Origin of the sequence: Bradyrhizobium sp. RDI18, from assembly GCF_043203335.1 — a bacterium.
Taxonomy (GTDB): Bacteria; Pseudomonadota; Alphaproteobacteria; order Rhizobiales; family Xanthobacteraceae; genus Bradyrhizobium; species Bradyrhizobium retamae.
Genome location: NZ_JBICRN010000006.1, coordinates 740,735 through 850,552, shown reverse-complemented (window position 1 = coordinate 850,552; position 109,818 = coordinate 740,735). Strand labels below are relative to the sequence as shown.

General features: G+C 62.3%; 104 protein-coding genes and 18 pseudogenes (2 of these 122 only partly in view). 69 read left to right on the top strand and 53 right to left on the bottom strand.

Features of this window, described 5'->3' with window-relative positions:
* Window positions 1-870 carry the 3' portion of an MFS transporter gene (locus tag ACFXS9_RS05120; protein ID WP_392685680.1) on the top strand. 330 nt of this gene lie to the left of the window's left edge, so 870 of the gene's 1,200 nt are visible here — the last part of the coding sequence; its start codon lies beyond the left edge, outside the window; the stop codon is at window positions 868-870.
* On the opposite strand, the pseudogene dgcA reads toward ACFXS9_RS05120, so the two are convergent.
* A pseudogene (dgcA, locus tag ACFXS9_RS05115) lies at window positions 840-1,838 on the bottom strand (N-acetyl-D-Glu racemase DgcA). The gene ACFXS9_RS05120 and the pseudogene dgcA sit on opposite strands and share 31 nt — an antisense overlap.
* 139 nt (window positions 1,839-1,977) lie before the next feature.
* Here dgcA and ACFXS9_RS05110 point away from each other — a divergent pair.
* The 3 genes from ACFXS9_RS05110 (at window position 1,978) to ACFXS9_RS05100 (ending at window position 4,891) form a co-directional block, all read left to right on the top strand.
* Entirely contained in the window at window positions 1,978-3,111 is a 1,134-nt protein-coding gene (locus ACFXS9_RS05110; RefSeq protein WP_392685677.1) for an MlaE family ABC transporter permease, read from the top strand.
* 2 nt (window positions 3,112-3,113) lie between these two features.
* Window positions 3,114-3,884: an ABC transporter ATP-binding protein gene (locus ACFXS9_RS05105; RefSeq protein WP_065749298.1), complete on the top strand. Its 771-nt coding sequence runs from the start codon at window positions 3,114-3,116 to the stop codon at window positions 3,882-3,884.
* 110 nt (window positions 3,885-3,994) lie between these two features.
* Complete coding sequence (locus tag ACFXS9_RS05100) at window positions 3,995-4,891, top strand: MlaD family protein (protein ID WP_392685674.1); 897 nt, start codon at window positions 3,995-3,997, stop codon at window positions 4,889-4,891.
* Between the two features lie 335 nt (window positions 4,892-5,226).
* On the opposite strand, the pseudogene ACFXS9_RS05095 reads toward ACFXS9_RS05100, so the two are convergent.
* Window positions 5,227-10,623, bottom strand: a pseudogene (locus ACFXS9_RS05095) (hypothetical protein).
* Between the two features lie 397 nt (window positions 10,624-11,020).
* Here ACFXS9_RS05095 and ACFXS9_RS05090 point away from each other — a divergent pair.
* Together ACFXS9_RS05090 and ACFXS9_RS05085 are read left to right on the top strand one after the other, a co-directional pair.
* Window positions 11,021-11,398 (top strand): Hpt domain-containing protein, encoded by a 378-nt coding sequence (locus ACFXS9_RS05090; RefSeq protein WP_392685671.1) that lies wholly within the window; start codon window positions 11,021-11,023, stop codon window positions 11,396-11,398.
* Window positions 11,399-11,530: 132 nt separating this feature from the next.
* Window positions 11,531-11,851 carry a 2Fe-2S iron-sulfur cluster-binding protein gene (locus ACFXS9_RS05085; protein WP_028348595.1) on the top strand — a complete coding sequence of 107 codons (321 nt, stop codon included), beginning with the start codon at window positions 11,531-11,533 and terminating at the stop codon, window positions 11,849-11,851.
* 27 nt (window positions 11,852-11,878) lie between these two features.
* On the opposite strand, the gene ACFXS9_RS05080 is transcribed toward ACFXS9_RS05085, so the two are convergent.
* Window positions 11,879-12,334: an acyl-CoA thioesterase gene (locus tag ACFXS9_RS05080; RefSeq protein ID WP_392685667.1), complete on the bottom strand. Its 456-nt coding sequence runs from the start codon at window positions 12,332-12,334 to the stop codon at window positions 11,879-11,881.
* Window positions 12,335-12,491: 157 nt separating this feature from the next.
* Here ACFXS9_RS05080 and ACFXS9_RS05075 point away from each other — a divergent pair, with 157 nt between their 5' ends.
* Both ACFXS9_RS05075 and ACFXS9_RS05070 read left to right on the top strand, forming a co-directional pair.
* Complete coding sequence (locus tag ACFXS9_RS05075; protein ID WP_392685665.1) at window positions 12,492-13,520, top strand: NAD(P)/FAD-dependent oxidoreductase; 1,029 nt, start codon at window positions 12,492-12,494, stop codon at window positions 13,518-13,520.
* Window positions 13,521-13,642: 122 nt separating this feature from the next.
* A complete protein-coding gene (locus ACFXS9_RS05070) occupies window positions 13,643-14,245 on the top strand; it encodes a DUF2147 domain-containing protein (protein ID WP_392685662.1) in 603 nt (200 codons plus the stop codon).
* On the opposite strand, the gene ACFXS9_RS05065 is transcribed toward ACFXS9_RS05070, so the two are convergent.
* Together ACFXS9_RS05065 and ACFXS9_RS05060 are read right to left on the bottom strand one after the other, a co-directional pair.
* Entirely contained in the window at window positions 14,242-16,230 is a 1,989-nt protein-coding gene (locus tag ACFXS9_RS05065; RefSeq protein WP_392685659.1) for a hypothetical protein, read from the bottom strand. The two genes, ACFXS9_RS05070 and ACFXS9_RS05065, sit on opposite strands and share 4 nt — an antisense overlap.
* Before the next feature lie 97 nt (window positions 16,231-16,327).
* A complete protein-coding gene (locus ACFXS9_RS05060; RefSeq protein ID WP_392685656.1) occupies window positions 16,328-17,383 on the bottom strand; it encodes a YbhN family protein in 1,056 nt (351 codons plus the stop codon).
* Window positions 17,384-17,768: 385 nt separating this feature from the next.
* On the opposite strand from ACFXS9_RS05060, the gene ACFXS9_RS05055 reads away from it, so the two are divergent.
* A complete protein-coding gene (locus tag ACFXS9_RS05055; RefSeq protein WP_392685654.1) occupies window positions 17,769-18,275 on the top strand; it encodes a ferritin-like domain-containing protein in 507 nt (168 codons plus the stop codon).
* Between the two features lie 172 nt (window positions 18,276-18,447).
* Window positions 18,448-20,850, top strand: a complete 2,403-nt coding sequence (locus ACFXS9_RS05050) for an EAL domain-containing protein (protein WP_392685651.1) — start codon at window positions 18,448-18,450, stop codon at window positions 20,848-20,850.
* 34 nt (window positions 20,851-20,884) lie between these two features.
* Here the strand turns inward: ACFXS9_RS05050 and ACFXS9_RS05045 are convergent, their stop codons facing one another.
* On the bottom strand, window positions 20,885-21,319 hold the full coding sequence (locus ACFXS9_RS05045; protein WP_392685649.1) for a hypothetical protein: 435 nt from the start codon (window positions 21,317-21,319) through the stop codon (window positions 20,885-20,887).
* 71 nt (window positions 21,320-21,390) lie between these two features.
* Between ACFXS9_RS05045 and ACFXS9_RS05040 the strand changes: the two genes are divergently transcribed.
* The 7 genes from ACFXS9_RS05040 to ACFXS9_RS05010 all read left to right on the top strand — a co-directional run bounded on the left by ACFXS9_RS05040 (window position 21,391) and on the right by ACFXS9_RS05010 (window position 26,547).
* On the top strand, window positions 21,391-22,023 hold the full coding sequence (locus ACFXS9_RS05040; RefSeq protein WP_392685646.1) for a hypothetical protein: 633 nt from the start codon (window positions 21,391-21,393) through the stop codon (window positions 22,021-22,023).
* Window positions 22,024-22,103: 80 nt separating this feature from the next.
* Complete coding sequence (locus ACFXS9_RS05035; RefSeq protein ID WP_392685644.1) at window positions 22,104-22,712, top strand: YdcF family protein; 609 nt, start codon at window positions 22,104-22,106, stop codon at window positions 22,710-22,712.
* Window positions 22,713-23,361: 649 nt separating this feature from the next.
* Window positions 23,362-23,631 carry a hypothetical protein gene (locus ACFXS9_RS05030; RefSeq protein ID WP_392685641.1) on the top strand — a complete coding sequence of 90 codons (270 nt, stop codon included), beginning with the start codon at window positions 23,362-23,364 and terminating at the stop codon, window positions 23,629-23,631.
* Between the two features lie 144 nt (window positions 23,632-23,775).
* Complete coding sequence (locus ACFXS9_RS05025) at window positions 23,776-23,913, top strand: hypothetical protein (RefSeq protein WP_392685638.1); 138 nt, start codon at window positions 23,776-23,778, stop codon at window positions 23,911-23,913.
* 582 nt (window positions 23,914-24,495) lie between these two features.
* Window positions 24,496-25,332, top strand: coding sequence for a S8 family serine peptidase (locus ACFXS9_RS05020; RefSeq protein WP_392685637.1), 837 nt, complete (start codon window positions 24,496-24,498; stop codon window positions 25,330-25,332).
* Between the two features lie 3 nt (window positions 25,333-25,335).
* A complete protein-coding gene (locus ACFXS9_RS05015) occupies window positions 25,336-25,536 on the top strand; it encodes a hypothetical protein (protein WP_392685635.1) in 201 nt (66 codons plus the stop codon).
* A 237-nt stretch (window positions 25,537-25,773) separates the two neighbouring features.
* Entirely contained in the window at window positions 25,774-26,547 is a 774-nt protein-coding gene (locus tag ACFXS9_RS05010) for a hypothetical protein (RefSeq protein WP_392685633.1), read from the top strand.
* Between the two features lie 1,099 nt (window positions 26,548-27,646).
* Here ACFXS9_RS05010 and ACFXS9_RS05005 read toward each other — a convergent pair.
* Both ACFXS9_RS05005 and ACFXS9_RS05000 read right to left on the bottom strand, forming a co-directional pair.
* Window positions 27,647-28,042, bottom strand: coding sequence for a 3'-5' exonuclease (locus ACFXS9_RS05005; RefSeq protein WP_392685630.1), 396 nt, complete (start codon window positions 28,040-28,042; stop codon window positions 27,647-27,649).
* A 319-nt stretch (window positions 28,043-28,361) separates the two neighbouring features.
* Window positions 28,362-29,702, bottom strand: coding sequence for a PLP-dependent aminotransferase family protein (locus tag ACFXS9_RS05000; RefSeq protein WP_057843982.1), 1,341 nt, complete (start codon window positions 29,700-29,702; stop codon window positions 28,362-28,364).
* Window positions 29,703-29,881: 179 nt separating this feature from the next.
* Between ACFXS9_RS05000 and ACFXS9_RS04995 the strand changes: the two genes are divergently transcribed.
* Window positions 29,882-30,118 carry a DUF1127 domain-containing protein gene (locus ACFXS9_RS04995; protein ID WP_392685627.1) on the top strand — a complete coding sequence of 79 codons (237 nt, stop codon included), beginning with the start codon at window positions 29,882-29,884 and terminating at the stop codon, window positions 30,116-30,118.
* Between the two features lie 204 nt (window positions 30,119-30,322).
* Here the strand turns inward: ACFXS9_RS04995 and ACFXS9_RS04990 are convergent, their stop codons facing one another.
* Together ACFXS9_RS04990 and ACFXS9_RS04985 are read right to left on the bottom strand one after the other, a co-directional pair.
* Complete coding sequence (locus tag ACFXS9_RS04990; RefSeq protein ID WP_028348607.1) at window positions 30,323-30,748, bottom strand: universal stress protein; 426 nt, start codon at window positions 30,746-30,748, stop codon at window positions 30,323-30,325.
* A 158-nt stretch (window positions 30,749-30,906) separates the two neighbouring features.
* Window positions 30,907-31,462: pseudogene (locus ACFXS9_RS04985) on the bottom strand (SixA phosphatase family protein).
* A 94-nt stretch (window positions 31,463-31,556) separates the two neighbouring features.
* Between ACFXS9_RS04985 and ACFXS9_RS04980 the strand changes: the two are divergent.
* The 5 genes and pseudogenes from ACFXS9_RS04980 to ACFXS9_RS04960 all read left to right on the top strand — a co-directional run bounded on the left by ACFXS9_RS04980 (window position 31,557) and on the right by ACFXS9_RS04960 (window position 39,368).
* A pseudogene (locus tag ACFXS9_RS04980) lies at window positions 31,557-32,992 on the top strand (NAD(P)/FAD-dependent oxidoreductase).
* A 63-nt stretch (window positions 32,993-33,055) separates the two neighbouring features.
* Window positions 33,056-33,556: a peptide-methionine (R)-S-oxide reductase MsrB gene (gene msrB / locus ACFXS9_RS04975; protein ID WP_392685624.1), complete on the top strand. Its 501-nt coding sequence runs from the start codon at window positions 33,056-33,058 to the stop codon at window positions 33,554-33,556.
* A 187-nt stretch (window positions 33,557-33,743) separates the two neighbouring features.
* A complete protein-coding gene (locus tag ACFXS9_RS04970) occupies window positions 33,744-35,555 on the top strand; it encodes a flagellar hook-basal body complex protein (RefSeq protein ID WP_392685622.1) in 1,812 nt (603 codons plus the stop codon).
* A 47-nt stretch (window positions 35,556-35,602) separates the two neighbouring features.
* On the top strand, window positions 35,603-37,483 hold the full coding sequence (gene flgK / locus ACFXS9_RS04965; RefSeq protein WP_392685619.1) for a flagellar hook-associated protein FlgK: 1,881 nt from the start codon (window positions 35,603-35,605) through the stop codon (window positions 37,481-37,483).
* 7 nt (window positions 37,484-37,490) lie between these two features.
* A complete protein-coding gene (locus tag ACFXS9_RS04960; RefSeq protein ID WP_392685618.1) occupies window positions 37,491-39,368 on the top strand; it encodes a flagellar protein in 1,878 nt (625 codons plus the stop codon).
* A gap of 72 nt (window positions 39,369-39,440) precedes the next feature.
* Here the strand turns inward: ACFXS9_RS04960 and flbT are convergent, their stop codons facing one another.
* Complete coding sequence (gene flbT, locus ACFXS9_RS04955; RefSeq protein WP_392685615.1) at window positions 39,441-39,869, bottom strand: flagellar biosynthesis repressor FlbT; 429 nt, start codon at window positions 39,867-39,869, stop codon at window positions 39,441-39,443.
* Window positions 39,860-40,282 (bottom strand): hypothetical protein, encoded by a 423-nt coding sequence (locus ACFXS9_RS04950; RefSeq protein ID WP_392685612.1) that lies wholly within the window; start codon window positions 40,280-40,282, stop codon window positions 39,860-39,862. The genes flbT and ACFXS9_RS04950 overlap by 10 nt, the downstream gene beginning before the upstream one ends.
* A gap of 160 nt (window positions 40,283-40,442) precedes the next feature.
* Here ACFXS9_RS04950 and flaF point away from each other — a divergent pair, with 160 nt between their 5' ends.
* A complete protein-coding gene (gene flaF, locus ACFXS9_RS04945; RefSeq protein ID WP_275185541.1) occupies window positions 40,443-40,808 on the top strand; it encodes a flagellar biosynthesis regulator FlaF in 366 nt (121 codons plus the stop codon).
* 23 nt (window positions 40,809-40,831) lie between these two features.
* Window positions 40,832-41,197, top strand: coding sequence for a hypothetical protein (locus tag ACFXS9_RS04940; protein WP_392685609.1), 366 nt, complete (start codon window positions 40,832-40,834; stop codon window positions 41,195-41,197).
* An 18-nt stretch (window positions 41,198-41,215) separates the two neighbouring features.
* Here the strand turns inward: ACFXS9_RS04940 and ACFXS9_RS04935 are convergent, their stop codons facing one another.
* The 4 genes from ACFXS9_RS04935 to ACFXS9_RS04920 all read right to left on the bottom strand — a co-directional run bounded on the left by ACFXS9_RS04935 (window position 41,216) and on the right by ACFXS9_RS04920 (window position 43,743).
* A complete protein-coding gene (locus tag ACFXS9_RS04935; protein ID WP_392685607.1) occupies window positions 41,216-41,605 on the bottom strand; it encodes a hypothetical protein in 390 nt (129 codons plus the stop codon).
* Window positions 41,606-41,763: 158 nt separating this feature from the next.
* The gene (locus ACFXS9_RS04930) at window positions 41,764-42,261 is read right to left on the bottom strand and encodes a hypothetical protein (RefSeq protein WP_334363738.1); all 498 of its coding nucleotides are present in this window, start codon (window positions 42,259-42,261) and stop codon (window positions 41,764-41,766) included.
* A gap of 19 nt (window positions 42,262-42,280) precedes the next feature.
* Entirely contained in the window at window positions 42,281-42,619 is a 339-nt protein-coding gene (gene flgJ / locus ACFXS9_RS04925; protein ID WP_392685604.1) for a flagellar assembly peptidoglycan hydrolase FlgJ, read from the bottom strand.
* The gene (locus tag ACFXS9_RS04920; protein ID WP_392685601.1) at window positions 42,619-43,743 is read right to left on the bottom strand and encodes a flagellar basal body P-ring protein FlgI; all 1,125 of its coding nucleotides are present in this window, start codon (window positions 43,741-43,743) and stop codon (window positions 42,619-42,621) included. The genes flgJ and ACFXS9_RS04920 overlap by 1 nt, the downstream gene beginning before the upstream one ends.
* Before the next feature lie 266 nt (window positions 43,744-44,009).
* Here ACFXS9_RS04920 and ACFXS9_RS04915 point away from each other — a divergent pair, with 266 nt between their 5' ends.
* Window positions 44,010-44,423 (top strand): flagellar assembly protein FliX, encoded by a 414-nt coding sequence (locus ACFXS9_RS04915; RefSeq protein WP_392685598.1) that lies wholly within the window; start codon window positions 44,010-44,012, stop codon window positions 44,421-44,423.
* Window positions 44,424-44,463: 40 nt separating this feature from the next.
* Here ACFXS9_RS04915 and ACFXS9_RS04910 read toward each other — a convergent pair whose 3' ends face one another.
* Window positions 44,464-44,850 (bottom strand): winged helix-turn-helix transcriptional regulator, encoded by a 387-nt coding sequence (locus tag ACFXS9_RS04910; protein ID WP_392685595.1) that lies wholly within the window; start codon window positions 44,848-44,850, stop codon window positions 44,464-44,466.
* 114 nt (window positions 44,851-44,964) lie between these two features.
* Here ACFXS9_RS04910 and ACFXS9_RS04905 point away from each other — a divergent pair, with 114 nt between their 5' ends.
* The 4 genes and pseudogenes from ACFXS9_RS04905 to ACFXS9_RS04890 all read left to right on the top strand — a co-directional run bounded on the left by ACFXS9_RS04905 (window position 44,965) and on the right by ACFXS9_RS04890 (window position 47,882).
* Window positions 44,965-45,576, top strand: coding sequence for an NAD(P)-dependent oxidoreductase (locus ACFXS9_RS04905; RefSeq protein ID WP_392685594.1), 612 nt, complete (start codon window positions 44,965-44,967; stop codon window positions 45,574-45,576).
* Between the two features lie 199 nt (window positions 45,577-45,775).
* Window positions 45,776-46,140, top strand: a pseudogene (gene dksA, locus ACFXS9_RS04900) (RNA polymerase-binding protein DksA).
* Between the two features lie 69 nt (window positions 46,141-46,209).
* Window positions 46,210-46,995 (top strand): 2-keto-4-pentenoate hydratase, encoded by a 786-nt coding sequence (locus tag ACFXS9_RS04895; protein WP_392685591.1) that lies wholly within the window; start codon window positions 46,210-46,212, stop codon window positions 46,993-46,995.
* A 74-nt stretch (window positions 46,996-47,069) separates the two neighbouring features.
* The gene (locus tag ACFXS9_RS04890; RefSeq protein ID WP_392685588.1) at window positions 47,070-47,882 is read left to right on the top strand and encodes a hypothetical protein; all 813 of its coding nucleotides are present in this window, start codon (window positions 47,070-47,072) and stop codon (window positions 47,880-47,882) included.
* 21 nt (window positions 47,883-47,903) lie between these two features.
* On the opposite strand, the gene ACFXS9_RS04885 is transcribed toward ACFXS9_RS04890, so the two are convergent.
* Together ACFXS9_RS04885 and ACFXS9_RS04880 are read right to left on the bottom strand one after the other, a co-directional pair.
* The gene (locus tag ACFXS9_RS04885; protein WP_392685585.1) at window positions 47,904-48,311 is read right to left on the bottom strand and encodes a ClpXP protease specificity-enhancing factor SspB; all 408 of its coding nucleotides are present in this window, start codon (window positions 48,309-48,311) and stop codon (window positions 47,904-47,906) included.
* A gap of 968 nt (window positions 48,312-49,279) precedes the next feature.
* Window positions 49,280-49,639, bottom strand: coding sequence for a PRC-barrel domain-containing protein (locus ACFXS9_RS04880; RefSeq protein WP_392685582.1), 360 nt, complete (start codon window positions 49,637-49,639; stop codon window positions 49,280-49,282).
* A 271-nt stretch (window positions 49,640-49,910) separates the two neighbouring features.
* On the opposite strand from ACFXS9_RS04880, the pseudogene ACFXS9_RS04875 reads away from it, so the two are divergent.
* Window positions 49,911-51,507 (top strand): annotated as a pseudogene (locus ACFXS9_RS04875) (ATP-binding protein).
* A gap of 112 nt (window positions 51,508-51,619) precedes the next feature.
* On the opposite strand, the gene ACFXS9_RS04870 reads toward ACFXS9_RS04875, so the two are convergent.
* The 6 genes and pseudogenes from ACFXS9_RS04870 to flgF all read right to left on the bottom strand — a co-directional run bounded on the left by ACFXS9_RS04870 (window position 51,620) and on the right by flgF (window position 56,030).
* The gene (locus ACFXS9_RS04870; RefSeq protein ID WP_392685579.1) at window positions 51,620-51,883 is read right to left on the bottom strand and encodes a GlsB/YeaQ/YmgE family stress response membrane protein; all 264 of its coding nucleotides are present in this window, start codon (window positions 51,881-51,883) and stop codon (window positions 51,620-51,622) included.
* 43 nt (window positions 51,884-51,926) lie between these two features.
* Window positions 51,927-52,380 (bottom strand): annotated as a pseudogene (locus ACFXS9_RS04865) (YidB family protein).
* Between the two features lie 227 nt (window positions 52,381-52,607).
* Window positions 52,608-53,360, bottom strand: a complete 753-nt coding sequence (gene flgH / locus ACFXS9_RS04860; RefSeq protein ID WP_334374244.1) for a flagellar basal body L-ring protein FlgH — start codon at window positions 53,358-53,360, stop codon at window positions 52,608-52,610.
* Between the two features lie 5 nt (window positions 53,361-53,365).
* On the bottom strand, window positions 53,366-54,448 hold the full coding sequence (gene flgA / locus ACFXS9_RS04855) for a flagellar basal body P-ring formation chaperone FlgA (RefSeq protein WP_392685575.1): 1,083 nt from the start codon (window positions 54,446-54,448) through the stop codon (window positions 53,366-53,368).
* A gap of 10 nt (window positions 54,449-54,458) precedes the next feature.
* Window positions 54,459-55,247 (bottom strand): flagellar basal-body rod protein FlgG, encoded by a 789-nt coding sequence (gene flgG / locus ACFXS9_RS04850; RefSeq protein WP_065749261.1) that lies wholly within the window; start codon window positions 55,245-55,247, stop codon window positions 54,459-54,461.
* 18 nt (window positions 55,248-55,265) lie between these two features.
* Entirely contained in the window at window positions 55,266-56,030 is a 765-nt protein-coding gene (gene flgF, locus ACFXS9_RS04845; protein WP_334374246.1) for a flagellar basal-body rod protein FlgF, read from the bottom strand.
* Window positions 56,031-56,417: 387 nt separating this feature from the next.
* Between flgF and fliL the strand changes: the two genes are divergently transcribed.
* From fliL to ACFXS9_RS04825, 4 genes and pseudogenes are all read left to right on the top strand, one after another.
* Window positions 56,418-56,909 carry a flagellar basal body-associated protein FliL gene (gene fliL / locus ACFXS9_RS04840; protein WP_392685571.1) on the top strand — a complete coding sequence of 164 codons (492 nt, stop codon included), beginning with the start codon at window positions 56,418-56,420 and terminating at the stop codon, window positions 56,907-56,909.
* A gap of 18 nt (window positions 56,910-56,927) precedes the next feature.
* Entirely contained in the window at window positions 56,928-58,130 is a 1,203-nt protein-coding gene (fliM, locus tag ACFXS9_RS04835; RefSeq protein ID WP_392685568.1) for a flagellar motor switch protein FliM, read from the top strand.
* Window positions 58,127-58,564 carry a DUF6468 domain-containing protein gene (locus ACFXS9_RS04830; protein ID WP_392685565.1) on the top strand — a complete coding sequence of 146 codons (438 nt, stop codon included), beginning with the start codon at window positions 58,127-58,129 and terminating at the stop codon, window positions 58,562-58,564. The genes fliM and ACFXS9_RS04830 overlap by 4 nt, the downstream gene beginning before the upstream one ends.
* Window positions 58,561-59,345: pseudogene (locus tag ACFXS9_RS04825) on the top strand (MotE family protein). Before ACFXS9_RS04830 ends, ACFXS9_RS04825 begins: the two are co-directional and overlap by 4 nt.
* 40 nt (window positions 59,346-59,385) lie before the next feature.
* On the opposite strand, the gene ACFXS9_RS04820 reads toward ACFXS9_RS04825, so the two are convergent.
* Entirely contained in the window at window positions 59,386-59,829 is a 444-nt protein-coding gene (locus tag ACFXS9_RS04820; RefSeq protein WP_375293125.1) for a hypothetical protein, read from the bottom strand.
* Between the two features lie 5 nt (window positions 59,830-59,834).
* Window positions 59,835-60,056, bottom strand: a complete 222-nt coding sequence (locus tag ACFXS9_RS04815; RefSeq protein WP_028348639.1) for a hypothetical protein — start codon at window positions 60,054-60,056, stop codon at window positions 59,835-59,837.
* A 399-nt stretch (window positions 60,057-60,455) separates the two neighbouring features.
* Here ACFXS9_RS04815 and ACFXS9_RS04810 point away from each other — a divergent pair.
* The 7 genes and pseudogenes from ACFXS9_RS04810 (at window position 60,456) to ACFXS9_RS04780 (ending at window position 68,735) form a co-directional block, all read left to right on the top strand.
* Window positions 60,456-64,212, top strand: a pseudogene (locus ACFXS9_RS04810) (tetratricopeptide repeat protein).
* A 396-nt stretch (window positions 64,213-64,608) separates the two neighbouring features.
* Entirely contained in the window at window positions 64,609-65,037 is a 429-nt protein-coding gene (locus ACFXS9_RS04805) for a hypothetical protein (RefSeq protein WP_392685560.1), read from the top strand.
* A 20-nt stretch (window positions 65,038-65,057) separates the two neighbouring features.
* On the top strand, window positions 65,058-65,411 hold the full coding sequence (locus tag ACFXS9_RS04800) for an adenylate/guanylate cyclase domain-containing protein (protein ID WP_392685557.1): 354 nt from the start codon (window positions 65,058-65,060) through the stop codon (window positions 65,409-65,411).
* Window positions 65,347-66,831, top strand: a complete 1,485-nt coding sequence (locus ACFXS9_RS04795) for an adenylate/guanylate cyclase domain-containing protein (RefSeq protein WP_392685555.1) — start codon at window positions 65,347-65,349, stop codon at window positions 66,829-66,831. Before ACFXS9_RS04800 ends, ACFXS9_RS04795 begins: the two co-directional genes overlap by 65 nt.
* A 103-nt stretch (window positions 66,832-66,934) precedes the next feature.
* Entirely contained in the window at window positions 66,935-67,831 is an 897-nt protein-coding gene (locus ACFXS9_RS04790) for a hypothetical protein (RefSeq protein WP_392685552.1), read from the top strand.
* A gap of 11 nt (window positions 67,832-67,842) precedes the next feature.
* Complete coding sequence (locus ACFXS9_RS04785; RefSeq protein ID WP_392685549.1) at window positions 67,843-68,259, top strand: hypothetical protein; 417 nt, start codon at window positions 67,843-67,845, stop codon at window positions 68,257-68,259.
* 125 nt (window positions 68,260-68,384) lie between these two features.
* Window positions 68,385-68,735 carry a DUF1488 family protein gene (locus ACFXS9_RS04780; RefSeq protein ID WP_084029972.1) on the top strand — a complete coding sequence of 117 codons (351 nt, stop codon included), beginning with the start codon at window positions 68,385-68,387 and terminating at the stop codon, window positions 68,733-68,735.
* A gap of 33 nt (window positions 68,736-68,768) precedes the next feature.
* Here the strand turns inward: ACFXS9_RS04780 and ACFXS9_RS04775 are convergent, their stop codons facing one another.
* The 6 genes and pseudogenes from ACFXS9_RS04775 to ACFXS9_RS04750 form a co-directional block, all read right to left on the bottom strand.
* On the bottom strand, window positions 68,769-70,181 hold the full coding sequence (locus ACFXS9_RS04775; protein ID WP_392685547.1) for an FAD-binding oxidoreductase: 1,413 nt from the start codon (window positions 70,179-70,181) through the stop codon (window positions 68,769-68,771).
* Window positions 70,182-70,414: 233 nt separating this feature from the next.
* The gene (locus ACFXS9_RS04770; RefSeq protein WP_392685544.1) at window positions 70,415-70,675 is read right to left on the bottom strand and encodes a hypothetical protein; all 261 of its coding nucleotides are present in this window, start codon (window positions 70,673-70,675) and stop codon (window positions 70,415-70,417) included.
* Window positions 70,676-71,383: 708 nt separating this feature from the next.
* Window positions 71,384-71,707, bottom strand: coding sequence for a copper-binding protein (locus ACFXS9_RS04765; protein WP_392685541.1), 324 nt, complete (start codon window positions 71,705-71,707; stop codon window positions 71,384-71,386).
* A gap of 160 nt (window positions 71,708-71,867) precedes the next feature.
* Window positions 71,868-72,854: a GGDEF domain-containing protein gene (locus ACFXS9_RS04760; protein ID WP_392687279.1), complete on the bottom strand. Its 987-nt coding sequence runs from the start codon at window positions 72,852-72,854 to the stop codon at window positions 71,868-71,870.
* A 221-nt stretch (window positions 72,855-73,075) separates the two neighbouring features.
* Window positions 73,076-73,832, bottom strand: a pseudogene (gene fliP / locus ACFXS9_RS04755) (flagellar type III secretion system pore protein FliP).
* Window positions 73,829-74,844: pseudogene (locus ACFXS9_RS04750) on the bottom strand (flagellar biosynthetic protein FliO). Before ACFXS9_RS04750 ends, fliP begins: the two co-directional pseudogenes overlap by 4 nt.
* A gap of 435 nt (window positions 74,845-75,279) precedes the next feature.
* Between ACFXS9_RS04750 and flgB the strand changes: the two are divergent.
* The 10 genes and pseudogenes from flgB to ACFXS9_RS04700 all read left to right on the top strand — a co-directional run bounded on the left by flgB (window position 75,280) and on the right by ACFXS9_RS04700 (window position 84,159).
* Window positions 75,280-75,689: pseudogene (flgB, locus tag ACFXS9_RS04745) on the top strand (flagellar basal body rod protein FlgB).
* A 26-nt stretch (window positions 75,690-75,715) separates the two neighbouring features.
* A complete protein-coding gene (gene flgC / locus ACFXS9_RS04740) occupies window positions 75,716-76,141 on the top strand; it encodes a flagellar basal body rod protein FlgC (protein WP_057846814.1) in 426 nt (141 codons plus the stop codon).
* Window positions 76,142-76,157: 16 nt separating this feature from the next.
* Window positions 76,158-76,469, top strand: a complete 312-nt coding sequence (gene fliE, locus ACFXS9_RS04735; RefSeq protein ID WP_028348650.1) for a flagellar hook-basal body complex protein FliE — start codon at window positions 76,158-76,160, stop codon at window positions 76,467-76,469.
* Window positions 76,470-76,614: 145 nt separating this feature from the next.
* Entirely contained in the window at window positions 76,615-76,878 is a 264-nt protein-coding gene (gene fliQ / locus ACFXS9_RS04730; protein WP_057855657.1) for a flagellar biosynthesis protein FliQ, read from the top strand.
* Window positions 76,879-76,892: 14 nt separating this feature from the next.
* A complete protein-coding gene (fliR, locus tag ACFXS9_RS04725; RefSeq protein WP_065749244.1) occupies window positions 76,893-77,663 on the top strand; it encodes a flagellar biosynthetic protein FliR in 771 nt (256 codons plus the stop codon).
* Between the two features lie 71 nt (window positions 77,664-77,734).
* Window positions 77,735-78,808, top strand: a complete 1,074-nt coding sequence (gene flhB / locus ACFXS9_RS04720; protein ID WP_392685535.1) for a flagellar biosynthesis protein FlhB — start codon at window positions 77,735-77,737, stop codon at window positions 78,806-78,808.
* Between the two features lie 148 nt (window positions 78,809-78,956).
* Window positions 78,957-81,521, top strand: coding sequence for a cell cycle histidine kinase CckA (cckA, locus tag ACFXS9_RS04715; RefSeq protein WP_392685532.1), 2,565 nt, complete (start codon window positions 78,957-78,959; stop codon window positions 81,519-81,521).
* A 168-nt stretch (window positions 81,522-81,689) separates the two neighbouring features.
* Window positions 81,690-82,676, top strand: a complete 987-nt coding sequence (locus tag ACFXS9_RS04710) for a Tim44-like domain-containing protein (RefSeq protein WP_392685530.1) — start codon at window positions 81,690-81,692, stop codon at window positions 82,674-82,676.
* Window positions 82,677-83,011: 335 nt separating this feature from the next.
* Complete coding sequence (locus ACFXS9_RS04705; RefSeq protein WP_392687277.1) at window positions 83,012-83,656, top strand: lectin; 645 nt, start codon at window positions 83,012-83,014, stop codon at window positions 83,654-83,656.
* Window positions 83,657-83,880: 224 nt separating this feature from the next.
* Window positions 83,881-84,159 (top strand): hypothetical protein, encoded by a 279-nt coding sequence (locus ACFXS9_RS04700; protein WP_392685528.1) that lies wholly within the window; start codon window positions 83,881-83,883, stop codon window positions 84,157-84,159.
* Between the two features lie 92 nt (window positions 84,160-84,251).
* On the opposite strand, the gene ACFXS9_RS04695 is transcribed toward ACFXS9_RS04700, so the two are convergent.
* On the bottom strand, window positions 84,252-84,635 hold the full coding sequence (locus ACFXS9_RS04695) for a DUF3606 domain-containing protein (protein ID WP_392685525.1): 384 nt from the start codon (window positions 84,633-84,635) through the stop codon (window positions 84,252-84,254).
* A gap of 204 nt (window positions 84,636-84,839) precedes the next feature.
* Here ACFXS9_RS04695 and ACFXS9_RS04690 point away from each other — a divergent pair, with 204 nt between their 5' ends.
* On the top strand, window positions 84,840-85,547 hold the full coding sequence (locus ACFXS9_RS04690) for a glutathione S-transferase (RefSeq protein ID WP_392685521.1): 708 nt from the start codon (window positions 84,840-84,842) through the stop codon (window positions 85,545-85,547).
* 139 nt (window positions 85,548-85,686) lie between these two features.
* Here ACFXS9_RS04690 and ACFXS9_RS04685 read toward each other — a convergent pair whose 3' ends face one another.
* The 5 genes from ACFXS9_RS04685 to ACFXS9_RS04665 form a co-directional block, all read right to left on the bottom strand.
* The gene (locus tag ACFXS9_RS04685) at window positions 85,687-86,046 is read right to left on the bottom strand and encodes a GFA family protein (RefSeq protein ID WP_028348664.1); all 360 of its coding nucleotides are present in this window, start codon (window positions 86,044-86,046) and stop codon (window positions 85,687-85,689) included.
* A gap of 16 nt (window positions 86,047-86,062) precedes the next feature.
* Window positions 86,063-86,737, bottom strand: coding sequence for an isoprenylcysteine carboxylmethyltransferase family protein (locus tag ACFXS9_RS04680; protein ID WP_057846825.1), 675 nt, complete (start codon window positions 86,735-86,737; stop codon window positions 86,063-86,065).
* A 91-nt stretch (window positions 86,738-86,828) separates the two neighbouring features.
* Window positions 86,829-87,014: a hypothetical protein gene (locus tag ACFXS9_RS04675; RefSeq protein WP_392685517.1), complete on the bottom strand. Its 186-nt coding sequence runs from the start codon at window positions 87,012-87,014 to the stop codon at window positions 86,829-86,831.
* Between the two features lie 159 nt (window positions 87,015-87,173).
* On the bottom strand, window positions 87,174-87,644 hold the full coding sequence (locus ACFXS9_RS04670; protein ID WP_392685514.1) for a hypothetical protein: 471 nt from the start codon (window positions 87,642-87,644) through the stop codon (window positions 87,174-87,176).
* Between the two features lie 80 nt (window positions 87,645-87,724).
* Window positions 87,725-88,255 (bottom strand): hypothetical protein, encoded by a 531-nt coding sequence (locus ACFXS9_RS04665; RefSeq protein ID WP_392685511.1) that lies wholly within the window; start codon window positions 88,253-88,255, stop codon window positions 87,725-87,727.
* A gap of 215 nt (window positions 88,256-88,470) precedes the next feature.
* Between ACFXS9_RS04665 and ACFXS9_RS04660 the strand changes: the two genes are divergently transcribed.
* The 3 genes and pseudogenes from ACFXS9_RS04660 to ACFXS9_RS04650 all read left to right on the top strand — a co-directional run bounded on the left by ACFXS9_RS04660 (window position 88,471) and on the right by ACFXS9_RS04650 (window position 91,287).
* Window positions 88,471-90,123: a fumarate hydratase gene (locus tag ACFXS9_RS04660; RefSeq protein WP_392685509.1), complete on the top strand. Its 1,653-nt coding sequence runs from the start codon at window positions 88,471-88,473 to the stop codon at window positions 90,121-90,123.
* 38 nt (window positions 90,124-90,161) lie between these two features.
* Complete coding sequence (locus ACFXS9_RS04655; protein ID WP_057855673.1) at window positions 90,162-90,605, top strand: MaoC family dehydratase; 444 nt, start codon at window positions 90,162-90,164, stop codon at window positions 90,603-90,605.
* Window positions 90,527-91,287, top strand: a pseudogene (locus tag ACFXS9_RS04650) (DUF429 domain-containing protein). The gene ACFXS9_RS04655 and the pseudogene ACFXS9_RS04650 overlap by 79 nt, the downstream one beginning before the upstream one ends.
* Before the next feature lie 7 nt (window positions 91,288-91,294).
* Here the strand turns inward: ACFXS9_RS04650 and ACFXS9_RS04645 are convergent.
* The 4 genes and pseudogenes from ACFXS9_RS04645 to ACFXS9_RS04630 all read right to left on the bottom strand — a co-directional run bounded on the left by ACFXS9_RS04645 (window position 91,295) and on the right by ACFXS9_RS04630 (window position 94,476).
* The gene (locus ACFXS9_RS04645; RefSeq protein WP_392685506.1) at window positions 91,295-91,591 is read right to left on the bottom strand and encodes a hypothetical protein; all 297 of its coding nucleotides are present in this window, start codon (window positions 91,589-91,591) and stop codon (window positions 91,295-91,297) included.
* A gap of 127 nt (window positions 91,592-91,718) precedes the next feature.
* Window positions 91,719-92,276, bottom strand: coding sequence for an inner membrane-spanning protein YciB (locus tag ACFXS9_RS04640; RefSeq protein WP_392685503.1), 558 nt, complete (start codon window positions 92,274-92,276; stop codon window positions 91,719-91,721).
* 42 nt (window positions 92,277-92,318) lie between these two features.
* A complete protein-coding gene (locus ACFXS9_RS04635; protein WP_392685500.1) occupies window positions 92,319-92,897 on the bottom strand; it encodes a hypothetical protein in 579 nt (192 codons plus the stop codon).
* 177 nt (window positions 92,898-93,074) lie between these two features.
* Window positions 93,075-94,476: pseudogene (locus ACFXS9_RS04630) on the bottom strand (carotenoid oxygenase family protein).
* 110 nt (window positions 94,477-94,586) lie between these two features.
* On the opposite strand from ACFXS9_RS04630, the gene ACFXS9_RS04625 reads away from it, so the two are divergent.
* Window positions 94,587-95,321, top strand: coding sequence for a TetR/AcrR family transcriptional regulator (locus ACFXS9_RS04625; RefSeq protein WP_392685497.1), 735 nt, complete (start codon window positions 94,587-94,589; stop codon window positions 95,319-95,321).
* Between the two features lie 72 nt (window positions 95,322-95,393).
* Here the strand turns inward: ACFXS9_RS04625 and ACFXS9_RS04620 are convergent, their stop codons facing one another.
* Complete coding sequence (locus ACFXS9_RS04620; protein WP_392685494.1) at window positions 95,394-95,702, bottom strand: hypothetical protein; 309 nt, start codon at window positions 95,700-95,702, stop codon at window positions 95,394-95,396.
* Window positions 95,703-95,826: 124 nt separating this feature from the next.
* A complete protein-coding gene (locus ACFXS9_RS04615; RefSeq protein WP_392685492.1) occupies window positions 95,827-96,429 on the bottom strand; it encodes a hypothetical protein in 603 nt (200 codons plus the stop codon).
* A 158-nt stretch (window positions 96,430-96,587) separates the two neighbouring features.
* On the opposite strand from ACFXS9_RS04615, the gene ACFXS9_RS04610 reads away from it, so the two are divergent.
* Window positions 96,588-97,295, top strand: a complete 708-nt coding sequence (locus ACFXS9_RS04610) for an SET domain-containing protein (protein ID WP_392685489.1) — start codon at window positions 96,588-96,590, stop codon at window positions 97,293-97,295.
* A 15-nt stretch (window positions 97,296-97,310) separates the two neighbouring features.
* Here ACFXS9_RS04610 and ACFXS9_RS04605 read toward each other — a convergent pair whose 3' ends face one another.
* Window positions 97,311-97,601, bottom strand: coding sequence for a DUF6522 family protein (locus ACFXS9_RS04605; protein ID WP_392685486.1), 291 nt, complete (start codon window positions 97,599-97,601; stop codon window positions 97,311-97,313).
* Between the two features lie 29 nt (window positions 97,602-97,630).
* Window positions 97,631-98,059 (bottom strand): RrF2 family transcriptional regulator, encoded by a 429-nt coding sequence (locus ACFXS9_RS04600; protein WP_392685484.1) that lies wholly within the window; start codon window positions 98,057-98,059, stop codon window positions 97,631-97,633.
* 88 nt (window positions 98,060-98,147) lie between these two features.
* On the opposite strand from ACFXS9_RS04600, the gene ACFXS9_RS04595 reads away from it, so the two are divergent.
* Both ACFXS9_RS04595 and ACFXS9_RS04590 read left to right on the top strand, forming a co-directional pair.
* Window positions 98,148-98,618, top strand: coding sequence for a group III truncated hemoglobin (locus ACFXS9_RS04595; RefSeq protein WP_392685481.1), 471 nt, complete (start codon window positions 98,148-98,150; stop codon window positions 98,616-98,618).
* Window positions 98,618-98,752 (top strand): hypothetical protein, encoded by a 135-nt coding sequence (locus ACFXS9_RS04590; protein WP_392685478.1) that lies wholly within the window; start codon window positions 98,618-98,620, stop codon window positions 98,750-98,752. The genes ACFXS9_RS04595 and ACFXS9_RS04590 overlap by 1 nt, the downstream gene beginning before the upstream one ends.
* Before the next feature lie 103 nt (window positions 98,753-98,855).
* Here the strand turns inward: ACFXS9_RS04590 and ACFXS9_RS04585 are convergent, their stop codons facing one another.
* Together ACFXS9_RS04585 and ACFXS9_RS04580 are read right to left on the bottom strand one after the other, a co-directional pair.
* Complete coding sequence (locus ACFXS9_RS04585; protein WP_392685476.1) at window positions 98,856-99,254, bottom strand: hypothetical protein; 399 nt, start codon at window positions 99,252-99,254, stop codon at window positions 98,856-98,858.
* A gap of 31 nt (window positions 99,255-99,285) precedes the next feature.
* Window positions 99,286-99,417 (bottom strand): hypothetical protein, encoded by a 132-nt coding sequence (locus ACFXS9_RS04580; RefSeq protein WP_392685473.1) that lies wholly within the window; start codon window positions 99,415-99,417, stop codon window positions 99,286-99,288.
* A gap of 368 nt (window positions 99,418-99,785) precedes the next feature.
* Here ACFXS9_RS04580 and ACFXS9_RS04575 point away from each other — a divergent pair, with 368 nt between their 5' ends.
* Window positions 99,786-101,171 (top strand): tyrosine-type recombinase/integrase, encoded by a 1,386-nt coding sequence (locus tag ACFXS9_RS04575; protein ID WP_392685470.1) that lies wholly within the window; start codon window positions 99,786-99,788, stop codon window positions 101,169-101,171.
* Here ACFXS9_RS04575 and ACFXS9_RS04570 read toward each other — a convergent pair.
* A complete protein-coding gene (locus ACFXS9_RS04570) occupies window positions 101,168-101,398 on the bottom strand; it encodes a hypothetical protein (protein ID WP_057846842.1) in 231 nt (76 codons plus the stop codon). The genes ACFXS9_RS04575 and ACFXS9_RS04570 overlap by 4 nt on opposite strands.
* Here ACFXS9_RS04570 and ACFXS9_RS04565 point away from each other — a divergent pair.
* A pseudogene (locus ACFXS9_RS04565) lies at window positions 101,342-101,536 on the top strand (hypothetical protein); the annotation flags it as partial. The gene ACFXS9_RS04570 and the pseudogene ACFXS9_RS04565 overlap by 57 nt on opposite strands.
* Before the next feature lie 102 nt (window positions 101,537-101,638).
* Window positions 101,639-103,027 (top strand): annotated as a pseudogene (locus ACFXS9_RS04560) (ISNCY family transposase).
* 129 nt (window positions 103,028-103,156) lie between these two features.
* Here the strand turns inward: ACFXS9_RS04560 and ACFXS9_RS04555 are convergent.
* Window positions 103,157-103,360, bottom strand: a complete 204-nt coding sequence (locus tag ACFXS9_RS04555) for a hypothetical protein (protein WP_057841629.1) — start codon at window positions 103,358-103,360, stop codon at window positions 103,157-103,159.
* Between the two features lie 1,071 nt (window positions 103,361-104,431).
* Between ACFXS9_RS04555 and ACFXS9_RS04550 the strand changes: the two genes are divergently transcribed.
* Window positions 104,432-104,611, top strand: a complete 180-nt coding sequence (locus ACFXS9_RS04550; protein WP_082637292.1) for a hypothetical protein — start codon at window positions 104,432-104,434, stop codon at window positions 104,609-104,611.
* A 379-nt stretch (window positions 104,612-104,990) separates the two neighbouring features.
* Window positions 104,991-105,359 carry a hypothetical protein gene (locus tag ACFXS9_RS04545; protein ID WP_392685466.1) on the top strand — a complete coding sequence of 123 codons (369 nt, stop codon included), beginning with the start codon at window positions 104,991-104,993 and terminating at the stop codon, window positions 105,357-105,359.
* 202 nt (window positions 105,360-105,561) lie between these two features.
* Here the strand turns inward: ACFXS9_RS04545 and ACFXS9_RS04540 are convergent, their stop codons facing one another.
* Window positions 105,562-105,831 (bottom strand): hypothetical protein, encoded by a 270-nt coding sequence (locus ACFXS9_RS04540; protein ID WP_392685463.1) that lies wholly within the window; start codon window positions 105,829-105,831, stop codon window positions 105,562-105,564.
* A gap of 149 nt (window positions 105,832-105,980) precedes the next feature.
* The gene (locus ACFXS9_RS04535) at window positions 105,981-106,670 is read right to left on the bottom strand and encodes an IclR family transcriptional regulator (RefSeq protein ID WP_057841628.1); all 690 of its coding nucleotides are present in this window, start codon (window positions 106,668-106,670) and stop codon (window positions 105,981-105,983) included.
* A gap of 193 nt (window positions 106,671-106,863) precedes the next feature.
* Between ACFXS9_RS04535 and ACFXS9_RS04530 the strand changes: the two are divergent.
* The 4 genes and pseudogenes from ACFXS9_RS04530 to ACFXS9_RS04515 form a co-directional block, all read left to right on the top strand.
* Window positions 106,864-107,477: pseudogene (locus tag ACFXS9_RS04530) on the top strand (ABC transporter ATP-binding protein).
* Window positions 107,461-108,235: pseudogene (locus ACFXS9_RS04525) on the top strand (ABC transporter permease). Before ACFXS9_RS04530 ends, ACFXS9_RS04525 begins: the two co-directional pseudogenes overlap by 17 nt.
* 146 nt (window positions 108,236-108,381) lie before the next feature.
* A complete protein-coding gene (locus ACFXS9_RS04520) occupies window positions 108,382-109,245 on the top strand; it encodes an ABC transporter substrate-binding protein (protein ID WP_392685460.1) in 864 nt (287 codons plus the stop codon).
* Between the two features lie 67 nt (window positions 109,246-109,312).
* A protein-coding gene (locus ACFXS9_RS04515; RefSeq protein ID WP_057841627.1) for a CaiB/BaiF CoA-transferase family protein crosses the window boundary here: on the top strand, window positions 109,313-109,818 show its beginning. The gene runs 754 nt beyond the window's last position; only the first 506 of its 1,260 coding nucleotides appear in the window; its start codon is at window positions 109,313-109,315; its stop codon lies off the right edge, out of view.

Genomic DNA, 109,818 nt, shown 5'->3' with positions numbered 1-109,818 from the left:
CTGATCTACGCGCTGACCTGCTGCCTGTGGACGCCTATGGTGCCGCTTACCGATGCCTATGCGTTACGGGGAGTGAAGCGCTACGGCCTCAACTACGGACCGCTGCGACTGTGGGGCTCGGCGGCCTTTGTCCTCGGTGCGCTGGTTTGCGGAATGCTGCTCGACCTCATCGCCGCCCGAAACCTGATCTGGATCATCGCCGGCTCGGCGGCGCTCGGGGCGCTGGCCAGCCTTGCGCTGGAGCCGCTGGATGACGTCAGGGCCGTTCGCCCGGCCGCCGGCGACGCGACCGCGCTGCTGCGCGACGGCGGCTTTATCGCGATCATCGTGGCGTCGGCGCTGATCCAGGGCAGCCATGCCGCCTATTACATTTTTGCGTCGATTGCCTGGCAACAAGCAGGGTTCGACGGACTGACGATTGCAGTTCTGTGGGTGCTCGGCGTGATCGCCGAGATCGTGCTGTTCGCCCTGTCGCCGCGGTTCACCCTGCAGCCGTCGATGCTGGTGGTGATCGCAGCGCTGAGCGCGGCCGCGCGCTGGGTGTTAACGGCGCAGGACCTGCCGCTCGCTATCCTTGCGATTGTCCAACTCGCGCATGCGCTGAGTTTCGGGCTGACGCAGGTCGGCATCATGGGATTGATGCTGCATCACGTGCCCGGCCACGTGATGGCGCGCGCACAGGGCTATCTGACCGCCTGCGGCGGCATCGTCGCCGGCCTCGCCTCGGTCGCGTCAGGCACGATCTACGAGACCTGGGGACAAGGCATCTACTACGTGATGGCGGCGATGGCCGCTCTCGGCGGGCTGGTGGTCTGGCTGGCGCGGGACCGGCTCGCGCGTCAGCCCCACAAGGCGGCTTCTGGCGGATAGACCAGGCTGCCGTCGTAGCGCAGGCCGCCGTCGCGGTCGCGCGCCAGCAACAGGGGGCCGTCGAGATCGACGAGATCTCGCCTGCTGCGCGAGCAGCATGGCTGGCGCCATCGCCAGCGAGGTCGCAACCATGCAGCCGATCATGATCTCGAAGCCGAGCGCCTGGGCGGCATCCGCCATTGCGAGCGCCTCCGTCAGCCCGCCGGTCTTGTCGAGCTTGATGTTGACGGCATCGTAGCGCGTGCGCAGGCCTTCCAGCGAGGCGCGGTCATGCACACTTTCGTCGGCGCAGACCATGACCGGGCGCTTGATGCGGGCCAACGCCTCGTCGCGCCCGGCCGGCAGCGGCTGCTCGACCAGCGTGACGCCGGCGTTGGCGCAGGCGGCGAGGTGGTATTCGAGATTGTCCGCCGTCCAGGCTTCGTTGGCATCGACGATCAATTCGGATTCTGGGGGCTGCCTTGCGTACCGCCGCAATCCGCGCGTCATCGCCATCGCCGCCGAGCTTGATCTTTAAGAGCGGCCGATGCGCGGCCTTGGCCGTTGCCGACGCCATCGCCTCCGGCGTGCCCAGCGAAATCGTGAAGGCGGTGGTGCAGGGGGCGCGGCGCCGGCCGTCCGAGCAGTGTCCATATCCGTTGGCCGGAGCTCTTGGCCTCAAAATCCAATAGCGCGCAATCCAGCGCGTTACGGGCGGCGCCGGCCGGCATCGCCGCCTGCAGCGCCGCTCGGTCCAGTCCCTTGGCAAGAGGTTCCTGCATCGCATTAAGGGCTTCAAGCGTCGCTTCCGCCGTCTCGCCGTAACGCGGGTAGGGCACGCATTCGCCGCGCCCAGTACAGTCCCCCTGGCTCACGGCGGCGACGACGGTGACCGCTTCGGTTTTGGCGCCGCGGCTGATGGTGAACGCGCCTGCGATGGGCCAGCGTTCGATGCTGACGGCAAACCTTCGAGATAGGCCGGAAGTCATTTTAAAATCTGGCAATTTTCTGAACCGCAAGCTTGCCCGCCGCTACCAAGTATGGCTGGTTAGGGACAGATTCGACAAGGCAATACGGCATGCGGAACCCAAGGGATTCGCATCGGTATCGGCCGAAGGGTGGGCATTGGTGAGCGGCGACCCGACATTGGAGCGGATAGCCAGGGGCAACGGGCTGGCGCTGTGTGCAGCCGGCTCCTGGACGGCGCGCTTTGCGCCGGTGCTGGAACGAATGGTCGCCGACGCCGAGAAGCTCAGCGGCACCCGGCCCAACATCTCCATCGATGTCTCGCAGGTGTCGAAGCTCGACACGTTCGGCGCCTGGCTGATCGAGCGGCTGCGCCGCAGCCTGACCCATGGCGGCATCGAGGCCGAGATCGCCGGGCTCTCGGCCAATTATTCCAGCCTGGTCGACGAGGTGCGGCGGGTGAAGGCCGAGCCAATCGTCGAAACCGACCGACTGACGATCACCGGCATGCTGGAGCAGATCGGCCGCGCCGTGGCCGGCATCGGCGGCACCTTGATCGGGCTGATCGATATGCTGGGCGCGGTGCTCACCGCGGCCGCCCATGTCCTGATCCGTCCCCGCCACTTCCGCCTGACCTCGACCATCCATCACCTCGAGCAAGTGTGCTGGCGCGCGGTGCCGATCGTGGTGCTGATCACGTTCCTGATCGGCTGTATCATTTCGCAACAGGGTATTTTCCATTTCCGCAAATTCGGCGCCGACATCTTCGTGGTGGACATGCTGGGCGTGCTGGTGCTGCGCGAGATCGGCGTGCTCCTGGTGGCGATCATGGTAGCGGGACGCTCGGGTTCGGCCTACACCGCCGAGCTCGGCTCGATGAAGATGCGGGAAGAGATCGACGCGCTGCGCACCATGGGGTTCGATCCGATCGAGGTTTTGATCCTGCCGCGGATGCTGGCGCTGGTACTGGCATTGCCGATATTGGCGTTCCTCGGAGCGATGGCGGCGCTTTACGGCGGCGGGCTGGTGGCGTGGCTCTATGGCGGGGTCGAGCCCGAGGCTTTCCTGCTGCGGCTACGAGATGCCATCTCGATCGACCATTTCATCGTCGGCCTCATCAAGGCGCCGGTGATGGCGGCCGTCATCGGCATCGTCGCCTGCGTCGAGGGACTGGCTGTGCAGGGCAGCGCTGAATCGCTCGGGCAGCACACGACATCTTCGGTGGTGAAGGGAATCTTCTTTGTGATCGTGATGGATGGCGTGTTCGCCATCTTCTTCGCGTCGATCGGAATGTGACCATGGTGGGTGAGATTTCCGACGCGATCATCCGGGTCCGCGACATCACCGTGCAGTTCGGCAAGACGCGGGTGCTCGACGGACTCAACCTCGACGTCAAGCGCGGCGAGATCTTGGGATTTGTCGGCCCTTCGGGCGCCGGAAAATCGGTGCTGACGCGCACCATTATCGGTCTGGTGCCCAAGCTGAGTGGACGCATCGAGGTGTTCGGCGTCGATCTCGATGCGGCGAGCGCCTCCGAGCGCCGCGGCGTCGAGCGCCGCTGGGGCATCCTGTTTCAGCAAGGCGCGCTGTTTTCTTCTCTTACCGTGCGGCAGAACATCCAGTTTCCGGTGCGCGAATATCTCAACGTCTCGCAGCGGCTGCTTGACGAGATCATGGTGGCCAAGCTCGGCATGGTGGGCCTGCGGCCCGAAGTCGCCGATCGCTATCCGTCCGAACTGTCGGGCGGCATGATCAAGCGCGTGGCGCTGGCGCGCGCGCTCGCGCTCGACCCCGAGCTGGTGTTCCTGGACGAGCCGACCTCGGGGCTCGATCCGATCGGCGCCGGGGATTTCGACGAGCTGGTGCGCACCCTGCAGCGTACTTTGGGCCTGACGGTTTTCATGGTAACCCATGATCTCGACAGCCTTTATACGGCCTGCGACCGCATCGCGGTTTTAGGGAACGGTAAGATCATTGCCGCAGGATCGATTGCCGATATGCAGGCCTCGCAGCATCCCTGGCTGAGGCAATATTTCCACGGCAAGCGCGCCCGCGCTGTGATGGGTTAGGGCCCCCAAAAGTGTGATCGGTTTTTCGGATCAGATCGTGCTCAAACATGAGATAAATGACGGGTCTATCGGCAACGCTGGATAGATCTGATTTCGGAGTACCTTGAATTATGGAAACGCGGGCGAATTACGTCCTGATCGGGGCCTTCACGCTGGCGGTGATCGCCGCCGCATTCGGCTTCGTGCTGTGGTTTCAGAGCCTGCACACCACCAAGCAGCGCAGCCCGATCCGAATTGTATTCGAAGGCCCGGCGTCTGGGTTGCGCAACGGCGGCAGCGTCAACTTTAACGGTATTAGGATAGGGGAGGTTGTCTCGGTCAAACTCGACAATCCGCGGCGCGTGGTCGCACTGGCGATGGTCGAGAACAATGCCCCGATCCGGAAAGACACGCTCGTCGGTCTCGAATTCCAGGGGCTGACCGGCGTCGCGGCGATCTCGCTGAAGGGCGGCGAGGAGAGCGCTCCTGCCGTGCCGCTCGATGAGGATGGCGTGCCCATGCTGACCGCCGATCCGGGCGCGTTGCAGGATGTCACGGAGTCGATCCGCGCCACGCTGCAGAACGTCAACCGGCTTGTCGCCGATAATCAGGAATCGGTGAAGAACTCGCTGCGAAACCTCGAGACCTTCACGGCTGCGCTCGCGCGCAACTCCGAGAAGATCGACAACGTCATGCTCAGGGTCGATGGCGTCATAGGCAAAGCCGACAGCCTCATGCTCGGGCTCAACACCATCGCCGGCGGCGCCGCCGGCGGCGAGTTGAATCTCATGGTCAAGTCGATCCGCGAACTGGCCGAGGATTTCGACAAGCGGTCGGGCGCGCTGATGGCCGATGGCCGCCGCACCCTCTCCGACATCAGCCGCGCCGTGAACAATTTCGACCGCAACCCGACCCGCGTGATCTTCGGCGGCGGCAGCAGCAGCAACAGCCAGGCGGCAGCACCGCCGCCACCGCCGCCAGCGGCCGCGGCGGCCCCAAGGGCGCCAAGCGGGCAGAAGCGGCAGTAGCAGGGGGCGAATGGTTCGCCGTACCCTGTCATCGCCCGCGAAACCGCGCTTTCGCCGCGTCATTGCGAGCCAACGGGTCGCGCGAATGCGCGCCCCGCAACGAGCGCAATAGCGCTCGCGTAGTGATGACAGGCTAAGCGAAGCAATCCATGCCTCCGCGCAGGAAAGAATGGATTGCTTCGTCGCGGAGTTTATCATCGGGCCGGCCAAGGCCGAATCCGGTGGCTCCTCGCAATGACGGCGAGCGCCGCATCTTCGATTGTGGTTGAAAAACTAAACGGAGGCCGCGAGGCCTCCGTTTTCATTCGCTATTTGCCACGCGCTATTCGCAGCGCTTACCCCAGCCGTCCCGCTGCGTGCGCGAGCAGGGTGTAGACCAGCCCGGTCTCCGAGGTGAGGTGGCCGCGCAGCGCCTGCGGCCCGCGATCCTCGCGTGCAACTTCGTCCAACAGCCGTTCGAACTCCGCGATATAGCGATCGACCGTCTGCTTGAAGCTGCGGTCGGCGCGATATTTGCGGGCGACCTCATCGAACGCCTTCTGGCCGGCCGGCGTGTAGAGGCGTTTGCTGAACGCCTTGCTCTCGCCACGCTGGTAGCGATCCCACATTTCGGCGGCGAGATCCTGATCCATCAGCCGGCCGATGTCGAGCGACAGCGACTCCAGCGGATTGACCGGGGTCTGCGGCGAGCGGCCACGGGGAGCCTCGCGTCCCGTACCTGCGTCGGTGCGGTGGAGCAGGTCAGACAGCCATCCGTCGCCGCGTCCAGCATCCTGGCTCACCGGACTGACCGGGGGGCTTCGGCGCGGCGCGGGGCGGGCATGCCGAGATCCGGTGGCGGTAGCGTCGATGCGCTGCCGGCGTCGCGCATCCGCACTTCGTTGCGGCCGCCGGCGGCCGCTGCCATCACGGGCTCTTCCTGGCGTTGCACGCTGGCGCGGCCGGCAGTCACGACGTCGAGACCGCGGCCATGATGGGCGACAATCCGGTTGAGCTCGGCAAGCGCCTCGATCTGGTCGACGATCACCTTGCGCATCTGCGCGGTGTTGTCGGCCGCCTCCTGCGGCATCTCGAGCACGCCGCGGCGCAGCTCGTTGCGCGTCGCCTCGAGTTCCTGATGCATTTCGGCGGCCATCTGCTTCATGGACTGTACCATCGCAGCGAACTTCTCGGTCGACTGCTTGAACATCGCATCGGTTTCATGCGTGCTCTGTTGGTAAAGATCGTTCATGGCGTCGAGGGTCTGCTGCCGCTCGTTCTCGGCCGCAGCGCGTACGGCTTCGAACTGGCGGCTAATCGCGGCCGATCCTGCGCCGGCGGTCTCCGCCACGACGCGCGCGATATCGCGGGCGCGTTCTTCCGCCGCGGCAAGCGATTCGTCGAGCAGGCCGGTGAAGCGCGACAGCCGCTGGTCGAGGTCGGTTGTGCGCAGGTCGATGGTGGTCACCAGCGATTCAAGCTGCGACTTGCGGTCGGCGACCGACGTCGAGGTGGAGCGGTTGGCCTGTTCGACCACGTCGGCTGCTTCGACCAGCTCCTTGCCGTGTTTTTCGAACTCGCTCGACAGCGCGCCGAGATCCTCCAGCGCCTTCGTCGTCTTGGAGTTGAACACGGTCAACTGGTCTTCCAGCGTCTGGGTCGCGACGCCGTTGCGGGCGGTGACGTCGTTCATCGCGGATACGAAGTCGGCCACGCGGGTCACCAGCGCGCGTTCCAGCGAGTTGAGATTGTCGTGTGCGCCGGTCAGCACTTCCTGCAGCAGGATGTTGCCTTCACGCAGCCGCTCGAACAGCGCCACCGTGTCGGTGCGCAGGATCTTGCTGGTCTCCTGCATTTCGGTGACGGCGGCGATCGATACCTGGCGCGACTGGTCGATGGCCGAGCGCGACGCCTGCTCGAGGTCCTTCAGCGACTTGGCTACCGCGCCGGTGGCGAGGTCGCCTGCGGTGGTAATCGTGCGCGCGACTTCCGAACCGTGGGTCGACATCGATTGCGAGAACGCCTGGCCGCGGGTTTCGATCGATTTCAGGGCGTCGCCGGTGACACGGTCGATGTCTGTCGTCAGTTGCGTGGTCCTGGCGCTGAGCGCCTCGACCAACGAACCGCGGCGGCTGTCGACGATCTGCGCCAGACGGTCGGTCTGCTGCTGGACGTAGGTGACGATTTCGTCGGTCTTGCCGGTCATCGTCGAGCCGAAATTGCTGCTCGCGGCGAGTACCGAACGTTCGATATCGGCCGAGGTCGATTTGACCTTGGAGCTGACCTCGTTCGTTGCGGCGACCAGCACGCTCTGCGCGTTCTGCGCGGTGGTCTGGATGGTATCGGTTGTGCTGGCGGTGACGACGCCGAGCGAACGCTCCATGTCGGCGGCGATCGCCTTGATCTGGTTGGCGGCCTCGGCGGAGGTCGCAGAGAACGAGTTCTGGGCTTCGCGCGCGGTGCCGAGGATGGAGGCCGCAGTGTCGGTGCCGACGGAAGTCAGCGTGCGTTCGACGTCGATCGCGAGCGACTTGACATGGTTGGCGGCTTCCGTCGACGCCGTGATCAGCGCGTTCTGGGCTTCGCGTGCGCCCGACGTGATCGATTCGGCGGTGGCATTGCCGGCCATCGAGAGCGAACGCTCCATGTCGGCGGCGAGCGCCTTGACCTGGGTCGATGCGTTGGCGGACGCGTTGATCAGGGTATTCTGGGCCTCGCGGGCGCCTGCCGTGATCGCTTCGGCGGTCGCCGTTCCGGCGATCGACAGCGAACGTTGTACGTCGGCCGCAAGCGACTTGACCTGATTGGCGGCCTCGGTGGAGGCGGCAACCAGCGTGCTTTGTGCTTCACGGGCACCTGCGGTGACGGCCTCGGCGGTTGCCGTGCCGGCGACCGAGAGCGAACGCTCGACGTCGGCTGCAAGCGACTTGACCTGATTGGCGGCCTCGGTAGAGGCGGCGACCAACGTGCTCTGTGCTTCACGTGCACCTGCGGTAACGGCTTCGGCGGTTGCCGTCCCGGCGACCGACAGCGAGCGCTCGACGTCGATGGCGAGCGACTTGACATGGCTTGCGGCCTCAGTGGACGCGGTCACCAGCGTGGTCTGCGCCTCGCGCGCGCCGGCGAGAACCGATGCGGCCGTGGCGTCGCCTGCGGCCGAGAGGGTGCGCTCGACGTCGGCGGCGAGAGATTTGATTTGGGCGGCAGCCTCGGAGGACGCGGACACCAGCGTGGTCTGGGCATCTTTGGCGCTGGTCAGGATCGAAGTGGCCGCGCCGGTGCCCACCGCGGTGAGGGCGGCCTCGACCTCGGCCGAGGTCAGCTTGAGTTGTGCGCCGACATCGGAGGAAACCGTCAGCAGCGCCTGCTGCGCGCTGCGTGCGCCGGTCTGGATGGTCTCGGAGGTATTGACCACGAGGTTGGTCAGAGAACGCTCGGCGTCCTCGACATGCGACTTGATGCCGGAGGAAAGCATTTCGGCGCGCGATATCAGATCTTCGCTGGCCTGGCGGCCGCTGCTTTCGATCCGGCCGGCCACAGCCTCGATGCGCGAACCGAGCAGGTCCTCAAACTGCGCCACGCGGGTGTCGATGTCGCTGGCGATGGCGCCGACCCTGGTCTCGACGCCGTTGGCAATGTCGCCGACGCGGGTTTCGATGCCCTGATGAATTTCCTGGAACCGCGCCTGGATGATGTCGGTCAAATGGGCGCTGCGACCGTCGATGGTCTCGGTGACGTTGGCAATGCGATGGTCGACCGCGGCAATCGCCTGTGCGGTGCCCTCGGTCAGCGAGGAGGTGAGCAAGGTGAGCCGCTGGTCGATCGACTGGATCGCCTGCGCCGCGCCGTCGGTCAACGAGGTTGCCAGCGTGCCGAGGCGGCCGTCGATGGTTTCGGTGACGGATTTGGCGCGGGTGTCGAAAGTGGTTTCCAGCGATTTCAGGCGACCGTCGATGGTCTCGTCGAACGACTTGATCTTGTTGTCGAGCGAAGCGTCGAGACTGTTGACCCGGGTGCCGAGCTGGGTTTCGAACTGCAGCAGCCGCTGATCGAGCGAAGCGGTGATCTCGCCGCTGTTCGAGACCAGGCGGGTGTCGAAAGTGTCGACGTAGTTCTTCAGGTTGTCCGATATCTCCTGGGTCCGCTGGCCCATGCGCTCAACGATCTCGCCGCCAAAGGTTTTGACGGTGCGGTCGAATTCGGAGATGTGCCGCGTGATCAGCGCGCCCAGCGTGCCGCTGTCGCGGGCGAACTTTTCCGAAAGCTCCGAGCCCTGGTTCTTCACCAGCTCGTCGAAAGCGTTCATCTGCAGGGCGAGGCTGTCGTGCGCGTTCTCGGTCTGGCTGATCACCTTGGCGACCAGCGTGTTCACGGTCACGTCCAGTGCGTCACTGGCCTTGTCACCGGAGGTGAGAATGCGGCTCGCGAGGCGGTTGCCGGCGTCGTCGATCTTGCTGACGAGATCACCTGAGCGCAACTCGAGTTCGAGCAAGAGCGAGTCGGACGAATTCTTCAGGGTCGTGGACCTGCTCGGTGCGGTCCGAGATGCCGTCGACGATGGTCGAGGAGCGCTGCTCGAATTCGCTGGTGATGCGATCGAGGCGCTCGTTCAGCATCTCGTGGACGCGATCGGCCAGATCGACGAACTCGTCATGGACGTGCCCGGTCTTGAAGTTGAGGCTGGTGGTCAGCCGCTCGGAAGCGTCGAGCACGGCACGCGTTGTCTCGGCGCTGGCTTCTTCCAGACGATCGAGCAGATCGCCGCCGCGCTCGCCGAGCGCGAGGATCATGTTGTCGCCGGCATGGCTCAAGGCGCTCGTGATGTGCTGGCCGCGCTCTTCCAGTGCGCCGGTGATGCTTTTTGCGACCTCGTCGACGCGCGAGGCGATCGCGTCCGAGATCAGCGCGATGTCGTGGCGCAAGTCGATCTGGACGCCGGAGATGGCGCTGCGAACCTGCTCGGCCTGGCCGACCAGATTGTCGCGCTGATGGGCGATGTCCTGCAGCAGCGCGCGAATGCGAACTTCGTTGTCGCTATAGGCGCGCTCCAGCGCTGCGACTTCATTGGCGACCAGCGTTTCCAACTCGCCGGCGCGGGCGATCGCGCGCTCGACACCGTCGCCCATCGCGGCGACTTCACGGCGGATTGCCTGACCGACAGTCACCATCGAATCGGCGGCGGCCCCTCCGGCTCGGAGAAGCGGATCGCGACCTGCGCCATCGACTGCGCGATCATCCGCATTTCCTGGCCGCGCCAGGCAAGGCTGGCGAGGAAGTAGAACAAGAGCACCGGCGCAAAGAACAACGCCGCAAGCCCGGCGAGCACCAGCACGCCGCCGCTCTGTCCGATCGCCGCCTGCAGCGAGGGCAGGAAGCTGACGGTCAGAAGGGCGCAACCGAGTACCCAGACGCCGCCAAACGCGGTGGCAAGCGTGTAGACGCTGCGGGCAGGATGGTTCTTCTGGATCGCCTGCAGAATCTGTCCGATGGTTTCGCGATCGTCGTTGGCGGCGCGGCGGGGAGCCGCGCGGCTCTTCGATCGGATCAAACGCCGGCCGCTCGGCGCCTGCGCGCGTGTCGAACTGCGTTTCTGAATAGGGCGGCGCGGCGGAGGGCATGATCGGCTGCGTGAGTTCGCCGCCGATCGAATTTCGGCTGACGTCGCCGGTCGTATCGCTGATGTTGAGCGCTTCCTGAATGGCGGAGAGCGCGACTTCAGTGGGATCTTTGACCTTCTTGGGATTGTTCGCCATGTTCAGTCCGAGCCCTCTTAAACTTACGCATCCGGCCGCTCTGGCAAAAATGCCCCCGCAAGCTCGAAGCCGGATTCATAATCCCCCGCGGACCGCAAGCGTGCCCGCCGGCAGCTTGTCCGCTACATCCGCGAACATCCTATTGGTTGAGCGATACGAATGAAATGGCCGTGATTAAGACATTCTTAATCATCCTTAATCATCGTTAACAGCTTTGTTCCTTAAGGCCCTAAGGATACACAATTTTTTGGAACCGAATCTGGGATCGCGGCGGGTTGTTGGCAAAAACAAGGCAAAATTGCGGAGCATTCCGAGAACGTTCCGTTAACTGCTGTCGTGATTGGCTGACCAAAATGCCCCTCCGGGAATCACGCGGCAGGGCGATCCGGACCTTGCCATGCCGCTGCATCTCGAACGGGTAGAATGGATGCCATCGCCACCGCTGGTTCCCGGCGACGGGCCGATTGATTTCGAACATCTCGACCGCATGACGTTCAGCGATGCTGGCCTCGAGCGGGAGGTACTGACGATGTTCTCGGCCCAATCGGCAAGACTGGTGCACAGGCTCGCCGCCATGCCTGCGGATGCCGGCGCGCTGGCGCACACGCTCAAGGGGTCGGCCCGTGCGATCGGCGCTTTTGCGGTCGCCGACGCCGCAGCCCGGCTGGAGGCGGCAATCGCTGGTGGCTCCAACGCATCAGCGCCGCTCGCCGAACTGGACGTGGCGGTTGCGCAGGCGCGGGCAGCGATCGAGGCGGTTCTGCATCGTTCCTGATCGGAGCAGTCCGGATCGGCCAAAATCCCGGTAGAATGCTGCCTCAGGTTTTCGTCTCGACCGCTGGCGCTGCGCGGATCGACCCGTTATAGGACTGCCGGGACCCTTACTATTCCGGCAGCACGAGCGATCATGGCCAAAATCCACTTTATCGACCACACGGGCGAAAAACGAACCATTGAAGTCGAGAACGGCGCGACCGTGATGGAAGCCGCGATCCGCAACGCCATTCCAGGCATCGAAGCCGAATGTGGCGGAGCCTGCGCCTGCGCAACCTGTCACGTCTATGTCGACGAGGCCTGGCGCGAGAAGGTCGGCGCGCCGACCCCGATGGAAGAAGACATGCTGGATTTCGGCTTCGACGTGCGGCCGAACTCGCGCCTGTCGTGTCAGATCAAGGTGAGCGACGACCTCGACGGCCTCGTGGTGTCGACGCCGGAACGACAGGCCTGAACTCCGGAAGACGTCACCGCGCGCGCATCATGTCGGTCTTGCTCCGCGGCGAATCCAGCGCTGAAAATTGGCCAGGATCTCCGGCGTCAATGGCGTTGGCTTGCGCGTAGCTTCGTCAAGCAGCACCGAAACCGATTGCGCCGATGCAACGCATTTGCCTTCGGAGAAAACCACCTGATCGAAGGTGACCGAAGTTCGGCCGAACTTGACGACGCCCAGTCCCATTTCGATCGTACCAGGCCAGCGCAATTCAGCGCGGAAATGCATGTCGAGCCGGACCATGATCCAGGCAAAGCCGTCCGGCATCAAACCATAGCTGGGGTCCTTCATCAGCGTGACGCGGCCGGTTTCGAAATAGGTCGCGTAGACCGCGTTGTTGACGTGCTGGTTGGGGTCGAGGTCGGCAAATCTCACATTGTCCGACAAGCGGTACGGAAAATCCTCCAGACGCGGGGTCGCGTCGGGACGCAAGTGGGCATTCACGGGGCCATCTCCGAAAGTCTCGTTTCCTTACAGCCCACTTGTCGAATGACGGCAAGGGGTTGCCGCGGCCAGCAGTGCGATATTTGGCTTTCCTGTTGCCGCTGCCTTGGCTAGACAGATGCGGCATTTCGCCAGGTTCAACCGAAAAGAAGCTGATATGAGCGAAGCGATCAAAACCGATGTGCTGATTATTGGCGCGGGTCCGTGCGGCCTGTTCGCGGTCTTCGAATTGGGCCTGTTGGACATGAAGGTGCATCTGGTCGACATCCTCGACAAGATCGGCGGCCAGTGTGCCGAACTCTACCCGGAGAAACCGATCTACGACATTCCCGGCATTCCCTTCGTCACCGGGCAGGGCCTCACCGAGGCGCTGCTGGAGCAGATCAAACCGTTCGGTGCGACCTTCCATCTCAACGAGATGGTGGAGACGATTGAGAAGGTCGGCGATCCGCTGTTCCGCGTGACCACCGATGCCGGCAAGGTGTTCGAGTGCAAGGTGGTGGTGATTTCCGCGGGCGGCGGTTCGTTCCAGCCCAAGCGTCCTCCGGTGCCGGGCATCGAGGCGTATGAAGGCACTTCGGTATTCTATGCCGTGCGCAAGATGGAGCAGTTCCGCGACAAGAGCATCCTGATCGTCGGCGGCGGCGATTCCGCGCTCGACTGGACGCTCAATTTGCATCCGATCGCCAAGCGCGTGACGCTGCTTCACCGGCGCGACGATTTCCGCGCCGCGCCGCACAGCGTCGAGCAGATGCGTGCACTGGTCGCGAGCGGCAAGATGGATCTGAAGATCGGTCAGGTGACGTCGCTCGACGGCGAGGGCGGCAAGCTGTCGGCGGCGATGATGAAGGGCAACGACAATGCGGTCTCGAAGATCGAGTGCGATACGATGCTGCCGTTCTTCGGGCTGACGATGAAGCTCGGTCCGGTTGCGAACTGGGGCGTCGCGCTCGAGAACAATCTGGTTCCGGTCGACACCGCGGCGTTCGAAACCAATGTTCCCGGCATCTTCGCGATCGGCGACATCAACACCTATCCCGGCAAGCTCAAGTTGATTTTGTCCGGATTCCATGAGGGCGCGCTGATGGCGCAGAAGGCGCACCGCTACGTCTATCCGGACAAGCGGCTGGTGTTCCAGTACACCACCTCGTCGTCGAGTCTGCAGAAGAAGCTCGGGGTCAGTTGATTTCCCAAAAAGGACGTTCGCGGAACTTTCTCGGGGGCGCGCCTGCCGATCGTCACTGGAACCGTCCGCGAAATGGCCTTAGTCTGCGGCCATTCATCTAGGGAATTGATCAGGTGATGACGATGCGCAAGCTGACCGTGTTTCAACTGATACTCCCGCTTCTGATCGGGCTCGCGTTCGCCGGTGAACTTGCCGCGCAGCCGGCTGAACCTTCTGCCGCCGGGCTGTGGGAGAAGGTCGAGAAGGGCAAGCCGGTCGGATGGTTTCTCGTCGTCGATCGCAATGGCGCCTTCGAGGGCGTGTTCGCCAAGCTCTTTTCCGAACCCGGCGATGCTCCCAATCCGACCTGCTCGAAATGCACTGACGATCGAAAGGATGCGCCGTGGCTCGGGCTCTCCTTCATCCGCGACATGAAGCGCGAGGGATTGAAGTACGAAAACGGCAACGTGCTCGATCCGCGCGATGGCAAGATCTACAAAGCGAAGATGACGCTCAGTCCCGATGGGCAGACGCTGACGATGCGCGGCTATCTCGGCATCTCGCTGCTAGGCAGAGATGAGGTCTGGACGCGGCTGCCGGATACGGCGCTGGCGCAGGTCGATCCCGCGATCATCGCAAAATATCTGCCGGCGCAGGCCGCAGCGATGAAGCAACCCGCCGGTGCGGCAAAGGCCCCCGCAGCGCCCAAGAAGACCACTGCACCAGCACCGGCACCTGCACGCTAATTCAATCCGGTTCTGCCTGGTGGACGCGGCACTTCCGGCAAAACCGGTATTGGCTGCATTGGTTGCGAGGTGACTTCAGGCACCGCCGCATCGAGCTGCAGCACGGCGGCGGCGGCCGGCACGGCGGCATCCGCCATCGCGGCGTGGCCCTCGGCGCTCGGATGCACCGCGCCGCCATAGACCGCGGACAACACGCCCCAGGTCGCATCATGGATATCGGATGGCTGCTGCGATGCCGGCAGGCCTTGCGGGTAGGTCATGGCGGCGAAGTAGCTGTCGTTGGCGTCGCGGATCCAGCGCGCGCGCGGCAGATAGGCGCGGTACTCGCCGGCGCTGCGGCCGCACAGCATCGGCTGGTTGGCGGCCGTGACGAGATCGGGATCGAAGCTGTCGCCGGTCGCCGAGAAACATTGCCGGTCGAATTCGGGATCGCTTTCGGCGCGTGCGCAGAAGCCGTGGCTGGCAAAATTGGCTTGGTGGCTGTCGACGAAGGTCATGCGGTCGGCGCGCGGATTGCGGCACAGGATGCCGCCCTCGCAGAGTGCCAGCGCCCGCAACTGCGGCAGGAATTCGCTCTCGACGAAGTTCGACACGGCCGCCAGCCGCTGCGGCTGGGCGTTGAAGGAGGGGTGAATGTCGAAGCCGGCGCGTCCGCCGGGGCAGGGCGCGCCGCCATTCGACAGCGTCGGATTGGCGTAGGCGGTGTAGACCACCCGCGACAGGTCGCCGCCGAGAAGCGGCTTCAGCGCCTCGCGCAGCTTGGCAAAGCCCTGCGGCAGGTCCCGCGTCATCGCACTGCGTGCGTCGTCCACCGAGGCCATCACGCCGCTGCGCCGAAACAGCGCGCGTTCGGTCGCCGTGTCCACGATGACGTCGGCGACAAGGCCGGAAAAGTAGATGTCGTTGGCGCCGATCGACAGCAGCACCAGGTCGAGCTGGCGGTCCGACTGGCGACGTTTCGCGGCGGCGACGGCTTCACGCAATTCGGCCAGTTGCCCGTTGACGGTGCCCTGGCACGCACCGCCCGATTTCGACGGCAAGCAGTCGCGGGCGCGCTGCGAGCCGAACAGCCCATCGGCAATCGTGGCGCCCGTGCAGGCCAGCGGCAGATAGGTCACCGCGATGTGCGGATATCGTACGGCAAGGGCCAGTGCGGTCCGGGTCTGATAGCTGTAGAGCGAACGGTGGCAGGCAGGGTTGAACCAGAGCGCGCTCTGCCGCTGCCAGACCGTCAGCAAATCGGGCGCCTCACACGCGCGCCCGCCCTTGTAGCCCGCGCGGCTCGGCCGGTAATATTGCGAGGCCGCCGTTCCGAGGTAGGAGCGGAAGCAAAAACCTTCATCGGCGAGCGCAATGGGACGGTCCGGATTTCCCTCGCCGGAAGCGATGCTGTCGCCGAGGCCTGCGATGAAGATGTCGCGCACCGCGATCTCGGTGAAGACGCGCTGAGTGCCCTCCGAGGAAGATACGTCGGCGGTCACGACTGTGGTGCGGCCATAGCGGACGCGGAGATTGACCGGTTCGGCGCAGTCGAAAGTGGAAGTTTGCGGGCCATCGCCGTCGTCGACCGTCCAGGCGCAGGTCGCGCCGACCGGCACCGGGCCCGTCAGGCGGATCACGACCGGATGATCGATCGGCGTCAGATAGCTTTCTTTGGTGTTGTCGCGCGTGCAGGGCTCGCTGACGCGGCCCGCAAGATCGATACAGAGCCGGTTCACGGTGTTGCGCGCCCAGCCGCGGCCATCGCTCTGGATCGCCAGCACCTGCTCCGAAGCCAGCACACTGCGGCCGCGTCCGCTTTCGGCATGCAGCAGGAAATCTCGCTCCTCGCGGAACAGGCGGAAGCGGTTACGCACCTCCCAGGAAATCTGCAGCGGCCCGTAGCCGCGGGCGGTCTGGGCTTCCGCAGCGGACGTGATCATTCCAGTCAGCACGCCTGCAAGCAGCGCGGCCGACATCATCGAACGTAGGAGAATTCCAGCCATGGCGTCGTTTGACGTTAGTGGTAAGGCAGAAATAAGAGAATGAGGCAGCTTCGGCCCAAAACACCAGACGGCGCAGATAACGACGCCGTTACCAGCTTCAGGGTTGCCGGCCCTTGATCGGTTGCCGCACCCTGGCCTTGGCCGTACAGGCTTCGCTGAGCCGGCGCCGTTCCTGCCAGGGCTGCACCACGCTGAGCCAGACTTCGCGCGTCCCCATGATCGAAATCGAGATGCCGAAGGGGATCAGGAAGTAGAGGATCCGGAACACCACCAGCGTCGCCAGCAATTCTTCCCTGCCGAACTGCGGCAGCGCCACCAGCATCGCCGCGTCGAACACGCCGATGCTGCCGGGCGCATGGCTGGCAAAACCAAGCAGCGTCGCCAGGATGAATACCACCGCCAGCGAAACGAAATCGATGTGCGGCGCCATCGGCATCAACAGATACATCGCCAGCGCGCAGAAGCCGAGATCGACGACGCCGATGAGGACCTGCAGCAATGTCAGCCGGGCGGAGGGCAACACGACCTTCCAGCCGTTCTGGCCGAGTTCGCGGCGGCCCTCGCCCATCAATAGCCAGACGAAATAGGCGGCGATGCCGGCAAGGCAGCCGATCGCGATCAAGCGGTTCATGGCCGGCGGCAACAGGTCCATCGCCGACGCCGCCTCGGGATGCCAGGCCATGCCCAGGCCGAGCACGAACAGATTGCCGAGCCAGAAGGTGAGGCCCGAAAGGAAGCAGATTTTTGCGACATCGATTGCCGTCAGGCCGTAGTCGGAATAGATCCGGAACCTGATCGCGCCGCCGGTAAACACGGTGGCGCCGATATTGTGGCCGATGGTGTAGCTCGTGAAGCTCGACAGCGCGGCGATGCGATAGGGCACGTGCGTCTTGCCAATGGTTCGCAGGGCAAAGAAATCATAGAAAGTCAGCGTGCAAAACGCACCCACCACGCACAGCGCAGCCAGCGCGATGCGATGCGGAGCGATTTCGGTCAGCGCAGTCAGAATGACCCCGGTGTCGACGCCCTTGAGGGTGCGCACCAGATGGGTGATCGCAAGAGCTATGATGAGAAGACTCGCGACAATTCCCAGCCGTTTCCAGCCGATCTTCTCCTTGAAGCCACGCCTGAGCGCGGTCAGCAGCCGATGCATTCATCCTCCCGGCGGGGCGGCAATACGTAAAGATGGGGCCTGTCACGACGGGTGACAGTCGACGGTCAGAGGCACCGTGCGCGAAACCCATAAGCCAAAACCAGGCCGTTGTGCAGCCCTTGACAAGCATGCCTTTTGGCGTCGTTCGCCGCCTTTGTCATACGCCATACATATGTCGCGGCATTAACGAATTTGAGTCGCAACGAGGTCCGTTCCGCGGGCGCTTTTTGCCGCGCCGTTCCGTCCGTTCCATCGCGGCGTTTTCGCGGCTTTCAGGAACGTCCTTTTTCGCAAGCAAGTTAGCCTCCAAACACCGAACATGACGCGCGCGCTCGGCCAGCACGAGGCCTGCGCCCTGCGTGTTCCCAAATGAAGGAGAACCGCAATGGGACTGTTCACGAAAGACATCAAGACGATGAACGACCTGTTCATCCATCAATTGCAGGATATTTACTATGCCGAGAAGCAGCTCGTGAAAGCGCTGCCAAAAATGGCCGAAAAGGCTACCGAGAAGCACCTCAAGCAGGGTTTCCTGAGCCATCTCGACGAAACCAAGACGCATGTGCAGCGCCTCGAAGAGATATTTCGCATGCACGGCGCCGAGGTGAAGGCAGTCGATTGCCTGGCGATCGACGGCATCATCGAGGAAGCCGACGATGTCGCGGGCGAAATCGCTGATAAGGCCGTGCTGGACGCGGCCCTGATCAACGCCGCCCAGGCTGCCGAGCACTATGAAATTACCCGTTACGGCAGCCTGGTCGCGTGGGCGCGGCAGCTCGGCCGCAACGATTGCGCCAGCATCCTGCAGAAGACGCTCGACGAGGAAAAGAAGGTCGACAAGAAGCTGACCTCGCTGGCGGAAGGCAAGGTCAATCTGCGAGCCGCAAGCTGATTCATCGCGCCATTGAGGCAAAACGCCGCGCCGGTACGTAGCCCGCGCGGCGTCTCCGTGCCGGCATGCCTGGCATGCCAAAAAGCGTTTGTTCACCATCCGCGCAACTGCGTCGCGGTGGTTACGCCAAATATACCAATAGCGGTGCTGTTACAGGCCTTCGGGGGTCTGTATGTACCGCGTCCTAACTTGTCTCACTACCGAGCATGACTGGCGTCTGGTCGTGCTTGCCGGTGCCATTTGCTGGCTCGCCAGCGCAGTCGCCATCAGTCTGTTTCATCGTGCCAGGGCCTCGCGCGGCCGTACGCGCGCGATCTGGATCGGCCTCGACTCAGCGGTCGGCGGCTGCGGGATCTGGGCCACCCATTTCGTCGCGATGCTGGCCTACGATCCCGGCGCAGGAGCCGGATACAGCATTCCCGTTACGCTGTTGTCGCTGGTCTTCGCGATAGGCATCGTCGCCGTCGGTCTGTGCATTGCGCTGTCGAGCGCACGTTGGCCGGTGGTTGCGATTGGTGGCGCGGTGATCGGCGCGGGCGTCGCAGCGATGCATTATACCGGCATGGCCGCACTCGAGCTTCCGGCGTTCATTGTGTGGTCGCCCGGCATCGTTGTGGCCTCGATCGTGTTTGGCAGCGTGTTTGCCGCCATGGCGCTTCTTGTTGCCGTGCGTCGCGACAATCCCGCCCATACCGTGGGCGCCACGGGGCTGCTGACGATTGCCATCGTCTCGCATCATTTCACGGCGATGGGCGCCGTCACGCTGATTCCCGACCCGACGCTCGGGACCGACGGGCTGTCGATTTCACCGACCGCGCTTTCCTTCCTGACAGCGGTGGCGGCGTTCGCCATCCTCGGGCTGTCGCTGCTGGCGGCCATGATCGATCGCCGCGCCAAGGGCGAGCTGCATCAACAGAAAGTCCTGCTCGATACCGCGCTCGACAACATGTCGCAGGGACTTTGCATGTTCGATGCGGACGGCCGCATCCTGCTATTCAACCAGCGCTACGTCGAGTTGATGGACCGGTCCGGCATGCCGCTGCAAGGCCGGTTGCTGATCGACGTTCTGCGCGAACTGAAATCGGTCGGCGAATGGGACGGCGATCCCGATGAATTCTTCGCTGCGGTGGTAGCGGATGCCAAGGCCGGCAACACCGTGACCAAGTCGATCGGCCGCAACGGACGTTCGCTCCGCGTCGTCGACCAGCCGATGAAGGGCGGCGGATGGGTCGCGACCTTCGAGGACATTACCGAATGGCAGGCTGCCCAGGAACAGATTTCCCACATGGCGCGCCATGACGCGCTGACCAATCTGCCGAATCGGACGTTGTTCCGCGAGCAACTCGAAAAGGCGTTGCGGCTCGCCAAACGCAGCGATCAGCTTGCGGTGCTCTGTCTCGATCTCGACCACTTCAAGGACATCAACGATCTGCTCGGCCATCCGGTCGGCGATGCGCTCTTGAAAGAAGTCGCCGGCCGTCTCGGCGAATGCATCACCGAGAATGACACGGTGGCGAGGCTGGGTGGGGACGAATTCGCGATCGTGCAGTTCTGCAACGATTGCGACCCGTCCGCCGTTTCCTTGCTCGCCAGCCACGTCGTCGAGAAGGTTTCCGCGCCTTACGAGATTGCCGGCCACCAGCTCGTCATCGGGGTCAGCATCGGCATTTCGCTGGCGCCGGAGGACGGCAAGAACCCCGACGAGCTCCTCAAGAAGGCCGACCTCGCGCTCTACCGCGCCAAGGAGGACGGCCGCGGCACCTACCGCTTCTTCGAGACAGGGATGGACGCCCGCGCGCAGGCAAGGCGGCTCTTGGAGCTCGACTTGCGCGCCGCGCTGCAGCGCGGAGAATTCGAAGTCTATTACCAGCCGATCCGCGACGTCGCCAAAGATGTCGTCGTCGGTTTCGAAGCGCTGGTGCGATGGAATCATTCGCTACGCGGCATGATCTCTCCGGCCAACTTCATTCCGCTGGCGGAGGAAACCGGCCTGATCGTGCCGATCGGCGATTGGGTGTTGCGCCGAGCCTGCCTCGACGCGGCCCAGTGGTCGCAGGCGGTCGGCGTCGCCGTCAATTTGTCGCCGGTGCAGTTCAAGAGTCCCAATCTGTTATCGACGGTGATGGAGGCACTGAAAGCCTCGGGTCTTCCCGCGCACCGGCTCGAGCTCGAAATCACGGAATCGGTCCTGCTGCAGAGCAGCGAGGCGACGCTTTCGGTTCTGCACGAGCTTCGCGCCTTTGGCGTCCGGATCTCGCTCGACGACTTCGGAACCGGATATTCGTCCCTCAGTTACCTGCGCAGCTTCCCGTTCGACAAGATCAAGATCGATCGCTCGTTCATCACCGAACTGGCGACGCGCGATGATCTGATGGCGATCGTCCGCGCCGTGACCGGCCTCGGCAAGAGCCTGGGTATCATCACCACGGCTGAAGGCGTCGAGACCGACGCGCAGTTCGACCTCTTACGCCAGGAGGGCTGCACGCAGGCGCAAGGCTATCTGTTCAGCCCGCCGCGTCCCGCTGCCGAGGTGGAAACCATGCTATCGAAGCCACGGGCGCGGGTCGTCGCTTAGTTTCTCGAGTCTTGCTTCTTTAAGCCTTAGTTCATTAACCTTTGCGCAACGCGAAATGCGCGCCGCAGAATGCCATCACGGCGCCGAGGCATAAGGCCGCAAGGCCGGCGAGCACGCCCGACACTGTCGGGACCGGGCTCGGCGCCGAGGCGGCTTGTCCGGCGCCGGCAAGGATCAATACGCCGACTGCGATCAGGAACTGTCGCATCCGCTGCGGAATTTGGCCCGAGGCCGCGCTGTGCATCAGGTCGGCGGTAAAATAGCCGCCGGAAAAGCCCACTGTCGCGATCAGCCACCACGCGATTGCCGCGCCCGCGGGCATGAATTCGCTTGTGTCGGTTCGCCACAGGCCGCCGAGGTCGAGCCGGTAACGCGCGCCCAACATGTGCACGGCCAGCGCCAGCAGCACTCCGGAAACAATCGCGCCGGCCAGGATCAGGCGACGCGGAAAATAAGTCGTATCGGCCATGGCCCGCTTGTAAGGTAAAGCCGGCTCGCGGCGCAAGCAGGCCGCACTCAACCGACCACGGGATTTTTGAATTGCCCCCTTCACTAACGGAACAGGCCACGACAGCAGGCGAGGGCACGCCCGGAACCCGCTATGTTTACAAGGCATCGCTGGTCGGATCGGCGCATGAATTCGAACTCAGGGATGAAGGGCTGTCGTGGCAGGCGAGGGGAAAGGCGGGGATCTGGCCGTATGCCGATATCGTGGCTGTGCGTCTCTCCTACCGGCCAATGTCGATGCAGTCGCGCCGCTTTCGCGCAGATATCGAACACAAGAGCGGCCAGCGCATCACCGCTTTTTCGACAAGCTGGCACACCGTCGTGCTGATGACGCCGCAGGACCGCGATTACCGCGCCTTCATCGAGCAACTGCATGCGCGCCTGAAGGCCGCGCGCGGCACCGTCGCGTTGATCGGCGGCATCGGGCCGATGACCTATGCCGGCGGCTGTCTGCTATTGGCGTTGGTCGCGATCGCGATCGCAGGATTGCTCGCGCGCGCAGTCGCTACCGGTGAATTCGCAGGCGCCTTGTTTCTGGTCGGGTTCGCCGCCCTGTTCGGATGGCAGATGGGCGGCTTCATCTGGCGCAACAAGCCGCGCCTCTACACGTTCGATCAGCTGCCCGAGACATTGCTCCCGCCGCCGCCTCGCAATCCCGCGAAATGAGGCGAAATGAAATGTGACTTCGCCGGACGCCTGACGCACGGCATCATGATCGGACCGTTTTCGCTATCAGACGAACTGCCGTGACAGATCGAAACAGGCGATCGCCAACCGAGGCCGAGATTGCCGCGATCAACGCGCGGCATCTGATCGAGACGCCGTTACGGCCGGCCGATCTGCTGTTCGTATTCGGAACGCGCGAGGATGTCGAGGAGCGCGTTGATGAAGCCTGCAGGCTGTGGCGCGACGGATATTTTCGCTGGGCGATCGTGAGCGGCGGCGTGACGCCGGGATCGGATCTGTCGGAATGCGACCTCATTGCGGGTGCCATGATCGCGCGGGGCGTTCCGGCCGACATCATCCTGAGAGAGGACCGCGCGATGAACACCGGCGAAAACGTGATCCTTTCGCTGCCGATCATCGACGCTGCGCTCGGCCTCGCCAACATCCGCAGCGTTATCTGCCTTGGCAATACCTGGACCGCGCGCCGCTATCCGATGACGCTGCACCGGCACTGGCCGGAAGTGGAGAAGATGCTGGTCATGGTCGACAGTTTCAAGACGCCGCGGGCGCTCTGGCACACCGACGCCGAATTCAGCCGCCGCATGCTCCACGAATGGGACAAGATCGAGCCGTACAAGGCGAGGGGCTTTATCGCGGAGTGGCCGGCGGGCAAGCCGCGTAACCGCTAGTGCCTCTGCAGAGGTTTTGACGGGTTGTCCGATCGAACTGCCTTGCATCTGTCAGCCGAAATGAGGCGCGGGAGCGCACAACCGGGTTTGGCCCGAGTCCGCCGACTTGCGCGGTGCAGCAAGTCGGCAGCTATCTGGGGTACAGCGGCCGTGGCGCTAACGCATTCGGGAAGGCAGCCCGTGACCCACTGCGGTCATAAGCCGGGTCGAAATCCCGCAGCGCAGCAAGCTCCCGCCGTACCGAGGCGTGCTACCCTTTTTTCGAAGCACGGTCGGGACCGGCCAGTGAACCGTCGCAAGTTCATAACCTTTCTCGGCGGCGCAGTGGCGTTGCCGCGGGCTTTGCACGCACAGCGCCGGGTTGCTCCTCCCGGTCACTCTGGAATCGACCGCGGTCGTGCCTCGCGTCCGAGTGTAAAACCGCAACAGTATTACTACAGGGTGCTACACCGTCTCGCGATGCGAAGAGTTTCGGGATATATTGTGGAACGCGTTCTGACAAAGGAGGCCAGGAGCCAAAACGATTAGCTAGATTCAAGGTGGGGCATTCGATCCAGCGACATTCGATGCGGATCCCCGCCTTAAGCCCATACTTCGGATCTCGGCCTTCGCCAAAGTGCAGGACGTGGTAAGCAGCAAGGAGAGACACATGGGCATGAAGGAAGAATTCAAAAAGGGTTGCCAAGAGGGCGGAGGGTCGTTTGTTGAAAACCGTGACGGAACCTTCCAGTGCAATACAACCAGCGGCTTAGTGATCAAGTGTCAGTCAGACGGTAATAAATGCTGGATAGAGGCGAGCGTCGTCGCACCTGATGAAGGGGGCGTTCGCATCAGTGTCGACGTGGCGGCGGTGGGAATTCAGACCGTCTTCGCACTTCCCGCGCCACCTACTAAGCCCGGCAAGCCCGGCTCACGATAACCATGTGTGGCAGCTCCAATCACGGCCTCGCGCTTTGAAGTGGTAGGCCGAAATAGCTCACCGCCGTTCTGTGCATTCCTGTACCGAGGGGCTGAGTTGAGCGATCGCGACATCTAAACGGCCATCTACGCCGGGCGGATTTTCATGGCCGCAAATCCGCGCCGACTTCTCGATATACAGTCCACCAAGTTCGACCTGGTGATCAACCTCAAGCCCGCAAGGGCACTCGCCCTCGAAGTGCCGCCGACGCTGCTCGCCACCGCCGATGAGGTGATCGAATAGGACTGCTTTGCTGCGATTGCTCACGGACGGTTTTGGCCCTGAGCTGAACAGCGCGGCAGCAACCGCCATGTCGGCTGTCTGCGTGAGACCGGACTTCATACGGTTTTGCAGACCTTGGGCCAGTCAAAACCATTGCTCCAAAACGTAACTTGTGGCACGCTTAAATTGAGTGGAGCGCATAGAAAAACGCATCGGCGTTGAAAACTTCGCAGCCAATATCGGCGCTACCGATCTAAAGGTCGATTGCCTTTCAAGAGCGCGCGCTGACCTCCGACCACAGTGCGTGCAGATATTTTCTTGGACGGCGCGAAGGGGGCGATGGGCCGCCGGAAAGCGTTGCCGCTTGGTTTCGTGCCAAGGTTAGATGTTCAGGACGCGTCTGCTAAGCCTTGTGTTTGGGCCCAATGAGCGGCGCAGGCGCATTTCCGTTCCGTCGGAACCGAGTAAGGGCCCGAAAAGCTGTGCACACGATCGGAGGGAACGGTGCTCCGAGCGGCATTCATTGCACAAAATCAGGGCCCCGCTCCTCAAGGGGGTGGTAGCGGGCAGAGCGCCCTAGATGCGGTCAAGCTTGCAGCGCTCATGGAGTTGAGCGCTGGTAGGCCGGAAATTTCCATCGGCTTGATCGACGGCCCCCTCGTAACAGATCACCCGGATCTAACGCTTGGCCACGTCCGTGAGGTGCACGGAAAACTTGGCAGCACTTGTGTTCGAAAAGATAGCGCCGCGTGTCAACACGGCACGTTTGTGGCCGGTATCCTTTCCGCCAAGCGCGGCTCTCCTGCCCCGGCAATCTGCCCAGGCTGCACGCTTCTTGTCTGTCCCGTTTTTACCGAGACGGAGCCCGGCGATTTGGAGCAACCAAGCGCCGAGCCCGGGGAGCTTGCCGCTGCGATCCTGGCCTGCATGGAGGCGGGTGCGCGCGTGCTCAACTTAAGCCTTGCGCTCATGCAGCCCTCTACCCAAGCGAAACGCGCGCTCTTGGAGGCGCTCGATCATGCCGCCCGGCGGGGCGTCGTCATTGTCGCCGCGGCGGGCAATCAGGGCACGGTCGGCAGCACGGTCATCACCGGCCACCCGTGGGTGATTCCAGTCGCCGCTTGCGGTTTGAGCGGCAAACCGCTGAATGAGTCAAATCTCGGCCATTCGATCGGGCGTCACGGTCTTCGTGCGCCGGGCGAGCAAATTACGAGCTTGGGCGCCGAGGGAAAGCCCCTTACCTTGGGCGGAACAAGCGCCGCGGCGCCCTTTGTGACTGGCGCAATTGCGCTCGTCTGGTCGCAATTCCCTTCCTTGAGCGCTGCCCAAATTCGCTTGGCCTTTGTGCATGCCCATGCGCGGGCGCGAACCAATGTGACACCCCCGTTGTTGAACGCCTGGGCGGCTTACCAACTGCTCGCGACCCATTCGAGGAGGTGAACCATGCAAGAGGAAAAGGACAACACCCAAGAGACTGGCCAAGCAGGTCCTTACCGCGTTCGGCTTCCCGGTTTCATTAACGACGAGGAGATCGGCCTTGGCGATGCCGTCAAGCGCATGACTTACGCCATGGGCATTCGGCCCTGCGGCGGCTGCGAGCGCCGCTCCGCTGCTCTGAACCGCTGGGTGGCTTTCACGCGTTGATCTTCTACGCGAGATTGATTGAGGGAGGGAAAGACCCATGGAACACTCAGAGGCAAGTGAGAACGCCGCCGTCGGATCGAGCGAGGCCAGAGAGATCCCACCCGCGAGAGCCGGGGCTGCTGCGATCAATGCCCTCGAACCGAGGCAGGCTTCGCCGAAATCTTTGGCAGGCGCGCAGCCCGCGCAAATGGGTCCGCTCCCCTGCCCCACTTGCGGGGGGCGGGCACAGAAGGCGCGATGATGGCGCCCTCCGATGTCTATGCGCTTGGCCAGATCGAGGCGCGCTTTCCGCGTCCTTCGGTCGAGAAAGAAATGGCCCAAGCAACCGGCCGGGCCGAGACCGCGGGCCGCACGGACCAGCAGGCCTTCCATCAGGTCTTGTCACGACGCGAGAGCCGCTATCTCGCGCGGCAAATGTGCTGGGTCCTGATGATCCAAGGACTCGAAACCTACATCCTGGTGCCGCGAGACCCTGCGGATATCGATCTTCTCATTAGTGCGATTGAACCTCACGAGAGCGCCTGGATCAGCCTTGTGATCGGCACCCGCGGCCCCATTGCCCCGCCGGAGTTTTGCAACGGGCTGATGGTTCCAATCGTGATGTTCGACCAGACTTATACTTTTTCGCGCGAGTCGCTCATCGAGGCGATCCCGAAGCCTGAAGGAGTACAGGCTGAAGAGTTTGGGGCAGCCAGCCGCGAGCTCTTCGACCGGATCATGCAGATGACCGACAATGCCGGCGCGACCGACGAGCATCGCGCGTTGAACTATCTCGCCGTGCGCTATCCTGCAATCTACGCCAAGGCGGCCGAACAATTTGCAGGGAATTTCTCACTGGCCGGGGTTGAGGTGCGGCCTTCGCCCTTGAGCGGCACGCGAAGAGTCGTCGATGTCATCTTTTCCTACACGAACCGGAACACGGATTTTACTGAGAAGTTTTTTGTGCGCGTCGATGTCACGGAGGAGTTTCCGTTCCTGGTGACCAAAATGTCACCGTACTATGATCGTTGAACTTAAGCGTTTGGCCAAAGGAGACATGCGATGAATACGTTGCCAGGTTTTACCGCGGAAGCTTCGCTTCTCAGGTCCGGCAGGTGCTACTACGTCCTCGCACCCAAGGTGCTGGAGTCAGCCTCGACAGTGCAGATGAGTCGAGCAACCGGCCCATACGGACCTATCGGACTGCCGGGCCAGGGGTGTGAGGCCGCATGTTCACATATCTGTGGAATGGGTCCGGGTGGCGGCCTTTATGATCTATGCATGGATAACTGCCGAAGCACATGTCGAGAATTTGCAACCAGCGTCGCCCTTTAGCTGCCAACATGCGAGCTAAGAACTTGCCAGAATTTACCGGCGAGAAGGTTTCCGCTCCTGGTCGATAATTTGTCGTACCGCGGTTGGAAGTGTTCAGCGACGAAGGGAGATGCACCGTGTCCATGCTAGAATTCACCGCTCAAGCGGCCCTCGGCCAAATCAGTAAGATCTATCGAGTCGGCGGCGGTCACCATGGTACGACGGACGGGGTGCAACCGACGCGAACATTCATGTCTGCCAGTTGCTCACCATGGCCTCCGATTATCATTGGCATTGCACACCGTAAGGTGGGGTTATGCCAATTGCCGTGGGAGCAGGACCGTGTACACTGATGGGCAAGTAGAGACGGAATACTCCTGTTGCTAACGAGGACTGCGTAAGTCAGTCGCGTGATGGCAGCGCCGACGCACGGCAAGGAGGTCGCCGTAACGCCAGGGCTGCGATGGCTAACGGCTCGTGCATCAAATCCCGATGTTACGAAGAAAGGAACCGTCAATGAACATTCCCGGATTTACCGCAGATGCTTCTCTTAACAAGACGAAGGGGAACTATCGGACAGCGACTAGAGGTGGCCCTATTGGTAACGCCGAAGTCATTGCCCAAACCGGCTCATTCCAGGACGCTATAAAGGTTCGAGATCAGATGGCCGCCGGCGGGGTATCTGGTGTAGTGCGTTGCGAAACTTTTGTGACAGGAACTATGGGAAAACAACGCGAAGTGACGATATGTTATTGGTGGCCTTACTGACCGGCCGAGGACGAGGATGTTGATGTCTGTGTGACGCTCGCCAGGAGTATCAGATGAGCATCCGGCTTTGGCCGCTATCGAAGTTGGCTCTGGTCAAACAACGGCAGCATGCGCTTCGATATGAACGGCGTGCGGCCAGCCCGACGCTGCCGTTGCCGACCCTACGTAACCCCTTCGGCACGAGCATTTCGAGATGCCGCTTGGCGCGAGTCATGGCAACAAAGAGAAGGCGGCGCTCCTCTTCGCGGCAGGCAGCTAAGCGAAAGGGAATGCATCCCTCCACCGCGTTCATGATGTAAACGGCGGTCCATTCCCGTCCCTTGGCAGAGTGAATCGTTGACATGGTGAGTTGTCCGCCTTCGAGCGGACCAAGAGCGCTCGCGGCTCGCTGTAGGTTTGTGGCTGCCAGCAAATCGCCGCGGGTTTGATATTGGAGGGCGAGCATGCCGGCGCGAAGGTTCGGTGTTCATGCTGCGCCTACCGTGGAGCGCTGTAGCTAAGCAAGACCCAAATGCTGCGGAGACGCCGAGACTTGCTGCGCTGCGCATGTCGCTTACTTGGCCCAGGGCTGCCGACTTGCGGCGCCGCATCAAGTCGGCAGCTATCTGGGGTACACCGGCCATCAAATCAACGTAGCGTCACGGCAGCCCGTAGCCCATGCGGTCCATCCAAGGCAGACTGACCTTCACTGAACCCAGACGTTAGGGGGACCCAGCAATGCTGCCCTGCCGACCCGTCAAAACCTCTGTGCAGAGGTACTAGCGCTATTCGGTCGTATCGACGTCTTCTTTCGCCGTCAGCATTCCCGACAACGTTCGCAGCGCCAGATCGAGCTGTTCGGTGCTGGGGGCGCCGAGCGCCAGGCGGACCGCGTTGGGGGCGTGGCCTGGACTTACCGCGAAGGTGGTCGAAGGGGTCAACGCGATGTCGCGCCGGGCCGCGGCCGCGACGAATGTCTGCGAGCGCCAGTGCTGGGGCAAGGTCAGCCAGAGATGGTAGGATTTGACGTTGGCCTGAACATCGAATCCGGCGAGGTATTTGGCCGCCATCTGCTGGCGCCGTGCCGCATCGATGCGTTTCAGGCGTGACAGCTCGGCAACGGTGCCATCTGCCATCAGCCGCTGTCCGGCGGCAAACGCAAATCCCGAAGCGGTCCATCCGCCCGACCGAACCGCGGACATGACGCGTTCGCGCAGCCGCGGCGGCGACACGATGAAGCCGAGGGCAAGGCCGGGCGCCACCTTCTTCGACAGGCTGTCGAGCGTGATGCAACTATCCGGCGCGAGCGCGGCCATCGGGGTTTCTTCGTCAAGAAAGCCGTAGACCGTATCCTCGATGACGGTGAGGCCGAGCTTCTCGACCACGCGCAGCAAATCGGCGCGGCGCGCCGCTGGCATGGTCATGCCGAGCGGGTTTTGAATCGTCGGCTGAACGTACAGCGCCGACAAATGCGCTTCGCGGTGAGCCTTCTGCACGGCGTCCGGGCGAACGCCGTTCTCATCCATCGCAAGCGGCACCAGCGTCACGCCAAGCCTGACGGCGATGTCCTTGATGAACGGATAAGTCAGCGCCTCGACGCCGCAGCGGCCGCCGCTCGGCACCACGGCCGCTAGCGCAGCGGCGATGCATTGCCGTCCGTTCGCCGTGAAGACGAGTTGATCGGGGGCGGGAGACCAGTCCTCGCGGGAGAGAAACTCGGCGGAAATGGTCCGCGCCGCCAGCGTGCCTGCCGTGGTCGAGTGCCGTAACGCGAGATCGAGCACTTCGGGCCGCTCCAGTCCGGCCAGGCTTCTCGCGATCATCGCCGATTGCGTCGGCAGTATCGGATAGTTCACTTCCAGATCGATACGCGCGCCGCGCGGCTCTGCCGGCATGGCGATACCGCGCCGCGTCTCGCCAGACACGAACGTGCCGCGTCCGACTTCGCCGACCACTAGGCCGCGGCGCAACAGCTCAGTGTAGACGCGGCTCGCGGTCGAGACCGCGATCTTGCGCTGATAGGCGAAGCTGCGCTGCGGCGGCAGGCGATCGCCAGGCTTGAGCGCGCCGTTGGCGATCTCGGCGGCGACGGTATCGGCAAGCTTCAAATACTCGAACTTCGACATTATTGCACCGAGAGCAATGTTTTCCTTGCACCGAGAAATGTATCGGATCATTTTGAACCCATCAAGCCCGTGATTGCACTGAGAGGGGTGCAAGCAATCAGAACTCAATAGATGCTAACGCTCGGATGGCGTTTGCATCGACGGCAGCGCTTTGCCGCGCGAAAGCAAGGAGAAGAACGATGACGACGATATCCCAGACGGCAGGTCAATCTGCGTCCCGAACCTTCGCTGGTGGCTTTTTCCGCCTGCTCGGTCACTGGGTAAACGCCGTTGTAACCTACTTTGCGCGCCGCCAAGCCATCAAAACGCTCTGCGAGTTGGACGATCGCGCGCTTCGCGACATTGGTGTCGAGCGCAGCCAGATAGCGTCGGCCGTGCGCGGCGTCATCGATCCGATGTACGGGCGAATGATGTGAGACGCGTTCGACTTCATCGACCTGCAATACCAACGGCCCGGTCAATCGATCGGGCAGGCTTGCGTCGTGCGCCGCTGCGGACCCGGTCCGTCCTACTTTGCATGGGGTTGTTTTCGATATTTTGTGTCTGGGCCCTGCGGTGCAGCGCCGACGCGCATCCGCACGGCGTCCGGGATACGAGATCGTTAGTGCTTTGCATTCCAACTAGTGGCGGACCACCAGCACCGAGCACTTGGCATAGCGCACCACATGGCCGGCGTTGGAGCCGAGAAAATAGGTCCGCATCGCCGGGCGGTGCGAGGTCATCACGATAAGGTCGGCCTTGACGGCGGCTGCCTCTTCAAGGATCTCGTGATAGATGCCGCCCTTCCGCACTGCGGTGGAAATGCGCGGCGCGTCGATGCCGGATTCCTGCGCCACGATCGCGAGCGCTTCCTCCGAGGTCGCGCGCTGCTGGGCGTCGAAATCGGCCGGCACGTATTCCGCCAGCATCACCGGCGTCATCGGCAACACATTGAGCAATCGTACCGAGCCGCTCCAGGTTTGCGACAGCGTTGCGGCGGTCGCGATCGCGGGCTTGGCCAGATCGGTATCAGCCAGATCGATCGGCACGAGAATCGACTTGAACATCTGAGCCTCCCGCTGCAGCCCGTGCGGTTCTGATTTGTCAGAACCCGACTCCAGCCCTTTGTTTTGACGCGCTTTCTTTTACGCGAACTTGTTCTTAATTCGCTCGAAAACTGCATCGTGGCGAGCTTAGCACGGGAGAGCCTGGATGTCCGCGCGCCTCAATCGTCCAGCGCCTGCTTCAGCAATTTCGGGCTGGTGAAGCGCACGAGCTTGCCGCGGCGGAACGCCACCTCGCTCCAGTCCTCGGTGGCAAAGTCGAGGATCGCCAGTCCCGCGGTCGGCAGATTGTCCTCGAGCGCCTTCTTCGCCGCCGCGTCGCCGCTGCCGGCGAGCATCAGTGCCAGCTCATGCATGCCGGGATTGTGGCCGACCAGCATCAGGCGCGCGGGGTCGGTGACCTCGGCCATGCGGATGATCCGCAGGAGCCGCGTCGGCTCTGCGCCGTAGAGTTCATCGAGCAGTTCGACCTGCGGCTTCGGCGGCCGTTCCCGCACTGCATCCTTAATCGCGTCGCGTGCGATTTCCCAGGTCTGCCGCGCCCGCACCGCGGTCGAAACCAGAACTGCGTCGGGAAAAAGGCGGATGCCGGCCGATCCAGGTTCCGATAGCGACGGCATCCCGCCGTCCGCGCTCGTCGAGTCGGCGGTCGTGGTCATGGCCCGAAGGCGCATCGTGTTCGGTCTTAGCGTGACGCAGCAGCATCAAACGGCGCATTGGCGCGATCTCGATTCGGTCTTAGTCTGGACTAATCTACAAGCTCATGTCTGGGACGAGGTGACAAGCGCTGCAGCCGGCCGTAAGAAACGCCATGCCCGAGACTTTCTCAAGTGCGACCAACGGCCCCGACGACGGCCCTTTTCGCTCGCGTCTTTCGTTCGACCTGGATGTCGACATTTGCGTGGTGGGAGCCGGACTTGCCGGTCTTACGGTAGCGCTGGAGGCCGCGCGACGCGGCGCCAGCGTGGCTGTACTCGAAGGCCGGCATGTCGGCTGGAACGCGTCCGGCCATCAACTCGGTACCGTCATGCCGGGCTACAGTCTTCCGATCAGCGACCTGATCGAGCGCGTGGGCATCGAAGACGCGCGCGAATTGTGGGCGCTGTCGAAGGAGGGCGCCGATTACGTTCGCGCCGCCGCAACCGAAGAGGCGATGCCGGGAATTGCGCTCACTGAAGGCGCGCTGGAGGTCTCCAACGTCGATGCCGGCGAGACGCTGATCAGCCGGCTGCAGACGCTGAGCGGGGATTTCGAGACCGAAGTCGAGGGATGGCAGGTCGATCGCGTTCGCGATCAGCTCGGGACGGCGCGCTATTTCCACGGCATCTATTATCCGCGCGCGTTCCAGATCGACGGCCGCAAATACATCCGTGGCCTTGCCGCGCAGGCAAGGCGGGCGGGCGCGCGCATTTTCGAAGATACCCCGGTCGTCAGCATCGATCCGTCGGGCATTCGCAAGCGCATCGTGACGCCGTCGGCACGGCTGCGCGCCTCTCATATCGTGCTGGCCGGCAACGTTCATCTCGGCGCCCCGTTACGCCGCCTGTCGGAGACGCTGCTTCCAGTCTGGCGCTATGCCGCGGTGACGGAGCCGCTCGGCGAACGGCTGGGCGAGGTGATCGCCTTCAGGGGCTCGGTGGCCGACAGTGACGGCATCGATCATTTCCGAATCATCGACGGCGACCGGCTGATGTGGGCGAGCCCGGAAACCACCTGGGAAGCGCGGCCGCGCCGCTTTGCCCCCTCATTCAGCGCCGCATTGCCACCATCTTCCCAGCGCTCGGCAAAGTCCCGATATCAGACGTGTTCGGCGGCGCGGTCGGGGTGACCGTGCACGGCATGCCGCAGATCGGCCAGTTGCGCAAAGGGCTGTGGGTTGCCAGCGGCTTCGGGCGGCACGGGCTGAACACTTCGGCAATGGCGGGGCAGGTCATCGCGCGCAGCATCCTGTGGGGTGAAGACCGGTGGAAACTGTTCTCGCCGTTCGAACTGGTCTGGGCGGGCGGCGCCACTGGCCGCGTAGCCGGGCATTTGATCGGCCTGTGGGGGCGGGGCCATTCCGCCGCGGCGGGCGCGCTGGCCCGTTACCGCGAAGGCGCCCGCGCCCGGGAACGGGTGCGCGAGGCGCGGTTGGCGGAGGCCAACCGGCAAGCCGGAACCAGGCCGCGCCGTCCGCCGGTCGCCCCGCGCTCCGTGCCGGTCGCTCCCTCGCAGGAAAGTGAGAAGGTCCGGGACGGATCGGTGTAACTTCGGCGCTTCCGGGCCGTACTTGATGGCGAACCGTTAGGCCCGCCTCGCACGGAGAATTCCATGTTCGACCGCCGTATCCTGCTCGCATCCGTAGCCGGCCTGTTTGGCTTGGCCGCTTTCCGCTGGCTGCGCACCACGCCGGCGCAGGCCGCCGGGAAATTCGAGGTAGAAAAGACCGACGCCGAATGGCGCGCCCAGCTTACGCCGCAGCAGTATGAGATCCTGCGCAAGCACGGCACCGAGCGGCCGGGCTCGAGCCCGCTCCTGAAGGAAAAACGCAAGGGCATCTACGCCTGCGCCGGCTGCGATCTGCCGCTGTTCTCCTCGGATGCCAAATATGACAGCGGCACCGGCTGGCCGAGCTTCTGGCAGCCGCTCGACAATGCCCTGGGCAAGACCGAGGACCGCACTTTCGGCATGTTGCGCATCGAGGTGCATTGCCGCCGCTGCGGTGGCCACCTCGGACACGTCTTCGATGACGGGCCAAAACCGACCGGCTTGCGCTATTGCATCGATGGATTTGGGATGGTGTTTCACCCGGCAGGGCCCTCGGCCTCTTAAGGCTTGTGCCCGGCAATTGTTGCCCGCCCGGCAAATGTGCCCCGGTCTTTGGGCCGGGGCTTTTCTATTAAGCTATTGATTTTTATATATTTTGTAGTTTGGCACAACGCTTGCGACATCTTCTCCCGACGCGGCCTGGGTTTACGTGGACCGGCGAGCCGCCCGGATCGAATTTGGAGAAAATGTCATGGGTATCTTCGGCGCTCTCACCACCGCGGTCGGCGGCCTCCGCGCCAACTCCTACGCATTGGAAAACGTCTCGGGCAATATCGCCAACTCGCAGACAACGGCGTTCAAGCGCGTCGACACCTCCTTCCTCGATCTGATTCCGCAGACCTCAGCGACCGCGCAACTCGCCGGCGGCGTCACCACGCAATCGCGCTCCACCAACTCGGTGCAGGGCGACGTGCAGACGGCATCGGTTGCGACCTTCATGGCCATCAACGGCAACGGCTTTTTTGCTGTGCAAAAGCCCGGCAACTTCACCGACGGCACGCCGGTGTTTGACGGCGTCGACCGCTACACCCGCCGCGGCGACTTCCAGCTCGACAAGAGCGGCTATCTCGTCAATGGCGCCGGCTATTATCTGCAGGGCGTGCCGATCGACCCGACCACCGGCAACCCATCGGGCAGTTCGCCGCAGGTTCTTCGATTCCAGAACGACTTCCTGCCGGCGCAGCAAACCACCAGGATCGACTATCGCGCCAACCTCGCCAGCTATCCGCTGACAACCAAGCATGACGTTTCCGTTCCCGGATCGGAATTGATCGTGCCGGGATCATACAGCGCCGGACACAATCCGCTGGCACTCGGAACACCTATGGCGCCCTATACCGATGCCTCCAGAAGCGGCACGACGCAGAACAACAAAGCGACGCCGTCGGTTGCGAACACGGCCGCAACCCTGCTCAGCGGCGCGGCCGGCACCAACTCGATCTCCACCAATTTTGTCGCGGGCGACACCATCACGGTCAACGGCCAAACCCTCACCTTCATGGCGTCGGGCACCGCCGTCGGCCCCAACCAGATCAACGTCGACGACAGCATCGGAACCCTGCTGGGCAAGATCGACGCGCTCCAAGGAACGTCAGTCGCGTCCACGATCGCCTCCGGCTCGATCACGCTGCACTCCGGCACCGCCAACAACCTCACGATCTCAAGTTCGAACACTGCAGCCTGGGCGGCCCTCGGCTTTACCGGCACCGTGACGGCGACGCGCGGTGGCGGCGGCGGCGTAGGCACCGGCCAGGTCGTTGGCAACGACAATTCGACGTTCCTCGCCGAGTCGATCGCGGGTGGTGCGGTTACGACCTACGACATCTCGGGCGCACCGGTGAACCTGCAGTTCCGCTGGGCCAAGGTCGACAGCGCTACGCTCGGCGCCGGCCATACCGATACCTGGAACCTGTTCTATCAGGTCAATCCCAACGCAACCGGCACCCAGGTCGCGTGGCAAAACGTCAACACCAATTTCACGTTCTCTGCCTCAGGCCAGATGACGCCGGCGATTCCGTCCGTGGAGCTCACCAATGCCGTCGTCAACGGCGTCGCGCTGGGCAGTCCCGTCATCAACTTCGGCACCGGCGGTGTCACCCAGTTCGCGGACGCCAACGGCAACGTGCAGGTCAACCAGATCCAGCAGGACGGCTTCCCGGCCGGCCAGTTGCAATCCGTCGGCGTAGGCACCAACGGCCGAATCGTCGGCAACTATTCCAATGGCCGCAACCTCGACCTCGCTGAAATCTCGGTAGCGACCTTCAACGGCACCAACTTCCTCAAGCGCGTCAACGGCGGCGCATTCGAGGTCACCGACGCATCCGGACAGGCGCTGTTCGGCAAGGCCGGAACCATCGTCGGCTCGTCGCTGGAGGGATCCAACACCGACATCGCCGATGAGTTCACCAAGCTGATCGTCACCCAGCAGGCCTATTCGGCGAACACCAAGGTCATCACCACTTCCAACACGATGGTGCAGGATCTCCTGAACGTGCTGCGCTGATTGTGCGGCGAGCCGTTCGCGATACGTCTTGAGATGGGCAATTAGTCATGGGTTTGAGTCAAGCTCTCTCTACCGCGATGTCCGGCCTGCGCGCGACGCAAGCCGCGATCTCGCTGGTCGGATCGAACGTCGCCAACGCGGAAACGCCAGGTTACGTCAGGAAGTCGATCATCCAGTCCGCTGGCGTGACCGGCGATTACGGTTCGAGCGTTCTGCTCCACGGCGTCGACCGGCAGCTCGATCAATATCTGCAGGCGGCGTTGCGGACGGAAACCTCCGGCGCAGCCTATGCCGACATCCGTTCGACCTTTCTCGCCAATCTGCAGAACGTCTACGGAAATCCGGCTGAAACCGGCACCATCGAGGACTCGTTCAACAAGCTGTTGACCGCGTTTCAGGGCCTGTCGACCAGTCCGGACTCGCAGTCGGCGCGAATCAGTGCCGTCAGCGCCGCGCAGACCATGGCACAGACGCTCAATGCGACGACGCAGGGGATTCAGAACCTCCGCGCGAACGCCGAGATGGGCATCAACGATTCCATCGTTACGGCGAACAACGCGATGGCCCAGATCGCGTTCATCAACAACCAGCTCCAGAACAACGGCAAGACGGACGCTGCGACGGCATCGCTGCTGGACCAGCGCGATCAATACATCACTCAACTGTCGAGCTTGATGGACATCAGAACCGTCGTCAACGACCTCAACCAAGTGACCGTGTTTACGAACTCCGGCGTGCAATTGGTCGGGACTGAAGCTGCGCAGCTAAGCTTCAATCCGCAGGGGACGATGACGCCCAACACGCTGTACAACACCGATCCGACCAAGAACAACGTCGGTACCATCGCCATCAATTTCCCGCACGGCGGCAGCTACGATCTGGTATCGACCAACTCGATTCGCTCGGGCAAGATCGCTGCCTATCTCGAGCTGCGCGACAATACGCTGGTGAAGGCGCAGGCGCAGATCGACCAGTTCGCGGCGTCGATGGCGAGCGCGCTGTCGGACAAGACGACGGCCGGTACCGCTGCTCCGGCGTCCGTGCTGCCGCAGGCCGGCTACGATCTCGACCTCACGGGGTTGCAGTCGGGCAACGTCATTCACGTTAGCTACAAGGATAACACCACCGGCGTTACGCATAATCTCTCGATCGTGCGTGTCGACGATCCGAGCGTGCTGCCGCTGAGCAATACTACGACCCTCGATCCCAACGATGAGGTGCTCGGCATCAATTTCGCCGGCGGCATGGCGTCGGTAGTCTCTCAGCTCAACGCCGCACTCGGGTCGAGTGATCTGCAATTCTCAAACCCGTCGGGATCGACCCTGCGCGTGCTGGATGATGGCGCGCCAAACCGCTCCGACGTGCTGGCGGCGTCGGTCACAACGACCATGTCGTCGCTCACCAGCGGCAACCCACAGCTTCCACTGTTCACCGATAATGGCGGCCTGTTTTCCGGTGCGATCACCGCCAACGGGTCGCAGCAGACCGGCCTTGCCGGCCGCATCAGCGTCAATCTCGGGCTGCTCGGCGATCCCTCGCGCACTATCGTGTTTTCCACCAGCCCGCTGACGCCTTCGGGCGACACCACGCGCTCCGACTTCATTCTCAAGCAACTGCAGACGGGCAACTATCGCTACTCGCCACAGACCGGCATCGGAACCACCGGCGCACCGTTTACCGGCACGCTGGTCAACTTCGCCAAGCAGTTCATCAGCCAGCAGGGCGAAGCCGCAACCGCTGCCAAGCAACTCGCCGACGGTCAGTCTGTAGTGCTGAACACCTTGCAGAAGAAGGTGACGGATGCCTCAGGCGTCAATATCGACGACGAGATGGCGCATCTGCTCGCGCTGCAGAACGCCTATTCCGCCAATGCGCGCGTGATGTCGTCCATCAAGCAGATGTACGACACGTTGATCCAGGCGATGTGAGGGTTTCATGTCTATCGATGGCGTTAGCGGCAGAACATCCTACATCGGGACTTCGATCCTCAATATCCGCAAGCAACTCGATGATCTGACGCAGCAGCTTGCCAGCGGCCGGGTCTCGACGACTTATGCTGGGCAGGGCGCCAATCGCGGCTTTGCGCTCAGCCTGCGCGCGCAGGTCAGCAGCATCGACGCGTTCAAGGACACAGCAACCAACGTCAATACGCGGCTCAACGTCGTTAACCTTGCGCTGCAGGGATTGGCCGACATCGGCACGTCGGTAAAGAAGGCGGCCAGTACATCGACCATCGTGCTCAACGACAACGGTCAAACTTCCGGTCAGATCACGGCGCAGGCGGCGTTCTCGAATGCGGTGTCGCTGCTGAACAGCCAGACGGGCGACCGCTATCTGTTTTCCGGCCGCACCACCGACACATCAGCGACGGTGCCGGCCGACGTCATGCTCGACGGTGTGGGTACGCAGGCCGGTCTGAAGCAACTGATCAACGAGCGCCGTCAGGCCGATCAGGGCGTCGGTAACATGGCGCATCTGACGGTCTCGTCGCCGCCATTGACGACCACCGTGACCAGCCTGGCCGAGGACGGTTCATCGTTCGGCTTGAGGCTCGGTTCGATCAGTTCGTCACTGACGGGAGCGACCGTGACCCAGCCGACCGGCGCGCCGCCGGCCGCCACCGTCGATCTCGGCGCCGTCAATCCGAACAATGGCGACAAGATCACGTTCAACTTCAACCTGCCCGACGGCACCACGGAGTCGATCGCGCTGACCGCGACGACCACCAATCCGCCGCCTGCCGGCTCGTTTCTGATCGGCGCCGATACGGTTGCGACCACGGCCAACCTGCAGGCTGCGTTGACGTCCTCGATCCAGACGCTGAGCGACACCGCGCTGGTCGCCGCCTCGGCGATCGAGGCTTCCAACAATTTCTTCAATCCATCGGCGACGGTCGTTGGAGGTACGGCCAACAACAAGGACACGGTGCCGGCGCCGATTACTGGCGCCACGCTGCTTTCCGGCGCTGCGAATACGGATTCGCTGGCCGTAAACTTTGCAGCGGGCGATACCATTACCGTCAACGGCACGCCGATTACCTTCGTCGCTGCCGGCGCGACCGGCAACCAGCTCAACATCACCGACAGCGTTCAGACCTTGCTGGCCAAAATCGATTCGATCACCGGCACCGGTACGCCGTCGACCGTCACCGGCGGCGTGATCGCGCTGCACGGTGGTGACGGCGCGAGCCTGACGGTTTCCAGTTCGAACGCGGCCGCCTTCGCGGCGCTGGGATTCGGCGCCACGGCAAGCGCAAATCCGGCGCCGCTGCGTGTGAACGGTCCGCCGTTTGCCACCGCCACCAATCTGATCGGCGGCACAACCGCCAACACCGTCTCGTGGTACACCGGCGAAGTCGGCACCGATCCGCCGCGCGGCACGGCGATCGCGCGCATCGACCAATCCATCACGGTGCAATACGGTGCGCGCGCCAACGAGCAGGCGCTGCGCTACGAGCTGCAGAATATCGCGGTGTATGCCGCGGTCACGACCAACGCCGCCAATCCGAACTCAAAGGCGCAGGTGAATGCGCTGCAACAGCGGATTTCGGCAAACCTGGCGCCGCAGACCGGCCAGCAATCGATCCAGGACATGCAGGCGGAGTTCGCCGGCGCTCAGAACGCTATCAAGGCGTCGACCGACCGCCAGACCCAGCTCAAGGGAATGGCGCAGACCATGCTCGACCAGATCGAGGGCATCAACCAGGACGAGGTTGCGACCAAGATCCTGGCGCTGCAGACTAGTCTGCAGGCCTCGTATCAAACGACATCGATGCTGTACCAGACCACGCTGACCAAGTTCCTGCCGATCTGAAGAAAACTTGTTCGCTTCAAAAGCAAAAGGCCTCCCTCGCGGAGGCCTTTGTACTTTTGAGCGATGCGATGGCTACGCGGATTTGCGATCTGGCTCATTGAGCGATTGCATTTTCCGGGCACTTTGCAGGATCTGCTCTTCATGGCCGATCAATTTCTTCGCTTCCTTCAGCGCGTGGTAAAGATCGCCGTTCAGAGTGCAGTTGTTGATGCCCTCGATGAAGGGCCATGCGCTCGGCATCGTCGTGAGGATGTCGCGCACGAGGCTGAAATAGGTCGGATGGTGGGCCATCGGATCCGGTGACAGGTACATGAGCTGCACTGCGAGGTAGACCAGCTTGGCCGGCGTGTCGGCGGTCTCGGGTGTGTGAATATCTTTCTCGCGCAGGATCGGAATCCTGTCGCCGTCGATCAACAGCCTGGCGCGCTGATCGGTATTGGTGATCACGCATGCGCCGATGATGATTCGCTCGTGCGGTTTGAGCTCGACTTTCAAGGCCATGCCTGTTCTCCGTTGACGCTTTCGCGCGTTGTCGATTGCCCGCCGGCAGATTCGCATCCTTCCCGATGATGGTTAACCAATGGTGAACATGCGAATAGTGCCCATTTGGCGGGGCTTTCTTGCGCCTGGCCAGTAGGAATACGGATCTGATTCCAACCTGGAGAATTAGTTTCACCGGCGTCAACTTCAACGCGGCCGGTGTCGGTTTCGCCAATTTCATCGACAACACGGCGACTAACAATGTCGTTGCCAACCTGCCAGCGCTTCGACATTGCTGCGCACGCAGGCGTCTGCCTTTGGTTCGAACCTGTCGATCGTGCAGATCCGTCACGAAACTTTTCCGCTCGAGAAGAAAAAGCCGGCATGAAGAAAAGCATCGAAGGTGAGAATTTGGGCTTCGATGTTAATTCCATCAGAACCTGATGGCCGGCATGCTGACGAAAATGTGGATTTCTGCCGGACTACCGACACAATCGGTAACACTTGCTAACCATATTTAAAGGCGCAAGCTGTATGAAAGTTGGGCAGTTTTTCTGCAGTCCCGCTGTCAACCGCTCCCATCGAGGTTCGTGAATGTCTAATGCAGCCCAAGCCTACGCGCGTACATCGCAAACGACGACGTCCCCCCGTGAAATTGAAGCGCAGGCGCTGCTGAAGGCCGCACGGCAACTCCAGGAAGTCCAGTCCAACTGGAATGGCCCTGATAAAGCCATGCACAACGCGTTGCTGTTCAACCGCCGGCTCTGGTCGATCTTCATGAGCGCCGTGGAAGCGAACGAGAACCCTCAACCGATCGAAGTGCGGCAGAACATCGCGAACATCGGCGTCTTCGTAATGAAGCAGACTGTCGACATGCAAATGAACCCGGATCCGGCGAAGCTGAAGTCGCTGATCGACATCAATTGCAATCTCGCCGCCGGCCTTTCTGGTCGCGGCTAACCGGTTTGGGTGAGTGAGCCGCCATGGCTGATCTCTGGAGCATCATATCGGCCAACTACAAGGCGGTAGGATTGACCGTTCCGTCCAAGACCCCGTATGTGGCGGTCGATCCCACGCTGTACGAAGGCAGCTGGAGCGGGAAATATGCCGACAACAAGACGTTCAAGTTCACGATCTCGAACGTCACCGGCTTTCGCGCCAAGGTGCAGTACCAGAGCGGCGGCACCAACAAGTTCCAGGAGGTTCTGATCAAGGACCTTTCGTTCCGGATCGGCGACACCAAGTTCACGCTATCCGCCCTTGGGAAAGCGGAGATCAAGAACGTTGTCACCGATCCGTCGAGCGGCCAGACCTATCTCGACCAGGCCTACGCATCACGCTCGAGCTAACGTCAGTCGTTACGTGTCCTAAGCCTTGCGATCGGTAGCGCGAAGCCGCGTGGGGGCCTCTTTGGTCAAATCGAGCGTGTGGAAATAGGCCCGCCGGCGCAGCACGGCTTCCTCGGGAAACTGCTTCACCACCTGGCTCGTCCTGGTATCGATGACCTGGTAGACGACGGCGCGGGCGTCGCGGTCGATCACCACCTGGTTCGACTGGTTCGACACCGAAGCATTCGAAATGGAGACGCGGACGGCCGCGGAATCGGTGCTGGCGCGCGCGCCCCTGTCGGCTGCCGAGACGCTCTGGCTCGCCGGCAGTTCGGTTGCGACCGCATGCTGTACCGCCTCGCTCACGTGCTGAACGATCGGCGCGGCAACCGGTGCCCCCACCGGTTTGATGTTGAAATCTGTACTCATGGCAGCCTCCAGGCTTGCTGCGAGTCAAATCCAACCCCTCATCGATCGCAATATAGCCGGGCACCTCTCAACACGGTGTTAGGGAATACGCTGAATCCCGCTTTGAGGCGGGCGCGCAAATTTAGTGAAAATTGTGGCGGACCGAAGATCGCGATCGCTTACAGCGAACGGCTGACCGAGAGCGGGGTGATGTTGCGCGGCCCCGGCGCGGCGCGTTGTCCCGAAGCCGTATAGGTATTCGGAATGTTCTTGCGCTGGATCTCGGCGTTGACGCCGCGCACGATGCCCTCCGACACGGCGTGCGCGGTGGCAAGCACGGTGAGGTTGATCTGCAGCATCGCGCGGAAGGTGTCGTGATGGCGGCGCAACGTCGTCAGCAATTCCGGAGATACCTGCGCTAGATATTTTTGCGCGTTCTTCAGGTTCTCGACCGCGACCATGTAGCGGCGTGACAGCTCGCCCTTTTGCTCCTCCAGCCGTATCGCCTCGCGCACGTTGCCGGCGCGAACCAGTTCGGTTTCGCGCTCGATGATGCCGAGCAGCCCGCTCATCACGTCCATCAGTTCTTCTGCGAGCTTGCGCGCCTCGGTTGGCGTGGAGATTGCTCTTGCTGGCGCGGGGGCCGGTGCGGGCCTGGCCTGGGGATGCTGATTCATGTCGGGGGTTTCCTTTGGATCAGCCGACGCGGTTGGCTTGCTGGAGGATCAAGGTGCGGAAGACATCGTTGGAGATGCCGATGCCGCCGGACTTGGCGAAGGATTTCGAATACTCGTCCGTCAGCATCGAGCGCCAGACGCCGGTGCCGGGCGTGTCACCGAACGGTCCTTCGCCTTTGACGCCGGTGGTCATCTGCGACAACATCGAGTTGAGGAACATCGCCTCGAACTCTTCGGCCTTGGCTCGTGTCTTTTTTTGCGCTTCCGGCGAAATCTTGGTCAGGGCGTCGGCCAGCAGCGGGTCCTTGCGGCCGTTGATCAGCGAGGTCTTGTCGTAGGAATTGACGATGCCGTTCATCACATCACCTCGATGTCGGCCTGGATCGCGCCAGCGGCCTTGATCGCCTGCAGGATGCTGATGAGGTCGCGCGGGCCGATGCCCAGACCATTGAGGCCGTCGACGAGCTGCTGCAGCGACACGCCGTCTTTCACGACCGCAAATTTCTTGCCGTCTTCGGAAACGCTGACACCGGTGCGCGGCGTCACCACAGTTCGGCCGCGTGACAGCGGATTGGGCTGGCTGACTTGCGGGCTCTCCGAAATCGAGACGGTGAGATTGCCTTGCGCCACCGCAACCGTGGCCACGCGAACGTCACGGCCCATCACGATGATCCCTGAGCGCTCGTCGATGACGATCTTGGCAGCGAGATCCGGATCGACCTGTAATTGCTCGATCTCGGTCAGGAAGGCGACGACATTGCCCTTGAATTCGGCCGGGATCGCCAACTGCACCGTGGAGGGATCGATCGGCTCGGCGGTCTTGACGCCGAGGAAATCGTTGACCGCGGCTGCGATGCGCTTGGCGGTGGTGAAGTCGGCATTGCGCAGCGCCAGCCGCACATTGGGCAGGCGATTGAGCGCGAATTCGATCTCGCGCTCGATGATGGCGCCGTTGGGGATTCGGCCGTTGGTCGGCACGCCGCGCGTGACGCTGGCGGCGGCGCCTTCGGCCGCGAAACCGGCGATGGCGAGCGAGCCCTGGGCTACCGCATAGACGTTGCCGTCGGCGCCGAGCAGGGGGGGGACGAGCAGGGTGCCGCCCTGAAGATTCTTGGCATCGCCGAGCGCGGAAACCGTGACGTCCATCCGCGTGCCCTGAGTGCCGAAGGCCGGCAGGTTGCCGGTGACCATGACGGCTGCGACGTTGCCGGTGCGGATGGTGGCGCCGCGGATGTTGACGCCCATGCGTTCCAGCATCGCCTGCAGCGACTGCTTGGTGAAGGGAATGTTGTTCAGCGTGTCGCCGGTACCGTTGAGGCCGACGACGAGGCCGTAGCCGATCAACTGATTCTGCCGCACGCCTTCGATATTGGCGAGATCCTTGATCCGCGACGTCGCGCCCGCGGACGAGGGCGTTAGCGCGAGCGCCAACAGCGCGGCGCAGGCCACCCAAATCACTCTTGCCGAACGGATGCCGGGCATCCTGTGCTCCCCTCGAGGTCTTCCACCGGACCGCAGGCGCCACTCCCATGACGACGATCCGGCATTAACTATGCGAGCGCCGTGCCACACTGCGTTTCCGACGCAATGCATTGATATTGCTGGGTCTTCGTTGGAGGCGCGAGGTCGCGGCGGCTTCACCACGATGGGCGAAACTGCCGCATGTCGGCAGATTTTGCCGGGCCGTTTACGCGTCATTAACCATAAGAAGGCGAAGGTCGCTCTATTCTCAGGGCGAGATCACCACGATGCGAATCTACGGACCGAACGGCACCACGCTTGGATCGCCCGCAAGTCACACGCGGCGAACCAGTTCGACCGGCTTCTCGCTGCCGGAGACGCCGACCACGCCCGAGGAGCCGCGCGCGGCTGTAGCGCCCAAAGCCGCCGGCAACATCGACGCGCTGCTCGCCCTGCAGGGCGTCGAGGATCCGACGGAGCGCCGCAAGCGTTCGGTGGCACGGGGCAGGGGCGCGCTCGACGTGCTCGACGAACTCAAGATCGGCCTGCTCTCCGGCAATCTCGATGCTTCTACGGCGAACCGGCTGCGCGATGCCGCTGCCAATCTGAAGTCGTCCTCCGGCGATCCCGGCCTCGATGCGGTGCTGGCCGAGATCGAGCTGCGCGTCGAAGTCGAACTGGCAAAGGCCGGGCGGTTCTAAGATTTTCTCCGCCTGTCCCCGGATGATGGGGTGGCTTGATTCACGCCGCCATATCCTTGCGCGCCGTGTCGTAACGGCGCTGCGCGTTCAGCACCTCCTTCAGGTTCTTCTCCGCCCAGTCCCGCAGCGGATCGACCGCGTCGGCGAGCGTCGCGCCGAGCGGTGTGATCGAATACTCCACCGTGACCGGCACGGTCGCGATCACTCGGCGTTTGATCAATCCGTCGCGTTCGAGCGATTTGAGAACCTGGCTCAGCATCTTCTGCGAGATGCCTTCAATGGTGCGGCGTAACGCATTGAAGCGCATCGGCTCGTGCCTGATGAGAAGCAGGATGAGCACGGCCCATTTGTCGCCGACGCGATCGAGAATCTGCCGCGTCGGGCATCGAGCCGAATAGGCGTTCGGGGTTTTGGCGTTGGCTTTCACAGCGGTTACTCCGGCGTAATCAGGTGACCCAAAAGTGCTCTCTTAACACTTACATTCATTTCGCTATCTAGTCACCATTGGATACCACATCCGTCAATTCGCAGGGAGACCTCCATGAAAATCGCCGTCATCGGCGCGTCCGGCAATGCCGGTTCGCGCATCACCGCCGAACTCGCCCGCCGCGGCCACACCGTGACCGCCATCGCCCGCCATCCCGAAAAGGTCGCCGCCCAAGCCAACGTCACGCCCACCGCGGGCGATGCCATGGACCAGGCGGGACTGGCCCGGCTGCTCGCCGGTCATGATGCCGCGATCAGTTCGATCCACTTTCTCGCCAGCGACCCGGCCAAGCTGATCGGCGCTGCCAAGGATTCGAAGGTTGGCCGCTACCTCGTGGTCGGGGGCGCCGGCAGTCTTGAAGTGGCTCCGGGCGTTCGGCTGGTCACTACCCCGGGTTTTCCCGTGGCATACAAGGCGGAAGCCGAGAAGGGCGCCGCCTTCCTCGATCTGCTCCGGGGCGAAAAGGAACTCAATTGGACCTTCCTGTCGCCCTCGGCCCTGTTCACCGCCGGCGAGCGAACAGGCAAGTTCCGCCTCGGGACCGACCAGCTTTTGACCGCCGCCGAGGGCAAAAGTTCCATTTCCTTCGAGGATTTCGCAGTTGCACTCGCCGACGAGATCGAGCGTCCCGCCTATATCCGCCAGCGCTTCACAGTCGGCTACTAGCGCCAAGCGGTCCCGATAACTTTGCCTGTGCAAGGCCTTGGGGGAGGTACCCCCAAGGAGACGGCTCATATTGTCTGTCACAACCCGCCGCTATATAAGGCCCGCGCGGACGGACAATTTTCCGCCCCGCCTTGCACGCGAAGATGGGCTGGCCTTGGAAAAGTTGAAGAATTATCGACCCTCCGAAAAAGAGCCTTTCATGAACGACCGCCAGCGCGAGTATTTTCGCGCCAAGCTGCTGGCGTGGAAGGACGAGATCCTGAGGAATCGAAGATCACCCTGCAGACACTTCAGGAAGAGAACGTCAATCATCCGGATCTCGCTGATCGCGCCTCTTCCGAAACCGATCGCGCCATCGAACTGCGCGCCCGCGACCGCCAGCGCAAATTGATCTCCAAGATCGACGCGGCGCTGCAACGCATCGAGGACAACACCTACGGCTATTGCGAGGAGACCGGCGAGCCGATCTCGCTCAAGCGGCTGGAGGCCCGCCCCATTGCAACGCTGTCGGTGGAAGCGCAGGAACGTCACGAGAAGCGCGAGAAGGTTTATCGGGACGAATAGGGCAGGGCCTGACGGCTGACCGCGAAGGGCGGTCAGTGCAGTAGGCCGCAACCATGAAAGCCGCCGCTGATGGACAAGATTCTCGCGGCCGCACAGAACATCGCTACCGCCCGCCGCAATCGCGCGCCGCTGGCCGCGCTGCCGCCTGAGCTAGCGCCTGAAGATGAAGCCGAAGGCTATCAGATCCAACGCGCCGTCCACGATCTGCTGCTACCGCAGACCGGCGCGCTGGTCGGCTACAAGATCGGCTGCACCAGCCCGGTGATGCAGGAATATCTCGACATTCCCCATCCTTGCGGCGGTGGTGTGTTCGCCAAGGGCGTGCATGACTCCGGCGCCAAGCTGCGCTTCGGCGATTACGTCCGCGTCGGCGTCGAATGCGAGATCGCGGTGCGGCTGGCACGTAATCTCGCGCCGTCAGAAGCCCCGTTCACCGCGGAGTGGGTGATGGAGGCAATAGAGGCGTATCACCTCGCAATCGAGATCGTCGACGACCGGTACGTGAAATGGGAGACGATGGGCGCGCCGACGCTGGTCGCGGACGATTTCTTCGCCGCCGGCTGCGTGCTCGGCAAGGCGGTGGCGCGCACCAAGGTGCCGGACCTGCTCACGGCCAAGGGCCGTGCCGTCGTCAACGGCAAGGAGGTGGGCCGCGGCACCGGCGCCGACGTGCTCGGCCATCCCCACAACGCGCTGGCCTGGCTTGCCAATCATCTCGCCGAAGAAGGCACGGGGCTGCATGCCGGGCAGATCGTTCTCACCGGCAGCCTTGTGAAAACCGTGTGGCTCGGCCAGGGCGATGCCGTGAAGATGGAGTTGGAGGGGCTAGGGACGGTAACCGCGACATTTGCGTAGATCTCGTCCGGTGGGCGAAGGCGCGCTTGCGCCGTGCCCACCATTTTTGTGTCGGTATGGTCCGAGTGAGAGTGATGACTGAGAGCGTTCCGTCGGTTCTCGAATCAGAAGCGAGAGGCGAAATCGCAGACATTTATGCCGACATCCGCAAGGTGCTCGGCACCAGCGTGGTCAACCTGATCTGGCGCAACCTCGCGACAATGCCGGGCGCGCTGGAATGGACGTGGGCGACGGTGCGACCGCTCTATCTCGGCGACGCGCCATTGCATGCCGAAGCCGTCAGGCGAACGATCGCGCTGCCGGATTGGCCCGGCTTCTCCATCGACACCTTGCTCGCCGCAGGCGTGGACGAGACCGAGCGCGCGCTGATTCGTGACGTGCTCGACAGCTATCAGTATACCAATGCGCTCGCGCTCGTCGTGCTCTCGGCGTTGCTGGCGCATTACGAACCGCGCCCGGCCGATGCCGTGACGGCCGCCGATAAGGCGGCAACGGCGCCCGGCACAAAAATTCCGGAGTTGCCGCCGATGGAGGCGCTGGACCCCGAGGTGGCCGCGCTGGTCGCCGAATTGAATTCCTTTGGAGAGGACACCGAACCGCAACTGATTGCGAGTATGTATCGGCACTTGGCGTACTGGCCGTCCTATCTGGCGCTGGTGCGAACAATGCTGGCGCCACTGCAGCGGGAAGGGCGGCTGAACGCGCTGACGCTTTCGACTCGCGCGCTCGGGCACGCGCATGGTGCGGCTCTCGCAAAGCAACTGAAGCCGCCGGCGCCGCCGGACGCGCTGAAGGGCGCGCTCGCTTCCTGCCGCCTGTTCGTCGAACATCCGATCGCACGGATGACAGGGCTTTGCGCCCTGATCCGGCGCGCGACGCCGGAGTGAGGCATCAGCCGTCGGAGCACTTCAACTCGGACTTATCCCAGAATGATTTGATTGCATGGAAGGGGACGGTGACCCGTTCCCGAGCCCCCTTAATCGCAGCAGTACATCGAAGCGGTCATCCCTTACGTTCAACTGCTCGAAGTCATTCTGCAGGATGATGGTCATATCGTCGGGATATTTCGTCTTGAGGCCGATCGATAGTTTCACGCCGTCGGCGCCGGTGCGAAACGTGAGATTGACCGGCCGCTGCTCCGAGGCGAGACGGAGCGTCTCGGCAATCTTGGAGCGCGCCGTCGGCTTACTGCACGGCTCGGCGAATGCAGGCGAGGCCGGAATCAGGATCACGAGGAAGAGAAGCATGGCCCCACAAGCAATGGTCACACCCCGCACTTGCGGGGTAGCTAGTACGCCGCGACCTGTCGTTCCCATCACTGCGGTCTCTGGAATACTCGATCGCCTGCTTCTCGGGCGAATGATAATTGGGTGTGTGCTCGCGTCCCTGCGGCTTGGGTCATGCTAACGGGTTCCCTCAAAAAAGAAAGAGGGAGCGGGAGCGCCAGATGCCCGCAGCACCCGCCCTCCGTGTGTATTGGTAGTAAGTATACGGTAATCATCGCAGGTGTGCCGATCACCGGCGGTGCCCTGCGTAATGAGTTTAGCGGCTTATATCGTGCTTTCCCCGGCCATGAATCGATCTTGAATCCATCTTGAAATCCATCTTGCCAGCGTCGCCGGCGAATTAATGGTTAATAAAAGCTTTGCCGGGCTCGAAGCGCTTCGCCGTTCGTCCGCGCGATTGCTCGCCCAGTTGATGCCGCCCTGCGACAAACTTGCGCACCCGAGGTGCTGCTACCGGCGGTAGCCGCCATGGAGAACGGCGCAACGGGCAACTCCAGGCCCTCATCCAAGAACGCCGGCACGCAGGACGCCGGGACCGCAGGCGCGTGACAAGGAGGGCGATGCTACTTTCTCCCGCGGGAACCATGAAGAAGTAACGTTCGGGCGGGAACGATTCTTGATCGGGAAAATTATGCAATCGTGTTTTTGGACACGAGGCAACCCTTCAGGCTCTGGCGCAATCTTCCCCCCGAGAGGCGCCGGGGCCTGCTTTTTGGCTGACCAGTGGCCGATTCCACGCCGGGCGCTGTTTGATCGAACTGTTTGACAAGCCGTATCGCTGTCACAGGCTGATGACGTACGCGCTCATCGCCAGCAAAACGGCGACGCTGACAGCGATAACGATCAAGAAGAATTTTCCCATTGCTCCGCCTTTCGCAGATCACAACGCAAGGCAGCAGGAATAGTTCTCTGCTAACAGGCGAACGCAGGCCCTGCGTTCGCGCCTGCCAGGCAAAGAAAAGCCCGCCACTGAGGCGGACCCCAATGAGCAACCACGATCAGATCGCGACGCCGTAGTAGTCGTTGACGGCGCGGGTCCGGGTCGGATCGCTCCAGTTCCAGGCGTTGTCATTGCCGTAATGCGGTGCGCTCTTGAGCTGCGCTTCCGTCACGCCGGTGACGTAGCCACCGAGCGAGGTATCGTATTTCAACGATTGCCAGGGTAGCGGATAGTGATCGTCGCCGATGCCGAGAAAGCCGCCGAAGGAGAGCACGGCGTAGGACACCCTGCCGCTCTTCTTGTCGATCATGACGCGCTCAATCGAGCCGATCTTGTTGCGATCGGCGCCATAGACTGCAGTTCCCTCGACCTTGTCGCTGCCGATCAGGCTGCCGGTTTCGTTTGCGTCCAGTGCCATGGGATTCTCCTCCTGCTAGATGGATGAACGAAAAACGAGGAGCGGGGGGAGACGTTCCGGAGTGTGGCAGTTACCCATCGACGCATCGATTGGTTGTTCCCGGGGATGCAACATGCGGGTTTGATGGCTCTCGTGCGGGCGCAGCAACATTCGCCGAGGTCAGCACTGCGCTTGTGCGGGTGGCGAAAAACCTGAATAATTTCCGTCGCTCCGACGCACGGATCGGAGGATTGCGGTTGCATGCCTGCAGCCGCTTGTTGGAGCTATCCACATGTCGACGCTCACCGCGCACGGCGCGTGCTTACTGTGGAAGCCGGAACTGATCTGGCTGAATGTCATTTCCGACGCGATGCTCGCCGGAGCCTTCTTTGCTACGGCGTTCGTCCTCGCGTTCTTCGTGTGGCGGCGCCACCGTGAGCTCATGTTCCGGGGCGTATTCTTCGCATTCGCAATCTTCGTCGCGGTCTGCGGAGTGACCCGCCTGCTGTCGATCTACACAATGTGGGTGCCGGCTTATGAAATCGAGGCCCTGACCAAAGCTTTCCTGGCGCTGATCTCGGTCGCGATCGCGGCAGCATTACTGCTGCTGCTGCCGCGGATCCTGGTGCTGCCCACGCGCATTCAGCTTGCGGGTGCCTATGCGGCACTTGAGGAGGAAGTCAGGCAACGCCGCGAAGCTGAGGCCATGGTCAGGCGTTTTGAGGAGAAAGAGGCCACCGAATCCAAGGTCCGGCAAGCGCAGAGGATGGAAGCCATCGGCCAGCTCACCGGTGGCGTCGCGCACGACTTCAACAACATTCTGACTGTGATCACCGGGACCATCGAAATCCTCAGCGATGCGGTCAAGGATCGTCCACATCTCACTCAGATCACCAATCTGATTAGCGGAGCCGCAGCAAGGGGAGCTGAGCTGACGAAGCATCTGTTGGCCTTCTCCCGTCGACAGCCGCTGCAGCCGCGCAATACCGATGTCAACGCGTTGGTGATCGATACAGCGAGTCTGCTACGACCGACCCTCGGCGAACACATCGAAATTGAATCAATGCTGGCGCACGATTCCGCGCCGGCGCTGATTGATCCCAGTCAGCTCTCGACCGCGATCCTGAACCTCGCCCTAAATGCGCGTGACGCCATGTCTAACGGCGGGAAGCTGACGTTAGAAACCAAGAATGTGGTGCTTGATGAGAACTACGCTCGCCTCAACAGCGAGGTTAGGCCGGGCAACTACGTCATGATTGCAGTAAGTGACACAGGGGACGGAATCCCCAGCAGCCTGCTCGAAAAGGTGTTTGAACCATTCTTTACCACCAAGGAGGCCGGGAAGGGATCGGGGCTCGGCCTCAGCATGGTCTATGGCTTCGTTAAACAGTCGAATGGACATATCAAGATCTACAGCGAGGAGGGCCACGGCACGACCGTGAAGCTATACCTGCCGCAGGCCACGGGTGGCGGCCCGGAGGCACCCGCCGGCGAGACTGGCGGGTATGCGGGCGAACACGGCGATGAGTCCATCTTGATTGTCGAGGACGACCCGTTGGTTCGCGAATACGTCGTGGCGCAGATCACCCGTTTCGGGTTCCACGCGCTCGCCGCCGGCAATGCCGCCGAGGCGCTGGCAATCATCGATGGACCCGAACGCATTGACCTGCTGTTCACTGACGTAATGCTCCCCGGTGGCATGAATGGCCGCCAGCTCGCGACCGAGGGGGTCAAAAAGGCGCCCAGGGCTCAAAGTGCTTTATACCTCTGGCTATGCGGAGAATGCGCTTGTACATCACGGCCGTCTCGATGCTGGCGTGCTGCTGCTGCCGAAGCCTTACCTCAGCGCCGATCTCGCGCGGATGCTTCTAACCGCGCTGGCATCGTGAGTTCCAGATGAGCAGGCGTTTCCTTGATTTCGACGTACGCGCAATGTCAGGCGAGCGCTTCGGGCCGGCGCTCCGCACCCAAGCCCGACGATAAAACCATCAGATCTGGTTCTTAAATCGATCGCCGTTGCCGGCCGGCGAAGAGGCCGTAGACGAAGAGCACAATGATGGCGCCGACCACCGCACCGATCAGGCCCGCGCCTTCTCCGGGCCGATACCATCCGAGCGACTGGCCGAGGTAGGTCGCCACGAAGGCGCCGACGATGCCCAGTATGGTGGTGAGAATGAAGCCCGAGGGCTCATTGTCTCCGGGCATAATGAATTTCGCAATCACGCCAGCAATGAAGCCAATGATGATCGTCCAAACTATGCCCATCTCGATGCTCCCTGTTGTTTGCCCCAACGTCACGTCCATTAGCTCATGCTGCGGGCAAACGGCCGTCCGGTGTGTACTTGTCGACGGCTGCCGGAAGCTCGCGAGACAATCTCGCCAAGATCTCTTCCTGCGAAAGTCCGGTCTGCTGTTCGAGTTGTGCCAGAACGTCGGACCCGATCGCTTGCTTCAGTTCCGGAGGCGAGACATCCTTGTTCGGGCCTTGGTTGATCCAGGATTCAGCCTTGTCGCCCTGGCCGTTTTGCTTGAAACTTTCGAGCAACTCGCCGATCCCGCCGTTGAGCAGGCCGCCAACCCCGGCGCCGCCCAACATTCCACTCAAATTGCCCAGCAAGCCGCCCGGCGGCTGCTGTCCCCCCGCCTGTGTTCGGCTGGCCCCCAACGCCCTTGAGAAGTTCTGCCAGTTTGTCGCGATTCTGATACCCCGCAATGGCGAGCAGCCCGAGCAGAGCAGTCATCGATGGCATTCCGCGGCCCATGATTAGCCTCCGTGCAGATGGTTGCTGTCAGGAACGCCGGCGGGTAGGTTCGGTTCCAACGCGAAGACTACGAGGGGCAGGCGGCTTGCGCTGGAGCAAGCTCTCAGATGATGCGGCTCCCTGGATCACAAAACGACCACGGCCTCCGGCAGGGGAGCTGACGGAGGCCGCGTTGATACACTTCATCGCGCCTAGGTTCGCGATGGAGTGTGGGAGCTCGGGAGAAACTAGAACGGCAGCAGCACGTCCATCACCTGTTGCCCGTAACGGGGTTGCTGCACGTCGGTTATCTGGCCGCGGCCGCCATAGGCGATGCGGGCCTGCGCGATCTTGGTGGAATCGATGGTGTTGTCGCTCTGGATGTCCTCAGGGCGGACGATGCCGGCGACGATCAGTTCGCGGATTTCGAAGTTGACGCGGATCTCCTGCTTGCCTTCGACCACGAGATTGCCGTTCGGCAGCACCTGCGTGACCACGGCCGCGACGTTGGTCTGCAACGCTTCCTGGCGGTTGACCGAGCCCTTGCCGTCGCTCGACGACGTCGAGTCCGTGGTCAGGATCTTGCCGGGCAGGATCTTGTTTGCCTGCGTGATCGTGCTTGACCCAATGAAATCGGTGATCCCCGAGTCTTCCTTGGCGGAGCGGCTGCGTTGGGTCTCGTTGGACAGGTTGGCCTTGTCGGTGATGTTGACGGTCACCGTCAGGAGGTCGCCGATACGCGCCGCGCGCTGGTCCTTGAAAAAGGCACGCGAACCATTCCGCCACAGCGAGTTCGCATTGTAAGATGCCTGCTCCGGCTTCGGCATCGGCATCTGCACCGGCTTGTAGCCGGGCTGCGTGGTCGGGTTTTCGATCTCCGTCAGCTTCGGCTTTTCGCCGATCTGCGACAGACGGTCGATCGAGGAGCAACCGCTCGCCAAGGCGGCCAGCGACAGCATGGCGCCGGAGAGAGCGAGGCGGTTGAGACGGGTGACTGACATTTACATTACTCGGCTTTTGGAGCGACTGGCGAACTGACGGTAGCTACGGCGACGGGTGCGGGTGCTTTGCCGAGCGAGGAGGTGGCATCGCTGGTCTGCGGCAGGCGAGACGCCGGTGGTGAGATCGAGACCTGCCCACGGCCAGTCACGGTGCCGGACACCGTGCGCTTCGACTGCAGGTTCATGACGGTGACGACGTCACCTTCGGTGCCGCTGTCCAGCGCCTTGCCGCGCATGGTGAGGTAGATTCCGGGCGTCTCGTAGATCAACATGACGTTCTGGTCGCGCTGTACCAAATCGGGCTTGGCGAGATCTGCGGTCCTGATGGCCTGGCCGGCGCGGAGCTGGCGGCGGGCCTGCATGCCCACCGTGCGATCGCGCGCAGCGGCATCAGGGCCGACTTCCGCTTTCGGGCGACGCTCGATCACCACGTCGGACGATTTCAAGACCTCATTGCGCTCGACGTTGCGCGCCAGCACCGCGGCCTCGACGGTCTCGATCGCCGTGCCGGTAAAACGCAGCTTGGCAGCCGCTGCGCCGTTCTCGTTGGCGATCTCAAAGGTGACGTCGAAGCGGCCGTTGCGATTGTCGTAGCGCACGATGGTCGCCTGCAGGCTGCCGCTGAAGCCGGCATCCAGCCTGACGTCGCCGGGATCGCGGTCGAAGGTCATCGACAGATTGGCGGCGTCGCCGAGACCATTGCGGCGCTCCAGCGCGCGCGCAACCTGCAGCTCGATGTCCCTGCCTTCGAGCGTGCGGGCCAGACGCGTCACCGAAATTTCCCTGAGGTCGCGGGTGTCGACGCCGATCACATGATGGGCACGGAGGGTGTTGAGCACCTGAGCTACCGGCAGCGAGCCGGTGGTGCCGAGATCCGGGGCGCGATAGATCGCGATCTGCGCGGCGCTGCCGGCGTTGTCGATCACGTCGCCGATCCGCACGAGGTCGCCCGATACCTGCACGTTGGCACGCAGCACGGGCGTGGCGATCACGTTGCGGTTCGCGAAGCTTTGCTGGGTCTGCGCGACGGCGGCCGTACTCGATGCGGCGATCAGGGCGGTGGCCAGGAGGAGGGCGCGGGCGATCATGACCAGTCCTTTAGCGGAACATGTTGGAGGTGGATTGCAGCATCTGGTCGGCCGCGCTGACGACCTTGGCGTTCATCTCATAGGCGCGCTGGGCGGCGATCAGGTCGGAGATTTCGGTCACCACCTCGACGTTGGCTTGTTCGAGGTTGCCCTGCTGCATGTCGCCAAAGCCGTCGGTGTTGGCGATGCCGTCCTGCGGCGTGCCGGAGGCCGGGGTGTCCGTGAACAGATTGTCGCCGATCGGATTGAGGCCGGCCTTGTTGATGAACCGGGTCAGGCCGATCTGGCCGACGAGCGTCGGCGTGGTCGAGCCCGGCAGCATCACCGTGAGCTGACCCTGCGCGTTGATGGTGATCTGCGAGGAATTCTGCGGGATCGTGATCGTCGGCTGCACCGGGTTGCCCTGGGCGGTGACGACGCGGCCTTGCGCGTCCATCATGAACGAGCCGTCGCGGGTATAGGCATAGGTGCCGTCGGGCACCTGGATCTTGAAGAAACCTTCGCCGCGGATCGCGACGTCGAGGTCGTTGCCGGTCGGAGACAGCGTGCCCTGGCCCATCAGCCGCGGCGTGCCGACGGTCTTGACGCCGCCGCCGATGTCGACGCCGACCGGCAGGATGGTGCCCTGGTCGGAAGCCTGCGCGCCGACGCGGCGCACATGGTCATAGATCAGGTCCTGGAACGCCGCGCGCTGCTTCTTGTAGCCGGTGGTGCGCATGTTGGCGATGTTGTTGGAGATCACCTGAACGTTGAGTTCCTGTGCCGCCATGCCGGTCGCTGCCGTGTAAAGTGCGCGCATCGATCTATGCCTTTAGCGTTATGCCGGAACGTCGGCGAGTTTCTCGACTGCGGTTCGGTGCAGGTCGTGCTGCTGCTGCAGCATCGCCGAGATCTGCGTGTAGGTGCGCGTGATCTCGATCATGCGGCTCATTTCGTGGACCGAATTGACGTTCGACTTTTCGATGAAGCCCTGGCGTACCCGCGAAGTGGTGTCGGGCTGGGCGGCGACGCCCTGGCCCGCCGAGTAAAGGTTGCCGCCTTCCTTGACGAGCTTCTGCGGGTCGGCAAAGGAGACCAGCCGCAGCTTGCCACGAATGGAGTCGGTGCTGCCGGTGCCCTCGAGAACCGTGATATTGCCGTCTGCGGCGATGTTGATCGCCTTGTCGGTCGGCTGGAACACGATCGGGCCGGAGGTCCCCAGCACCGGATCGCCGCTCGCGGTTACAAGCTGGCCCTGATTGTTGATCTGCAGGCCGCCGTCACGGGTGTATCGCTCGCCGGCGGCCGTCTGCACCACCAGAAAGGCGTTGCCGTCGATCGCGACGTCGAGCGGGTTCTTGGTCTGCTCGGAGGGACCGGCCGAGAAATCGTGGAAGGTGGCGCGGTCGTGCACGAAGGAGACGCGGCGGTCGGCGCGCATGAAATTATCTTCATGCGCCGGCGAGCGCAGATATTCCTCGAACAGCGAGCGGTCGGCCTTGAAGCCCGTCGTGTTGATGTTCGCGACGTTGTTGGCGACGACATCCAACTGGCGTTCCAACGTCATCTTCCGCGAAAGTCCGACGAGAAGCATATTCTCCATCGGTGGATCTCCCCTTGATCGATCCGAAGCAGGCTCTCCCAAGCCCGTAATCCGGATCCGTCGTAAACCTTTGGGCTCTCCCAAGCCGGCGGGTCCACGTCGCTTACTCAGCGAAAGCCGTGCCAAGTCCGGAAGTGGCGATTTTTTAAGGGGTTAGGTATTTTTCTGCGGGCGGAGGGGGCGGCAGAAAGGTCTTGTTGACCATGTTTGCCCGGCAGATTTTTCCCAGTTGGGCGCGAATGGAAAGGTTCCGTTAACCATTATTACCCTAGCGTTGCACGTGTAGAGGGCGCGTGTGCGCTGGCGGCTTTTGTTTCGCGTTGTGGGGGCATCGTTACCCAGGCTGGTGGCAACCGCGTTCGTTCCCAGATGGAAGCGGGCGGGGCAATGGCTGACAACGAGCAGGCGGAAGGCGCGGACGGCGCAGAAGCCGCATCGTCGAAAAAGGGCAAGCTCAAGCTGATCATTGCGGTCGCCGGATTCGTCGCCATCCTTGGCGCCGGCGCCGGCGGGTTCTTCCTGATGCGCGGCCACGGCGAGGAGAAGCACGCCGAAGCGCCGCCGCTGAAGCCGCCGTCCTTCGTCGAAGTGCCCGATATGATGGTCAACCTGGTCGGCGCCCCGGGCGAGCGGGTGCAATATCTCCGCGTGAAGGTCGTGCTCGAGATCAAGGAAGAGAAGCAGGTCGAGGCGATCAAGCCGAACCTGCCGCGCGTCACCGATCTGTTCCAGACCTACCTGCGCGAATTGCGTCCCTCCGACATCAACGGTTCGGCGGGCCTGTTTCGTCTCAAGGAAGAACTTACCAAGCGCGTCAACAACGCGGTGGCGCCGCAGCAGGTGAGTGCCGTGCTGTTCAAGGAAATCGTCGTGCAGTGATGGGGCGGATTTAGCATCATGGCCGGCAACCAAGACCAGATGGACCAGGACGCCATTGCCGCGCAATGGGAAGCCTCGCTGGATTCCGAAGATCCCGCGGCGGCTGCGGAAGAGGCTGCCGCCAATGAACTCTCCGAGAGCATGGCGCTGCAATGGGCGGCCATGGTCGAGGATGGCGGCCGCGAGTTCGGCAACAAGAATTCCGGCGAGCGGGTTCTGTCGCAGGAAGAAATCGACAATCTGCTCGGCTTCACCGTCGGCGATGTCAATCTCGACGACCATTCCGGCATTCGCGCCATCATCGATTCCGCGATGGTGTCCTACGAGCGTCTGCCGATGCTCGAAATCGTGTTCGACCGCCTGGTGCGGCTGATGACCACGAGCTTGCGCAACTTCACCTCCGACAACGTGGAAGTCTCGCTCGACCGCATCACCTCGGTCCGCTTCGGCGACTACATGAACTCAATTCCCTTGCCGGCCGTGCTCAGCGTGTTCAAGGCTGAGGAGTGGGAGAATTTCGGCCTTGCGACGGTCGATTCCAGCCTGATCTATTCGATTATCGACGTGCTGCTCGGCGGCCGCCGCGGCCAGACCTCGCTGCGCATCGAGGGCCGGCCCTACACCACGATCGAAACCAACCTCGTCAAGCGGCTAGTCGAGGTGGTGCTTTCAGACGCCGAGCAGGCGTTCCGGCCGCTGTCGCCGGTAACGTTCTCGATCGACCGGCTGGAAGCCAACCCGCGCTTCGCCGCGATCTCCAGGCCAGCCAACGCTGCGATCCTGGTGCGGCTGCGCATCGACATGGAAGACCGCGGCGGCAACATCGAACTGCTGCTGCCCTATGCGACCATCGAGCCGATCCGCCCGGTTCTGCTGCAGATGTTCATGGGCGAAAAGTTCGGCCGCGATCCGATCTGGGAAGGGCACTTCGCCACCGAAGTGGCGCAGGCCGAGATATCGGTCGATGCCGTGCTGTATGAAGCCGACATTCCGCTCAAGCATTTGATGAAGCTGAAGGTCGGCGACACGCTGCCGCTGGAGATGCGGCCCGATGCGCTGGTGTCGGTCCGCTGCGGCAACGTCACCCTGACTGAAGGGCGGATGGGCCGGGTCGGCGACCGCGTCGCCATCCGCGTCACCAAGCAATTGCGCAAGCCGAATACCACCTTCGCGATGTTCGAGAAGGCCGACGAGCAAACCAAGTTGATGGAGGCACAATGAGTCATTTTCTTGGAATTGTGATCGAGAGTCTGGTGGCGGTTTTGCTACTGCTCACGATCGGTTACTGCATGCTGCTCAACAAGCGGCTGAAGCGGCTGAAGGCAGACGAGCATTCGCTGAAAGCCACCATCGCAGAACTGATCACGGCAACCGAAATCGCCGAGCGGGCGATCGGCGGCCTCAAGCACACCGTGCGCGACGTCAACGAGAATCTCGGCAGCCAACTCGCCGCCGCGACCCAGATGGCGGGGCACCTGAAGGGCATGCTCGCCGAAGGCGACGGCGTCATTCGACGGCTGTCCAAGATCGCGATCGCGGCGCGGCCCTCGCAAGAAGCCGAATCCGCAGCACCCAGGGTCTCAACAGCCAAGGCGGTAGCCGCGGCGGCCGAAGCATTCTCCGAACGCCGAAAGGCCAGTGGCCTCGCCGCATGAAGTCGTTTCGCGATATCCGTGTCATTCCGGTAGTGCTGGTCGCGATCTTCGGCCTTGCAGTGCTGAAGGTCGCCGGCCTCGTGATCGATGGCGGATACGTGTTCGATTATCAGGTCAGCCAGCCGGCCAAGCGCTCCTGGGCGCAGGACAATCTGGGCTACCCCGGTGGCTCGATATCGGATACCTCCGACATCACCGGTTCGGTCAAGAAGGAAGAAAAAAGGAAGAGGCGCCGAAGCCGGCCGCGCCGGCTACCGAGGCGCCGAAGCCCGACGGCGTCGTGGTGTTTCCCGACCAGAACCCGCAATCGGTGTCGCCGTCGGAGCGCGCCATCCTGGAACGGCTGCAGGCGCGGCGCCAGGAACTGGAGCAGCGTGCGCGTGAAATCGAAATTCGCGAAAGCCTTCTGAAATCAGCCGAGAAGCGCATCGAGGGCCGCGTCGAGGAAATCAAGGCCACCGAGGCGCGGATCTCGACAGCGAGCGGGCAAAAGGCCGAACAGGACGCTGCCCGCTTCAAGGGCATCATCACGATGTACGAGGGCATGAAGCCGAAGGACGCCGCCAAGGTGTTCGACCGGCTGGAAATGTCCGTGCTCTACGAAATCGCCTCCCAGATTGCGCCGCGGAAGATGTCGGACATTCTGGGCCTGATGCAGCCGGAAGCGGCCGAACGGCTGACGGTCGAACTGGCCCGCCGCGCTGCCGGCACCGATAAGTCCACGTCTACGGCCGAGCTGCCGAAAATCGAAGGCAAAATCCTGCAGCAAAGGCCGAACTGACGCAGGATGGCTGCCCGGCGAACGATACTGACGCGTCCGGTCAGAACCTGCGCGGCCCTGACGAGACAAACGAGCGGTGGGCTACGGCGAGCGCGCCACGCTCGTTGGTTTCAAGGGCGATTTTCTGCGCCAGCATGACATCGCCGGCGACGAGGTCGCCGTCGGGAACAAAGCACCATTTGCAGACATGCTGGCCAGTGCCGCTGATTTCCTCGATGTTCGTCTGCGTCCCATGATGGATCCGGTAGCGCGTCCCGGTGTGGCTGCCGACGACGTCGAAGTATCGGAATCGCTCGTAAGAGGCGCGCTGCTTCGGCGACAGCCAATCCTTCAAGAGCGTGAGGGCTCGCGCCTCAGTCTCGAAGCGAAACGATTTGCTGCAGGAGCCGGACCGCGCCACTGCCAGCGAAAGTGCTGACAGCAGCACCGTACCGAGTAAAGCCAGCACGAACGAGCATATCGCAAGGACGATCTGCTGGGTCACAACCGTCAGCCGCCAACGAGACGCGGATAAAACAGCGTTTCTTCCGCCGTCGGATCGAAGGAGCGGATAACCCGTTGTTCGCCGGGTCCCGTTCGGACCGCTGCGGTAAATCCTGCGCCGGTCAATTCCATAAAGCGCCGCTCGGCCTTTTCGACCTCCGCGCGGTCATGGACGTCGAAAGTATGCCGGGTGTCGCCAGTACGATCCATCACGATCTGGGTTGCCATTTCACGCACTCCGAATTGGCTGCCTGAGGCAGGTTGACGACCCGGGAGCGTTGGTTGATCGACTGCCGGCCCCGCTTCCCGGGTCCATTGTTTCCCTAAGACGGAACCGCTGATGTTAGTTCCAACGCTGCGTGAGATAAATAATGCAGCTCAATCATGGCACGGCCGTGATGGTGGTCGCTGCGGCCCCGAGGCTCGCGACGTTTGAGCGGTGACCCCGAGAAAGGTCCGGATACAGACCCATTGTGATGTGTAATTACTCGGGGCCGCAGCCCCATCGTCCCTTCAATGAAATCAATTGGTTGACGTTAACAAAGCCTTAAGCCGGTCAATCCAAGATTTAAACGTGCGGGCGAGAGCGCTTCGCCGAAGAATTCATTGAGGCACGAGATCTTCTGGATGGGGCGAAGGGCTGCCGCTGAAACCGGGTCGCCGGGCCGCGCATTGGCGCGGGCGGCGCGGCGTTGCCTTCACAACTATCTTGGCCAGCCCCTTGCTGTTGCTTTGTTATTCGCCGGCCTGACGCTTTCGCAGCCCTGCCGGGCCGACGATCCCGTGCGGGGGAGGCCACGTTCACGTCCGGAGGCGGCTTCGCGCGGCTGGTATTGAAACTGGCCGAGGACGTCGAATCCGACGTTTCGACCGCGGGTTCGATCATTATCATCCACTTCAAGCGCCCGGTGGACATTCCCGTCGACAAACTGTCGGACGCCGTCCCCGATTATGTCGGCTCGGCGCGGCGCGATCCCGACGGCACCGCGATCCGGCTGTCGCTGGCGCGGCGGGCAACCGTCAACACCATGACGGCGGGGGAGCGGATCTTCGTCGACTTCCTGCCCGATAGCTGGACCGGGCCACCGCCCCCGCTTCCTGCCGCGGTCGTTCGCGAACTGGCGGAGCGGGCGCGGGCCGCCGAGCGTGCGCTCCGCGCGCAGCTTGCGGTGGCGTCCGCGAAAAAGAAGCCGCCGGTGCGTGTCCGCGCCTCGGTGCAGCCGACCTTCGTCCGCTTCGTGTTCGAGATGCCCGACGGCGTCAACGTCTCGTCGGTGCTGAACGATCAGAAGCTGACGCTGCAGTTCAACAGCGTGCTCAATTTCGACCTGGCGGATGCGAAGGTGGCGGCGCCGCCGAACATCGCCTCGATCAACCAGCGCGCCGACGTCGATTCTTCCGCGGTCGACATTCTGCTGATTGGGGAGGTCGACGTGCATTCCTTCCGCGAGGAAAAGAATTATGTGATCGACGTCGCCTTCCAGCAGCCGGAAAAGCCCGCGCTGGCCGAGCCGCAAGCCGCGGCCAAACCGGTCGTGCCGGCCAAGCCAGGACCTGCGTCGCGGATCGCGCGCGACAAGGCCCTGAAGGAATCGCCGCCACCACAGCAACCGGCCGAGATTCCGCCCGTCACGTCGGAGATGATTGCCGAACAGGCCAGGATCGAAATCAAGCCCGCGCAGGTGAACGAAGCACCGGCCGCTGCGGAGGCTGCAATGCCTGGCGTCGACAAGGCGCCGCCGGCCAATGGCAACGCTATCCCTCCGCCCGAGAAGATGGCTGCTGCACCGGAAAAGACGTCGCCTCCGGCGGAAGTCGCGAAAGCGGCGCAGCCCGCCGAACCGGTCCAGGCCGCGGCGGTGGAAGCGCCAAAGCCTGCGGCACCCAAGCAGGCTCAGTCTTCCGCGGAGCCGCCGGAAAGTGGTGCCAACGGCAAGACCCCCGTCGTCGAGGCAAGGCGTGACAGTGATGGCCTGCGCGTGACGTTCTCCTTTGCCGCGCCGACCCCGGCTGCGCTGTTTCGCCGTGCCGACACGGTATGGCTGGTATTCGACCAGACCAAGCCGGTAGATATCGAGCCGATCCGTAGCAAGGGCGGCGCCATCATCGGCGATGTCAGCCGGCTGCCGCTTGAAAAGGGCCAGGCCGTCCGCATCCGCCTCAACCGGCCGCAGATCCCTTCGCTCGAAAGCGAAGGGCGCGCCAACGGCGCCGAGTGGACGCTGACATTCGCCGACCGCGGCCAGACGCCGCCGCTGCCGCTGATGGTGCTGCGAAATATTTCTGATCCCGCGCTTGCCAATGTCACCGTGCCGCTGGCCAATCCCGGCGCGATGCACCGGCTGGTCGATCCCGACGCAGGCGATACGCTGTGGGTCGTGACCGCGCCGCCACCGACCCGTGGTCTCATCAAACGGCAGGATTTCGTCGAACTGTCGCTATTGGAGTCGGTGCACGGCGTGGTCGTTCATCCGAATTCCGATGATATCAACGCCGAGGTCGGCGCCGACAAGGTGATGCTCGGCCGGCCCGGCGGATTGACGCTGTCATCCGCCGACGTCGCGGCCGAACGCGCCACCGCGGCGGTCAGGCCGCTGTTCGACGCCGATGAATGGCGCAAGAACCGGGAAGAAAAATTTCTTACCCGGCTGGATGCGCTGATCAAGGCCGCGGCCGCCGCGAAGCCCGAGCAAAAGACGCACGCTCGCCTCGAACTTGCGAACTTCTACATGTCGCGCGGCATGTATCAGGAGGCGAGAGGAGTGACCAACCTTATCCTCTCCGAAACCAATCCGGGGAACGAAGACGGCGCCGTGCTGATGGTGCATGCGGTCGCCAGCATCTTGATTGGCCATCCCGAGCACGCGCTGAAGGACCTTGCCAATCCGGCGATCGGAAACGGCTACGATTCCCAATTGTGGAAAGGGTTCGCGTTCGCCCGCCAGGAAAAATGGGTGGACGCGCGTGAAAAGTTCAAGAACGCCGAATTCTCAATCGCCGCGCTGCCGCTGGAACTGCAGCGCATCATCATTACCGACGCGATGCGGGCCTCGCTCGAGGTAAAGGATTATGGCGGGCCTCGCGGCGGCGCAGCGAACTGGAAGTGATCGGCATTCCCAACGAGATGAAGCCCGAGATCGCCGTGCTGCGCGGGCGTCTTGCCGAGGCATTGGGGCACGACAAGGACGCGCTCGACGCCTACAGGTTCGCGGCGCAGTCCAGCGACCGTAAGGCATCGGCGGAAGCGAGTCTGCTGCAGACCCTGCTGCGGCACCGGCGCGGCGAACTCGGCCAGGCCGAGTTGATACACGAACTAGAGACCTTGTCGGTGATCTGGCGTGGCGACACGATCGAGTTGAAGGCATTGAACAAGCTGACGCAGCTCTATGCCGAAAACGGGCGCTATGCCGAGGCGCTCTCCGCCGCCAAGACCGCGACGAAGCTGCAGCCCAACTCCGAACTGTCGCGGCAGGGCCAGGATGCGGCGTCCGCGCTGTTCACGGACCTCTATCTCGGCCAGAAGGGCGACGACATGAAGCCGGTCGATGCGCTCGCCATGTTCTATGAATATCGCGAATTGACGCCGATCGGCCGGCGCGGCGATGAAATGATTCGGCGCCTCGCGGACCGGCTGGCCGCCGTCGACCTGCTCGACCAGGCCGCCGAACTGTTGCAGTACCAGGTCGACAAACGCCTGGAGGGCGCCGCGCGCGCGCAGGTGGCGGCCCGGCTTGCCATGGTTTACCTGGCCAACCGCAAGCCGGACCGGGCGATCACGGCGCTGCGCCTGACGCGGATCTCCGATCTGTCCGGCGAATTGCGTCAGCAGCGGCTACTCCTGGAGGCGCGGGCCCAGAGCGACGTCGGTCGCCACGACCTCGCGCTCGATATCATCTCCAACCTCACCGGCCGCGAAGCGATCCGGCTGCGCTCCGACATCTATTGGGCGTCGCGGCAGTGGCGGGAAGCTTCCGAACAGATCGAATTGTACTACGCCGACCGCTGGCGGGATTTCAAACCGCTGAATGCCGCCGAGAAGAGCGACATAATCCGTGCCGTGGTCGGCTATGCGCTGGCCGAGGATGCGATCGGACTGGCCCGTTTCCGCGAGAAATACGCGCCCTTGATGATCGGCGAGGCCGATCGGTTCGCATTCGAGACCGCGAGCAAGCCGGCCGCCTCCAATAGCGCCGAATTCGCTCTGATTGCCAAGATGGCCGCCAGCGTCGACACGCTCGACGGCTTCATCCGTGAAATGAGGATCCGCTTCCCGGATGCCACCGCCCGCGCGCCGCTGTCGCCGGAAATCTCCCGGGGCGAGCCGGTTCACACCGGCGCCTTGCCGCCGATTGCCGGCATCAGGCGGATCGGCGCGACGAGGTAACGGCGGGGCTGACCACGAAACCTGCACCTCCGGCTAGTTAGCCCCAGCGGTTGCGCTAAACCTCCACGCGTTCATAATTCGTGAATTGAATTTGCCGCTGGCCGGATCATGCTTGGATCGTCGAGTAGATCGCGTGTGGCCGAATTTGACATCCAGATAGTGGATGCCGGTTACGATCTCGGCGCTGCTCGACTCGCCGTATTGCACGCAACTTTCGAGCCGAGCTGGCGCGGTTCCCTAGGTTATCAGTCAGCCCCACCTTCATCTTTTTTGCCGCGCGCCGGTGCGTGCTTGATCGCAGCTATTGGCTTGTTCGAAAAGCTTTAGTTCCTCGGCTTTCTGCGGCCACGCGACGCCGCGTTGGCTGCCGATGTCTCGAACTCCGGGACGAAAAACATGCTGAAACGATCACGTATTTTTTTCTTCGCAATTGCCGCGAGCTTCATCTTCATATCGCCGGTGATCTGGTTTGTTATCGATGCTGACCTGTATTTGAAGAACGCGAGCGCCGCTACAACAACCGCCGTTCGATCCGAGGCCGTAGCTCCGGCGCCTTTCAAGGTGGCCCACGCCGCTAACCAAACTACGACGAGGATACTTGAAATGGATCGAGCCAAACATCGCGCTTTCTGGACCTCCGTTCTGAAAAATAAAGAGTTGGCTTGTGATGTTGTTGTTCGGAGCACGTACCAAGGTAGTGCTCAATCCGGGATCGATAACTGGAGCGTCAGCTGTCAGGACGGTCACAAATATTCGATGAGTATCAACCCGGACGCGCAGGCCGCAGCCTGCACTCGAAACACCTTTGCCGGAATCTCTGAATAGCGCTTGGGAGGCCTACTTCAATGGCCTCAGATCAGACCAAACGCAAGCTCGCCGCTATTTTCGCCGCCGATATTGTCGGCTACAGCCAACTGATGGGTGCGGATGAGGAGGGCACGCTCGCCCGCCTCAAGGAGCTTCGCAGTGAGCTGATCGAGCCAAAGAACAAGCAACATCACGGCCGCATTGTGAAAACGACCGGCGACGGAATTCTAATCGAGTTTCCAAGCGTCGTCGATTCAGTACGCTGCGCGATCGGCATTCAACAGGGCATGGTCGAACGCAATGCTGGCGTGCCGCAGGAGAAACGAATTGAGTTTCGCGTGGGGGGTCAATCTTGGGGACGTGATGATAGAAGGCCGCGATCTCTATGGTGATGGTGTGAATATCGCAGCCCGCCTTGAGGCGCTCGCCGAACCCGGCGGTATATGTATCTCCGAGGCTGTCCTCAATCACGCGCGCGATAGAGTGCCTTTCGATATCGAGGACGCGGGTGAGCAAACGCTGAAGAACATCGCCCGACCTGTCCACGTTTACCGCATCATTATCGATCCCACCCGGCGGCCTGCGATGTACAAGCCTACGACTACAATGCTGGCGTTGCCGGACAAGCCATCCGTCGCCGTACTTCCGTTCAGCAACATGAGCGGCGATCCCGAGCAAGAGTTCGTCTCCGACGGTATCGTCGAGGACGTGATCACGGCGTTATCACGCTATCCATCGCTGTTCGTTATCGCCAGAAATTCTTCCTTCACTTACAAGGGGCGATCGGTCGACGTGAGGCAGGCCGGGCGCGAGCTAGGCGTACGCTATGTGCTCGAAGGTAGCGTGCGCAAGGCGGGTAACCGCATCCGCGTCACTGCGCAGCTGATAGAGGCGGAAACCAGTAATCATGTCTGGGCGGAGCGCTACGACCGCGATCTTGCCGATATTTTTGCTGTGCAGGACGAACTCACCGAGGCGCTGACCACCGCGCTTGCCCCCGCCATTGCAGACGCTGAGCTGCGTCGAGCGATGCGCAAGCCGCCGGGGAGCCTTGATGCCTGGGCGGCCTATCAGCGCGGTCTGTGGCATCTGAGCAAAGCCACGCTGGGTGACGATTTGAGGGCAGCGGAATTTTTCAGGCAGGCAATCGATCACGATCCGAACTTTGCCGGCGGCTACAGCGCGCTCGCTCTATATCAACTGCAAGCGGCCGCAATTTACCAAACGCTGGATTTGGCAGAGGCGCAACGTTCGGCCGAGGGCTTGGCCCGCCGAGCGGTCGCCCTCGATGGGGCCGATGCGGAAGCCCGTTCATGCCTCGGCTGGGCCTTGCATTCCCGCGGCGAAGCGGACGGTGCGTTGGCGGAGATCGAGCGAGCTCTCGCGATGAGTCCCAATTTGGCGATCGCGCACGGCCACCGAGGCGCGACGCTGATTTTCGCCGGGCGGCCGAGGGAGGGGCTCACGGCTCTCGAAAAGTGTATCAGGCTCGATCCGCGCGATCCCTATCTGGCAGTACGTTTATTGCACATTGCGTGCGGTCTATATTTCGGCGGTGAATACGACGCTTCGATCGAGGCCTCGAAGCGGCTGTTGCGGTCGTATCCCGATTTTCCGATGATCTACCGCTGGTCTGCGGCGGGGCTGGGCCAGCTTGGGCGCATTGCAGAAGCGAGCGAAGCATTGGAGCTGGCCGTCTCCCACGCACCGGCGGCCTTCGATATGTATGTTCGCAACAGAGCCCCCTGGTTTCGGCCGGATGATCACGCGCATCTGATCGAGGGCTTGCGCAAGGCCGGCTGGAAAGGTTGAGGCCGCGCTGAGGGAGCCAAAGGCGAGCCGATGCATGTCCCCATGACGTGGACCCAATGCTCTCCCGGCACGTTATGCAGGGCAGGGTCGGTCGAAGCCAGCCATGGAAACACTTGAGGCTTATCTCGACAGGAAATACGAGGAAATCACGTTGCTGAACGGTTTCCTCGACACGCCTTCGGCGCTGCGGCATCCGACCTCGGTGGTCGAGGTGATTGAACAAAAATTTCACATCGCCGCAGCCCTGAAGGCCCAGCATGCGCTGCACGATTGGGCGTTCACGGAAACAGCCTGGGCACATCCGGGCCGGCTGCGCGCCGGGCCGTTCACGTTCAGCTACGATTATCAGCGCGCAGACCTCGAAGTGCGCGGCCCATCCTTTTACGACCATTCGACATCGGCGAACCAGACCATCTATACGTCCTCGGGGATGGCGGCGATATCGGCACTGCTGCTGGCCTTCGCACGCTTGGCATCTGAGGCGGACATTCTGGTTTTGCCTGGCGCCTATGGTGAGACCCTCGAGCTGATCGAAAATCATGCACGTCAGTTTCGCCTGGTCCCGCTGAAAAGCTCTCCCGACGAGGTCGCCTTTTGTGCTAATCGACCGCGAGTTCTTCTGTTCGATTCATGCACGCCCGCTGCCGCATTCGAGGCGACCCTCCGCTGCGCAAGGCCGCGCCTCGATCTCGTGATTTTCGATACGACCTGCTTCTCGACGGGCTCGGGGCGAATCCGCCGGGTTGTGAGCTGGGCGCGACGTTGGGAAGTCCCGATCGCGCTGGTGCGCAGCCATACCAAGCTCGACTCCTCGGGGTGGAGTACGGCCGGCTCGGCTCGGCGGTTTTCGTCGCCTGCGAAAAGCACGTCGTCCCGACCAAGCAGGAGCGGCTGGAGGACCTCGCCAACGAAACGCGCAATGCCGTGCGACTGTTCGGCGGCGCGGCGGTGCCTGCGCATTTCCCGCCCTACGTCGGAACGAAGGCCTATCGGGCTCTGACTGACAGGCGGATGGCGGCCATTTTGCGCAACAGCAGGCGGACGGCGCGCTGTTTTGCATCCGGGCTTGCCGGCTCGTCGGCGGAGCTGCATTTCGCGCACGGTCTCTATGTCACACTGGCGCCGAAGCGAATGCTCGACGAGAAGCAGACGAAGCAAGTGGCGGCGGATTTGTGCGATGACCTGCGAAGAGCCGGATTGCCGCTGCGACATGCGGGGAGTTTCGGCTTCGATTTCGGCGCAGCGGAGTGGTTTCGCGATACCTCATGCAATCGCCACGTGGTCAGGATCGCGGTGCCCGATCTTCCGACGCTGCTGTGGGACCAGGTCGCTCGGGCCGTGATGGAATGGTGGTCGGCGCACGAGGGGAGTCCCAACAGCCATACCGCGCAGACGACCACGCCAATTCCAATGAGCCTGAGGACGTAGCGAGGTAGCGGATTTGGCCGCAGGTTCGGCCAATTTTTGACGTGTTGGCGCAATACGAAAGCTCCGGCGCCCTCTTAACCCACTTCTGGCCACGTCTATTCTAGGCGCTCAAAGCTGATCGTTCGATGCCGTTGACCCGGGACAGAATTGTTGGACATGACAGAGAACGCCTTGCGTTCAAGTTCACGATGCTGAACGGCGGCGAGACGGTCGAGTGCCAGATCAGCGATGCCGCGATGGATGAACTCGGAGGTGTCAGGGGTACCGAGAGCATCGCAAGGCAGGCGCAGTTCGTGGCCTTGCGGGACGCGGTGGAGGAGATCGCGTCCGATCTCTTCGACAAGCTGCCGCCCGTCAAAGGCCGCGTCATCCGGATATTCACCAAGCATATCCCGACACAGCCAGCTCCGGACAACCTGCCAGCCGGGCCGCCACCTGCTTCTGCGGCCGACGATCACCTAGGCATCAGTTCGTAGACCTGACGCTCGATATGCGATCGCCAAGCGCCTTCACACCGTAAAAATTCGCCCCGGGTTCAGGATGTTCTTCGGGTCGAGCGCGCGCTTGAGCGTGCGCATGGTTTCGATTTCCTCTTCGGTGCGGCTCATTTTAAGGTAGGGCCGCTTCAGGATGCCGATGCCGTGTTCGGCCGAGATCGAGCCACCGAATGCGCCGGTGATGTCGTAGACGAGCTTCTCGAATTCATCGTGCTTGTCGGGTGTGTGCTCGTGATGCACGTTGAGGTGCAGATTGCCGTCGCCGGCATGGCCGAACACAATGGCGAACGCGTGCGGATCAATGGCCCTGACCCGCGATCCGATGGTGTCGGCATATTCCTCCATCCGGTCGATGGCGAGGCTGACATCGAAGCCGACGCGGGCGGTGTAAGGGAAGGTGCGGCCCAGTTCGACGCTGGAATCGCGGATGCGCCAGATCGCGGCGGCCGATGCATTCGAGGTCGAGAGCGTGGCGTCGAGGATCAGGTTGTCGCCCGTCGCCGTCTCAAGCAGCTTCTCGAGATCGGCATGGATGCGCTCGGGATCGCTGCCGGAAGCTTCCAGCAGAACGTAGAACGGGTGATGGGTCGGAAGCGGTCCGGCCACGCCCTTCACGCGCTCGACGGTGAGGCGGTAGTAGGCATTCCACATCACTTCGAATGCGGTCAATTCGCCGCCGAGACTTTGCAGCGCCAGCTTCAGGAATGCCATGACCTGGCCGAACGAGGACAGGGCGCACAGCGCCACCTGCCGCTCCGCCGGCGCGGGAAAGATACGCAGCGCAGCACGCGTCACGACGCCGAGGATGCCTTCGCTGCCGATGAAAAGCTGCTTTAGATCAATGCCGGTGTTGTTCTTGATGTATTTGCGCAGGCCCTTCAGAACAGTGCCGTCGGCGGTGACGACCTCAAGGCCGAGGATCAGGTCACGCGTCATGCCGTAACGGATGACGCGGTTGCCGCCGGCATTGGTCGAAATGTTGCCGCCGATGGTGCAACTGCCGCGCGCACCGAGGTCGAGCGGAAACATCAGGCCGTCCTGCTCGACACGCTCCTGCAGTTTTTGCAGTGGCGTGCCGGCCTGCGCGATGGCGACGCCGGCTGAGGCATCGACCTCTTCGACGCTGTTCATACGCTCCATCGACAGCACGATTTCGTCCGCATTCGGCAGCGCGCCGCGCACCAGCCCGGTCATGCCGCCCTGCGTCGTAACCGGCACGCCTTCGCGGTGACAGAGCCGCAGCAGCAGGGAGACATCCTCCGTCGTTCTGGGGCGGACGACTGCGCGCGGCTTGGGTACCGGATTGCCGGCGAGGTCGTGGTGATAGCGCGCGTCGATGTCAGCGCCGGATAGCACCGCGCTCTTGCCGAGCGCGTTGTACAGTTCGTCAATGAAGCCCTCGGACATGCCCTGCCTCTTCTTCATGCGGAGTTTGGCCGAACCTATACATGCGGCATTCCTGAGATGAAACCCGGTCCAGCCGCAATCGCGGCGTTTCAGGCACGAGAGCCCTTTCGGTTCTGATTGAATCAGAGCCGGGCTCCAGATTCTTGTTTTGACGCGTTTTCTTGACGCGAACCGGTGCCCACCCACGGATCAGGTCCGAGGCATGCTTCGCTGGAAAATGCTCTGGGAAAGTCGCGCTCTGAAGCCGACGATCAGTGTGGCTGTCGCCGGGGGGTCTTGTGCGGAGCCTTCTTGACGCGCGAATTCGGCATCGGCGGGGTCACGGTAGGGCTGATGGTGGGGCTATCCTGCCGCTCGGGCTCGATCGAAGTGATCTGGTTGCAGGCGTCGCACTTGTAAACGTAGACGAGAGGACGCAGTCCGATCCGGGGCAGCTTTCCGATCTGGATCGTACCACCGCCGCAGATCTCGCAGCGCGGCGGCAGACCGGTTTCTGAAGGCTGGGCGGGCATATCGAACTATCGCTGAAGCAACAAACGACTCAATTCAGCAATGCTGATTGCCGATTGCATCCTAATCGTGGACAGAAAGTCCGTAAGACTACGAGGTCGCGCCACTCATTCGCCGCCGGCGTCCGTGTTTTGCCACCAAATCGACCCCGGCCGGGCATCCAACCAACACACTGTGCGGTGCAAAGTCGGAGCACCAGCGCGCCAGCACACAAAAAGTTCGCCGGATCAGAATCCGGCCCGATTGTGCATTTGTGAGGCGTGCAGAATGTCTTCCACCAACGGTCGCGACACATCGATGCAAGCTGCGCTGGCAACCGCAGAGGCTGCTGCGTCCCGCCCATCGCCCGCCGACAGATTTAATATTGATCGGGAGGGGCCGGCGAAACGCGCCGTCAAACTCTTGGCGCTGCAGCAACGATTCCAGAAGTTGAACGAGTATTGCGACGAGGCAGCCGCTGAAATTCGCGCTTCGCTCGAGCGATCGCCGCGCTAGAGCATTTGCGGCAGATCAAGGCAGACCTGCCGGATCGCTTTACGGTGCTTTCTATACCGAACAGCTCCTTGTTCCGGATGGGGCGGTTGCGGTGACGAGGCCCCAAAGCAAAATGACGTTTCGAAGAAACGTCATTCTACCTTAGGGCACTCCGGGCCTCGCTGTTTTTGCATCGAAGCGGGACATCGATGGTTGGATGTCGCTTCGCCAATACCTCATTTCTTCTCGATCTTGGTGACCGCGTCCGTCTTGTCGATCTTCGTGATGGTCTTGGTCCCCGGCGTGTCGTTCACGGCGAAGGTGACCCTGTCGCCGGCGTGCAGGGCGTTCAGCCGCGCGCCATCCTGGATCTTGAATTCTTCGGCTGCAGCGCTGGTATTCGCGCCGGTGGTGCCTTCAGGCATATCCTTGATGGTGATGGTGCCGCTGATCCGGTCTATTCTCGTCACCATTCCCGTACGCGGTTGCTGGGCAAGAGCCGACGTCCCGGCAATGCTGAGGGCCGCGGCGGCAGCCATAATCATCCCTGCGATCTTCATGGAATACTCCCGGCTGTAGGGCATCCACGATAAGCCGGGATTGCGGCAATAGTTCCGCGCCGGAGCGGGATAGCGACTTTTTCTCCCGTACGAATTAAGGCAACTCTGCAAACGACACAGGATGAAGGCGCGGTTCTGTTTAATCAGAACGGATAAAGCCTTAGGCCGCGCCGGCCTCGGGCTCGAGCGCGAGCTCGGTTTCCGTCACCGTGCGGTTGCGGCCGAGTCGCTTGGCTTGATAAAGCCCGCGGTCGCAGCGCTCGATCATGGCTTCCGCGGATTCGGCGAGGCGGAATTGCGACACGCCTATTGATACCGTAATGCTGCCGATCTCTTTGCCTGTCGCACGGCGTGTCAGCTTCGCTTCGGCAATGCGCCGGCGAATGCGTTCGGCAACGGCCGTGCAAGCCTGCAGATCGGCGCCCGGCAGCACCGCGATCAACTCCTCGCCGCCGTAGCGGGCGGCGAGATCGACCTCGCGAACGCCTTCCTGCAAGACCTTGGCGACCAGCCGAAGCACCTGGTCGCCGACCTGGTGGCCATAATCGTCGTTGAACTTCTTGAAGTGATCGATGTCGATCAGGAAGACGCTGAGCGGCTCGTCCTTTTCCATCGCTGCGATCTGGGCAAGGCGAAGGAATTCATCCATCGAGTGGCGGTTGGCCAGCCCGGTCAGCGCATCGGTGTTGGAGCGTTGCTCGGCCGCTTTGAGCGAGTCGCGGATGCTATCCAGTTCCTCCGACGTGGCGGCGAAATTCGCCTCCAGCTTGGCGGCCCGGGCCGTCGCCTTTGACAATTCATCAACCAGTTTTGCAATGATCGTCCGGGGATCGCCGGTACCAGCGGCCTCGGAAGACACTTCACCGAGCGCCTCGATGTGGCTGCGGTTGTCGGTGACGGCAGTGTTGAGGAATTGCTGCGCGGTCTCGATCAGCCCGCCTAATTGGTCGGGAAGGTCGCCAAACGGATCGGTACCGGCCTGCGCCACATAGGTAATATAGAGTTCATGGTTGGTTGCCGGGTCGAATTTGCGCTTGCCCGCAATCAGAATGTCGATGGTCTTTCGCAGCGCCAGCGAACTGCCGAGCGAGTATTCGAACCAGACGGCGAAATTGGTGGGGGTGGGAGGGACCGACTGCTGCGACATCAAGCGCATAGCTCGGTCGGCAATCGTCGCGGCGTATTCGACGTCCATGTCGCCGATCGGCTGGCCTGCCATCTCTAATCCGGTGATGTGTTTGGTAAGTCAGTTCGTGGCATCCATTGTGCATGAAGGAACTAATCTCACCTTAAATTCCCTGTGAAACTCCGCTGCAAATACGTAAATAATGTTGACCTATTTTGCGCGGAACCGGCAGGAATCGGCCGCTAGCTCCCGCCGTAGCTCTGCACCAGGCTTCCTGCCACCAGCGACCAGCCGTCCACCAGCACGAAGAAGATCAACTTAAACGGCAGCGACACCACGACGGGTGGCAGCATCATCATACCCATCGACATCAGCACGGATGCGACTACGAGATCGATGATCAGGAAGGGGAGGAACAGCAGGAAGCCAATCTCAAAGGCGCGTTTCAGTTCGGAGATCATGAAGGCCGGGACCAGAATCCGCAGCGACAGGTCTTCCGGCGTCGCCGGCGGCGGCTCGCCGGAGAGGTCCACGAACAGCTTCAGATCCTTTTCGCGGACATTCTTCTGCATGAAGCCGCGCAGCGGCACGGAGGCCTTTTTGCAGCGCTTCCTCGACGCCGAGTTCGTTGGCGACCAGCGGCTTGATGCCCTCGTCATAGGACTTCTGCAGCACCGGCCCCATCACGAACGCGGTCAGGAACAGCGCAAGCGCAATGATCACGGAGTTGGGCGGGGCGGTCGCGGTGCCCAGGGCCGTGCGCAGCAGCGACAGCACGACGACGATCCGTGTGAACGACGTCATCATGATCAGGATCGAGGGCGCGATCGACAGCACCGTCAACAGCGCGATCAACTGGATCGCGCGCTCGGTCACCCCGCCGCCGCCCTGGCCGAGATTGATGCTGATGTCCTGCGCCAGCGCCGGATAGGCGAGCGATCCGGCGACGGTCAGGATTAAGAAAAATAAAACTCTACGCGGAGAAGTCGCCGGCCTCACGAAGGGTTCTTCGGACGGCCCAGCAATGACGCCATCTCGTCTTCGAGATTCTCGAAGCCGCTCTTCTGCGGAGCGGGTGTGGGAGCGGGGGGCGCTGCGGGAGGTACGGGCAGGCGGCGTTTCCGGCGCGACCGGCGGCGCCACCGGTTCGGCCGGCCGGCGCAGGGCGGCTTCCAGCCGCTGCGCCATCTCGGCGAGATTCTGGTCGGCGCTCGACGGCGCGGGGGGTGGAGGGGGGGGGGCGGCGGTGCCGCGGCGCGTTCGGGCGCTCGAACCGGTGCCTCGCGAACTGAGGCTGCCTCACGGACCGTCGGTGCCTCACGAACTGGCGGTGCCTCACGAACTGGCGGTGCCTCACGAACTGGCGGCGCCTCACGGACCACCGGCGGTGCCTTGGGCAACTCACGCTGCGGCAACTCGCGCTGCGGCCGCGGCATCAGCGGTTCGTTGCGGGTTAGGCGCGGCGGGGCCGCTTCGGGACGACCGGTGATCGATTCCGGCGCAAAGCCCGTCAATGGATCGCTGCGACGCTCCGGCGCTGCAGGCCGGCGCAGATCGTCTGCGAAGGAGGGGCGTGCGGGGCGCGGCGGCGGCTCCGGCATTTGCGGTTCGACGTGGTGATCGAAGCCGTCCGTCGGTCGCAATCGGCTCTCGCCGCTTCCTCGCTCCAGGCGGCATCGGGCAGCGGCGCAATCCGCGGCGGCTGCTCGCCGACCGCCGGGCGCGGCGCCATTTGATCGCGATTGGGCATTGCGCGCACGATGTTGGGTTCGACCACAATGTCGCTCGGACCGCCGATCATCAGGAGATGCTCGACATTGTCGCGCCGTACCAGCACGAGGCGCCGGCGGCCGTCCACGGCGGCGGCGTCGATCACGGCAAGCCGCGGCATCCGCCCGCGCTGGGTGTTGGCGCCGAGGCGGTTGTTGGCGAAGCGGCGGACCAGCCATGCGGCCACGCCGATCAGCGCCAGAACGGCGATGAATGCGAAGAGGAATGTCAGTGTCTGCATTCTTTAGTCCCCGGCCACGGGCCGTTCTCTTGCTGCTGGCTTCGACGAGTGCGGTCTTAGGTCTTCCTGTCCGAGCATGTTCCCTTTGGGAAAGCGGTTCCCGTTTGCGGGATCATGCCCTGAACTATCCGCAACCGGCGAATCATGCCCGAGATCAGCCTTATTTCTTAATCCCCACGGCGAACGCCGCCATCCGGGTTAATTAATAGACCAAGAATCGTTTGACCCAAAACGACTTCTGAGCGCCCCACGCCGGGTTGGTTGCTGCTGGTTAACGCAGTTTTCGTGGCGAAAATGCGCTCGTTTCGGCGCTGTCAGCGGCCATTGGCCGACGTCCCATGGCCGCAGGCGTGATTTTAACCAGCCGTTAACCATACACCGGGCAAATTCTGCCTACCTCGCGGCGTCTGCCAGAGGTTAACGGGGAACGGCTCGATGGCCATCAACGATCTTCCGATCCTGTCGGCGCTGCGCACCAAGATGCAGTGGCACCAGGAACGCCAACGGGTGCTCGCCGAAAACGTATCCAACGCCAACACCCCGAATTTCAGGCCGAGCGACCTGGTTGAGCCGAAATTCGACAACAAGGGCACTGATGTCGGCGGCGCGATGGGCTCGCTCGCCATGCTGCGCACCAGTGCCACCCATATCGGCGTCTCCGGCGGCCGCCAGGGCTTCAGGGGGGACGGCGGCAGGAGCGGCTTTCGACCAAGCCTGCCGGCAACTCGGTCAATCTGGAAGACCAGATGCTGAAGGTCTCGGCCAACCAGATGGATTACGCGGCTGCCACTTCGCTCTACAGCCGCAGCCTCGGCCTGCTCAAAACCGCCATCGGAGAGCGCTGACGCGGCGCGATTAGGAGAACCGGATCATGGCAGATGATGGAAGCGATTTCGCCCGCTCGATGAGCATCGCGACCTCCGGCCTGCGCGCGCAGGCGGGGCGGATGCGGGTGATCTCGGAAAACATCGCCAATGCGGAATCCACCGCGCCATCGGCGGGCGGCGATCCCTATCGCCGCAAGGTGCCGACATTTTCCTCGGCGCTCGACCGCACGCTAGACGCCCGCGTGGTGACGCTCGGCAAGGTCAGGGCTGACCAGTCGGCGTTTCGCGTCAAGCACGAGCCGAGCAATCCGGCGGCGGATGCTGCCGGCAACGTCAAATATCCGAACGTCAATCCGCTGGTCGAAATGACCGACATGCGCGAGGCGCAGCGGTCCTATGAAGCCAATCTCAACATCATCAGCGCCACGCGCCGCATGATTCAACGCACCCTCGACATCCTCAAGGCCTGAACAGGAACCATAGAAAATGGCTTCACCGACCGTTGCAGCAAATGCCTACGCCGCGCTTTCGCGCATCATGGAATCAGGCGGCGCCGAGAAGGGCGGCCAATCCACCGGCGGCCCGTCCTTCAGCGCGCTGCTCAAGGACGCGGTGGGAAGCGTGCTGGATGCCGGCAAGAAATCAGACGCCCAGACCATGGCGATGACCGCGGGCAAAGCCAATGTCATGGACGTGGTGACGGCGGTGGCGGAGACCGACGTCGCGGTCTCGACGCTGGTATCGGTGCGCGACCGGGTGATCCAGTCCTACGAAGACATCATGAAGATGCCGATCTGACGTCCCTTGGGACGTCATCCCGGGATGGTCCGAAGGACCAGACCCGGGATCTCGAGATTCTCAGGTGCGCAATTGCGCACCATAGTTCGATGCTTCGCATCGCCCCGGAATGACGGTGCAAGTGAAAACAAGCGAGAACACAACAATGACCGGTGCCGAAACCCTCGACGTGGCGCGCGATGCGATCTGGACCATCGTGGTGGTGTCGTCGCCCTTGATGGTGATTGGCCTGGTGGTCGGCGTCGTGGTGTCGCTATTCCAGGCGCTGACGCAGATTCAGGAACAGACGCTGATCTTCGTGCCGAAGATCCTCGCCATCTTTGTCACACTGCTGCTTGCCCTGCCGTTCATGGCGGATTCGATGCACAGTCACATGATGCGGATATCGTCGCGAATCATAGGCGGTTGATGCATTGTGAATAAATGCGCGTCGACATATCGCTGCTGCCGGCCCTTGCCGCCACCTTCATGCTGGTGTTCGCCCGCGTGGGGGCCATGGTGATGCTGTTGCCGGGGTTTGGCGAGAGCAATATCCCGGTGCGCATCAAGCTCGGCATTGCATTGCTGTTGACGTTGATCATCCTGCCGCTGCACCGCACCGCTTACCAGGTCGACCTGACCTCGATGACGGCGATCGGGGTGCTGCTGGTGCACGAGATCGCCATCGGCATCGTGCTCGGCGCCACGGCGCGCGTCACGCTGGCGGCGCTTGCGGTGGCGGGCTCGGTAATCGCCCAGCAGCTCGGCCTCGGCTTCGTCACCGCTGTCGATCCGACGCAAGGGCAACAGGGCGTGCTGATCGGCAACTTCCTCTCCATTCTCGGCATGACGTTGCTGTTTGCCACCGACACCCATCATCTCGTCATCGCGGCGCTGAACGAGAGCTACCGGATATTCTCGCCGGGCGAGCTGATGCCGAGCGGTGACGTGGCGGCGCTTGCCACGCGCGCCTTCGCGACCGCCTTCAAGATCGGCATACAGCTCTCCGCGCCGTTTCTGGTGTTCGGCCTCGTCTTCAATATCGGCCTTGGCGTGCTGGCGCGGCTGATGCCGGCGATGCAGGTCTATTTCGTCGGCGTGCCGCTGTCGATCATGGTGGGCTTTCTGATCTTCGCCCTCGTCCTCACCGGAATGATGGCGACTTATCTCAACTACTTCATCGGCGTAATGCACGAACTGACGCCGCTGAAATAGAGCGTGATCCGGAAAAGCGGGTACCGGTTTTCCGAGAAGATCATGCTCGAATAAAAGATTAGAGCGCCGCGATGGCCGACGATACCGACGACAAAACAGAAGACCCTACGCAAAAACGTCTCGACGATGCGCTTGCCAAGGGCGACGTTTCCAAGAGCCAGGAGGTCAATACCTGGTTCATCCTCGCGGGCGGCACCCTGATATTGTCGACGTTCGCGGGATCGATCGGCGGCGGCATTTTGATGCCGCTGCGCAACCTGATCGCCAATGCAGGCCAGCTTCGCGCCGACGGCGCGGCGCTACTCGCGCTCGGCAACACGCTGGGTTACGCCGTGCTCGGCGCGATCGGCGTACCGCTGCTGATGCTGGCCCTTGCCGCGATAGCCGGCAACATGATCCAGCACCGGCTGGTGTGGTCGTCGGAATCGCTCAAACCGAAGTTCAGCAAGGTATCGCCCGGCGCGGGGCTGAAACGCATCTTCGGCAAACAGGCGGTGGCGAATTTCGCCAAAGGGCTGTTCAAACTGATCGCGCTCGGCGCCGTCATGATGGCGGTGCTGTGGCCCGAACGTCATCGGCTGGAATCGTTCCTGATGTTCGATCCTTCAGCGATCCTCGACGTTACCACCAACCTGACGCTGCAATTGATGGGCGCAGTGGTGGCAATGCTGGCGGCGGTCGCGATCGCCGATTACTTCTTCCAGTACCGGCAATGGTACACGCGGCAGAAGATGTCGCTGCAGGAGATCAAGGACGAGTTCAAGCAGTCCGAAGGCGACCCCCACATCAAGGGCAAGATCCGGCAGTTACGCCAGCAGCGCATGAAGAAGCGCATGATGGCCGCCGTTCCCAACGCCAGCGTGATCATCACCAACCCGACCCACTATTCGGTGGCGCTGTCCTACGATCGTGGCATGTCGGCGCCAGTTTGCGTCGCCAAGGGCGTCGACAACATCGCGTTCAAGATTCGGGAGATCGCCAAGAAGCACGACATACCGATCGTGGAGAATGTGCCGCTGGCGCGTGCGCTTCATGCCACCGTCGATATCGACGAGGAGATTCCGGTCGAGCACTATCACGCGGTGGCCGAGGTCATCGGCTATGTCATGCGCCTCAAGAACGGGTTTGCTAGCCGAGGAATGTGAGGGGAACCGCTGGAAAAACGCCTTGAAATGCCTTCAACCTGTCAAATAACCGCCTGATGGACTTGCGCTTGCGGGTCCGATTCAGGCACTCAGGAGCGGCGCGCGACCCCGCGCGTCACCTCCTTGCCGACGGGCAGTGCCTCTTCAGATGACCGCCGAAACCGACAGCCATCCGCCCACCGAGCCCTTCGCGGCCCACGAGCCGGCGCGGCGGGGCGGTAGCATCGTGCTGGTGTTGCTGGTGGCCGCCGGCATCGTCGCGGTAGCGGTGGCCCTGATGACCATCGGCCGTGCCCAGGCTCAGCCCTATATTCTCGGCGTGTTGGCACTTTTGGCCATGGTCGGCCTGTTCAATCTGTTCGCTTTTGCCGCCGGTATCATCCGCTTCACCGACCGCGGCGCCGACGATCCGGTAATGGGCCGCATCGCCGATCACGCCTATGACGGGCTGGCGGTGACCGACCCCAAAGGCCATGTGGTCTATTCCAACGCCGCCTATCTGGCGCTGACCGGAGCTGCCACCGCGCAGGACGTGCGGCCGGTCGAGCGCGTCTTCATCGGCAATCCCGACGTCTCCGAAGCCGTGTTCCGCCTGCTCAAGGCCGCCCGTGAAGGCAAGCGGCAGCAGGAGGAGGTCCGCATCGCCGGCTCTGACGGCGCGCAGGGCCGCTGGCTCCGGATGCGGGTTCGTCCGCTCGGCCAGAGCAAGCGCGAAGCAAAATACGCGGTGTGGTCGATCGCCGACATCACGCGGGACCGCGAGCGTCAGGAAGATGTGTTCCGGGAACTGCAGCACGCGATCGAATATCTCGATCATGCGCCATGCGGCTTCTTCTCGGTCGATCCGGCCGGCGACGTCATCTATGTCAACGCCACGCTGGCGAACTGGCTCGATCACGATCTCGCCGAGATTGGATCCGGCGGGTTGAAGCTTACCGATATCGTCTCCGGCGATGGCGCCTCGCTCCTTACCTCGATCGTAGCGGTACCCGGCGAGGTCAAAACCGAAGTGTTCGACATCGACCTGCGCATGCGCGGCGGCAAGACCATGCCGGTGCGGCTCTACCACAAGCTCGCCTTCGGCGCCGACGGCTCGCCGGGTTCGTCGCGCACGCTCGTGATCAGCCGCACGCGCGACGAGCATTCCGATCCCGAACGTGCCGCCGAAGTCCGCTTCATGCGGTTCTTCGACCATACGCCGATGGCGATTGCGACGGTGGAGCGCGGCGGCACGGTGGTGCGCGCCAACGCCCGCTTTGCCAAGCTCGCTCAAAGCCTGAGCTCGGACGGCGCGGCCAACAAGTCGATCTTCCGCACGGTAAATGCGCGCGACCGCAGCCTTCTGATCTCGGCGATCAACCAGGCGGCCGAAGGGCAGGGCGACATCGCGCCGGTGGAAGTCATGCTCGACGGCGCCAAGGAGCGCTGGGGGCAGTTCTTCGTCACCGCGGTCGAGGAGGACGAGCGCGATACCGAAGCTGCCATCGTCTATCTGCTCGAAACCACCGAGCGGCGCACGCTGGAAAACCAGATCAATCAGTCGCAGAAGATGGACATGGTCGGCCAGCTCGCCGGCGGCATCGCGCATGACTTCAACAACGTGCTGTCAGCCATCATGATGGCGAACGATTTCCTCTTGAACGCGCACAAGCCGACCGATCCGTCGTTCCAGGACATCATGCAGATCAAGCAGAACGCGACCCGCGCGGCGACGCTAGTGCGGCAACTGCTCGCGTTCTCGCGCCGCCAGACGTTGCGGCCGCAGGTGCTCGACCTCGGCGATGCGCTTTCCGACCTCACCATGCTGCTGCGCCGCCTGATCGGCGAGAAAGTCAAGCTCGACCTCGTGCACGGCCGCGATCTCTGGCCGGTCAAGGTCGACGTCTCGCAGTTCGAACAGGTGGTCGTCAATCTCGCGGTCAATGCGCGCGATGCGATGCCCGATGGCGGCAAACTGACGGTCAGGACCGCCAATGTGACGGTGGACGAAGCCGCGCAGCTTTCGCACAAGGGCATGCCGGCCGCCGATTACGTGCGGATCGACATTTCCGATACCGGCACCGGAATCCCCGCCGACATCGTCGACAAGATCTTCGAGCCGTTCTTCTCGACCAAGGAGGTCGGCAAGGGCACCGGGCTCGGCCTCTCCACGGTGTACGGCATCGTCAAGCAGACCGGTGGCTTCGTCTATGTCGACTCCACGCCCGGCGAAGGTACCACGTTCCGCATCTTTCTGCCGCGTCATCGGCCCGAGCTGGAAGCGCAGCCGGAGGCGCCCGCCGCCAATGGAGCGGCCAGGGAAGGGGCGGCCGAGCCGCCGAAGCCGCGGCCCGACCTGACCGGGCAGGGCACCATCCTGCTGGTGGAAGACGAGGACGGCTTGCGATCGCTGAATGCGCGCGGCCTGCGTTCGCGCGGCTATAGCGTGATCGAGGCCTCCAACGGCATCGAGGCGATGGAGGCGCTGGACGAAAAGGACGGTGCGGTGGATTTGGTCGTTTCCGACGTGGTGATGCCGGAAATGGACGGCCCGACGCTGCTGCGCGAAATGCGCAAGCGCAATCCGAACCTGAAGATCATCTTCGTCTCGGGTTACGCTGAAGAGGCTTTCGACAAGAGCTTGCCGGAGAACGAACAATTCGCCTTCCTGCCGAAGCCGTTTGCGCTCTCCGCGCTGGTCGAGAAGGTCAAGGAGACGATGACGGCCTCATGAAATCCTCGCCGAAAGCCTGCTGCGCATGGTGAATGCCGAGTTTACAGCCAAATCGTCACATCCCCGCGACTGAGGGCCGCAGCCGCCGTTCCCGATATTTGCTTCACTTTTGGCTGGCTCTGCCCATCTTAGGGGCACTTCCCCATGGAGGGGAACGAGGAAAAAGACATGAATTTCACGCAGACTGCGCGCGGAATTGTACGGGCCATGGCCATTGTCCTGTCCGTGGCGGTTCCCCTGGCGATCACAATCGATGCGGCTGACGCTCGCGTTGGCGGCGGCGGCAGCTCCGGTTCGCGGGGATCCAAGACCTATTCGGCGCCCCCGAGCACGACCACCGCGCCGGGCACGGCGCAACCCATGAACCGCAGCTTTACCCAGCCGGGCACCCCCGCAGCGGGTAATCCGGCCGCGGGTGCAGCCAACAAGGGCGGCTTCTTCAACCGGCCCGGCATGGGCATGCTCGGCGGTCTCGCCGCGGGCTTCCTCGGCGCCGGCCTGCTCGGCATGCTGTTCGGCGGCGGATTGTTCTCCGGCCTCGGCGGCCTGTCCTCGATCATCGGCCTGCTGCTGCAGATCGCGCTGATCGTGATCGTGGTGCGTCTGGCGATGTCGTGGTGGCAGCGTCGTCATACGCCGGCCTCCGCCTATGCCAACGCGCCCCCCACCAGTGGGCCTGCTGAAGGCCCTGGCGCCCAGACCAGCTTCCGCTCCGGACTGGGTGGTTTTGGGCTGGGTTCGAGCCAGCCGGCGCTGGAAATCCAGCCGGCCGACTATGAGGCGTTCGAGCGGCTGCTCGGCGAAGTCCAGGCGGCCTGGTCGAACGAGGATGTCGCCAAACTGCATACGCTGGCGACGCCTGAGATGGTGTCCTACTTCTCCAAGGACCTTGAGGAGAACAAGGCCCGCAACGACGTCAACAAGGTCTCCGACGTCAAGCTGCTGCAGGGCGATCTTGCGGAAGCCTGGCGCGAAGGCGAAACCGACTACGCCAGCGTGGCGATGCGGTTCTCGCTGGTCGACAAGACCCTTGAGCGCGCCACAGGCCGTTTGGTCGCGGGCAGCGAAACCCCGATCGAGGCCACCGAAGTCTGGACCTTCGCCCGCCGCCGCGGCGGCGAGTGGGAACTCTCGGCGATCCAGCAGACGAGCTGATCGCCTGCACCAACACGAAGAAGGCGCTGCGGTTTGTTCCGCAGCGCCTTTTGCTTTGTCCTGGCGAAGCTGATTGTGTGTCCCGGACGCGGTGCAACGTTCTTCACGTTGCACCGCAGAGCCGGGACCTCGCGCAGCTTTTGGGTCCCGGCTCTGCGTCGCGTCACTTCGTGCCGCGCCGCGTCCGCGACACGATACGACTTCCGATGCCTCATTCCTTTCACGATGCTCGCGCCGGAATATTCGCTATCGCAGCGGGTTCATGACATCGAACGAAAAAGCCACAGGGAGAAACCCGGATGAAGAATCTTGCCAGCATCGTTGCGCAGACCTGCATGACGGTTGCCGTTATGTGGGTCATCCCTGCAGCGCCTGCGCATGCGCAATCCGCCAATACCAGCTTCTTCGTCACGAGCAACGGCATTGGCAACGGCGGCAATCTCGGTGGTCTTGCGGGCGCCGACAATCATTGCCAGACGCTGGCGCAGGCCGCCGGTGCCGGAGGCAAAACCTGGCGCGCCTATCTCTCAACGCAAGGCGCCGACGGCGCGCCCGCGGTGAACGCGCGCGATCGTATCGGCAAGGGGCCGTGGCAGAACGCCAAGGGCGCCGTGGTTGCCAAGGACGTCGCCGAACTGCACGGCGCCAACGGCCTCACCAAGCAAAACGCCTTGAGCGAGAAGGGCGAGGTCATCAATGGCCGCGGCGATACGCCCAATCGCCATGACGTGCTGACGGGATCGCAACCCGACGGCACCGCGTTTACCGCTGGTGACGATCGCACCTGCAGGAACTGGACGAGTTCGACGCAAGGCGCCGCAATGGTCGGACATTCCGATCGCGTGGGACTGCGCGACGACGACGCCTCGAAATCCTGGAATTCGTCGCATCCCTCGCGCGGGCCCGACGGCGGCTGTTCGCAGGCAGACCTGAAGAGCACCGGCGGCGATGGGCTGTTCTATTGCTTCGCGGCGAATTGACGGGCGATCGTCTTGCCGCTCGCCCGGCGAGCGACGCAAACAGGTTCGACCAATCGAGGCCTTCGCGCGAACGTGCGTCCAATGACAGCTCCGCAACATCGGTATGCTTCCCTCTCGATGTCGCGGAACTTACTCAGGCTACTTTCTTGCTGGTGCATCCGGCAGTCGATTGCGGAACTCCTGAGTGCTTGTCGAGTTGCCAATCGGCATTTGGAGGCCTTGCAATGAAACGAGTCCTTGTCGCGTTGGCTTTTACCGTCTTGGCAACGCCGCTGGCGCTGGCCGGCAACACGTCGTCGAACTCCAGCTCCAACTCGTCGAATGGCGTTCACACCCGCGTCGATACAATCACCACCGACGACGGCCGTGGACGGACAATTTATCAGCGGCGCAGCGTTCGCATCGACGCTGATCGCGGACGACCGACATACATGCGTAACTCCGTTCGCGAACGCTACGGCCCTATGCGCCGCTGGCACCGTGACGATGATGATGATGATTGAGGCGCCGCTCAGTCGCCGTCGCGCAGGCCGTCGCCCTGGTCGACAACGCGCCCGGGCGATCGGTGCTGATGCCGTCGGGCGTGAGGCCGTCGCTAGGCGGCCTTTTTCTTTGCGCTCCTCTTCGCCTTCTTTGGCGCCTTGCGCTTGGCGAGATGTGCGCCGACCGCCTTCGACGAATGCCCGACGGCTTTGATCGCGGCCTTCAGTCTGGCGGGCGTGACCTTGAATTTCTTTGACCAGTAGCTGACCTCATAGGGCTGGCTCACCGCGATCCGTGCCCTGTCGGCAGCCTTGTGCTTCTGCAGCTTGAAGTAAGCTTCGACGTTTTTTGCGGAGCGTCCTGCTTTGCTGACGGCGGTTTTCAGTTTGGCGGGCGTGACCTTGAACTTCTTCGACCAATAGGCGACCTCGTAAGGCTCGCTCAACGCGATCAGCCCGCGATCGGCTCCGCCGCGCTTCTTCTTGTTGTCCGCCATCACATTCTCCTGTGGTGTTGTGAAAACCGACGCGTCAAACGGGAACAACCTAACACGCCAGCTCGCATTCGGACAGATTCGGACCTGTGGATCTGCGCGCGGCGTTCCATCCCGCAGCGGTCGCGCGGATGCCGCGGTTGGCGTGACGAACGAACCGCAGGATGATTTGTTAGGTCGGTCAAACCGGCAGCGGAGGTATGATCGATGCGTTACGAGCTCTATTACTGGCCAATGATTCAAGGCCGCGGCGAATACGTCCGCCTCGCGCTGGAAGAGGCGGGCACCGGCTATACCGACGTGGCGCGCCACGGCAACGGCATGGCGGCGATGACACGCATGATGGAAGTCGGGAAGGGAACGCCGCCCTTCGCGCCGCCGTTCCTGAAAGCCGGAAAGCTCGTGATCGGGCAGACGGCCAACATCCTGCTCTATCTCGGATCACGGCATGGGCTGGCGCCGAAGACGGAGGCCGGCAGATTATGGGTGCACCAACTACAGCTCACGATTGCGGATCTGGTGCTGGAAGTTCACGACACCCATCATCCGCTCGGTCCCTCGCTCTACTACGAGGAGCAGAAGACCCCGGCGAAGAAACGCACCGATGAGTTCTGGAAGGCGCGCGTGCCGAAATATCTCGGCTATTTCGAAGATCTGCTGCAGGCCAATGGCGGGACATATGTCACCGGCCGCCGCCTGACCTATGTCGACCTGTCGCTGTTTCAGATCGTCGAAGGCCTTCGCTATGCATTTCCGAACCGGATGAAGGCATTTGAACCGGAGATTCCCGGCTTGGTCGAACTTCGCGACAGGGTGGCAGCGAGGCCGAACATCAAGGCGTATCTGGCGAGCGATCGAAGGATTGAATTCAACGAGGACGGGATTTTCCGGAGGTATAAGGTGCTGGATACTTGAAGCCGTCATTTGCGGGATGGTGCGCCAGCACCAGACCTCAGATGCGCAATTGCGCATCGGGGAATCCTTGGATTCTCCGGGGCGCAAGGGCGCCCCATGGTTCGATGCTACGCATCGCCCCGGAATGACCGCTCCGCCGTCACATGTTCCTCCCATCCACCGGCGTCATCTTCAACTTCGACAGCTCGATGCCGTCGAAGCAGCTCACATTGACCGCCACCACGTCGGTGCCGTCGGGCTTCTTGCCGCGTGCGAAGACGTCGACGCCGCAATCGACGCAGAGCTGGTGGTGGATCGCATGCTTGTTGAACAGATACTCTTTCAGATTTTCCTCGCCGGCGCGGAGATGAAAACTCTTCGGGTCGAGGAATGTGAAATGCAGCCCCTTCTTGGTGCAGATCGAGCAGTTGCAGGCGGTCACCATCGCCAGATCGGTGGTGCATTCGAAGCGTACCTGCCCGCAATGGCAGCCGCCGGTATAGGTCTTGCTGTCGGGCATCTCTCCGTCATCCTCCTCACCAAATTCCAGGCACCAGACGATAGCGCACGCGGGCGGCGTAGTCAGCATAGCCCGGAAGCCCTTCGACCAATGCGCGCTCCTCGATGCGGGCGCGAATGGCGAACAGCACGGCGAATACCGGCGCGAACGCCACACCCCACCACGATCCGAGGAGCAGCGGTATTCCGATGAAGTACAGCATGACGGCGCTGTACATGGGATGGCGGATGAAGGCGTAGGGTCCGCTCGAGATCACGCGTTGGTGGCGCGCGGCCTGCACCTTCACGACCGGAGCGGCGAACGAATTTTCGCGGAACACCCACATGATGAACGCGATCGAGAGTAAAAACATCGCAAGGCCGAGCGCCTGCAGCAGCAGCGGAACATCGGAGGCATCGGCCCGCCGGTCGAGGCCGATCGCGACGAGCCACATCAGCAGCGCCGCGACAAATACCAGCATGAATATCTTGTCGGCGGTGGGCTGGTCGGCCTGAAATTTCGGCCGCATGCGCTCGGCGAGCAGCGCCGGATCAGTCTTGGCAAGCCACAACCCGCAGGCAGGGCCGAGGATCGCACTGACGATCAACATCACCCACGCCCCCGGCCAGTCCAGCGAACCGGCCGCGGCGAACAATAGCGCGCCCATGCCGACGACGACGATAGTGTTCTGCAGCAGAAGTTTTGCGATCATGCGCGGGCTCCATTGGCCCCACGCGCAACAGGATCGCGCATTTTTTCGGCAAACTTGCGGCGCTGGGTTGCCGCGGGCAGGCCGCCTGCCGTCAAGCCAGTTGGTCGATCCGCGTTCCCTGACCCGGCGGTAGGGGAGCGACCAGCGTCGGCTTCGGCGTGCGGGTGCCGTCGGCGGCAGCGCCGTTCTGCACGTCGGGGGTCTTGTCGGGAGCCTTGAACACGGGGACTTCGGGCGGTCTGACCACCACCGTTGCGGGGACAGCAGAAACACTCATCGGAAGCATCCTTTTGGTTGCCTCCTACACTGGCCGGGTTGGAACGAACGGTTGGTGAATCCGGCCCGGCAATCCCGCGCCAACGCCGTCAATCCCGTTCAATGGTGAACAGACGGCTCGCGGAATCGTTAGAATGCGACGGATCGGAGCGGTTTGGGCCTATTCGTCCTTGCCGCGGGTCACCACGATCGAGGCTTCGGTCTTGGTGCGCGTGCATTCCATGTTGAGCCGGCGGAAGCGCATGGAAACCTTGTCGCCGCGCAGAATGCCCATGCGCTTGATGCAGCGCGAGGAGCCGGTCGCAACGTCGGGCTTCGGAATCGTGAAAATGATGGCGCCGGCCGAGGCGACCAGTTCGAAGAATTGCGGCTTCGGCTTGCGGTCCGTCTTGGCGTAGAGCTCGTTGGAGTAATTGCGGCCGCGGCAGCCGAGCGACAGCTCTTTCGCCGCCGGATGCGTCAGATAGATCATGTTGCCGGTATTGACGCTGATCTTGAGGCCGTCGATCTGGTTCTTCAGTTCCTTGGCGATATCCTCGCAGCGGTCGGCCTGAGCCGGCGATGCGGCGGCCGTCGCAAGCAGTGCCGCGGCAAGCAGGATCGGTCGTCGAAGATGTGGTCCCAAAGCCATTATGAATGCCCCCATGCACCATTGAAGCCGCGGATTTCCTGCAAGGAAGGCGCGCGGAAGTCAATCCGATCTTGCGAGTGTCAGAACCCGTAGAGGAAAATGCCGATCCCGAAGGCGATCACCGAGGCCATGCCGTACAGCGTTGGAATGCTGACCAGCATAGTGGCCAGTCCCAGCCGCTCGCCGCGTGCGGCAAGCGCGATAGCGCAGGCGGCCATCAGCGGAAACGCGATGATCCGGACCGGCGTCTCGAAGGCGGAGACGCCACGGAAGTCCAAGCCGTGCTGCACCACCGAGGGCATGAAATTCAGCCAGGTCATGAGCACGAGCGCGCCAAGCGCGAGGATGGCGTAACGCAGCCTTCCGATGGTTGCAAACCCCAGCGCCGCCAACGCCAGCACCGGATGGCTTGCAATATACGTCTTGATGATCGCACCGCCGACGCCAGGGCCTGGAATTTGCGACATGTCGCCGAACAGGACCGGCGCGTGCGAGAGCCCGTCGAAAGCTTCGATCGCGGCGACGATGATCAGAAGCAGATACAGCCCAAGCAGCCGCGGGGGACGGATCGGAACGGAAGCTGCGTCGGGCACTGTGGTGGCGGAGTTCATTACCATCGCAATCGGTTGGGGAGTATCGAAAGTCTCGGGTTTGTCTGGAGATGGCTGGGAACGGTTCAATCGCCGATTGGCGGCCGAAAATTGCCCAGGTTCGGCCTCGTCTGCCGGGCCAGCAGAACCTTCCTTTTGGCCGAAAAATGCTTAGAACGGGTCTACCGCCGCGGCGCCGTTCTGGCCGCCGCCGGCTCCAACCCCGAGATACCAGCATGAACGCCCCGACCGCATTTCCCGACCAGAAACCCGTTCCGCCCTACAAGCATACCCCGCTGTTTCCGCTGGGGGCGGACACCACGCCCTACAAGAAGATCACGACCGAGGGCGTGCGCGTCGAGAAGGTGCTCGGCAAGGACATGCTGGTGGTGTCGCGCGAGGCGTTGCGGGCGCTGTCGGAGGCTGCCTTCGGCGACATCAATCACTACCTGCGACCCGGCCACCTGAAGCAGCTCCGCTCGATCCTGGAAGACAAGGAGGCCAGCGACAACGACAAGTTCGTCGCCTTCGACTTCCTGAAGAACGCCAACATCGCCGCCGGCGGCGTGCTGCCGATGTGCCAGGATACCGGCACGGCGATCATCATGGGCAAGAAGGGCTGCAACGTCATCACCGATGGCGACGACGAAGCGGCGCTGTCGGAAGGTGCGCGTGACGCTTACTTGCGCCGCAACCTGCGCTATTCGCAGGTGGCTCCCTTGTCGATGTATGAGGAAAAGAACACCGCCAACAACATGCCGGCGCAGTGCGAGATCTACGCCGAGGGTGATGACGCCTACAAGTTCATGTTCATGGCGAAGGGCGGCGGTTCCGCCAACAAGAGCTTTCTGTTTCAGGCGACGCCCTCCGTTCTGACCAAAGATCGTCTGCTGGCGTTTCTGAAGGAGAAGGTGCTCACGCTCGGCACTGCGGCGTGTCCGCCCTATCATCTCGCCATCGTCATCGGCGGCACCTCGGCCGAGCTTTGCATGAAGACGGTGAAGCTCGCGTCCGCGCGCTACCTCGATGCGCTGCCGACCCACGGCTCGGCCGACGGCAACGCATTCCGTGATGTCGAAATGGAGCAGGAAATCCTGAAGATGACGCAGTCGCTCGGCGTCGGCGCGCAGTTCGGCGGCAAATATTTCTGCCATGACGTGCGCGTGATCCGTATGCCGCGCCATGGCGCCTCGCTCCCGATCGGGCTCGGCGTCTCCTGTTCGGCCGACCGCCAGGTGCTCGGCAAGATCACCAAGGATGGCGTCTACCTCGAAGAGCTCGAGCACAACCCGGCGCAGTATCTGCCCGCGGTCGAGCAGTCGCTCGGCGGCGAGGTCGTCAAGATCGATCTCAACCAGCCGATGAACGAGATTTTGGCGACGCTGTCGAAGTATCCGATCAAGACGCGGGTCTCGATGACCGGCACCATGATCGTCGCGCGCGATTCCGCGCACGCCAAATTGCGCGAGCGGCTGGAAAAGGGTGAGCCGCTGCCGGACTATTTCAAGAACCATCCGGTGTATTACGCCGGTCCCGCCAAGACCCCCGACGGTTACGCGTCCGGCGCGTTCGGCCCGACCACGGCGGGGCGGATGGATTCCTTCGTCGACCAGTTCCAGGCGGCGGGAGGCTCGATGGTGATGGTCGCCAAGGGCAACCGCGCGGTCGCGGTGCGCGAGGCCTGCAAGAAGCACGGCGGCTTCTATCTCGGTTCGATCGGCGGAGCTGCGGCAAATCTCGCCGAGCACTGCATCAAGAAGGTCGAGGTGGTGGAATATCCCGAACTCGGCATGGAAGCGATCTGGCGCATCGAAGTGGTGGATTTCCCGGCCTTCATCATCATCGACGACAAGGGCAACGACTTCTTCAAGGAATTGAATCTGGGGTAACCTGTTCGCGTTCGGCGTGAAATGTGAGCGAGGACGCGATGATCGAGTGGTTCGACGACCTGAAGATCGGGATGCGCTTCAAGAGTGAGGCGGCGACGGTGTCGAAGGAGGACATCATCCGCTTCGCCAAAGAGTACGATCCGCAGCCGTTTCATCTCGACGAGGAGGCGGCCAAGAAGTCCATTCTCGGGGGCCTCGCCGCTTCCGGATGGCAGACGGCGGCGATCGCCATGCGGCTCGCCGCGAGCGCGCGCCCGTTCGGGCCGCATCCGCTGTTCGGCGCCGGCGTCGACGATCTGCGCTGGCTGAAGCCGGTGCGGCCCGGCGACACCATTTTTCTCGAAGGGGAGGTGGTGGAATTGGCGGCGTCGCGCACGAAGCCGCAAGGCATCGCCCGGGTCAGGTGGACCGCCTACAACCAGCATGGCGAAGCGGTCTATACCTTCAATCCGATTGCGATCGTGCCCAGCCGGCCGAAGTGAGCAAGAGGTCGGGCTGCAGGGCGCTTGGCCTCGACGGGTTCAGCAAAGGCTGGGTCGCCGTTCTCCTCGACGGTGACGTGCAGGAAATCTCTTTTCATCGCGACATCACGGACGCGCTGTCGCGTTCTTGCGACAGAGCGGGCATCGATATCCCGATCGGGATGAGCGACCACGGCGAACGCGACTGCGACCTGCTGGCTCGAGTAAAATTGCGGCCGCACGCGTCGCGCGTCTTTGCCGGCGCTCGCCGCTGGCTGTGGTCGGAGTTCAGCGATCCCAATGATGCCAACCGGGAGGCGCAGCGGCGCGGGCAGAAGCGGGTGTCCCGCCAGCTCTGGCATCTGGGTGCGAAGATCATGGAGGTCGACGCGTTCGTGCGCGCGATCCATCTCGCGATATTCGCGAGGTGCATCCCGAACTGGTGTTTCTGCGATTGAACGACAACGAGCCCTTGCCGTCGAAGAAATCCGCCGAGGGAGTAGCGCTGCGCCGCGCGCTGCTCAAGCAATCAGGCTTTCGGCAGATCGATCGCTGGCTGACCCATGAACGTAGCGGTGCAAAGCCTGACGATGTGCTGGATGCCTGCGCGGTTGCGATTGCGGCCCGCGAGCCTGCGGGCAGCGTCCCCGAGGGGGCGCCGCCCGTTGATGCGCACGGCTTGCCGATGCGGATCTGGTTTTAGGGAGAACCTACGCCCGCGAACCCGTGAACGGGAAGCTGCCCATCGGGCCGATGCCCATTTCGCCGGACATGCTGTCGCCGGAAACCTTGCCGGTGAAGGCGAGGGTGAGCGGCATCGGGTTGGTGATGGAGATCTTCCAGGCGACGTCGTCGCCGTTGACGGTGCCGTCAAAAATGTCGCCGGAATTGCCGTTCGCTCCTTGGGTGCCCGTCAGCGCGCCGCCTGCGCTTTTCAGCGACAGCGTTGCCTTGCGCTCGCCCATCGGCGTGCTCATGGTGATATTCCAGTTTCCGTCCACGGCCATCTTTGTCTCCCCGACGTTTCCACGGCAAGCCGGAATGGCCTGCGAGATCCGCTAAACTCGTGCGCGGTATAGCCTATCTCGCCACACAAGCCCAATCGTCTCAAGCACCTTTTTGAACGCGTGTTTTTCAGGCTTGCTGGGCGGCGGCGCGAAGCCGGCTGCCGACCAAAACACGAAACGCGACGTATTGAATTGCAAAGGCGGCAATCTTGGCGCCGACCAGCACGACGGTCACATAGAACGTCCACAGCGTCATGTCGCCGGTCATCGCGACACCGATGGTACCGGCGGCGAGTGCGAAGCACAGTGCGGCCCAAGCATAGCCCGCGAAGGTGACGTATTCGGGAATGGTCCGGGTCACGATGGAGGGCATGTAGCGCAACATCCAGCCGCGCTTGAGCATGATGACGCCGATCGCGAAATGTCCAATTGCGGGTTTCGCCAACACGAAGCGCGGGTCGTGGGTCAGAAGCGTCGCGCTGCCGAGCACGATGACGAGCCCAAGGCTGGCCCATGTCATGTAGCCGAGTTCTTTGCCCTCGATGCGGGAGTAGATCACCTGCGCAATTGCGCCAGCGATCGCGACGCCGGTCGCCAGCAGCACGTTGTCAGTCGTCAGGTAGATCACGATGAACAGGATGGTGGAGAAAAAATCGGCGCCCAGTCTGGCGAATACGTCCTTCATCGTCTTGCTCTCTGCTGATCGTGTTTCGGTTGGAAGTCTGATTCAGTGGATGCCGGGAAGGGCGTTTGCAGGCGGCTTACCATGCTTCGCCTTGCGATATTGCGGATACCATGCCGTGAAGTAGGCGGCGCTGTTGCGGGCAGCGAACGCGATCGCAAGTCCCGACCAGAGCGGCAGACCCGGGACATAGATCGTCAGCACGTTGCCGATGATCATCAGTACAAACGCGGCGTTCCAGGCCCAGGTGATGAGATAGACGGTTTTCAGAAAACCGGCCTGCTTGGCCGTTTCGGCATCGACCTCCTCAAGCGCATATTGGAGGACGAACGGCTTGCGGATGATGAGCGAAACCAACGAGATCGCGAGCACGCCGACGTCTACCGTCAGCTTGACGGCCGAATGGCTGAGGTTCGGATCGACCAATGAGACGTATGCGCCGAGCGCGACAAATACGACGACCGAGCCCGCGCCGAGCATCTTGACCGAGCGGCCGCGATGAACGTCGATACCGATGACGGCAAGGCAGATTGCGGCCGCAACGAAGAGGCTGATCTCGGCCGAGGTCACCAGCATCAGCAGGGCGAACGAGCCGAACGGGGCGAGGATCAGGAATATTGTCATGATGATCTCTCGGGGAGGTTAAATCTTTACATCGTAAAGATACCGTAGAGCTGAACATCGGAGCCGTCAAGAAAAATCTTTACAGTGTCAAAATCGTTCGCGGTCGAACGCTAAAATGCGGTACTGCTGGATTCTCCGATGTGCACTTGCACATCGGAGAATGACGAATGGTGACGCTTAGTCCGCCCCGACCCAGTTGCCGTGAAAGCCGTCGGGCACGCGGTGACCGAGGTGCACCAGCGCGACGGGACCTCCTTCGACATCCTGCGCGTTGAATACCGCGAGATCACTGCGGTTCTCCCGCGCGCGCCAAATGGCGGCAAGCAGCCAGCCATCGCCTTCGGCGGCGTCAGGCCCGCGCTCGACGAACACCGGCTCGGAAATGGTGTCGCCGGCAGGCAGCAGGTAATGGCCGAGACGTTTGCCCTTGCCGTTGACATGGACAATGCCGGACAGGGCGCCGAACATCGGCAAGTCAGGATTGGCGCAGGCGTACCAGCCGTGGCTGTTCGCCTGTCCCGCGCGGCGATCGTCGATGCGCGGGAATTCGCCGGTGAGCTCGTCGAGATAGGTTTGCGTGAAGCGGTCGGTATTGCCTGCGAGGTCGAACGTCCAGCGGCAGTACCGCGCGCGCGATTTCTCCGGGTCCGTCTTCGAGCCGTCGGGATGGGGGAACAGTGGCGCTTCCTCGAACTGCATCACATCGGCAATGATGCGGTTGTCCTCCTCCCACGCGTTCATGACGTGGAAGACGTAGCAGCTCTCGGCGCGGAACCAGACGATGTCCGCAGATGAGCCGTTGCGCTTCATGACGCCGACATAAGCGCCCTTGTCCGGCTCCCAGGCATAAGGCGGCTTGCCGCGCATCGCGCGATCCATGCTGCCGGTGATCGGCAGGATCGGAAACAGCAGGTGATTTTCGGTAACGATGAAGTCGTGCACCATGCTGGCATAGGGCGCCTCGAAGCGATCGAACCGCGTCACGACGCCTGAGGCATTGACCGATCCGAAGGAGAGGGCAGGGGTAGGGGGCAGCGGCGTTGTAGCCGAAGAACACCATCTCGCCGGTCACCGGATCGATCTTCGGATGCGCGGTGAAGGGACCCTTGATAGCGCCCTTGTAGTCGCAATAGCCAAGGCGGTTGAGCGTTCCGGGTTCGATCTCGGTCGGCAGATGGCCTTCCTCGAGCGCCAGCAGTTTTCCGGCATGGAAGATGATGTTCGTATTGGCGACGCCGCCGTCGTCGGTGGTCCCGGCCGGTGCGCCCGGCAGCTTGCGACCGAAGCCGCCGAACAGCGCGCGGCCGGCGTCGTGCTCGGCCAGCCATTTCGGGGTGCGGACCCAGCGATTGCGATAGCTGGCGCGGCCGTTCTCCAGATGGAAGGCGTGCAGCATGCCGTCGCCCATGAACCAATGGGCGCCCGGCGCGTCGAATTGCGGGTTGGGGCCGTTGCGATACAGAGTGCCGTTGAGCTCGCGCGGCAATTCGCCGGTCACCTTGAGATGTGGCGCGTCGCATTCCATCGGGATCGGCGCCAGATTGGTCCGGGCCATCTCGGTCGTTGCCTGGTCGAGCATCGCGTTTCCTCCGGCTTGATCTTTACATCGTAAAGATATCAGTAAGGATGTCGCGAGCCGTCGTCAAGCAAAATCTTTACAGTGTAAAAATTGCGGTTATAAGAAGTCGCATGGCAAGGACATCGCGAGAAACGAGAACGATCCGCCCCGCCGCGAAGCGCAGTGCGGCGAAACCCGTAGCGGAGAGGCCGGCCAGCCGGCGTCGTCGTCCGGCCGGCGAGACGCCTTATCATCACGGCGATCTGCACGACGCCTTGCTCGCCGCGGCGGAGCGGGTGCTGGAACGCGATGGGCTGTCGGGCCTGACGCTGCGGGCGGTTGCGCGCGAGGCCGGCGTGTCGCATGCGGCACCGACCCATCATTTCGGCGATCTCACCGGGCTCCTGAGCGAACTTGCGGCCATCGGATTTCGGCGCTTCAACGAGGCGATGATCGCGGCGGGCAACACCGAAACGCTCCCGCTCATGAAGGCGTTGGCGCGCGCCAAGGCCTATGTCGCCTATGCGCAGGCGCGCCCCGGCATGTACGGGCTGATGTTTCGTACCGAGCGGCTCGACATGACACGGCCCTCGCTGCACGAGGCGGCGACCGCCTCCTTCGAGGGACTGGCCACCGCGGTGAGCCTCAGCCGCAACGAAAAGCTCACCGGCGAAGCGCTGGAAGCTTTGTCGCTCGACCATGCCGCCGCGATTGCCCGCGCGTGGTCGCTGGTGCACGGCTTCACCACGCTGCTGCTTGATGGAAGGCTCAAGGACATCCTGCATCGGCTGCCCGAGGGGACCGGCGTCGACCAGCTTCTGGATGCAATGCTGCGTTCGACAGTGCCACGACCGCCGGGGGCGTAAGACGGCGGCCGCTCTGCGGGAGCTCGCAGGCGGGATGAAGCTGCGCGATGACGGTTGCGGCTGGCGTCCCGCTCAGCAGCCCCTGCAAATCTTGGTTTGCCGCGCGAGCCTTGCGTCGGCTTCCGCGTCTTCGTTGGGCTGCCGTGTCCAATCGTCGTAGCGCTCTCTGGCGTCCGATCTCGGTGCGGCTTCGTTCAGCGGACCCAGGATGATCTCGCGATTGCGGGCGGTCCTCCGCTTGGGCTGGGCTCGTTCGCCATCTGCCGTCGGCGGTTCACCTAACCCGTCCCAGGCAATCGGCGCGCCCGCGGTCTGCGTCGAGCAGCCAGTTCCGGAGGCGCAGCAGCCGGAGAGGGCGATGCCGGCGATGAAGAGTGCCAAGAGTTTTATATGCATCGCTGCCCCGGGTGATGCCGTTGAAATAACAAGGTTTGACAAGGTTCAAGCACTCAAGCCTGAAGCTTTGACGTTAATGCGGCAAGAAAGTGCCAGACTGCGTGTACCATCACCGCTTCGCCAATTCCACCGCGCGGCCGCGCTCGCCAATCACCTTCACTTCGTCCTTGCCGCACTTGAAATCACGCGCAAATTCGTCCGCAGCTTGGCGCGCGAGCTCGTTGGCATTGCGATTGGCCTGGCCGTCGATATAGGCGACGTGGCAGACCGGCCCGGGCGGCAGCCGTGTCACCGCGAGCATCAGTTTCGTGATCGGGTTGCCGGTCTTGTCCAGGTCGTTGTTATCGGCGATCAGCCAGCGCTGAATGATCGCGAACGGCCTGCCGTCGACCGCCCGCCATTCGACGGTGTGGCCGGTCGAATTGAAGGGGCCGAACCAGGCCTCCGCGGCCGGCTCCTTGGCGGCGACCTCGCGGTTTGGCCCCACCGAGACGGTTTCGCGCAGATCGCCCTCGCTGATCAGTACCACCAGCCCCGATTTGCCAGGGCAGACCTGCGTCGTACTGCCGTCGGATTCGGGCTTGCCGACGGTGTGGCAGTCCTTTGGCGCGGTCGACGTGTAGCTGCTGCTGAATGTTTGGGCGTAGGCCGGCGAAATCAGGCCGGACAGCACAAGCAGGGCCGATGCGATCAATTGCGAGGAACGTTTCATCCTGCCGCTCATTTCCTCTGGAACTTCGAGCATCAGACGTGCGCAATCTGGGGAAGGTTCACGGAAACGCCGCGAAACACCTGACATTCGGTTGGAATCGTCCCAGAAGAGCGGCTTCGCAATTCCTCGTTTTCCGAGCGTGCAGTCATTCAGTCACCATGCCATCCATTCCTTCGAATAAACCCTATCGCGTCGGCCGCTCTCGCACCGGACTTGGCCTTTTCGCCACCAAGCCCATCAAGAAGGGCACCAAGATTATCCGCTATTTCGGGCCGCTTCTTGATCTGAAGAAGAAAGAGGAAGACGCGATCGAAAACAAATATTTGTTCGAACTGAACAACCGCTGGACCATCGACGGCTCGGTGCGCAAGAACATCGCCCGCTATATCAACCATTCCTGCAGGCCAAACGCTGAGTCCGACGTCAAACCCCGTAAACGCAAGGTGTTCATCCGCGCCATCAAGAACATCGAGCCGGGCGAGGAGATCAACTACGATTACGGCACCGATTATTTCAAAGCCTATCTGAAGCCGATCGGCTGCAAATGCGCAGCCTGCGAGAAGAAGCGCAAGAAGAAGCGTGCCGAAGCGCGGGCGGAGAAGGCGCGGCTGAAAGCGAAGGCCGAGCGGAAGGCGCTGAAGAAGTCGGAAAAGTTGGCCAAGGCCGACGCGAAGCTGAAGGATAAATTGAAGGCAGAGGCCGAGCACACGCCGAAGAAGACGCTCAAGCTGAACGGCCATTCGCGCAATGGCATCTCAATGAATGGGACATCACTGAACGGCAGCAGCCGTGTCAGAGCGTCCGGCAAGGAATCGGCTGCCAGGAAACAGCCGGTTTCCGCGCCGGCGCCGGCCCTCCAAGCATAGGCTGCGTGCGGCGGTTTATCCACCGGGTTTGCGCACCGATTTCGGCAACGACGAATCGCCGAAATCCACCGCCGATCGTTGAACGATAGTGCCTGTTTCGTCGACCACGACGCGAAACCGCCGATGCGCGGACAGGAAGGTCAGCCGATGCCGGCCAAAGTCGGCATCGACGCCGCGCTCGGCAAAGCTCGTGATCCTGCCCGCCCGCATCTCCTTCTGAAGGAGCGACAGCGCAAGGCCGAGGCCTTCGGCGACGATTGCGGCATCGATCTGCACGACGCCATTCTCGAATTCGATCGGTTTCATGTTCAAGTCTTGATGCTTCGTTGCGGTCCTCATGCGTGCACAGGGTTCCGCCTGGCCGGCGCTGGATAGGCGCATTCCGCCAGCGTCGTGGCATCGAGCTCGCGCATGAAGGCTTCGCGGGCAGCGGCCAGCTTTGCTTTCAGCCGGCAGCGCGGCTTCAGCACGCAACTGCCGCCGTCCTCACGAAAACATTCGACCAGCGGCGGCCCTTCCAGTGCGCGCACCACCTCGCCGATGGTGATCGACTGGGCCGGGCGGGCCAGCATGAAGCCGCCGCCGACGCCGCGTTGGGTCGAAATGAAGCCGCTATCGGCAAGGTCGCGCACCACCTTGGCCAGATGGTTGCGGGAAATGCCGAACTCGGCCGCAATTTCATTGGTGGCGAAAGAACGGCCGGGTTCGCCGGCCAACCGCATCAGGGCGCGCAACGCAAAATCCGTGAACGACGTCAGGCGCATGGGGCCCCTCTCAAAAGATCTGCTTGCAAATCATCTATAGCCGTCTAAATGAGTATTTAAAATACCTATTTAGTTAGGGGCAGGCGAAATGGAAGCGATCGTGGCAGGGCCGGAGCGGCGCGAACGGCTCACGGCCGAGATCATGCAACGAACCGGAATTGACGAGACGATGATCGAGCGCCTGGTGCGCGGCTTCTATGCCAAGGTCCGCGAGGACGCAGTGCTGGGGCCGATCTTCGAGGCGCGCATCAAGGATTGGGAGCCGCATCTGAAGCAGATGTGCGCATTCTGGTCGTCCGTCGCGCTGATGACCGGCCGCTACCACGGCACGCCGATGGCCAAGCATCTGCCATTGCCGGTCGATGCCGCGCATTTCGACCGCTGGCTCGGCCTATTCGAGCAGACCGCTCGTGAGATTTGTCCGCCCGAAGCCGAAGCCCATTTTGTGGAGCGGGCGCGGCGGATTGCGGCGAGCCTCGAGCTTGGCATCGCCGGCGCCAACGGCATCATGCTCGCAAACGGTGAAAGATTTCGACGCAATCAGGCAGGAGCAGTGTGATGGCTTATCGTGCACAGATCGTGACGAACAAGGAGCAGGCCGATCCGTATTCGGGCAGCAGCCTGGTGCCGATGCTGGTCATCGGGCTGGTGCTGACTTTTGCCGGAATGATTGCGGCGGTGGTATTGAGCTGACGGCATTCTCCGTCATTGCGAGGAGCGAAAGCGACGAAGCAATCCATCTATCCGCTATGCCCGACATGGATTGCTTCGCTTCGCTCGCAATGACGGGAGAGCCTTATGCCGTCACCGTGCCACTGCTCTTGCGCAGGCCGACGTACTGCAATTCAGCAAACACGCCGGTTGCAATCGCCTGTGCCACGATGAAGACCTGACCGAGCAGGTTTGGCGACACTATGCCCGAGAACAGCAGCGCGATGCTGCCCAGCGTCCACGCGGCGTTGCCGATGATCACGAACAACACCAGCGCCTTCATCACCGTTGACCTCGTCGCCAGCCAGCCGACCAGCGCGGTATAGGCGATCAGGAACAATCCGGTTTCGCGCAACAAGACTTCCGGCAAATTGAGGTACGGCGCGAGCGTGCCGGCGCCGAGCGTTAGCGCCACGGCCGCCACGCCGCTGAAGATGGCGTCGGCGAGCAGGGCGCGGCTCAGGAAGGTGGACGGATGGATCATGACGTTCTCCTTTGCTTGGGAATGACAGGGATCAGCGTTGCAGCAGCGACCGGAGCTGACGCATCAACCGCACCGGGCAGAGCGCCTTGCCGACCCTGTTCTCGATCGCCTGCACCTGCACGAACACGAAGACACCGGTGTCATGCACCAGGGGCTCGGGCATGTTCAGGAGCGCGCCACGAGCCAGGTGACCAGATTGCATACCCAGGGGATCATGGCGGCGATGAAGCGGAACAGCGAAAGCATCAGCATGGGTCATCTCCTGTGCCGCCAAAATGACCCGACCTGCGACCCGTTTCGATTACCTCACACGTAAGAAAGTAGAGTATTCGGAGATGTCCTAAGATGTTCGCTGGCATTCGCACATGCTCAGAAACCCTTGAAGAACAGGGGTTTTCGCGTACATTGCCGTTCGGCACTGTTTGTTCTTATTCGCGTCCAGCCGCCGATTTTGTTGGTATTCTTGTTGGTATCGGAAGAACAAACGTCGCCGCACAATTCCGATCTTCCGAGGCGCGAGAATCGAAACAGATGGCACGCAGTCAGGTTGGCGAGCACGCGAACCCCGAGCAGATCAGGACCGACGTCGACTGTCGCGCCGCCAAACCGAAATTCGAGAACGGCGCTTGGACGGCTACCAAGATTTCTGACGTGACAGGCGGCGGGCTCTACCTCTTCATCAAGCCGGACCTGAACAGGCCGGGCAAAGCCGCCTCCAAGCTCTGGCAGATGGCCTATCGCTTTCACGGCCGACAGAAGACCTACTCGATCGGGCCTTACGGCGATGGCAACGACGGCACCTTCTCACTCGCCACTGCACGTCAGAAGCGCGACGCCGCAAAGGCGCTGCTCGCCCAAGACCCACCAGTCGATCCCTCCGTCGAAAAGCAGTTCGAAAGACATCGTCAGGCGGCCGAACGCCCTTTCGGCGTGTGGATCGATGAATGGCTCGCAGAGAAGAAGACCGAGAAGATCAAGCGCGGCAGACGTGTCACAGTGCGCAGTCCTGAAACCATCGCGCTGCTCGAACGATGGGCTGGTTATCTGAAGGATCGTTTCGGAAAGCTCTATCGGAAAGACATCAAGCGCCCCGACGTTCTCGCCTTCTTTCGGGCGATGCAGGCTGAAGGCAGACTAGAGACCCGTGACCGAGTTCACAGTATCGGTTCGCAAGTTTGCGACTACGCTGACCTCGAAGGGGATGGCTACAATCCGTTCCGCGCCTGCAAGATGCAGCTTGTTGTCAACGTCTCGACGCCTCGGCCCGGCGTCACTGATCCGCAGGATGTGGTTCGCCTGTTCAGGCTGATCATGCCGACATGGGCGAAGGCCAGATTTGGCGACGTGGTCGGTGATGCCCTTCGGCTCGATGCACTGACCATTCCGCGCCCCGGCATGATCAACAACATGGAATGGTCAGAAGTCGACTGGGATACCGAACGGTGGACTATTCCTGCTGCTAAGATGAAGACCGGCTGGGACCATGTCGTGCCACTGTCGCGACAAGCCCTCGCTATCCTGCGACGCGTGCGGAAAATCACCGGTAATCGGCGCTACGTGTTCGCTTGTGCCGAAGATACACCCTTGTCCGGTAGAACGCTCTGTTGTCGGCTGCGTGCGCTCGGCATCGACACCAAGACCGAACATTGCGCCCATGGCTTCCGCACTACGTTCTCGACCCTTTGTCACCATGAGGAGATTAAGGAAGCCAAGGCGTGGGATGGGGACGTCATCGAGTTGCAACTTGCGCATCTCGAAAGTGACTCGGTAAAGGCGATTTACAAACGGCACGGACCGCTGGCCCTGATCGGCTCGCGCACCAAGCTGATGCAGCATTGGGCTGATCGGATCGATAACTTTGCCGTTCCAAAAAAGATTCTGCCGATCAAGGCAATCGTTGAAAGCTGCGCAAACTAGCTACTTTCCGGCGCAAAAATCGGCGGCCTTGTCCGGCTGCCAGAATCGCTCGCTGTGGCGAAAACTGCAAGGTCGGACGGCTTGGCGTTGACTTGAAGCGGCAGCATTGATTCATTCTTATGAATGATTCGTAATCGAGCCCACAAACGCGTGAGAAGCTTGTCGGGAAGCTGCCGGTCACCGGCGAACTGCTGCGCGGCTCGCTGCTGGAGCGCACGGTTCGTCATAAGAGCGGCTGCCCGAAATGCGCGCGCGGCGAAGGGCACCAGGTGCATGTCCTGACGGTAAGCTATGCGGGCGGACGCGTGCGCCAGTTCAGCGTGCGGCGCGAGCGCGTTGCCGAGGTGCGCCGTTGGCTGGACAACTACCAGAAGCTGAAAGACGCGATCGAGGCGATCTGCGAGCTCAATCACCACCTGTTGCGCCCTGATGCGGCGCTGCCGCGGGGAGGAAGAAACGTGATTGAGATGCGCAGAGCGCAACTGAGCTTCGGCGACGGCTTGATCGCCGGGGAAGTGAGCGATCTTCGCGAAGGCTGGATGACCCATGCTGACCGGGTTCTGGCGGATGAACAGATCGTCGGTGCGGTGTACGAGGCGCTGGCGAGACGACATCCCAAGAGTCGTGGTCGTGGTCGGCTGGGGGCGCCGGCCGAGATGGTGTTGCGATTGTTGATCCTCAAGCACGTTCGCAACTGGAGCTATCACGTGCTGGAACGCGAAGTGCGCGCCAATCTGGTGTATCGCGACTTCACCCGGGTGGGCGGCGGCAAGACGCCGGACGCCAAGACGATGGGACGCTGGGGCCTGGCTGTGGATCCGGAAACAATCAGGCAGATCCACGACCGGATCGTGCAAATCGCGCAGCAACGAGGGGGACGCAGGGACGCAGAATGCGCGTGGATACGACGGTGGTGGAGACCAACATCCATTACCCGACCGACAGCACGTTGCTGGGCGACGGGGTAAGGGTGTTGATCCGCACCATGAAGAAGGTCACCAAGATCGTCGGCACGGCCGGAACCAAACTGCGCGACCGAACGCGAAGCGTAAAACTGCGCCTGCTCGATATCGCGCGAACCGCACGTGCCAAAGGACCGCTCAATCGCGAGAAGCTCAAGCAAGGCTACCGGCGGCTGTTGAACTCGACGAGCCGTGTGGTGGGGCAAGCGAAGCGCTTCTCCCATGAGATCGCCGCCGGCGTGAAGCGGGCCAAGGGCATCTTCAAGCGGCTGGCGCTGCAAGGCTTGCGGCAGGAGCTGGAAACGATGATGTCGCTCGGTGCGACGAACGCATCTTCTGCGGCAACACGCGGGCGGAGGACAAGCTCTTCAGCGTGTTCGAGCCCTCGACGGAGATCATTCGCAAGGGCAAGGCCGGCAAGCCCAACGAGTTCGGCAAGATGGTCAAGCTGCAGGAGGCCGAAAACCAGATCGTGATCGACTACGAAGTCTACGATCGGCGGCCGAGCGATTCGGACCTGTTGGTTCCGGCCATCGAAATCCACCAAGCCAAGCTCGGTCGCACGCCACGTCTGGTCGCAGCAGACGCCGGGTTCTATTCCGCCAGGAATGAAGCCGCGGCGAAGGCGAGCGGCGTCAACGCGTCTGCATCCCCAATCGCTCCATCCATAGCGTCGCGCGCAAGCGCGAGCAGAAGAAGCGTTGGTTCCGCAACGGCCAGAAATGGCGGACCGGATGCGAGGGGCGCATCAGCGTGGCCAAACGGCGGCACGGGCTCGATCGCTGCCGCTACAAAGGCAGCACTGGAATGAAGCGCTGGGTCGGGCTTGGCGTTGTCGCCGATAACCTCATGAGCATCGGTCGCGTGATGGAAGAGCAGTCACTCCAAAGGTAGTCCACTTCCAGCGCCAATCTTGCCCTCTCATCGCCCCGCGGCCCCGCGGGGCTTCTCGTTGTCTGCGTGGTTGACCCCGCCCCTTCAGAGCCGCGATTTTTGCGCCGGAAAGTAGCTAGGAGCCTGTCTTCATTTACTCGGCTCAATGCGAGGGAGGGTCATATGATAGGCGTCGATGGAATCGGCATCGACCATGGTCTGGCCCTCCATTTTGTAGGCGACGATCTTTCCCTTCTTGATCAGCTTGTAGGCCTTGGTCCGGCCGAAACCGCCCCGCTCCAACGCCTTTTTCAACGGAATCAGGTTCCGCTTCTGGCGGGGCTCATCCGTCATCGCTATCGATCCCTCCTGTGCTCGGCTGTTCATCCTTCTCCGCCGCCGCTATTGAATCAGAATCGGCGGTCTCGTGCAGCTAGCCGCGGCGTGCTTCGGAACAGCGCGTGCCTGACATCCGCCTTTGTGAGTTTGGTTCTCGATACCAGGTTGGTGACCGCAAGATAAAAACGAGTGGCAGGGAAGAAAGCTCTGCGCCGATTCATTCAATCACGGCGTTCGCTCCTCTCTCCAGTGAAAGCTAAGAAAGCTTCGAGTATTATGGGACAGCTGAAAGAGCCGAGGATCATTGTGAGCGTGGTGAGATCGGAGAAGAACACAGCGATCATTTTCCGGTGACTGGATTTTCGCATCACTTTTTTGGTGTGACCGATTTTTCTGAACGCGTATTAAGCCGTCGCCTTTGTTGCTTTAGCTCGCCCAAGTTTGGCCATGATGGACTGGACAGGCCAACGGTTGCTCTCGCTGGCTGCTGTTGGATCACGTGAAGTGATGATGTGATGGCGGAGAGATGGCCAAAAATTGCGCGTGGTGGTTCACGGGCGGAGAATTCGCCCACGGCGCCAAGTCTGGATACATGCTGCCTGAAGTCTTGCCAGTTTTTGAGGCAGATCGAGTCGCCCATTTTGCAGATATGAATAATTTCCGGCCCGCCGCTCGATGCCCCTAAAACACTACAGAGTAAAGGATCCCCAGTAGAGTCAGCTAATCTGCGTCCCGACTCTCGACATTAGAACTTTGCGCCGGCTTCTTTTTCGCGTGACCGCGCGTTGTCTGCGCTCTGGTCATGCCGTCGTAATTGTTCGCAACCCGTTCTTAATCAAGGGGTCTGCCTCGTCCGCAAGCGCCACGAGGCGCGCTCTATTCATGTAAAATCGGTCGTCCATGCTGGTCCCCTTGAAATAAGAGGTACATGCCCGTTCTTGCGACCGACAACAGTAATCCAGATCACATATTTAGCTGTCAGCCGGCGAAGTCGCATTCACATTCTCGCAATAGAAGCTTGTTCATTGTCGCCGCAGACTGTCATGATAGAAGCCCGGCTCTGCCCCAATCCGATTCGGAGAAAGAATGGCAAAAGCAAAGAAAGTAGTTCGCCGCGCGTGGACAAAAGACGATGTTCGAAAAATGAAGACGATGGCAAAAGCAAAGTCAGGCGTCGCCAAGATCGCAAAGGCGCTAAAGCGAACTCCCGGTGCCACCACTGTGATGGCAGCAAAGCTAGGCGTTTCATTATCAATGCGCGCTTAACTTACAGGCGACGGGCCGGAGTGCGGCCTGTCGCCCATTTCCGCATCGCTGAATCTGAGCAGTTGGCGGTCACGCCCTGTGCGGATTGACATGGTGTAGCCTCGTAGTGAGCGGGCGTGGATTCTTGTTGAGCGCCCACCTGAGTTCGCATCATACGCCATCCAAGTGTCACCTTCGACGTGCCGCTCTAGAACGAAGACGTGCCCACGTCGCGCGGCGTGTGGTGGCCGTGCAGACGTTCGGGGAGCAATTTCGAGGACGGCGAGGTGGCGGTCGGCCGCCTGATGCTTATTGTCGCATGGTGTGAATGCCGCGAGCGGAGTCTTTCACCAGCCGAGCCGGCGGTCGATCGGTCGAAAAATGCGAAAGCTTTCTTGCGATGGAGGACGACATGCAGGAAGAGGCGCCGTCGCCGCCCAGGTCCCTTGTTTTCGAAGCGCCGCTGTTACGGCTGCTCGCGATCAACTTTGCCGCGGGCGTGTCGCTGGCGGTGCTCCTGGTCGGTGGCCTCATGCTGCTCAATCCCGGCAACATACGAGACCTCATCCTGGCCGATAACACCCCCGGCATCGCGCTCGGGCTGCTCCTGTTCGGCTTCATCATCACCCTCAGCTCCAGCGCGATGGGCACCGCCATCATGGCGATCGGGCGACGGCAGCCCGAGGGCCCGCCGCGAGGACCGGGACAGTTCGTGGCTGAGACGGCCGGCGACAAGACGCGCAGCCGGCAGCTGCATGATCGCTTCTGATTGAGTAAGAGCCTATGCTCCAGCCGGTCTCAAGGACGAAAGCGGCACCTACGCTCAGCTCTGCTTTCGAGGGCGAAGCGGAATTATTGTCCTTGATCTGAGACTAATTCATTCGGCGTGCGTTGCGCGCTGCGTGTCCCCCGAACATCGATTTTGAGGCTGACCCTCGCCTGACCCAGAAGTGCCGACAGGAACAACCCGATCAGAGGAAACTTCGGAATCTGGCGAGCTCCGTGATGTGATCGGCTGACAAGACTTTCGTTAAGAGCGGAGGCTGTGGCGCTGTGTGGATTTCGTAAAGATGACGTGTGGCCTCAGGCTTGGTCATAAACTCTCGTATGCAGTCGTCCAGCGTGCCTTCCGCCAGCAGATAGGTGCTTCTGTCTGCACGGCGCTCATTGTTTATGGAGGGCCATTTGCGAAGCATGGCGGGCGCATCGAATCGAATGTGAATGTCGTTCGCGTCCATCATCTCTGTACTCGATCGTTCAACGTGGCTGCTCTGCCTCTGAACAGTCGGGAACTGCCTGATTGCCTCATGCTGCGCCATAAGACACTGCCAGCCTTTGCCGAAGCCGCGTCGACTTCTTTACAAATGGCGCAAAGCGGATGCCTCAATGATCAGCATTCGCTCGCAGGCAGCAACCCCGCTAAGGCCTTGGCTTCCGATTTGAGAGCATCGATTGCCGACTTGCGGGCGTCGGCATCGAAGCGCGTCCTGATCGCTGATAGCGAAAGGGCGCCCCTCAGTTTGCCGTGTACGTCCATCAACGGCACGGCCGCCGCGGCGACCTCCGGATCCCGCTCTCCGATCGAAACATAAAAGCCTTTATCGCGGATCTTCTTCCCTTCTACGTTCGTTGGCTCGCGGTATGCAGTAAGAATTCGCCCGGCGGCGCCGCGATCAATCGGCAATCGCTGGCCTTCTTCGAGATGATGTCGAACTGAACGTGGAGAATTGACGCGGTAAAGACAGATGCGTTCGTCGCCATCTGCAACATAAAAGGATGCAGTTTCCCCCGTTGACTCAACCAGGCGACGAAGCGATGGCCGGATGACTTCGCCAAGATCCAGACCGCGCTGATAGAGCGCCCCAAGACGCCACAACTCCGGTCCCGGTCGAAACAACCGGTCCGCGCCGCGGACGAGAAAGCCGTCAGCCTCCAACGAAGACGCCAATCGGAGTACTGTGCTCTTGTAGAGGTCCGTCATCTCCGCAATCTGCGTCAGCGTCATCGCAGACCGCTCCGCGTTGAAACTTTTCAGGATCGCGAGCGCTCTCCTGACCGCGTCAACTCCTGTCTTGCTCATCTCTGCTCCAGTTCTGTAGAATAGAACCACTGCCAGATTAAGACGCCAAAGTCCATTACAGAAGGAGGTAAACGGTTCTGTACGGCAGAATAGATTGACTCTTCTTACACACAGGACTATGGATTGCATATAACAGAACGAGTTCTGAAGCGCGAAGGGCAGCCAAACGCTGGCCGTTGACTTGCGCGAGGTAATGATCCGCTTCGGCGCATTCATCGCAGTCAAGAGCGTGAACCTCCAAGTAGGCGACGCGGAGTTCGTTGCGGTCATGGGACCAACCGGTTGCGGCAAGTCCACCATCCTGAACACTGTCACAGGTCTCTCAAAACCCGCGTCGGGAGACGTTCAGATCTTCGGCAAGCCGCTCACGGGACTGAATGATCAGTCCGGCTACATGCTCCAACAGGAGGGCCTACTGCCGTGGAAGGCCGCGCAGGACAACGTTGGGCTTGGGCTTGTCTTTCAGGGCAAGTCACTCGAGGAGGCGCGCGCCGAGGTTCGGCCGTGGCTCGCCAAAGTCGGCCTGACGGGATTTGAGCAGCGTTATCCGCATCAGCTATCAGGCGGGCACCGCTCCTTGATCTTCATCACCCATCATCTTGACGAGGCGATCACGCTGGCCGACCCGCGTCGTCGTGATGTCCGCAGGCCCCGCCAGCCGGATGGACGGCGAGGTCAGGATCACGCTGCCTCGTCCCCGGGACGTCTCCGCGCTGCAGACCACGGACGAGTTCGTCGCGCTCTATCGCGAAATCTGGTCGCTGCTTGGGCGCTGAAGTGGAGAGGAGCTATGCCGCGCAGAAATAAGGTCGTTGTCACGCAAGTCGCGATCGTTCTCGCTCTTGTCCTGATCTGGGAGCTGGGGGTGCGATTAGGCCTCATCGACGCCTTTTTCTTTCCGGCGCCGTCGACCCTGGTCGGCAGGATAAGGAACTGGACGTCGACCGCGGATTTCTGGGCCGATGTTGGCATAACGCTGGTCGAGACGATCCCATCATTCGTCGTCGGGATTGCGATCGGCACTGCGCTTGGGATCTGGCTGGGATTAAGCCCGTTTGCCGCTGATGTCGTTCAGCGCTTCACCATGTTCAATGCGATCCCGCGTATCCTGCTGGGGCCGATCTTCGTTATCTCGTTCGGTCTGGGGCTGACCTCGAACGTTGCGCTCGGCGTGACCCTCGTGCTGTTCGTTGCGTTCTTCAACACTTTCCTACTAGGCGTGCGCGAGGTCAATCCGGTCGTCCTGGCGAGCACGCGACTGCTGCGCGATTCGAAATCCTCGCTGTTGCGCCACGTCTATCTGCCCTCTGCCACCACCTGGATCCTGTCGAGCCTGCGAGTGTCCGTCGGCATGGCGGTCATGCGCGCCGTGGTTGCGGAATATCTCGGCTCATCCGCCGGGTTGGGGCACCTGAATCGCGCAGGCCGAAGGGGTGCTCGATGCGACCGGCGTGTTCGCCGGAATCATTGTGCTGTTCGCATTCGTGGTCGCACTCGACGCGCTCGTCGATCGTGCCGAAAAGAGGTTGTTGGTCTGGCGGCCAGCGCCGCCTCATGAGACTTGAACATGTGCTTGGCCAAGTATATGCGCTTTTTAATCCGATTGATCTTTGGTGTTGCGGCCGTTGGCCTCTGCCTCTTATCGGCTGACGCCGGCGAACCTGAAAGGGCGACACTGAAGATCGCCGTCGGCTCCCAGATTCTCAATTACATGCCTCTCGAATTGGGCGTAAAGCTCGGTAACTTCAAAGAAGAAGGGCTCGACGTTACTGTCGAGAATTTCCAGGCCGGCGGCTCCAAGGCGCTGCAGGCGCTGATTGGTGGCTCGGTGGACGGCGTCGTGGGGTTCTATGATCACACGATGCAGGCGCAGGGCAAGGAGATCTCCTGCGTCTTTCTGCTCAACGACATACCCGGCGTTCTTCTCGGGGTGCGCAGCGATCTCGCCGACAAGGTGAGGAGCGGCGCCGACCTCAAGGGCCTGAAGCTCGGCATCACGGCTCCTGATTCCTCGACGGACACAATGGCACGCTATTACATCAAGAAGTCAGGATTGGGGCCGCGCGACGTCAAGATCATCGCAGTTGGCAGCGGCACGCCGGGCATGGTTGCGCTCGAAGCCAAGAACATCGACGCGCTGGTCTATTTCGATCCCGTTGCGACGCTGCTCTCGAGGAAGAATGCGGCCAAGCCGCTGTTCGATGCGCGCACGGTCGAAGGCTCCAAGACTGCCTTTAGCGGGATCTATCCGACCGCCTGTCTCTACCTCCAGCAATCGTTCATCGACAAAAATCCCGAAACCGTGCAGCGCCTGGTCAATGCCCTGCTGAAGACCCACCGCTGGATCAACTCGGTATCAACGGAACAGCTCGTTGACGCGGTCCCGGCCGGGTACAAGACCGACAATCGCGAGGTGAACATCGACGTCCTGAAGGCGTCGACGGCACTGTTTTCCCAGACCGGCCTGATGGACGCCGAGGCGGCCAAGGTAGCGCTGGCTGTGTTGAGCGATTTCGACCCAGGATCGCCGCGGCCAACATCGACCTCAGCAAACCTTCACCAATCGCTTCGCTGAACGTGCGGTCCAGCAACTGAAATAACAATCGCAGCGGCCGAAGATACGGCAAAGGAGGTTTCGTCAGATGTCCCTGCCGCTCACCGGCATCCGTGTCCTCGACCTGTCGAACGTATTGGCAGGCCCGTTCTGCGGCTACCATCTCGCGCGCCTCGGCGCGGAGGTTATCAAAGTTGAAAACCCCAACGGAGGCGATCTCGCGCGGCGCCTTGGCGCCGATCCGCAAAGGGCAGAGCGCCTTCAGGGCCTCTCCTTCGTCGGCGTCAACGCCGGTAAGCAGTCGGTGGCGCTCGATCTGAAGTCTGAAGCGGGAAGGGAAGTGTTTTTCAAGCTGGTGTCCGAGGCCGACGTCCTTCTCGAAAACTTCCGGCCCAAGGTCATGGAGCGGCTTGGTCTCGGTTTCGACGCGTTGTGCAAGCGCAACCCACGCCTCATCTATTGTGCGATCTCAGGCTTTGGGCAAAACGGTCCTTGGTCCGCCCGCCCGGCCTACGACCAGATCGTCCAGGGCCTTTCCGGCGCGATGAGTGTTACCGGTGATGCAGCCACGGCTCCGCTGCGGACCGGCTTCCC

What these genes read in the sequence shown, in the direction of transcription:
- ACFXS9_RS05105 (WP_065749298.1), top strand. Translation starts at nt 3,114, where the DNA reads ATGGTGGGTGAGATTTCCGACGCGATCATCCGGGTCCGCGACATCACC.
- ACFXS9_RS05100 (WP_392685674.1), top strand. Translation starts at nt 3,995, where the DNA reads ATGGAAACGCGGGCGAATTACGTCCTGATCGGGGCCTTCACGCTGGCG.
- ACFXS9_RS05090 (WP_392685671.1), top strand. Translation starts at nt 11,021, where the DNA reads ATGCCGCTGCATCTCGAACGGGTAGAATGGATGCCATCGCCACCGCTG.
- ACFXS9_RS05085 (WP_028348595.1), top strand. Translation starts at nt 11,531, where the DNA reads ATGGCCAAAATCCACTTTATCGACCACACGGGCGAAAAACGAACCATT.
- ACFXS9_RS05075 (WP_392685665.1), top strand. Translation starts at nt 12,492, where the DNA reads ATGAGCGAAGCGATCAAAACCGATGTGCTGATTATTGGCGCGGGTCCG.
- ACFXS9_RS05070 (WP_392685662.1), top strand. Translation starts at nt 13,643, where the DNA reads ATGCGCAAGCTGACCGTGTTTCAACTGATACTCCCGCTTCTGATCGGG.
- ACFXS9_RS05065 (WP_392685659.1), bottom strand. Translation starts at nt 16,230, where the DNA reads ATGGCTGGAATTCTCCTACGTTCGATGATGTCGGCCGCGCTGCTTGCA.
- ACFXS9_RS05060 (WP_392685656.1), bottom strand. Translation starts at nt 17,383, where the DNA reads ATGCATCGGCTGCTGACCGCGCTCAGGCGTGGCTTCAAGGAGAAGATC.
- ACFXS9_RS05055 (WP_392685654.1), top strand. Translation starts at nt 17,769, where the DNA reads ATGGGACTGTTCACGAAAGACATCAAGACGATGAACGACCTGTTCATC.
- ACFXS9_RS05050 (WP_392685651.1), top strand. Translation starts at nt 18,448, where the DNA reads ATGTACCGCGTCCTAACTTGTCTCACTACCGAGCATGACTGGCGTCTG.
- ACFXS9_RS05045 (WP_392685649.1), bottom strand. Translation starts at nt 21,319, where the DNA reads ATGGCCGATACGACTTATTTTCCGCGTCGCCTGATCCTGGCCGGCGCG.
- ACFXS9_RS05030 (WP_392685641.1), top strand. Translation starts at nt 23,362, where the DNA reads ATGGGCATGAAGGAAGAATTCAAAAAGGGTTGCCAAGAGGGCGGAGGG.
- ACFXS9_RS05025 (WP_392685638.1), top strand. Translation starts at nt 23,776, where the DNA reads ATGGCCGCAAATCCGCGCCGACTTCTCGATATACAGTCCACCAAGTTC.
- ACFXS9_RS05020 (WP_392685637.1), top strand. Translation starts at nt 24,496, where the DNA reads ATGGAGTTGAGCGCTGGTAGGCCGGAAATTTCCATCGGCTTGATCGAC.
- ACFXS9_RS05015 (WP_392685635.1), top strand. Translation starts at nt 25,336, where the DNA reads ATGCAAGAGGAAAAGGACAACACCCAAGAGACTGGCCAAGCAGGTCCT.
- ACFXS9_RS05010 (WP_392685633.1), top strand. Translation starts at nt 25,774, where the DNA reads ATGATGGCGCCCTCCGATGTCTATGCGCTTGGCCAGATCGAGGCGCGC.
- ACFXS9_RS05005 (WP_392685630.1), bottom strand. Translation starts at nt 28,042, where the DNA reads ATGCTCGCCCTCCAATATCAAACCCGCGGCGATTTGCTGGCAGCCACA.
- ACFXS9_RS05000 (WP_057843982.1), bottom strand. Translation starts at nt 29,702, where the DNA reads ATGTCGAAGTTCGAGTATTTGAAGCTTGCCGATACCGTCGCCGCCGAG.
- ACFXS9_RS04995 (WP_392685627.1), top strand. Translation starts at nt 29,882, where the DNA reads ATGACGACGATATCCCAGACGGCAGGTCAATCTGCGTCCCGAACCTTC.
- ACFXS9_RS04990 (WP_028348607.1), bottom strand. Translation starts at nt 30,748, where the DNA reads ATGTTCAAGTCGATTCTCGTGCCGATCGATCTGGCTGATACCGATCTG.
- msrB (WP_392685624.1), top strand. Translation starts at nt 33,056, where the DNA reads ATGTTCGACCGCCGTATCCTGCTCGCATCCGTAGCCGGCCTGTTTGGC.
- ACFXS9_RS04970 (WP_392685622.1), top strand. Translation starts at nt 33,744, where the DNA reads ATGGGTATCTTCGGCGCTCTCACCACCGCGGTCGGCGGCCTCCGCGCC.
- flgK (WP_392685619.1), top strand. Translation starts at nt 35,603, where the DNA reads ATGGGTTTGAGTCAAGCTCTCTCTACCGCGATGTCCGGCCTGCGCGCG.
- ACFXS9_RS04960 (WP_392685618.1), top strand. Translation starts at nt 37,491, where the DNA reads ATGTCTATCGATGGCGTTAGCGGCAGAACATCCTACATCGGGACTTCG.
- flbT (WP_392685615.1), bottom strand. Translation starts at nt 39,869, where the DNA reads ATGGCCTTGAAAGTCGAGCTCAAACCGCACGAGCGAATCATCATCGGC.
- ACFXS9_RS04950 (WP_392685612.1), bottom strand. Translation starts at nt 40,282, where the DNA reads ATGGAATTAACATCGAAGCCCAAATTCTCACCTTCGATGCTTTTCTTC.
- flaF (WP_275185541.1), top strand. Translation starts at nt 40,443, where the DNA reads ATGTCTAATGCAGCCCAAGCCTACGCGCGTACATCGCAAACGACGACG.
- ACFXS9_RS04940 (WP_392685609.1), top strand. Translation starts at nt 40,832, where the DNA reads ATGGCTGATCTCTGGAGCATCATATCGGCCAACTACAAGGCGGTAGGA.
- ACFXS9_RS04935 (WP_392685607.1), bottom strand. Translation starts at nt 41,605, where the DNA reads ATGAGTACAGATTTCAACATCAAACCGGTGGGGGCACCGGTTGCCGCG.
- ACFXS9_RS04930 (WP_334363738.1), bottom strand. Translation starts at nt 42,261, where the DNA reads ATGAATCAGCATCCCCAGGCCAGGCCCGCACCGGCCCCCGCGCCAGCA.
- flgJ (WP_392685604.1), bottom strand. Translation starts at nt 42,619, where the DNA reads ATGAACGGCATCGTCAATTCCTACGACAAGACCTCGCTGATCAACGGC.
- ACFXS9_RS04920 (WP_392685601.1), bottom strand. Translation starts at nt 43,743, where the DNA reads ATGCCCGGCATCCGTTCGGCAAGAGTGATTTGGGTGGCCTGCGCCGCG.
- ACFXS9_RS04915 (WP_392685598.1), top strand. Translation starts at nt 44,010, where the DNA reads ATGCGAATCTACGGACCGAACGGCACCACGCTTGGATCGCCCGCAAGT.
- ACFXS9_RS04905 (WP_392685594.1), top strand. Translation starts at nt 44,965, where the DNA reads ATGAAAATCGCCGTCATCGGCGCGTCCGGCAATGCCGGTTCGCGCATC.
- ACFXS9_RS04895 (WP_392685591.1), top strand. Translation starts at nt 46,210, where the DNA reads ATGGACAAGATTCTCGCGGCCGCACAGAACATCGCTACCGCCCGCCGC.
- ACFXS9_RS04890 (WP_392685588.1), top strand. Translation starts at nt 47,070, where the DNA reads ATGACTGAGAGCGTTCCGTCGGTTCTCGAATCAGAAGCGAGAGGCGAA.
- ACFXS9_RS04885 (WP_392685585.1), bottom strand. Translation starts at nt 48,311, where the DNA reads ATGGGAACGACAGGTCGCGGCGTACTAGCTACCCCGCAAGTGCGGGGT.
- ACFXS9_RS04880 (WP_392685582.1), bottom strand. Translation starts at nt 49,639, where the DNA reads ATGGCACTGGACGCAAACGAAACCGGCAGCCTGATCGGCAGCGACAAG.
- ACFXS9_RS04870 (WP_392685579.1), bottom strand. Translation starts at nt 51,883, where the DNA reads ATGGGCATAGTTTGGACGATCATCATTGGCTTCATTGCTGGCGTGATT.
- flgH (WP_334374244.1), bottom strand. Translation starts at nt 53,360, where the DNA reads ATGTCAGTCACCCGTCTCAACCGCCTCGCTCTCTCCGGCGCCATGCTG.
- flgA (WP_392685575.1), bottom strand. Translation starts at nt 54,448, where the DNA reads ATGATCGCCCGCGCCCTCCTCCTGGCCACCGCCCTGATCGCCGCATCG.
- flgG (WP_065749261.1), bottom strand. Translation starts at nt 55,247, where the DNA reads ATGCGCGCACTTTACACGGCAGCGACCGGCATGGCGGCACAGGAACTC.
- flgF (WP_334374246.1), bottom strand. Translation starts at nt 56,030, where the DNA reads ATGGAGAATATGCTTCTCGTCGGACTTTCGCGGAAGATGACGTTGGAA.
- fliL (WP_392685571.1), top strand. Translation starts at nt 56,418, where the DNA reads ATGGCTGACAACGAGCAGGCGGAAGGCGCGGACGGCGCAGAAGCCGCA.
- fliM (WP_392685568.1), top strand. Translation starts at nt 56,928, where the DNA reads ATGGCCGGCAACCAAGACCAGATGGACCAGGACGCCATTGCCGCGCAA.
- ACFXS9_RS04830 (WP_392685565.1), top strand. Translation starts at nt 58,127, where the DNA reads ATGAGTCATTTTCTTGGAATTGTGATCGAGAGTCTGGTGGCGGTTTTG.
- ACFXS9_RS04815 (WP_028348639.1), bottom strand. Translation starts at nt 60,056, where the DNA reads ATGGCAACCCAGATCGTGATGGATCGTACTGGCGACACCCGGCATACT.
- ACFXS9_RS04805 (WP_392685560.1), top strand. Translation starts at nt 64,609, where the DNA reads ATGCTGAAACGATCACGTATTTTTTTCTTCGCAATTGCCGCGAGCTTC.
- ACFXS9_RS04800 (WP_392685557.1), top strand. Translation starts at nt 65,058, where the DNA reads ATGGCCTCAGATCAGACCAAACGCAAGCTCGCCGCTATTTTCGCCGCC.
- ACFXS9_RS04790 (WP_392685552.1), top strand. Translation starts at nt 66,935, where the DNA reads ATGGAAACACTTGAGGCTTATCTCGACAGGAAATACGAGGAAATCACG.
- ACFXS9_RS04785 (WP_392685549.1), top strand. Translation starts at nt 67,843, where the DNA reads ATGGCGGCCATTTTGCGCAACAGCAGGCGGACGGCGCGCTGTTTTGCA.
- ACFXS9_RS04780 (WP_084029972.1), top strand. Translation starts at nt 68,385, where the DNA reads ATGCCGTTGACCCGGGACAGAATTGTTGGACATGACAGAGAACGCCTT.
- ACFXS9_RS04775 (WP_392685547.1), bottom strand. Translation starts at nt 70,181, where the DNA reads ATGAAGAAGAGGCAGGGCATGTCCGAGGGCTTCATTGACGAACTGTAC.
- ACFXS9_RS04770 (WP_392685544.1), bottom strand. Translation starts at nt 70,675, where the DNA reads ATGCCCGCCCAGCCTTCAGAAACCGGTCTGCCGCCGCGCTGCGAGATC.
- ACFXS9_RS04765 (WP_392685541.1), bottom strand. Translation starts at nt 71,707, where the DNA reads ATGAAGATCGCAGGGATGATTATGGCTGCCGCCGCGGCCCTCAGCATT.
- ACFXS9_RS04760 (WP_392687279.1), bottom strand. Translation starts at nt 72,854, where the DNA reads ATGTCGCAGCAGTCGGTCCCTCCCACCCCCACCAATTTCGCCGTCTGG.
- flgC (WP_057846814.1), top strand. Translation starts at nt 75,716, where the DNA reads ATGGCAGATGATGGAAGCGATTTCGCCCGCTCGATGAGCATCGCGACC.
- fliE (WP_028348650.1), top strand. Translation starts at nt 76,158, where the DNA reads ATGGCTTCACCGACCGTTGCAGCAAATGCCTACGCCGCGCTTTCGCGC.
- fliQ (WP_057855657.1), top strand. Translation starts at nt 76,615, where the DNA reads ATGACCGGTGCCGAAACCCTCGACGTGGCGCGCGATGCGATCTGGACC.
- fliR (WP_065749244.1), top strand. Translation starts at nt 76,893, where the DNA reads ATGCGCGTCGACATATCGCTGCTGCCGGCCCTTGCCGCCACCTTCATG.
- flhB (WP_392685535.1), top strand. Translation starts at nt 77,735, where the DNA reads ATGGCCGACGATACCGACGACAAAACAGAAGACCCTACGCAAAAACGT.
- cckA (WP_392685532.1), top strand. Translation starts at nt 78,957, where the DNA reads ATGACCGCCGAAACCGACAGCCATCCGCCCACCGAGCCCTTCGCGGCC.
- ACFXS9_RS04710 (WP_392685530.1), top strand. Translation starts at nt 81,690, where the DNA reads ATGAATTTCACGCAGACTGCGCGCGGAATTGTACGGGCCATGGCCATT.
- ACFXS9_RS04705 (WP_392687277.1), top strand. Translation starts at nt 83,012, where the DNA reads ATGACGGTTGCCGTTATGTGGGTCATCCCTGCAGCGCCTGCGCATGCG.
- ACFXS9_RS04700 (WP_392685528.1), top strand. Translation starts at nt 83,881, where the DNA reads ATGAAACGAGTCCTTGTCGCGTTGGCTTTTACCGTCTTGGCAACGCCG.
- ACFXS9_RS04695 (WP_392685525.1), bottom strand. Translation starts at nt 84,635, where the DNA reads ATGGCGGACAACAAGAAGAAGCGCGGCGGAGCCGATCGCGGGCTGATC.
- ACFXS9_RS04690 (WP_392685521.1), top strand. Translation starts at nt 84,840, where the DNA reads ATGCGTTACGAGCTCTATTACTGGCCAATGATTCAAGGCCGCGGCGAA.
- ACFXS9_RS04685 (WP_028348664.1), bottom strand. Translation starts at nt 86,046, where the DNA reads ATGCCCGACAGCAAGACCTATACCGGCGGCTGCCATTGCGGGCAGGTA.
- ACFXS9_RS04680 (WP_057846825.1), bottom strand. Translation starts at nt 86,737, where the DNA reads ATGATCGCAAAACTTCTGCTGCAGAACACTATCGTCGTCGTCGGCATG.
- ACFXS9_RS04675 (WP_392685517.1), bottom strand. Translation starts at nt 87,014, where the DNA reads ATGAGTGTTTCTGCTGTCCCCGCAACGGTGGTGGTCAGACCGCCCGAA.
- ACFXS9_RS04670 (WP_392685514.1), bottom strand. Translation starts at nt 87,644, where the DNA reads ATGGCTTTGGGACCACATCTTCGACGACCGATCCTGCTTGCCGCGGCA.
- ACFXS9_RS04665 (WP_392685511.1), bottom strand. Translation starts at nt 88,255, where the DNA reads ATGAACTCCGCCACCACAGTGCCCGACGCAGCTTCCGTTCCGATCCGT.
- ACFXS9_RS04660 (WP_392685509.1), top strand. Translation starts at nt 88,471, where the DNA reads ATGAACGCCCCGACCGCATTTCCCGACCAGAAACCCGTTCCGCCCTAC.
- ACFXS9_RS04655 (WP_057855673.1), top strand. Translation starts at nt 90,162, where the DNA reads ATGATCGAGTGGTTCGACGACCTGAAGATCGGGATGCGCTTCAAGAGT.
- ACFXS9_RS04645 (WP_392685506.1), bottom strand. Translation starts at nt 91,591, where the DNA reads ATGGCCGTGGACGGAAACTGGAATATCACCATGAGCACGCCGATGGGC.
- ACFXS9_RS04640 (WP_392685503.1), bottom strand. Translation starts at nt 92,276, where the DNA reads ATGAAGGACGTATTCGCCAGACTGGGCGCCGATTTTTTCTCCACCATC.
- ACFXS9_RS04635 (WP_392685500.1), bottom strand. Translation starts at nt 92,897, where the DNA reads ATGACAATATTCCTGATCCTCGCCCCGTTCGGCTCGTTCGCCCTGCTG.
- ACFXS9_RS04625 (WP_392685497.1), top strand. Translation starts at nt 94,587, where the DNA reads ATGGCAAGGACATCGCGAGAAACGAGAACGATCCGCCCCGCCGCGAAG.
- ACFXS9_RS04615 (WP_392685492.1), bottom strand. Translation starts at nt 96,429, where the DNA reads ATGAAACGTTCCTCGCAATTGATCGCATCGGCCCTGCTTGTGCTGTCC.
- ACFXS9_RS04610 (WP_392685489.1), top strand. Translation starts at nt 96,588, where the DNA reads ATGCCATCCATTCCTTCGAATAAACCCTATCGCGTCGGCCGCTCTCGC.
- ACFXS9_RS04605 (WP_392685486.1), bottom strand. Translation starts at nt 97,601, where the DNA reads ATGAAACCGATCGAATTCGAGAATGGCGTCGTGCAGATCGATGCCGCA.
- ACFXS9_RS04600 (WP_392685484.1), bottom strand. Translation starts at nt 98,059, where the DNA reads ATGCGCCTGACGTCGTTCACGGATTTTGCGTTGCGCGCCCTGATGCGG.
- ACFXS9_RS04595 (WP_392685481.1), top strand. Translation starts at nt 98,148, where the DNA reads ATGGAAGCGATCGTGGCAGGGCCGGAGCGGCGCGAACGGCTCACGGCC.
- ACFXS9_RS04590 (WP_392685478.1), top strand. Translation starts at nt 98,618, where the DNA reads ATGGCTTATCGTGCACAGATCGTGACGAACAAGGAGCAGGCCGATCCG.
- ACFXS9_RS04585 (WP_392685476.1), bottom strand. Translation starts at nt 99,254, where the DNA reads ATGATCCATCCGTCCACCTTCCTGAGCCGCGCCCTGCTCGCCGACGCC.
- ACFXS9_RS04580 (WP_392685473.1), bottom strand. Translation starts at nt 99,417, where the DNA reads ATGCCCGAGCCCCTGGTGCATGACACCGGTGTCTTCGTGTTCGTGCAG.
- ACFXS9_RS04575 (WP_392685470.1), top strand. Translation starts at nt 99,786, where the DNA reads ATGGCACGCAGTCAGGTTGGCGAGCACGCGAACCCCGAGCAGATCAGG.
- ACFXS9_RS04570 (WP_057846842.1), bottom strand. Translation starts at nt 101,398, where the DNA reads ATGACGAACCGTGCGCTCCAGCAGCGAGCCGCGCAGCAGTTCGCCGGT.
- ACFXS9_RS04555 (WP_057841629.1), bottom strand. Translation starts at nt 103,360, where the DNA reads ATGACGGATGAGCCCCGCCAGAAGCGGAACCTGATTCCGTTGAAAAAG.
- ACFXS9_RS04550 (WP_082637292.1), top strand. Translation starts at nt 104,432, where the DNA reads ATGGCAAAAGCAAAGAAAGTAGTTCGCCGCGCGTGGACAAAAGACGAT.
- ACFXS9_RS04545 (WP_392685466.1), top strand. Translation starts at nt 104,991, where the DNA reads ATGGAGGACGACATGCAGGAAGAGGCGCCGTCGCCGCCCAGGTCCCTT.
- ACFXS9_RS04540 (WP_392685463.1), bottom strand. Translation starts at nt 105,831, where the DNA reads ATGATGGACGCGAACGACATTCACATTCGATTCGATGCGCCCGCCATG.
- ACFXS9_RS04535 (WP_057841628.1), bottom strand. Translation starts at nt 106,670, where the DNA reads ATGAGCAAGACAGGAGTTGACGCGGTCAGGAGAGCGCTCGCGATCCTG.
- ACFXS9_RS04520 (WP_392685460.1), top strand. Translation starts at nt 108,382, where the DNA reads ATGCCTCTCGAATTGGGCGTAAAGCTCGGTAACTTCAAAGAAGAAGGG.